The organism is Oxobacter pfennigii (genome assembly GCF_001317355.1).
Lineage (GTDB): Bacteria > Bacillota > Clostridia > Clostridiales > Oxobacteraceae > Oxobacter > Oxobacter pfennigii.
Window position 1 is genome coordinate 1 of the sequence record NZ_LKET01000041.1, and the last position, 115343, is coordinate 115343.

General features: G+C 44.1%; 122 protein-coding genes. 19 read left to right on the plus strand and 103 right to left on the minus strand.

The window, feature by feature from the left end; genetic code table 11:
- Positions 1–231: 231 nt before the first annotated feature.
- The 3 genes from OXPF_RS15630 to OXPF_RS15640 form a co-directional block, all read right to left on the minus strand.
- Entirely contained in the window at positions 232–1488 is a 1257-nt protein-coding gene (locus tag OXPF_RS15630; protein WP_054876168.1) for a helix-turn-helix transcriptional regulator, read from the minus strand.
- 143 nt (positions 1489–1631) lie between these two features.
- Positions 1632–3524: an FAD-binding protein gene (locus OXPF_RS15635; RefSeq protein WP_054876169.1), complete on the minus strand. Its 1893-nt coding sequence runs from the start codon at positions 3522–3524 to the stop codon at positions 1632–1634.
- A gap of 199 nt (positions 3525–3723) precedes the next feature.
- On the minus strand, positions 3724–4641 hold the full coding sequence (locus OXPF_RS15640) for a helix-turn-helix domain-containing protein (RefSeq protein ID WP_054876170.1): 918 nt from the start codon (positions 4639–4641) through the stop codon (positions 3724–3726).
- Positions 4642–5076: 435 nt separating this feature from the next.
- On the opposite strand from OXPF_RS15640, the gene OXPF_RS15645 reads away from it, so the two are divergent.
- The 3 genes from OXPF_RS15645 (at position 5077) to dcuC (ending at position 8768) form a co-directional block, all read left to right on the plus strand.
- Positions 5077–6222: a uroporphyrinogen decarboxylase family protein gene (locus OXPF_RS15645; RefSeq protein ID WP_054876171.1), complete on the plus strand. Its 1146-nt coding sequence runs from the start codon at positions 5077–5079 to the stop codon at positions 6220–6222.
- 150 nt (positions 6223–6372) lie between these two features.
- Positions 6373–7368, plus strand: coding sequence for a uroporphyrinogen decarboxylase family protein (locus tag OXPF_RS15650; RefSeq protein WP_054876172.1), 996 nt, complete (start codon positions 6373–6375; stop codon positions 7366–7368).
- Positions 7369–7382: 14 nt separating this feature from the next.
- The gene (dcuC, locus tag OXPF_RS15655) at positions 7383–8768 is read left to right on the plus strand and encodes a C4-dicarboxylate transporter DcuC (protein ID WP_054876173.1); all 1386 of its coding nucleotides are present in this window, start codon (positions 7383–7385) and stop codon (positions 8766–8768) included.
- Positions 8769–9164: 396 nt separating this feature from the next.
- On the opposite strand, the gene OXPF_RS15660 is transcribed toward dcuC, so the two are convergent.
- From OXPF_RS15660 to OXPF_RS15750, 19 genes are all read right to left on the minus strand, one after another.
- A complete protein-coding gene (locus OXPF_RS15660) occupies positions 9165–9689 on the minus strand; it encodes a flavodoxin domain-containing protein (RefSeq protein ID WP_054876174.1) in 525 nt (174 codons plus the stop codon).
- Positions 9690–9978: 289 nt separating this feature from the next.
- Positions 9979–10773, minus strand: coding sequence for a GNAT family N-acetyltransferase (locus OXPF_RS15665; RefSeq protein ID WP_054876175.1), 795 nt, complete (start codon positions 10771–10773; stop codon positions 9979–9981).
- Between the two features lie 89 nt (positions 10774–10862).
- Positions 10863–11924, minus strand: coding sequence for a GNAT family N-acetyltransferase (locus OXPF_RS15670; protein WP_242854425.1), 1062 nt, complete (start codon positions 11922–11924; stop codon positions 10863–10865).
- Positions 11925–12103: 179 nt separating this feature from the next.
- Complete coding sequence (locus OXPF_RS15675) at positions 12104–12904, minus strand: GNAT family N-acetyltransferase (protein WP_054876177.1); 801 nt, start codon at positions 12902–12904, stop codon at positions 12104–12106.
- A gap of 12 nt (positions 12905–12916) precedes the next feature.
- A complete protein-coding gene (locus OXPF_RS15680; RefSeq protein ID WP_054876178.1) occupies positions 12917–13687 on the minus strand; it encodes a nitroreductase family protein in 771 nt (256 codons plus the stop codon).
- A gap of 49 nt (positions 13688–13736) precedes the next feature.
- On the minus strand, positions 13737–14825 hold the full coding sequence (locus OXPF_RS15685; RefSeq protein ID WP_054876179.1) for an NAD(P)-dependent alcohol dehydrogenase: 1089 nt from the start codon (positions 14823–14825) through the stop codon (positions 13737–13739).
- A 98-nt stretch (positions 14826–14923) separates the two neighbouring features.
- Positions 14924–15148, minus strand: coding sequence for a hypothetical protein (locus tag OXPF_RS15690; protein ID WP_054876180.1), 225 nt, complete (start codon positions 15146–15148; stop codon positions 14924–14926).
- Between the two features lie 186 nt (positions 15149–15334).
- Entirely contained in the window at positions 15335–15772 is a 438-nt protein-coding gene (gene sufU, locus OXPF_RS15695) for a Fe-S cluster assembly sulfur transfer protein SufU (RefSeq protein ID WP_054876181.1), read from the minus strand.
- Positions 15759–16988 (minus strand): cysteine desulfurase, encoded by a 1230-nt coding sequence (locus tag OXPF_RS15700; RefSeq protein WP_054876182.1) that lies wholly within the window; start codon positions 16986–16988, stop codon positions 15759–15761. Before OXPF_RS15700 ends, sufU begins: the two co-directional genes overlap by 14 nt.
- On the minus strand, positions 16985–18091 hold the full coding sequence (locus OXPF_RS15705) for a SufD family Fe-S cluster assembly protein (protein ID WP_054876183.1): 1107 nt from the start codon (positions 18089–18091) through the stop codon (positions 16985–16987). Before OXPF_RS15705 ends, OXPF_RS15700 begins: the two co-directional genes overlap by 4 nt.
- Positions 18092–18102: 11 nt before the next feature.
- Complete coding sequence (gene sufB, locus OXPF_RS15710; protein WP_054876184.1) at positions 18103–19509, minus strand: Fe-S cluster assembly protein SufB; 1407 nt, start codon at positions 19507–19509, stop codon at positions 18103–18105.
- 12 nt (positions 19510–19521) lie between these two features.
- A complete protein-coding gene (sufC, locus tag OXPF_RS15715; RefSeq protein ID WP_054876185.1) occupies positions 19522–20262 on the minus strand; it encodes a Fe-S cluster assembly ATPase SufC in 741 nt (246 codons plus the stop codon).
- A complete protein-coding gene (locus OXPF_RS15720) occupies positions 20244–20792 on the minus strand; it encodes a MarR family transcriptional regulator (protein ID WP_054876186.1) in 549 nt (182 codons plus the stop codon). The genes sufC and OXPF_RS15720 overlap by 19 nt, the downstream gene beginning before the upstream one ends.
- A gap of 251 nt (positions 20793–21043) precedes the next feature.
- On the minus strand, positions 21044–22432 hold the full coding sequence (locus tag OXPF_RS15725; RefSeq protein WP_054876187.1) for a M14 family zinc carboxypeptidase: 1389 nt from the start codon (positions 22430–22432) through the stop codon (positions 21044–21046).
- 171 nt (positions 22433–22603) lie between these two features.
- On the minus strand, positions 22604–24175 hold the full coding sequence (locus OXPF_RS15730) for an ABC transporter substrate-binding protein (protein WP_054876188.1): 1572 nt from the start codon (positions 24173–24175) through the stop codon (positions 22604–22606).
- 83 nt (positions 24176–24258) lie between these two features.
- Positions 24259–25248 (minus strand): oligopeptide/dipeptide ABC transporter ATP-binding protein, encoded by a 990-nt coding sequence (locus OXPF_RS15735; RefSeq protein ID WP_201779729.1) that lies wholly within the window; start codon positions 25246–25248, stop codon positions 24259–24261.
- Position 25249: 1 nt separating this feature from the next.
- Positions 25250–26218: an ABC transporter ATP-binding protein gene (locus OXPF_RS15740; protein ID WP_054876189.1), complete on the minus strand. Its 969-nt coding sequence runs from the start codon at positions 26216–26218 to the stop codon at positions 25250–25252.
- Positions 26218–27081 (minus strand): ABC transporter permease, encoded by an 864-nt coding sequence (locus tag OXPF_RS15745; protein ID WP_201779730.1) that lies wholly within the window; start codon positions 27079–27081, stop codon positions 26218–26220. Before OXPF_RS15745 ends, OXPF_RS15740 begins: the two co-directional genes overlap by 1 nt.
- Positions 27082–27095: 14 nt before the next feature.
- Positions 27096–28058 (minus strand): ABC transporter permease, encoded by a 963-nt coding sequence (locus OXPF_RS15750; protein ID WP_054876190.1) that lies wholly within the window; start codon positions 28056–28058, stop codon positions 27096–27098.
- 195 nt (positions 28059–28253) lie between these two features.
- On the opposite strand from OXPF_RS15750, the gene OXPF_RS15755 reads away from it, so the two are divergent.
- On the plus strand, positions 28254–28850 hold the full coding sequence (locus OXPF_RS15755; RefSeq protein WP_054876191.1) for a TetR/AcrR family transcriptional regulator: 597 nt from the start codon (positions 28254–28256) through the stop codon (positions 28848–28850).
- Between the two features lie 252 nt (positions 28851–29102).
- On the opposite strand, the gene OXPF_RS15760 is transcribed toward OXPF_RS15755, so the two are convergent.
- The 8 genes from OXPF_RS15760 to OXPF_RS15790 form a co-directional block, all read right to left on the minus strand.
- Positions 29103–29513, minus strand: a complete 411-nt coding sequence (locus OXPF_RS15760) for a flavodoxin family protein (RefSeq protein WP_054876192.1) — start codon at positions 29511–29513, stop codon at positions 29103–29105.
- Positions 29514–29515: 2 nt separating this feature from the next.
- Positions 29516–29950 carry a MarR family winged helix-turn-helix transcriptional regulator gene (locus OXPF_RS15765; protein ID WP_054876193.1) on the minus strand — a complete coding sequence of 145 codons (435 nt, stop codon included), beginning with the start codon at positions 29948–29950 and terminating at the stop codon, positions 29516–29518.
- A 54-nt stretch (positions 29951–30004) separates the two neighbouring features.
- Positions 30005–30484 carry a glutathione peroxidase gene (locus OXPF_RS15770; RefSeq protein WP_054876194.1) on the minus strand — a complete coding sequence of 160 codons (480 nt, stop codon included), beginning with the start codon at positions 30482–30484 and terminating at the stop codon, positions 30005–30007.
- 666 nt (positions 30485–31150) lie between these two features.
- Positions 31151–31417, minus strand: coding sequence for a type II toxin-antitoxin system RelE/ParE family toxin (locus OXPF_RS15775; RefSeq protein WP_054876195.1), 267 nt, complete (start codon positions 31415–31417; stop codon positions 31151–31153).
- Positions 31417–31677 (minus strand): AbrB/MazE/SpoVT family DNA-binding domain-containing protein, encoded by a 261-nt coding sequence (locus tag OXPF_RS15780; protein ID WP_054876196.1) that lies wholly within the window; start codon positions 31675–31677, stop codon positions 31417–31419. The genes OXPF_RS15775 and OXPF_RS15780 overlap by 1 nt, the downstream gene beginning before the upstream one ends.
- 79 nt (positions 31678–31756) lie before the next feature.
- A complete protein-coding gene (locus OXPF_RS22600; RefSeq protein ID WP_160317241.1) occupies positions 31757–31915 on the minus strand; it encodes a hypothetical protein in 159 nt (52 codons plus the stop codon).
- Between the two features lie 92 nt (positions 31916–32007).
- Positions 32008–32244 (minus strand): oxidoreductase, encoded by a 237-nt coding sequence (locus tag OXPF_RS15785; RefSeq protein WP_054876197.1) that lies wholly within the window; start codon positions 32242–32244, stop codon positions 32008–32010.
- 100 nt (positions 32245–32344) lie between these two features.
- Positions 32345–32857 carry an oxidoreductase gene (locus OXPF_RS15790; RefSeq protein ID WP_083479998.1) on the minus strand — a complete coding sequence of 171 codons (513 nt, stop codon included), beginning with the start codon at positions 32855–32857 and terminating at the stop codon, positions 32345–32347.
- On the opposite strand from OXPF_RS15790, the gene OXPF_RS15795 reads away from it, so the two are divergent.
- On the plus strand, positions 32779–33390 hold the full coding sequence (locus tag OXPF_RS15795; RefSeq protein WP_160317242.1) for a CdaR family protein: 612 nt from the start codon (positions 32779–32781) through the stop codon (positions 33388–33390). The genes OXPF_RS15790 and OXPF_RS15795 overlap by 79 nt on opposite strands.
- 358 nt (positions 33391–33748) lie before the next feature.
- Here the strand turns inward: OXPF_RS15795 and OXPF_RS22605 are convergent, their stop codons facing one another.
- The 16 genes from OXPF_RS22605 to OXPF_RS15880 all read right to left on the minus strand — a co-directional run bounded on the left by OXPF_RS22605 (position 33749) and on the right by OXPF_RS15880 (position 48033).
- A complete protein-coding gene (locus OXPF_RS22605) occupies positions 33749–33973 on the minus strand; it encodes a hypothetical protein (protein ID WP_160317243.1) in 225 nt (74 codons plus the stop codon).
- On the minus strand, positions 33940–34488 hold the full coding sequence (locus tag OXPF_RS15800; protein WP_152967788.1) for a Cif family virulence factor: 549 nt from the start codon (positions 34486–34488) through the stop codon (positions 33940–33942). Before OXPF_RS15800 ends, OXPF_RS22605 begins: the two co-directional genes overlap by 34 nt.
- A 77-nt stretch (positions 34489–34565) precedes the next feature.
- On the minus strand, positions 34566–35669 hold the full coding sequence (locus OXPF_RS15805; RefSeq protein WP_054876201.1) for a uroporphyrinogen decarboxylase family protein: 1104 nt from the start codon (positions 35667–35669) through the stop codon (positions 34566–34568).
- 47 nt (positions 35670–35716) lie between these two features.
- Entirely contained in the window at positions 35717–36907 is a 1191-nt protein-coding gene (locus OXPF_RS15810) for an MFS transporter (RefSeq protein ID WP_054876202.1), read from the minus strand.
- Positions 36908–37290: 383 nt separating this feature from the next.
- A complete protein-coding gene (locus OXPF_RS15815; protein WP_054876203.1) occupies positions 37291–38988 on the minus strand; it encodes a recombinase family protein in 1698 nt (565 codons plus the stop codon).
- Positions 38989–39129: 141 nt separating this feature from the next.
- Positions 39130–39393, minus strand: a complete 264-nt coding sequence (locus OXPF_RS15820) for a DUF6870 family protein (protein WP_054876204.1) — start codon at positions 39391–39393, stop codon at positions 39130–39132.
- A gap of 145 nt (positions 39394–39538) precedes the next feature.
- Positions 39539–39742 (minus strand): hypothetical protein, encoded by a 204-nt coding sequence (locus OXPF_RS15825; RefSeq protein WP_054876205.1) that lies wholly within the window; start codon positions 39740–39742, stop codon positions 39539–39541.
- 497 nt (positions 39743–40239) lie between these two features.
- A complete protein-coding gene (locus tag OXPF_RS15830) occupies positions 40240–40662 on the minus strand; it encodes an RNA polymerase sigma factor (RefSeq protein ID WP_054876206.1) in 423 nt (140 codons plus the stop codon).
- 671 nt (positions 40663–41333) lie between these two features.
- Positions 41334–42623: a sensor histidine kinase gene (locus OXPF_RS15840; protein ID WP_054876208.1), complete on the minus strand. Its 1290-nt coding sequence runs from the start codon at positions 42621–42623 to the stop codon at positions 41334–41336.
- Positions 42601–43269, minus strand: coding sequence for a response regulator transcription factor (locus OXPF_RS15845; RefSeq protein ID WP_054876209.1), 669 nt, complete (start codon positions 43267–43269; stop codon positions 42601–42603). Before OXPF_RS15845 ends, OXPF_RS15840 begins: the two co-directional genes overlap by 23 nt.
- Positions 43270–43350: 81 nt before the next feature.
- On the minus strand, positions 43351–44064 hold the full coding sequence (locus tag OXPF_RS15850) for a TVP38/TMEM64 family protein (protein WP_054876210.1): 714 nt from the start codon (positions 44062–44064) through the stop codon (positions 43351–43353).
- A complete protein-coding gene (locus tag OXPF_RS15855; RefSeq protein WP_054876211.1) occupies positions 44061–44897 on the minus strand; it encodes a DUF4097 family beta strand repeat-containing protein in 837 nt (278 codons plus the stop codon). Before OXPF_RS15855 ends, OXPF_RS15850 begins: the two co-directional genes overlap by 4 nt.
- A gap of 23 nt (positions 44898–44920) precedes the next feature.
- Positions 44921–45361: a divergent PAP2 family protein gene (locus OXPF_RS15860; protein WP_054876212.1), complete on the minus strand. Its 441-nt coding sequence runs from the start codon at positions 45359–45361 to the stop codon at positions 44921–44923.
- A gap of 45 nt (positions 45362–45406) precedes the next feature.
- Positions 45407–45949: a hypothetical protein gene (locus OXPF_RS15865; protein ID WP_054876213.1), complete on the minus strand. Its 543-nt coding sequence runs from the start codon at positions 45947–45949 to the stop codon at positions 45407–45409.
- A gap of 262 nt (positions 45950–46211) precedes the next feature.
- The gene (locus OXPF_RS15875; protein WP_054876215.1) at positions 46212–47624 is read right to left on the minus strand and encodes a relaxase/mobilization nuclease domain-containing protein; all 1413 of its coding nucleotides are present in this window, start codon (positions 47622–47624) and stop codon (positions 46212–46214) included.
- A 115-nt stretch (positions 47625–47739) separates the two neighbouring features.
- On the minus strand, positions 47740–48033 hold the full coding sequence (locus OXPF_RS15880; protein ID WP_054876216.1) for a CD1845 family protein: 294 nt from the start codon (positions 48031–48033) through the stop codon (positions 47740–47742).
- 224 nt (positions 48034–48257) lie between these two features.
- On the opposite strand from OXPF_RS15880, the gene OXPF_RS15885 reads away from it, so the two are divergent.
- Positions 48258–50267 carry a DUF262 domain-containing protein gene (locus OXPF_RS15885; RefSeq protein ID WP_054876217.1) on the plus strand — a complete coding sequence of 670 codons (2010 nt, stop codon included), beginning with the start codon at positions 48258–48260 and terminating at the stop codon, positions 50265–50267.
- Positions 50268–50364: 97 nt separating this feature from the next.
- Here OXPF_RS15885 and OXPF_RS15890 read toward each other — a convergent pair whose 3' ends face one another.
- The 27 genes from OXPF_RS15890 to OXPF_RS16020 form a co-directional block, all read right to left on the minus strand.
- A complete protein-coding gene (locus tag OXPF_RS15890) occupies positions 50365–50712 on the minus strand; it encodes a plasmid mobilization protein (protein ID WP_423230584.1) in 348 nt (115 codons plus the stop codon).
- Positions 50709–50882, minus strand: a complete 174-nt coding sequence (locus OXPF_RS21915) for a DUF4316 domain-containing protein (RefSeq protein WP_083480000.1) — start codon at positions 50880–50882, stop codon at positions 50709–50711. The genes OXPF_RS15890 and OXPF_RS21915 overlap by 4 nt, the downstream gene beginning before the upstream one ends.
- 52 nt (positions 50883–50934) lie before the next feature.
- Entirely contained in the window at positions 50935–51534 is a 600-nt protein-coding gene (locus tag OXPF_RS15895; RefSeq protein ID WP_054876218.1) for a defense against restriction DarA-related protein, read from the minus strand.
- A 138-nt stretch (positions 51535–51672) separates the two neighbouring features.
- Complete coding sequence (locus OXPF_RS15900; RefSeq protein ID WP_054876276.1) at positions 51673–52056, minus strand: cysteine-rich VLP domain-containing protein; 384 nt, start codon at positions 52054–52056, stop codon at positions 51673–51675.
- 211 nt (positions 52057–52267) lie between these two features.
- The gene (locus OXPF_RS15910; RefSeq protein WP_054876220.1) at positions 52268–52924 is read right to left on the minus strand and encodes a DUF4366 domain-containing protein; all 657 of its coding nucleotides are present in this window, start codon (positions 52922–52924) and stop codon (positions 52268–52270) included.
- Positions 52921–53190, minus strand: coding sequence for a DUF4315 family protein (locus tag OXPF_RS15915; protein WP_054876221.1), 270 nt, complete (start codon positions 53188–53190; stop codon positions 52921–52923). The genes OXPF_RS15910 and OXPF_RS15915 overlap by 4 nt, the downstream gene beginning before the upstream one ends.
- Before the next feature lie 33 nt (positions 53191–53223).
- Positions 53224–54900 carry a C40 family peptidase gene (locus tag OXPF_RS15920; RefSeq protein WP_054876277.1) on the minus strand — a complete coding sequence of 559 codons (1677 nt, stop codon included), beginning with the start codon at positions 54898–54900 and terminating at the stop codon, positions 53224–53226.
- A gap of 289 nt (positions 54901–55189) precedes the next feature.
- Entirely contained in the window at positions 55190–57559 is a 2370-nt protein-coding gene (locus OXPF_RS15925; protein ID WP_054876222.1) for a VirB4-like conjugal transfer ATPase, CD1110 family, read from the minus strand.
- A complete protein-coding gene (locus OXPF_RS15930; protein WP_054876223.1) occupies positions 57513–57902 on the minus strand; it encodes a PrgI family protein in 390 nt (129 codons plus the stop codon). Before OXPF_RS15930 ends, OXPF_RS15925 begins: the two co-directional genes overlap by 47 nt.
- A gap of 48 nt (positions 57903–57950) precedes the next feature.
- Positions 57951–58523: an MT-A70 family methyltransferase gene (locus OXPF_RS15935; protein ID WP_423230585.1), complete on the minus strand. Its 573-nt coding sequence runs from the start codon at positions 58521–58523 to the stop codon at positions 57951–57953.
- Between the two features lie 36 nt (positions 58524–58559).
- Positions 58560–58970 (minus strand): prepilin peptidase, encoded by a 411-nt coding sequence (locus tag OXPF_RS15940; RefSeq protein ID WP_278308404.1) that lies wholly within the window; start codon positions 58968–58970, stop codon positions 58560–58562.
- The gene (locus tag OXPF_RS15945) at positions 58970–62062 is read right to left on the minus strand and encodes a DUF8195 domain-containing protein (RefSeq protein WP_054876224.1); all 3093 of its coding nucleotides are present in this window, start codon (positions 62060–62062) and stop codon (positions 58970–58972) included. Before OXPF_RS15945 ends, OXPF_RS15940 begins: the two co-directional genes overlap by 1 nt.
- Positions 62059–62544 (minus strand): TadE/TadG family type IV pilus assembly protein, encoded by a 486-nt coding sequence (locus tag OXPF_RS15950; RefSeq protein ID WP_242854427.1) that lies wholly within the window; start codon positions 62542–62544, stop codon positions 62059–62061. Before OXPF_RS15950 ends, OXPF_RS15945 begins: the two co-directional genes overlap by 4 nt.
- A gap of 23 nt (positions 62545–62567) precedes the next feature.
- Positions 62568–63050 carry a DUF4320 family protein gene (locus OXPF_RS15955; RefSeq protein WP_054876226.1) on the minus strand — a complete coding sequence of 161 codons (483 nt, stop codon included), beginning with the start codon at positions 63048–63050 and terminating at the stop codon, positions 62568–62570.
- A gap of 44 nt (positions 63051–63094) precedes the next feature.
- On the minus strand, positions 63095–63304 hold the full coding sequence (locus OXPF_RS15960; protein WP_054876227.1) for a hypothetical protein: 210 nt from the start codon (positions 63302–63304) through the stop codon (positions 63095–63097).
- A gap of 117 nt (positions 63305–63421) precedes the next feature.
- Positions 63422–63631, minus strand: coding sequence for a hypothetical protein (locus tag OXPF_RS15965; RefSeq protein WP_054876228.1), 210 nt, complete (start codon positions 63629–63631; stop codon positions 63422–63424).
- 116 nt (positions 63632–63747) lie between these two features.
- Complete coding sequence (locus tag OXPF_RS15970) at positions 63748–63993, minus strand: hypothetical protein (protein ID WP_242854428.1); 246 nt, start codon at positions 63991–63993, stop codon at positions 63748–63750.
- A gap of 88 nt (positions 63994–64081) precedes the next feature.
- Complete coding sequence (locus OXPF_RS15975) at positions 64082–64333, minus strand: hypothetical protein (protein ID WP_242854429.1); 252 nt, start codon at positions 64331–64333, stop codon at positions 64082–64084.
- Positions 64334–64386: 53 nt separating this feature from the next.
- The gene (locus OXPF_RS23185; protein WP_242854430.1) at positions 64387–65292 is read right to left on the minus strand and encodes a hypothetical protein; all 906 of its coding nucleotides are present in this window, start codon (positions 65290–65292) and stop codon (positions 64387–64389) included.
- 11 nt (positions 65293–65303) lie between these two features.
- Positions 65304–66218, minus strand: coding sequence for a hypothetical protein (locus OXPF_RS15985; RefSeq protein ID WP_054876230.1), 915 nt, complete (start codon positions 66216–66218; stop codon positions 65304–65306).
- A complete protein-coding gene (locus tag OXPF_RS15990; RefSeq protein WP_054876231.1) occupies positions 66215–67603 on the minus strand; it encodes an ATPase, T2SS/T4P/T4SS family in 1389 nt (462 codons plus the stop codon). Before OXPF_RS15990 ends, OXPF_RS15985 begins: the two co-directional genes overlap by 4 nt.
- The gene (locus tag OXPF_RS15995; RefSeq protein ID WP_054876232.1) at positions 67600–68337 is read right to left on the minus strand and encodes a CpaE/TadZ family protein; all 738 of its coding nucleotides are present in this window, start codon (positions 68335–68337) and stop codon (positions 67600–67602) included. The genes OXPF_RS15990 and OXPF_RS15995 overlap by 4 nt, the downstream gene beginning before the upstream one ends.
- Positions 68327–69040: a Flp pilus assembly protein CpaB gene (gene cpaB, locus OXPF_RS16000; protein ID WP_054876233.1), complete on the minus strand. Its 714-nt coding sequence runs from the start codon at positions 69038–69040 to the stop codon at positions 68327–68329. The genes OXPF_RS15995 and cpaB overlap by 11 nt, the downstream gene beginning before the upstream one ends.
- A 60-nt stretch (positions 69041–69100) precedes the next feature.
- A complete protein-coding gene (locus OXPF_RS16005; RefSeq protein ID WP_054876234.1) occupies positions 69101–69496 on the minus strand; it encodes a DUF7007 domain-containing protein in 396 nt (131 codons plus the stop codon).
- A gap of 52 nt (positions 69497–69548) precedes the next feature.
- Positions 69549–70019, minus strand: coding sequence for a SpoVG family protein (locus OXPF_RS16010; protein ID WP_201779731.1), 471 nt, complete (start codon positions 70017–70019; stop codon positions 69549–69551).
- Positions 70020–70067: 48 nt separating this feature from the next.
- The gene (locus tag OXPF_RS16015) at positions 70068–70934 is read right to left on the minus strand and encodes a VirB6/TrbL-like conjugal transfer protein, CD1112 family (protein ID WP_054876235.1); all 867 of its coding nucleotides are present in this window, start codon (positions 70932–70934) and stop codon (positions 70068–70070) included.
- Positions 70935–70945: 11 nt separating this feature from the next.
- Entirely contained in the window at positions 70946–71158 is a 213-nt protein-coding gene (locus OXPF_RS16020) for a Maff2 family mobile element protein (RefSeq protein ID WP_054876236.1), read from the minus strand.
- 290 nt (positions 71159–71448) lie between these two features.
- Between OXPF_RS16020 and OXPF_RS16025 the strand changes: the two genes are divergently transcribed.
- Both OXPF_RS16025 and OXPF_RS16030 read left to right on the plus strand, forming a co-directional pair.
- Positions 71449–72408 carry a caspase family protein gene (locus OXPF_RS16025; RefSeq protein ID WP_054876237.1) on the plus strand — a complete coding sequence of 320 codons (960 nt, stop codon included), beginning with the start codon at positions 71449–71451 and terminating at the stop codon, positions 72406–72408.
- A gap of 22 nt (positions 72409–72430) precedes the next feature.
- Positions 72431–72811, plus strand: coding sequence for a hypothetical protein (locus OXPF_RS16030; RefSeq protein WP_054876238.1), 381 nt, complete (start codon positions 72431–72433; stop codon positions 72809–72811).
- 99 nt (positions 72812–72910) lie between these two features.
- On the opposite strand, the gene OXPF_RS16035 is transcribed toward OXPF_RS16030, so the two are convergent.
- From OXPF_RS16035 to OXPF_RS16055, 5 genes are all read right to left on the minus strand, one after another.
- On the minus strand, positions 72911–74743 hold the full coding sequence (locus tag OXPF_RS16035) for a VirD4-like conjugal transfer protein, CD1115 family (RefSeq protein ID WP_054876239.1): 1833 nt from the start codon (positions 74741–74743) through the stop codon (positions 72911–72913).
- The gene (locus OXPF_RS16040; RefSeq protein WP_054876240.1) at positions 74730–75203 is read right to left on the minus strand and encodes a PcfB family protein; all 474 of its coding nucleotides are present in this window, start codon (positions 75201–75203) and stop codon (positions 74730–74732) included. The genes OXPF_RS16035 and OXPF_RS16040 overlap by 14 nt, the downstream gene beginning before the upstream one ends.
- Positions 75204–75278: 75 nt before the next feature.
- Positions 75279–76067 carry a DUF6674 family protein gene (locus OXPF_RS16045; protein ID WP_054876241.1) on the minus strand — a complete coding sequence of 263 codons (789 nt, stop codon included), beginning with the start codon at positions 76065–76067 and terminating at the stop codon, positions 75279–75281.
- 50 nt (positions 76068–76117) lie between these two features.
- Positions 76118–76825, minus strand: coding sequence for an antirestriction protein ArdA (locus OXPF_RS16050; RefSeq protein ID WP_054876283.1), 708 nt, complete (start codon positions 76823–76825; stop codon positions 76118–76120).
- On the minus strand, positions 76818–77171 hold the full coding sequence (locus OXPF_RS16055; RefSeq protein WP_054876242.1) for a DUF7768 domain-containing protein: 354 nt from the start codon (positions 77169–77171) through the stop codon (positions 76818–76820). Before OXPF_RS16055 ends, OXPF_RS16050 begins: the two co-directional genes overlap by 8 nt.
- Before the next feature lie 106 nt (positions 77172–77277).
- Here OXPF_RS16055 and OXPF_RS22610 point away from each other — a divergent pair, with 106 nt between their 5' ends.
- Complete coding sequence (locus OXPF_RS22610; protein WP_160317244.1) at positions 77278–77505, plus strand: hypothetical protein; 228 nt, start codon at positions 77278–77280, stop codon at positions 77503–77505.
- Here the strand turns inward: OXPF_RS22610 and OXPF_RS16060 are convergent.
- A complete protein-coding gene (locus OXPF_RS16060; RefSeq protein WP_083480006.1) occupies positions 77468–78928 on the minus strand; it encodes a ParB/RepB/Spo0J family partition protein in 1461 nt (486 codons plus the stop codon). The genes OXPF_RS22610 and OXPF_RS16060 overlap by 38 nt on opposite strands.
- Positions 78929–79726: 798 nt before the next feature.
- Between OXPF_RS16060 and OXPF_RS22895 the strand changes: the two genes are divergently transcribed.
- Positions 79727–79903 (plus strand): hypothetical protein, encoded by a 177-nt coding sequence (locus tag OXPF_RS22895; protein ID WP_201779732.1) that lies wholly within the window; start codon positions 79727–79729, stop codon positions 79901–79903.
- 348 nt (positions 79904–80251) lie between these two features.
- The gene (locus OXPF_RS16070) at positions 80252–81025 is read left to right on the plus strand and encodes a hypothetical protein (protein WP_054876244.1); all 774 of its coding nucleotides are present in this window, start codon (positions 80252–80254) and stop codon (positions 81023–81025) included.
- 35 nt (positions 81026–81060) lie between these two features.
- Here OXPF_RS16070 and ligD read toward each other — a convergent pair whose 3' ends face one another.
- The 4 genes from ligD to OXPF_RS16090 all read right to left on the minus strand — a co-directional run bounded on the left by ligD (position 81061) and on the right by OXPF_RS16090 (position 87436).
- On the minus strand, positions 81061–83502 hold the full coding sequence (ligD, locus tag OXPF_RS16075) for a DNA ligase D (RefSeq protein ID WP_054876245.1): 2442 nt from the start codon (positions 83500–83502) through the stop codon (positions 81061–81063).
- 4 nt (positions 83503–83506) lie between these two features.
- On the minus strand, positions 83507–84280 hold the full coding sequence (ku, locus tag OXPF_RS16080) for a non-homologous end joining protein Ku (RefSeq protein ID WP_054876246.1): 774 nt from the start codon (positions 84278–84280) through the stop codon (positions 83507–83509).
- A 136-nt stretch (positions 84281–84416) separates the two neighbouring features.
- The gene (locus OXPF_RS21925; protein WP_083480001.1) at positions 84417–86741 is read right to left on the minus strand and encodes an ABC transporter permease; all 2325 of its coding nucleotides are present in this window, start codon (positions 86739–86741) and stop codon (positions 84417–84419) included.
- Positions 86735–87436, minus strand: coding sequence for an ABC transporter ATP-binding protein (locus OXPF_RS16090; RefSeq protein WP_054876247.1), 702 nt, complete (start codon positions 87434–87436; stop codon positions 86735–86737). Before OXPF_RS16090 ends, OXPF_RS21925 begins: the two co-directional genes overlap by 7 nt.
- 140 nt (positions 87437–87576) lie before the next feature.
- Here OXPF_RS16090 and OXPF_RS16095 point away from each other — a divergent pair, with 140 nt between their 5' ends.
- Positions 87577–88173 carry a TetR/AcrR family transcriptional regulator gene (locus OXPF_RS16095; protein WP_054876248.1) on the plus strand — a complete coding sequence of 199 codons (597 nt, stop codon included), beginning with the start codon at positions 87577–87579 and terminating at the stop codon, positions 88171–88173.
- Positions 88174–88313: 140 nt separating this feature from the next.
- On the opposite strand, the gene OXPF_RS16100 is transcribed toward OXPF_RS16095, so the two are convergent.
- From OXPF_RS16100 to OXPF_RS22615, 4 genes are all read right to left on the minus strand, one after another.
- Complete coding sequence (locus tag OXPF_RS16100) at positions 88314–88514, minus strand: hypothetical protein (RefSeq protein ID WP_160317245.1); 201 nt, start codon at positions 88512–88514, stop codon at positions 88314–88316.
- A 76-nt stretch (positions 88515–88590) separates the two neighbouring features.
- Positions 88591–89508 (minus strand): DNA adenine methylase, encoded by a 918-nt coding sequence (locus OXPF_RS16105; protein WP_054876250.1) that lies wholly within the window; start codon positions 89506–89508, stop codon positions 88591–88593.
- Entirely contained in the window at positions 89478–90269 is a 792-nt protein-coding gene (locus OXPF_RS16110; RefSeq protein ID WP_054876251.1) for a DNA-methyltransferase, read from the minus strand. The genes OXPF_RS16105 and OXPF_RS16110 overlap by 31 nt, the downstream gene beginning before the upstream one ends.
- Before the next feature lie 216 nt (positions 90270–90485).
- Positions 90486–90623 (minus strand): hypothetical protein, encoded by a 138-nt coding sequence (locus tag OXPF_RS22615; protein WP_160317246.1) that lies wholly within the window; start codon positions 90621–90623, stop codon positions 90486–90488.
- Between the two features lie 100 nt (positions 90624–90723).
- On the opposite strand from OXPF_RS22615, the gene OXPF_RS16115 reads away from it, so the two are divergent.
- Positions 90724–91197 carry a hypothetical protein gene (locus OXPF_RS16115; protein WP_054876252.1) on the plus strand — a complete coding sequence of 158 codons (474 nt, stop codon included), beginning with the start codon at positions 90724–90726 and terminating at the stop codon, positions 91195–91197.
- 40 nt (positions 91198–91237) lie between these two features.
- On the opposite strand, the gene OXPF_RS16120 is transcribed toward OXPF_RS16115, so the two are convergent.
- The 3 genes from OXPF_RS16120 to OXPF_RS16130 all read right to left on the minus strand — a co-directional run bounded on the left by OXPF_RS16120 (position 91238) and on the right by OXPF_RS16130 (position 95727).
- Positions 91238–91681, minus strand: coding sequence for an NUDIX domain-containing protein (locus tag OXPF_RS16120; protein WP_054876253.1), 444 nt, complete (start codon positions 91679–91681; stop codon positions 91238–91240).
- Positions 91682–92218: 537 nt separating this feature from the next.
- On the minus strand, positions 92219–93958 hold the full coding sequence (locus OXPF_RS16125) for an ABC transporter ATP-binding protein (protein WP_054876254.1): 1740 nt from the start codon (positions 93956–93958) through the stop codon (positions 92219–92221).
- Entirely contained in the window at positions 93955–95727 is a 1773-nt protein-coding gene (locus OXPF_RS16130; protein WP_054876255.1) for an ABC transporter ATP-binding protein, read from the minus strand. Before OXPF_RS16130 ends, OXPF_RS16125 begins: the two co-directional genes overlap by 4 nt.
- Positions 95728–95944: 217 nt before the next feature.
- Here OXPF_RS16130 and OXPF_RS16135 point away from each other — a divergent pair, with 217 nt between their 5' ends.
- Positions 95945–96589, plus strand: a complete 645-nt coding sequence (locus tag OXPF_RS16135; protein ID WP_054876256.1) for a TetR/AcrR family transcriptional regulator — start codon at positions 95945–95947, stop codon at positions 96587–96589.
- A gap of 154 nt (positions 96590–96743) precedes the next feature.
- Here the strand turns inward: OXPF_RS16135 and OXPF_RS16140 are convergent, their stop codons facing one another.
- A complete protein-coding gene (locus OXPF_RS16140; protein WP_054876257.1) occupies positions 96744–98132 on the minus strand; it encodes an aminotransferase-like domain-containing protein in 1389 nt (462 codons plus the stop codon).
- 214 nt (positions 98133–98346) lie between these two features.
- Between OXPF_RS16140 and OXPF_RS22175 the strand changes: the two genes are divergently transcribed.
- Positions 98347–98451 (plus strand): PhzF family phenazine biosynthesis protein, encoded by a 105-nt coding sequence (locus OXPF_RS22175; RefSeq protein ID WP_152967790.1) that lies wholly within the window; start codon positions 98347–98349, stop codon positions 98449–98451.
- Between the two features lie 167 nt (positions 98452–98618).
- The gene (locus OXPF_RS16145; RefSeq protein WP_054876258.1) at positions 98619–99803 is read left to right on the plus strand and encodes an aminotransferase-like domain-containing protein; all 1185 of its coding nucleotides are present in this window, start codon (positions 98619–98621) and stop codon (positions 99801–99803) included.
- Between the two features lie 25 nt (positions 99804–99828).
- Here OXPF_RS16145 and OXPF_RS16150 read toward each other — a convergent pair whose 3' ends face one another.
- The 7 genes from OXPF_RS16150 to OXPF_RS16180 all read right to left on the minus strand — a co-directional run bounded on the left by OXPF_RS16150 (position 99829) and on the right by OXPF_RS16180 (position 106376).
- Positions 99829–100272, minus strand: coding sequence for a hypothetical protein (locus OXPF_RS16150; protein WP_054876259.1), 444 nt, complete (start codon positions 100270–100272; stop codon positions 99829–99831).
- 356 nt (positions 100273–100628) lie between these two features.
- Positions 100629–101987, minus strand: coding sequence for an aspartate aminotransferase family protein (locus tag OXPF_RS16155; protein ID WP_054876260.1), 1359 nt, complete (start codon positions 101985–101987; stop codon positions 100629–100631).
- A gap of 48 nt (positions 101988–102035) precedes the next feature.
- The gene (locus OXPF_RS16160) at positions 102036–103166 is read right to left on the minus strand and encodes an iron-containing alcohol dehydrogenase (protein ID WP_054876261.1); all 1131 of its coding nucleotides are present in this window, start codon (positions 103164–103166) and stop codon (positions 102036–102038) included.
- A 64-nt stretch (positions 103167–103230) separates the two neighbouring features.
- The gene (locus OXPF_RS16165) at positions 103231–104139 is read right to left on the minus strand and encodes a substrate-binding periplasmic protein (protein WP_054876262.1); all 909 of its coding nucleotides are present in this window, start codon (positions 104137–104139) and stop codon (positions 103231–103233) included.
- Positions 104140–104190: 51 nt separating this feature from the next.
- Positions 104191–104886, minus strand: coding sequence for an amino acid ABC transporter permease (locus OXPF_RS16170; protein WP_054876263.1), 696 nt, complete (start codon positions 104884–104886; stop codon positions 104191–104193).
- A 16-nt stretch (positions 104887–104902) separates the two neighbouring features.
- Complete coding sequence (locus tag OXPF_RS16175) at positions 104903–105625, minus strand: amino acid ABC transporter ATP-binding protein (RefSeq protein ID WP_054876286.1); 723 nt, start codon at positions 105623–105625, stop codon at positions 104903–104905.
- A 151-nt stretch (positions 105626–105776) separates the two neighbouring features.
- Entirely contained in the window at positions 105777–106376 is a 600-nt protein-coding gene (locus OXPF_RS16180) for a cytidylate kinase-like family protein (RefSeq protein WP_054876264.1), read from the minus strand.
- A gap of 163 nt (positions 106377–106539) precedes the next feature.
- Here OXPF_RS16180 and OXPF_RS16185 point away from each other — a divergent pair, with 163 nt between their 5' ends.
- The gene (locus tag OXPF_RS16185; protein ID WP_054876265.1) at positions 106540–107658 is read left to right on the plus strand and encodes a PucR family transcriptional regulator; all 1119 of its coding nucleotides are present in this window, start codon (positions 106540–106542) and stop codon (positions 107656–107658) included.
- A gap of 373 nt (positions 107659–108031) precedes the next feature.
- Positions 108032–108652 (plus strand): helix-turn-helix transcriptional regulator, encoded by a 621-nt coding sequence (locus OXPF_RS16190; protein WP_201779733.1) that lies wholly within the window; start codon positions 108032–108034, stop codon positions 108650–108652.
- 166 nt (positions 108653–108818) lie between these two features.
- On the opposite strand, the gene OXPF_RS16195 is transcribed toward OXPF_RS16190, so the two are convergent.
- Positions 108819–109394 (minus strand): DUF1062 domain-containing protein, encoded by a 576-nt coding sequence (locus OXPF_RS16195; protein WP_054876267.1) that lies wholly within the window; start codon positions 109392–109394, stop codon positions 108819–108821.
- A 620-nt stretch (positions 109395–110014) separates the two neighbouring features.
- Positions 110015–111394: an aminotransferase-like domain-containing protein gene (locus tag OXPF_RS16200; protein ID WP_054876268.1), complete on the minus strand. Its 1380-nt coding sequence runs from the start codon at positions 111392–111394 to the stop codon at positions 110015–110017.
- A gap of 189 nt (positions 111395–111583) precedes the next feature.
- Between OXPF_RS16200 and OXPF_RS16205 the strand changes: the two genes are divergently transcribed.
- The gene (locus tag OXPF_RS16205; RefSeq protein ID WP_054876269.1) at positions 111584–112270 is read left to right on the plus strand and encodes a YczE/YyaS/YitT family protein; all 687 of its coding nucleotides are present in this window, start codon (positions 111584–111586) and stop codon (positions 112268–112270) included.
- Positions 112271–112631: 361 nt separating this feature from the next.
- Here the strand turns inward: OXPF_RS16205 and OXPF_RS16210 are convergent, their stop codons facing one another.
- The 3 genes from OXPF_RS16210 to OXPF_RS16220 form a co-directional block, all read right to left on the minus strand.
- Positions 112632–113018 carry a hypothetical protein gene (locus tag OXPF_RS16210; RefSeq protein ID WP_054876270.1) on the minus strand — a complete coding sequence of 129 codons (387 nt, stop codon included), beginning with the start codon at positions 113016–113018 and terminating at the stop codon, positions 112632–112634.
- 9 nt (positions 113019–113027) lie between these two features.
- Entirely contained in the window at positions 113028–113459 is a 432-nt protein-coding gene (locus OXPF_RS16215) for a hypothetical protein (RefSeq protein ID WP_242854432.1), read from the minus strand.
- 294 nt (positions 113460–113753) lie between these two features.
- Entirely contained in the window at positions 113754–115145 is a 1392-nt protein-coding gene (locus OXPF_RS16220) for an MFS transporter (protein WP_054876271.1), read from the minus strand.
- Positions 115146–115343 lie beyond the last annotated feature (198 nt).

The window sequence follows — 115343 nt, forward strand, 5'->3', positions numbered from 1 at the left end:
TATTCCCAGTACAAATTGAGAAATTTCCTAATTTAATTTTGTACGTCTATTTTAATTTGATAAAAGTGGACCTTTACTTCCGATTACAATGTGAGAAAAACTTCCTAGTTTATTTTGAAAATTGACAATTAATCAAACAAGGTATTTTACTTCCATACTGAAATGCTTTTATTGAAAGAATTTATGTATTTTTTGACATTCCTGTTGAAGGAAGTTAAGATGCTGCGATTATTATAAACCCCTGTATTTTTCCTGAAATTGCTGGGGTGTGGCTCCCTCGTATTTCTTGAAAATTTTACTGAAATAATTCGGATCATTTATGCCGACATACTTTGAAATTTCATATATTTTCAAATTTGTTTCCATCAATAATTTTCTTGATTTTTCTATTCTGAATTTTGTTAAATACTGGGGTATACTCATTCCCATTTCTTTATTGAATATTTCGCTTATATATGTCGGAACTACTTTTACGTGCTCTGCTATATCGGTCAAAGTTATATTTTTATCATAATTTCCTTTAATATATCTGATAGCTTCCTGAGATATATGTCCGATTCCTTTTCCCTTCTTAACTGCCTCTTTAACGCATAATTGCAAAATATCATCCATGGAAAAATACATATCTTCAATATTGGCGTATGCGCTCAATTTAAACTTGCTTTCGATTTCATCGTCCAGATTCAGGTCAAAGGATGTATTGAACCGGAATACCTGGCCCTTAAGCTCTGTTAAGACATCCGAACAAAGGGATAAATCATAACTGTATTTCAATTGGTTTAAAAACATATCCTGCAATAAATCCCGGCAAATTTTTAATTGTCCCATTGAGCCGGAATCAATTAATTCATCCAGCAGCTGTTTAATCCGGGAATATGTAACCTTCCTTTTTAATTTCAATAATTTTTCATCTGTCATAACTATGGACTTATCATGAAAAAAAGCCAGCTTTCCAAGTTCCTGCAGCCTCATAAAAGAAGGAGTGAGCTGATTGTAATCTTCCAGTAAAGGCGAAATAGTTGTGAAATTAAAATATTTTTTATCTCCGTTGAATATTTGATTTTCATAAATATGCTGAATCAATTCGTTTATATGCTCCGCACATTTCTCAACCTCGCAGGCCAGGTGATTTCTCCGGTTAAACAGTATGCACATTTGCTTTGTATTAAAGTAATAATACATAAATATTTCATGATTAAAGCCATTATCATCCATGTATCGAGAAACAGCTTCCTCAGCCACGGCAAAAATTTTCAGATAGTCCGCGGCTTCAATATGATATATGCCGTTATACACCTCTTTCTTGATACCGGTCAGCAGCACGTAATAATCCGTAAATTCAACGTTGAGCCGTTCATTGATATCGGTTAATAGTTGTTTTGCATAGTCTTCCTTCTGTCCGGTAACAATCTCGTTTAAAAAAATTTTACGGGCTAGTGAAGATATGTTAACTACTGAATTTCCATTTTGTTCAACATTGGATTTCATCAAAACGCCTCCTTGTGAATATTATAACATGATGGCTGAAATGATCAAAAAACCCATAGGTTAACTCTGGGTTTTTTGATCGTTTAAAAAGATGAATATTCTATATCATAATATTTTTGCCGGCAAATACCAATGCTTTATTGCTATTTTACTTTTGCCAGGGCGTCCTTGACTGCTTCAGTTATGGCTCTGCTGGTCACAGTTGCACCGGCTACAATATCCACATCGGCAGACTGAGCTTTTACAATAGCTGAAGGTATATTTGCAATAGCTTTATCCGACACATTGGGTGTTTCGTTATGCTTTAGAATTTCAACTGAAAGGATCTTTTTGCCGTCCATTGCAACCTTTACGGTTAATTCTCCTCCCATACCTATACCTTTGCCTGTATATTCATTTTCCTTCAATTCAATCTTATCTTCAGCACCTATATCTGATTTAATGGTATTTTCCACAACTGTTTTTGGAGTGCCGTCCTTGGCCTTGGCTGCATTTTCCCCTGAAGTCCTGCCGGAGAATATGCACTCTGCCAGGTTTCCTCCGCCGTTGTATACATCTGTATAATAAGAGCCAAGTTCACCTGCACTGTATAAATGAGGAATGGGCTTCCCGTCCAAGTCGAGGACCTCGCCGTTCTCATTGCGTACAGGTCCGCCCTGGGTGTTGGTGAAAGTAGGCACAAGCTTCATAGCATAATAGGGGCCGCTGCTTGAAATGGCCTTCAGATTTTCAGCGTCGCGGTTAAACTGAGGGTCCTTCTTATCCTTGCAATATGCGTTATACTCCTTGACCTGGTTTGCCAGCCCTTCGGCATTAATACCAACTTTTCCGGCAAGCTCCTCAATGGTATCGGCTTTAACTATCCAGCCCTTTGCAATTTCCTCGGAGCTGTCCTTGCTCCAGGTTGTATATATGGGCCCTGCCAGGCGGGCTGTTTCGTCGAATATCGCATAAGCAGGCGACGGTATCTGCAATGAAACCCATGTGCCGCTGTTGTTTATATGCCCATGCCTTGGGAAAAATGCTTCGTTCATGAAACGGGTGCCGTCGGAGCCGGTAAAAATTGTGCTTCTTTTATTGAACCCGTTAGCATGTCCGTCATATTGTATGCTGTAGCCAAATGAAGTAACGCTGTCAGGATCTTTAAAATTCAAGTCAGGTCCGGACAAAGTGCTCATATGCCATAAATCAGCTCCTGCCTTCATTGCCATTACAATTCCGTCACCGGTATTATAGTGGGCGCCTTTGGAAAAGGCTTCAGGCATCTGTGTGTAATTTTCCACCATGGTTTCGTTGTTTTCAAATCCGCCCGTTGCAAGCACTACTCCGTTTTGTGCGCGGACATTCAATATTTTCCCGTCCTTTTCAACCTTAACGCCAAGAACTATTTTGCTGCCGGGATCCTGAATAAGTTCCTTGCCGGGAGCTTCAAACCATACATCTATGCTGTCCTTCCGGTCTGTTACGTTTTTGCGTAAGAGCTGCCATAACCTGCCGGTAAAAATCTCCTGCTCATCGATTACAATAGCGCTGATACCATCCGCTCCTGGAGCTTCGGGATATTCTATCAGAGGGAATTCAACGATTTTTTTTGCGCCGTGGGCTGTAAGCCAATCCCTTACAGCCATGCTGCCATCCACAATTGTTTCAATAATTTTATCGCTTTGATTATCATAACCGCCGCGGAGGGCCTTAAAATATGTTATTGCTTTATCTCTGTCCTTTGGCGCCATCACAATCTGTGCCGCATACCGGGTATTTCCTCCTTCCTGGCCTTCAGGCGCTTTTTCAACCAGCAACACCCTGGCCCCTTTTTCAGCCGCAGCAACGCTTGCTACGGCGCCGGCTCCGCCAAACCCTACAACTACTACGTCATATGCGGCATCCCATTTTATAGTATCCGCATAGGTTTTCTCCTGCCCTGCACCTTCACCAGCTTCACCGGGCTTATCCCCTTGCTGCTGTGTGCAGGATGAAAAAGATAACATCATTATTGTAATCAGAAGTAATGAAATCCAAGATTTAAATTTTTTCATAGTTTATCCTCCCCATAAAATAAGTTAGTGTAAAATGAATTATATTATCCGGAATAAATTAATTCCCGTCGTTATGTTAATTTTATAACGATATGTAAATTCATGGTAGAGTAAAAACTTAGACTTATAAGGAAAAAATTAGGTTTGTTCGACCTGCTTGCCTTAATTTTCCCAATAAAAAAGACCTTGCTTGAATTAATCAAACAAGGTCCTTTACTTCCATGCCAAAATGCCTTTTATTGAAAGAATTTATGTATTTTTTATAATATTTCTTTGGCGGCAGCCCGTATGCCTTCTTAAAAGCTGCTATAAAATTGGTATAATCCCGGAATCCGCATTTTAAATATACTTCCGTTACTGATACGTTTTCCATTATAAGCTGCTTTGCCATGCTAAGCCTCTTTTGAAGTATGTAATTATATAATGTAAATCCCACGCTCTTTTTAAATTCCCGGAGAAGCCAGTACTTGCTGATATAAAATTTATCCGCCAGTTTGTCCAGGGATAAATCGCAGCATAAATTCTCATCTATATATTCAATAACCTTATCAATATTCATACTGTATTTTATATCAACTTCTATCTCATCATGAATTATATTTTTATAAGCCCGGTTAAGATATATAAGCAATTCAACTATGTATGCATAGCTTAAAATTTCATGTCCGTGAGCCTGCTCTATACAGGTTTTCTCCAGTTTCAGCACTATATCCATTATAGTTTCCCGCAAATGTGAATTGGGTCTTAACACAACGGTATCAAAGCATTCAAGCAAATTTATTCCGTCTTCTTCTATCGTAGAAATAAATCCCGGTTTTATCCATAAAAGAACTCTTTCATAAATAGGTGTGGGTTCAAGCACCATATAGTGTCCTTTACAGCTTGCTTTAGTAAGGAAAATCTCACCTGCCTTTAAGATGTGCCTTTTGTCATCTACAATGACCGAAACCTCTCCTGCAGTGCAAAATGTTATGGCGTGATAATAGTTGGTATTAAAACTGCTGCCTTTAAATGCTCTGTCTCTTAGATAAAATAATTCAAATGCCTGTCCAGTCATTTTATGAGTAGCCATCTTCTGATTTGCATGATAAGACTCGGGGCGCAATGATTTACTCATAACTTAATCATCCTTTCATAGCATTCAAAACATTAATAGAACAACATCATTTTATTAACTTATATATTCTATTTTTTATAAGGCCAAAGAATTCACAGTTTTTTTAAAACTCCATTATGTCTCAGATATGTCTCATAAATGCTTAATTAAGACGTCAATATAATAACAAATATTATATTTTATTACAATATTGTAGCAACATTTCCAATAAATAGTGCAATATTTACTAAGTAACAAAGTTTAAATGACTGTATGATATATTTATAAAACCATTATATGTTAACCTTTCAGTAAAGTGAGGTGGCTGAGTTTTTTTATAAATTTGACAAAAAATTAATAAATGCCTTTACCACCAATGCGGCAGAAGGCGTAAAGATATGCCGGGGATGGGTTTAAAACAAGAAACTTGTGTTTCAGCAAATTAGGAGGGGTAATATGAATGAAGAAGTAAAAAAGAAATATGACCAGAGAATCAAGGATTATCTTGATACGGTAAATTTAAGGGAACCGGAACACGTTTTGGTCAGCGGCGGCATAGGAAATGCCCAAATCGGATTATACGGCATGACCATGCAGGAAGTTTTGGACGATCCCGAAAGATATGCGAAAACCTGTTCAAAGCTCTATGAGGATTTTGCAGTGGACTTTTTAAGCGGCGGCGCCTTAAATCCGCTGGAAGCAATATGGGCTTTAGGGAGGGACACATATTTCATAAGCAGGGACGGAATAACGGTACAGCATAAAGAGAGCGTACCCATGCTTGAAGATGAATATCCGCAGCTAATCGAAGACCCAATGAATTTTATAGTAGATACATTATTCCCGAGGAAATTCCCATTATTAACTGAAGGTTATCCCAAAAGCTATGAAGTATTGAAAAATGCTGCAAAAGCTTATCAAAAGTTCTTTGCGGCCAGCAGAATATATTCACAATATTGCATAGAAAATTACGGAGTCATATCACCTGTAGGAGCCAAATCCTATCCTCCCTTCGATGTCATATTTGACCGCCTGAGGGGATTTAAAGGAACGACAACGGACCTTCGCCGGCAAGCCGAAAATATGGGCAAGGCATGCGAAGCAATGCTCCCCATATATATGAAGCCTCTTGAAAACTTGACAGACAAGCTGCCCTTTGCAGGAACTACAATTCATTGTCCCACATATCTCCGCACATCAGACTTCGAAAAATACTTCTGGCCGACATACAAGAAAATGCTTCTTTTCGCACATGAAAAAGGCTCCAAAACATCAATAACCGGTGAAGGGGATATGTCAAGATTCTATGACCTTCTTTTAGACCTTCCGAAAGCAAGCGTAATCCTGAAACTGGAAAAAGACGACATCTTTTATGCAAAGAAAAAAATCGGAAACCATGTTGCAATAATAGGAAACTTCCCCAGCAGCTACATTAAATACAAATCCAAGCAGGAATGCCTGGACATGGCAAAACGCATAATGGATGAATGCGCCCCTGGCGGCGGCTTTATATTCGGAATAGATTTGCCTGCATTGTCTGTTTCCGATGTAAACGCAGAAAATATGCAAGCAATATTCCAGTTTGTTCACGATTATAAATAGGAGGGGATTTGTATGGAAAAGAAAATCAGCGAATTATTAAAGGAATTGGAAAAGGATGAAACTTTCATAGCTGACGAGGCAGCCCGCAAAGCATTTGTATTTTCGCTTATATTGATGATGATTGAAGCTTAAAATATTGGGGGTTTTAAAATGAGTAATATTTCAGATAGAGAAAATATGCTCCTGGTTCTTGACGGCGATCAGCCTGCATGGGTTCCCAACTATTCAAGGGAAATAGCCAATATAGGCATCCCATTGTTCAGAAGAACAAAGGATACGGTGACAGGTTACAACATTGACTTTTTCGGTGTGGAGTTCACCTCCACCGTTGACGGACCTATTCCGGCCCATACTAAAAATCTTCAATTCCGCCTTACGGATATTACAAAATGGCGGGATATTATGCCGAAAGTTGAATACGACACCATTAACTGGGAAGAGCAAAGCCACGATTCTTATGATAAGGCTGCCTGCTTTTACGGCAAGCTTGACCATAAGGATAAGGTTTTTAACTTAAGCCTGGGAGGCATTTGGGACGAACTTCATTACATCATGGGATTTGAAGGCGCGCTTTTAGCATTGGCTGAAGAACCGGCGGAAACCTATAACTTCCTTATGGCTATAGCAGACATGTATATCGAAGTTCTCCGCCGTCAGTCCAAGTACTTCAGGCCGGATTTAGTCACTATAATGGATCATATTTCAAATAAAAAGGATTTGATGATGTCGCCTAAAACCTACAGAGAATTGATAAAACCGGCTCAGAAAAAGGTATTCGAGGCAGCTATTGAATTAGGCTGCCGTGCCCAGATGCATGTTGACGGATATGTAGAGCCTGTCATACCTGATTATGCTGAAATTGGCGTATCTGTTATACAGCCTTTCCAAGTTTTCAATGATATTGAGAAAGCCAAGAGAGATTACGGCATTGTATGCATAGGCGGATGGGATGCCTTCGGGCCGGGCAACCAGCAGGAAGCCGATGAAGAAACAGTCCGTCAATCCGTAAGATTAGCCATAGATACCTATGGGCCTACAGGCAAATATGTATTTTGGTGCAGCGGTGCGACAGACAGAAACCCTGAACAACTTTTATGGTTGAATGATGAAGCCGATAAATATGGTCATGCATTCTACCAAAAATAATAGGAGGCTAACTTATGCTCAATTTGATAATCACAATTGTATGTGTTATCACTGCAGTTTACTTAATCAATAAAAAATTGCCAAACGTTGCCGTATTTCTTGCCATGGGCTTACTGGTGGCAGCGGGTATTACCATATTTACAGGAAAATCCGTTGCAGCAACCTCCAGCGGCAGTCTGGTACTTGATATATTTGAAGCAGTTAAAGAAACCTTCCTTACGACATTTTCTTCAACAGGAATGGCCATGGTTCCCATTTTCGGATACTCATCGTATATGAACAAAATCAATGCATCCAATGTTTTGGGCACCATTATTGCAAAGCCTATAGAAAAATCCAAAAATCCATATTTTGTGGGCGTTTTTATCACCATAATGATTTGCGGTTTAATGAGAATTGCCATAGTTTCCGCCATAGCTATCGTGGCCCTGTTCAGCACGACCTTGTACCCTGCCTTGATAAAGGCAGGACTCAGCAAGAGAACAGCCATTTCAGCACTGTTACTGGGTACCTGTTTTGACTGGGGTCCCGCAGACTTTGTTATAGCGCAGTTTTATTCCGGCATTCTCAATTTCCCCATGTCAGAATATTTTACCAGCGTTTCCATAAGGGTTCTTCCCATAGTGCTGGTGATAATTGCCGTAGTCAGCGGGCCTATAATGCAGTTTGTCGATAAAAAGCAAGGCTACGTATTCGGAGCAGACAGGGATGTATCGGAAGAAGTGGCAGCAACAGGGGATGCAAATGCCAAAACCCTTGAAATGCCTAAATTTTATGCCATATTCCCCATACTTCCGCTGTTGTTCATATTGGCGTTCAGCCCCATATTCTCTAAATTCACCATTAGCGTTGTGGCTGCTGTTGTCATATCCTTGGTTATAGTCTTTGTGGTTGAATCCATCCGCAGGAAAAAGATATTGGAACCTATAAACGATTTCATGGAATGGTCAAAGGGAATGGGAACTGCTTTTGGATCCTTGCTCACAATGGTAATCAGCTCCCAGTTCTTTGCAGGAATGCTAAACAAGCTAAACGGCTTTCGGTATCTCATTGATACAGTTTTAGGCGCAGGTATGAACGGTATGCTGCTTTTATTGCTCTTAGGCTTCGTGCTGATGTTTATGTGTTTGATGATGGGCGGAGGCGGTGTTGTCGGAATAATGACTGCGCCTGCCCTTACCACTATAGCAAGCTCCATGGGAATTTCCTATTATGCAGCTTCACTCCCGCTGCAGATAGCAAATGGTCTCCGCTGCTTTAACCTTGGCACCTCAGTTCATCTTCAATACTGTTCAGGCATGATTAACGACAAACCCATTGAACTGTTCAAGCGTGCCGCCATACCTGCCGCATTAATGTATGTGCTTACATTTATATTTTCCATGATTATTCTTAAATAATACCTCCATAACTCTTTACCTCATTATATAACAAGAAGACGGCTTGGCGGACGTCTTCTTGTTTTTTGGAACATTAACCAATACTTAGGGCTATTAGGACTATTAGGCTTGATTTTTGATAATAGCTATTGAATTTCTTGTGCGATCCCTATTTGTAATTGCCCTTATCCCCATAGTGCATTCATTGTCTTATGCTGCATGAGCGATAGTTTGTGGGTTTGGCTGATTTGCCTTATGGCATATCTCAATTTTAAAGGATTTGAAAAAAACTGCTCTGTTTTGAGCAGTTTTGATAAAGCATTTAGACGGTGGAGGTACAGCCACTGCGTAGCAGTTTAGTGCAATTTATATAATGGGAAGTTGTGGATTGAAAGAGAAATGTTGTTTTCTATAAGTTTATAAGCCCTTCACATAGACGATTAGCGAATCTATAGTTCCCTTATCCTCAAAATTCACTTTTGAATTATAAGTATCGAGAAATTCTTTGTCATCAGCTTCTCGCTCAGATTCAGGCTTTCTTTGAATCATGCCTTTCATCATAGCCATCATGACTTTATGGACAGGACCAAGTTTTTTATAGTCTATGCCTCCGCGCAGATGGAAGAATTTTGTTTTTGCGAGAAGCTCTGGCATAAAGTTTTTATTTATGATCTCACTATAGTCTGTTGAGTTGGGATCGGCTAATCCAACGGTAAACACGATAAGGTTTTTACAGGGATTTTGAGTAACCAGCTTTACACCTGCGATACCACCTGCATACAGACCACCACCATATATCACGACGTGGTATTGACTTAGAATTTTTGGTTCAACCGTTTGGGCTGCAAATAAATCTGCATTCAGTGCCGAAGCAATCCATTCAGCGTACTTGCGAGTTGAGCCGTATTTGGATGTATATGTGACTAAAATCTTTTTAGGCATTAGCTGTCCCTCCGTTTATGTTATCTAGATTATCAAATACCTTCATTAAAGAACCGCTTAAACGGGCAATTTCATCCACGCTCATGCCAGAGAACATACTGTCAATAAACTGCGTTGCAATTTGTTCATTATCTTTGTCCCACTGCCCGCATTTATCGTTTGCTGTTATCCGCAGGCTCTGCCGTCTTTCTCGTCATGATGGACTGTCACAAAGCCCTTTTCGGCCAGCTTCATATTCCTGTGGAATGGCACCTGGTAACGGAATATTCAGTTTTGTTTTTTACATTAGTCAATTCTTGTGCATGTTCCATATTCCTATATCTCTAAATCCTAAGCTTTTGTATATCTTTCCGGCAACGGGATTGTCGTAGAAGAGGCATAATAACCTTCCTTCAGATAAAAGCTCCCGGCATAATACATTCATACAAAGGGTGGCATAGCCTTTATTGCGGTGATTCGGGTGGGTGCTTACGCCAACTATCATGGCAGACACTGAATTTTCAGCAGTAGTGCTGGCAGAGGAAATAATCTTCCCGTTTTCTTCTATATAAAATACCCGGCCGGATTTAGTCTCCAGCTTGTTTTTGGTGCTTCTCCTGGTGCTGCCGGTAACCGGTGAAAATTCGGATGTAATGGACCACAGTTCCATAATTCTGTCCACGTCATTTACACCAGCCTTTTTGACCTTGCTTACATCGGATATTGCAGCTAAACTGCTGCTGTCTTTCAATTCGCAAAGGTATGTCGGGCGCCTTTCACCGAGTTTCAATCCGGGTATATTCTCAAACTTCTCCGTTACTCCGCCTTTTCCCGATATTACTTCCACACACTCAAATCCTTTCATAATATCGGCAAAACCAAATACGTCAAAATCACCCTTTGCATATATAATGACAGAATTATAATACCTTAACAGCACGCCTCTGTAATTTCCGTTATCGTCAAAGTCTCCCCACAAATCCATAAAGTCCTTATCATACCCGAAATTCTCAATATCACCTATTATAAATAGATTCATGGACGCTTCTTCCTTAAGATACTCCATAAGCTTGTCATTATCCTGAACTGATAATTTTCTTATCATAATTATCCCCCATCCTAAATGAGCAAATTGCTCATAATATCCATGAATCGAAATAAGGAAAGGATTCCTTTTATACATTACTCCCTATCTTATTGGATGTCCAAATGATCAAAGCCTGCCCAGGTCCAGCTGCTATCGATATATCTGACCATCCGATAGGCGGCTGGCTTAAATCCGCACTTGGGCCAAAAGGTGGAGGAGGCGAGGTTGGTGATCCTCCAATCCGCTATAATATGGCGAACACCCCGCTCTCTCATAAGAGAACAGCCTTCATTCATCAGCTTCTTTCCGACGCCGGTCCCCATCCGGCAGGGGTATGTACCGGCGACACTGAGCTCCGCGCCGCCGTCAGGCGACATCAACCCGGAAGCAGCAGCCTCATAGATTTGAAAACCCAACTCCTCCCCGTCTTTCTCCGCAAGGAGAACCGTCATGTCGCCGTCCTCCACGGTTCTTTCATATCCGGCTTTTATATCCGCCTCTACTTCGGGCAGCACAAGCTCAAACGTAGGTGCTGAATTCTGATATGACTGGATAATGCCGGACATGCGCCCCATTTTTTCGCGGTCCGCTTTGCCGGCAATACGAACCTTAATATCAGGCACATGTGCAAAGGGACGGTATTCCTCCAGATTCATGACCCCATGTACCTGCTGGATGAAAAAGCTCAGGCGCTGGAAGGCCTCAAAATATGCCTGATTTCCAAGAGGTACGATTACATAGTGCATAAAACAGCCTTGCTTAAGCCACGCAGTGCAGACCTTTTCATAGAGAGTCCTGATAAGCTCAGGAGATTGATCCGCTCTGACCGCCATTCCCTCATAGGGCACCCATGCATGCCTGCCCCTTGACGGGTCAACCTTGATCTCTCCCATGATATAGCCGGCTAATTCATTCTCTACAAACGCGCCTGCTCCGGTGACGGTGCTGCTCATAAATAACTTTTCAAGCGCATCCATGCCATATTTTGTGTTGAGACAGCGATTTTGAAGAAATGGGAATGTGTCACTCTCAAGTATCTGTCTTGATATCAGTAAATTAGTCATGGCGGGGATATCGGCAGTGGTAATTGCTCTGAATTCGGATATTGTCATTTCCATTCCTCCATATTGGGTGTAAGGACAAAATTGTAAAGAGTATATATACTTCACCTATCTCCTGCAAAGCTCGCCTTTATAATAGGTTTCCATATCCAGTATAACATGGTCCGCCTGGTTTTCCTATGACTTTGCTTTTCTGAACACTTAATAAGCTTGTCATTATCCTGAACTGATAGTTTTCTTATTATAATTATCCCCCTGATTCTAAACGCTTTTAAATTATTATAATTCTATTGCCCTATTTCGTACATATTCCAATTGCCTATATCAGTAAAACCAAGCCTTTTATATATCCTTCCGGCGGCCGGGTTATCATAAAACAAGCATAAGGATTTCCCTTCGGATAAAAGCTCCCGGCACAAGACATTCATGCAAAGGGTGGCATAACCCTTGCTCCGGTAATCCGGATGAGTATATACGCCGACTATCATGGCAGATTTGGAATTTTCCGCAGTTGTGTTGGCGGCTGACACAATAATCCCATCTTCCTCAATAAAAAACGCCCTGCCTGTTTTAACCTCCAATTTATTTTTAATCCTCTTTTTATCGGCTTGGGTGATAGGCCCGAATTCCTCTATGACAGCCATTGATTCTACAAGCCGGTCCGCATCCTCTATTCCCGCTTTTTTAACTTTGTATTCCTCGGGAAAACTAGACAATTTGTTGCCTCCTTTAAGCTCACACAAGAAGGTATTCCTCTTCCCTTTTAAATTAAAGCCTTGGATATTTTCAAACTTTTCCGTTACAGAAGCTTTCCCGGAAAACTCTTCAATTCCTTCTAAGCCCTTTATTATACCTGCAAATTCCTGCACATCAAAGCAACCTTTTGAATATGCTGTCAGAGAATTAAAGAATTTCATCATCACAGCCTTTAAATTGCCGCCTTCATCAAATTCGCCCCATAAATCCAAATAAGTTTTGTCATATCCGTAATTTTCAATATCCCCCATAATAAAAAGGTTTATGGATGCCTCTTCTTTGAGGTATTCCATAACCTTTTTATTATCCTGTATTGTCAATTTTCTAATCATGATATAAAATCCCTACTTCCAGTTCTTTAGAATTTCCCTGACTGACCTTGTCATTTCTATTGAGAAATCGGCGCTGAATTTTCTTAAATAGTTATGCTGTCCGGAATTTTCCGCCCCGCCTATAAAGCTTTTACTGCCCTTTTCGTCCATTTCTTTAAACATTTCTTCAAAATCATATAGGCTTAAACTTTTATACTTATCTTTAAAAACTATAAATCTTTCATCAAACCGATTAGGCTGCTCCCTTTTTACCTGCTGCTCCGTCGGATAACCAAAGCACACCATGGCAATAGGAAAGGTATACCGCGGAAGTCCGAACAGTTCCTTGTGAGCCTCATAATTTTCCATTATATCTCCTATGTAGCAGGAGCCTAACCCTAAGGATTCTGCTGCGATAACTGCATTCTGTGCAGCAATCAGGGCATCACAGCAGGCTAAGAATAAATCTCCCTCGCCCGGCTTTCTCATCTCCATATTATTTTTGCCGCAAAGCTCAGGCACCCCTGAAGCTATGTAATAATCATACCAGCGCTGATAATCCGCCAGAAAAAGCAGCACAAAAGGAGACTTGGCTATGAAAGGCTGATTATCGCAGGTTTCTGCCAGTGTTTCTTTAGCACTTTGTTCAGCAACCTCTATTATTGTATATAACATCATATTTCCGGCGGTAGGCGCCCTCATGGCAGACTTTATAATATGAGTCTTTATTTCCCCGGCAATTTCTTTATCTTCAAAAACCCTTACGGATTTTCTGTTATATATGGTCTTTAATGTTTCATTCATATGTAGTCCTCTCCTTTTAGTTTATTATTTTACGTTGATATATTGAATATTAAGTGGGCATTATTATAACTGATTTTATAACGGTTCCTTCCTGTGAATCGGCAATAGCCTGATTTATCTCATGCAGCTGATAAAACCTGATAAGCTTATGGAATGGAAATTTCCCTTCCTTATATAGCTTTATAAGCTGCGGTATTAGAACCTGTTGAACACTGTCACCCTCCACGATACCTCTAATTGATAAGCTCCTTACATGTGAAGGATCCAATCCGTATGTGGATGGAGGCGAACTGACATAAGCAAGGCTTCCGCCATATTTAAGAGAATTAACGGCCTGCCGCCCAACCGCTCCATGCCCGGATGCCTCCAGGGCATAATCAACTCCACCATTGGTTATACGTTTTATCTCAGCTTCAACATCAACTTTACGGGAATTCAAAACATGAGTGGCACCCAATTCCCTTGCCAGCTCCAAGCGGTTATCGTGAATATCTACTGCAATTATGATTCCGCAATTTGCAGCTTTTGCCGCCATAACTGCGCTTAATCCTACCGCACCTGCACCAAAAACGGCAATACTTGAGCCGGCTTGTGCTTTAAAATAATTAAAAATCGTACCGCTTCCGGTTTGAATTCCGCAGCCTAGCGGCCCAAGATATTTCAAATCCAGGTCATCATCAACTTTTACAATGTTGTTTATATTGACAACAGCATAAGCTGCAAAGGAAGACTGCCCAAACAGTACGGATAAATCATCGTTATGATGATGAAGCCTTGTTGTACCGTCAATCATCCTCCCGCCGAAGTTAAGTTCATCATAAATATCGCATTTATATGGTGTGTTGTTAAGACAAGGCTGGCATTCTCCGCAATATGCATATCCTAAAACCACATGGTCCCCGGGCTTTACACCGGATACGCCCTCGCCTACCTTTTCCACAATGCCGGCACCTTCGTGGCCTAAAACAGCAGGCAGCGGAAAGTAGTACTCCTGATGTTGAATGTGTATATCAGTAAGGCAAATCCCCGAAGCGATGATTTTAACCAGCACTTCATCCGCTTTTGGTTCATCAAGAGTAACAGTTTCAATATTGAATTTTTCACCATGATTATGTAAAACTGCCGCTTGGATTTCCATAACTACACCTTCTCTCATCAATTATAGCATTTTCAGATAAAAATAAAAGAACATCAAGTTTTTTGCCGTTGATGTTCTATATAGCTCATAGTTTGATTTTATACATTATCTAATACATCATCTAGATCAACTGTTTCATTGTTTTCAATTTCCTTCAATCCTTTTTTAATTAATTCCATCATATGTTTATCACTTAGGATTTCATTAGTGGCTTCCATTTCTTCTTTTATCTTCAAATATTCAAGAAAATCAATAATTTCAGCTACTCTCTTTTCTGATATCGTATCAATAATTTCATGTGCTTTATCTCTTAATGGAGACATAATCTTGCACCTACCTCCTCTTGAAATCCATGTTCCCAAGAATTCCTATTACTAATATTTTACCAAAAATATTGGTTTTATTCTATTTAAAATTATTCAAATAAAACACCTGTTATACAGAGCCTGAAAACCCCTCCTGCTCAATGATAAAAATCAACAATAAGCTTCTATTATAGAAGAAGCCTTTTAAGAAACCTTCAGCTTCTTCAAGGCTTCCTCCAGGGTGTGCCAGGCCAGCACGGCGCATTTAACCCGGGCAGGCATGTTTGAAATGTTCTGAAAGGCCAGTGCGTCCTCCAGCTCTTCCAGTTCATTTTCTTCGGTTACGGTTTTCCGGATCATGCCGAGGAACAGCGCTGCCAGGCGCTCTGCCTCAGCAGTTGATTTTCCTTCAATGAGGTCTGCCATAATTGCGGCAGATGCCATGGATATGGCGCACCCGCTGCCTAAAATGGCGGCATTTTTAATTGTTCCGCCGTTCACCTTAAGTTCCAGGCTGATATCATCCCCGCAGCTGGGATTGACTCCCTGCACCTTGATATCCGGATTGTCAAGGGGATGCCTGTGCTTTTGGGAACGGCTGTATTGGGTGATAACTTCAGTGTATAGCTCATTCAGTTCCATAGCCAAGCCACCTCCTTGCCCCTTTTAAGCTGTCTGCCAGCCGGTCGATATCTTCTTTTGTATTGTAGAGGTATAGGCTGGCCCGGCAGGTGCTCTGCACACCCAGGTGGCGCATAAAGGGCTGGGCGCAATGGTGTCCGGAGCGGATTGCTATGCCGTCCGCATTGAGTATTGTGGCTACATCATGAGGATGAACCCCTTCCAATACAAAGGAAACCACACCGGTCCGGTCATCAAGGCAATCAGGTCCCACAATTTTAAGATGGGGGACTTCATGAAGCCTCTCCAGCATATAGGCTGTAAGCTCAACCTCAGCAGCCTGTAATTCATTCATGCCAACACTGTTCAAATAATCGATGGCGGCAGAAAGACCTGCGACGCCTCCTACGTTCTGAGTGCCTCCCTCGAATTTCTGGGGAGGAAACGCAAAGGTAGATGACTGCTCTTCAACATATTCGATCATATCGCCTCCGTACAGTAATGGAGGCATATCCAAAAGAAACTTCTCTTTTGCGTAAAGAACTCCGACACCCATGGGGCCCAGCATTTTATGGGCGGAAAAAGCGTAAAAGTCGGCATCCAGTAATGCTACGTCCACCGCCATGTGGGGGATACTTTGAGTACCGTCTACCACAACTGCTGCGCCTGCCTTATGGGCCCGTTCTATAACCTGCTCGATTGGGTTAACCGACCCTGTCACATTGGAGGCGTGGGCAACTGCCACCAGCTTTGTCCTTTCGGAAATTTTGCTTTTAATTTCCTCATAAGGAAGCCTCCCAGATTCGTCAGTGTACATATAGGTAAGTCTGGCCTGCCGGACCTGTGCCGCTATCTGCCAGGGCACCAGGTTGCTGTGGTGCTCGGAAACGGCCAGGACGATTTCATCGCCGGCCTCCTTTAAAAACATCCCGCAGCTTTTAGCTGCCAGGTTTAAAGATTCCGTCGCGCTTTTTGTAAAGACAATTTCTTCCGCCTTACCGGCCCCGATGAAAGCTTTGACTTTCTCCCTGGCCGATTCCAGCACCTTCGTGGCCTCCACGCTCAGGTCATAAGCTCCCCGGTGGGGATTTGCATTGGAAACTTTATAATATGAAGCAACGGCGTCAATCACGGCCTGGGGTTTTTGTGTCGTAGCCGCGTTGTCTAAATAGACCGGAAGCCGCCCCTTTTTATCTACTTGCTGTAGTAATGGAAAATCCTTTAAATATCTGCTCAAGGCCTTTCACCTCCTCCTTCAATGGAATTGCTCACAGTGTAAAGTATCTTATCCTGTATAAAATAATCCGGAATTTTTTCAACAATCGATGAAAAAGCAGCCTGGGCCAGCAGTTTTTTTGCTTCCGCCTCGCTGATTCCCCTGCTCATCAAATAGAATAGTATGCTGTCGTCAGGCCTGCCTGAGGTGGCCGCATGCTCCCCCTCCACATCGTCCTCTCCGCACAGAAGCAGGGGAACGGAAATATTTTTAACCTCCGGTCCCAGCATGAGCACGCTCTCCTCTTCCCGGCCTTTGGAGCCGGAGGCGCCGCTCACAAAATCCAGAGTGTCCCGGAGAACCTTTTTGCTCTTATCCATAAGGATGCCCTTGCCGCATATTTTGGAGACAGTTTTTCTCCCCCGGTGTTCCACCCGGTAGGACATATCCAGGGAGCGTTCACCGTTACCCAGGTAAATCACATCCAGGTTAGCGGCGGCTCCTTCTTCTTTGAGGATGAGGTTGCAGCTTGAAACAGGGCAGGCCCCGCCCATCTCGGCAATGATGACATCAAGCTGGGCCCCTGCTTCTACTATGCCTTCTATTGCGTCCGTATGGCCGGCTTTACCGTCAAGCATCTGCACCTTTATAAGCTTCACCTTGGAATCAGGACGGGCAATGACCCGCGTCCGTCCATAATGGTATACGGGCTTGTTGCTTTTGGATTCATAATTAAGGATCACCGAGGCACTGGATCCTTCCTCAGCATCGATGATGATATCGTCTACCAGGATTGGATTTTCGCCGTCCATATTAAAGGTCAGGATAACCGGCTTCTTTTCTGCACAGCCCTTGGGGATCCTGATAAAATACCTCCGGCTGCCATGGTCCTCAATGAAACTTCTCATTTCATCAGTTATAAAAAGGTTGGCTGCATCCTCTTCCTCAAATTCCAGCCTTTCAAAATTCTGCTGTATAACAACCTGGCCTACGGTACATACACCCGCCACACCGGCGTCCCATATACCTTCCGGCGAAATAAGGACAACTTCAGCGTCGTTTACACGGGAACGGTTCCAGGTCCTTACCGGCATTCTCTTCATTTTTATAGTCAATGGTTCCATTTTCATACCTCCTAACCGATGGTACCTTCCAGTTCAATACTGATAAGCCGGTTCATCTCCACCGCATACTCCAGGGGGAGCTCCTTGGCAATGGGCTCCACAAATCCCCGGACAATTGTGGCTTTGGCTTCCTCTTCCGTCAGACCCCTGGTCATAAGATAGAATACCGCCGCATCGCTTATTCTCCCTATCCTTGCTTCATGGCCTATATCCACCTTGTCGTTTCTGATATCCATAACCGGTATGGTATCCGTACGGGAAGCGCTGTCCATCATAAGCGATTCACAGACTATGGAGGATTTGGCTCCCGAAGCCTCCGGCAAAATGGTGATAGAGCTTCTGTATACGGCACACCCTCCGTCTTTGGAAATGGAGCGTGAACTCACAGTTGACGAGGTATTTGGCGCGGCGTGGACCACATTGGTTCCCGTGTCCAGATTTTGCCCCTTCCCCGCAAAGGTGATGCCGGTAAATGCAGACCGGGACCCTTCTCCCTTAAGGATGCTGGTGGGATAAAGCATGGTGGTATGGGAGCCGAAGGTGCCGGAAATCCACTCTATGCTGCCGTTTTTCTCGACGATGGCCCTCTTGGTATTAAGGTTCATCATGTTCTTCGACCAGTTTTCAATTGTGGAATACCTGAGAGAAGCCCCTTCCCTTACGTACAGCTCCACGCACCCGGCGTGGAGATTTACCACATTGTATTTGGGAGCCGAACATCCTTCTATAAAATGGGCGCTGGCGCCCTTTTCCACAACAATCAGAGTATGCTCGAACTGCCCTGCTCCGGGAGCATTGAGCCTGAAATAAGACTGAAGGGGAATATCAACGTGAATCCCTTGGGGCACATATACAAAGGAGCCTCCGGACCATACGGCGCCGTGCAAAGCCACAAACTTATGATCCTGTGGAGGCACCAGCTTCATAAAAAGCTCCCTTACAATGTCCTCATGCTCCCGCAGGGCTGTTTCCATATCGGTGTAAATGACTCCCTGGCTTAAGAGCTCCTGCTTTATATTATGGTAGACCACTTCCGAGTCGTATTGTGCGCCGGCTCCTGCCAGGTAGTTCCTCTCAGCCTGAGGAATCCCCAGGCGCTCGAAGGTGCTTTTGATATACTCCGGCACCTCGTTCCAGTTACTTTTCATTTTGGTGTCCGGCCTTACATAGGTTACTATTTCATCCATATTAAGCTCGTCAAGAGGCGGCCCCCAGGCCGGCAGGGGTGTTTGATCGTAGATTTCCAGCGAACGTAGGCGGTGCTCCAGCATCCAGAGCGGCTCATTTTTGACTTTTGAAATCTCCGCAACGATATCTGCTGAAAGGCCTTTACCCGTCTTATAGCCGCTTTTGTCCTCATCCCGGAAATCGAAGCGTTCCCTGTCAATATCCTTTAACATTGTTTTTTGCTTATCCATCATTACCCTCCTTTAACCAAGTACAGAGGCAAATCCGTCCCTGTTGATTTTATCGATGATGGAGGCATCGGAAGTCCTTATGATACGGCCCTCCGCCATGATATGGACATAGTCCACGGAAAGGCTTTGCAAAATCCTTGTTATATGAGTGATTATTAAAACCGCATTTTCTTTATTTTTATAACGCTGAAGGCTTTCAGAAATTGTTTTTACCGCATCGATATCCAGGCCGGAATCGGTCTCATCCAGTATGGCAAGCTTGGGGTTTAAAATTGACATTTGAAGGATCTCATTTTTCTTTTTTTCTCCGCCCGAAAAACCAACATTGAGATACCGGGCGGCATAAGAGGCGTCCATCCCCAGTTCCTCCATCTTAGCCCGAAGCTCCTTTCTAAAAGGTAAAAGCTTTATTTCCTCACCTGTATAAGCCGCTTTTGCAGTGCGCAGAAAATTTTCCACCGTTATTCCGGAAATCTCCTCCGGCGCCTGAAAGGAGAGAAACATGCCCCTTCTTGCCCGGGCGTCCGTCTTCTCTTCCGTAATATCCTCATCTTCGAAAAAAATGTTTCCTTTATCCACCCGGTACCGGGGATCACCCATGACTACGTTTGCCAGGGTGGACTTCCCGGCTCCGTTGGGCCCCATGAGTACATGCACTTCTCCAGGGTTGATTGCAATGTCAACCCCATTTAATATGGGTTGTCCGTTTACGGATGCATGCAAGTCCTTTATACTTAGTAAATTCTTTGGCATTTTTCGCACCTCCTTATCACCTCTCCTTGAGAATCGTTATCACTTTGAGGCTCATCCTTGCCTGCGGTATGCTTTATGGAGCAATGCTGTTCAACAGCGGCGTTGACAGCAATCAAGTCAAAAAGCCCGCCAATTTTTTTAACGGTGTCTTCATCCAATTGGGAAATATAGTCCTCAATTCCCTTCATCAGTTTTTTATAATGCTCGTCGCATCCCCGGCAGGCTGCTTCACCGCTGTCCGTCAACTTGTAATACACTTCCTTTTTATTGCCGTCAATCCGGTATGGTTCCAGGTATCCTTTGGCTTCAAGCTTTTTGGCAAACTGGGCCACTGCGCCGTTGGTCATTCCCAGGTATTGTGACAGCTCGCTGGCTTTGGTATTTTCATTGTTCTGTATGCACTTTAAAAGGCTGATATCCGAATAGGTCAGCTTATGATCCGTCCCGTAATTTCTGGCAATCTTTGCTTCACAGCTCATGATATTCAAAGTCTGATACAGTTTTTTTATCAGTTTTTCTTTTTTATACATTTCACATCACCTATAAATATTATATAGTTACTAAACAAAAAACACAATATTTTTTAGTTACTAAAAAATATTGTGTCAATATTATTATAAAATTATACCATTTATAAATTTTTGTTTTCTTAATGACGCCTGTTCATATTTACTGCAAAAATGGGCTGCTAATTTTGAACGATTATTTTCAAGGCAGTGAGCCTTAGAACTTGCAGAACCCGAACTGCAATGGAGTGTTCAAAATTGAGCAGCCTCTTATATTACCTTTGCTGAAGATATTCCGCCATTAATAACCCGCATTCCAGCTGAATGGCAACCAGCTTTTTAATAGGAACCACTTCATAATCTATAAGCTGCTCCAGTTCTATACTCAGCTTTTTCAAATTTTCTTCGGAGCGCTTAAATGCATCTTCCAGAGCAGCTTTCTTTTGTTGGTTATCCTCATTTATATCCGCCATCTTTTTTAATTGGCTTTCGTTGGCCCTGACCAGCAGGCCATAAGACAGCATTTTATAGAACCTGGTGATTAATAAATTGGCAAACTTCTCGGCCACTGTTGCTTTCCTGGCAAAATCCGGGTTTTCCGTAACCATTTTTATGGTGGCTTCGTTTGATTCCCAGTTATTGATAAAGGCCTCCAGCGCCAGCCTGAAAGGATTGTTTTTATCGATATACTGCATAACATTCTCCAGCGTGGTTTTGATAAACGTATCTGATTTTTCACTGAATTTAAGGCTCAGGAGGACGGCATCCTTCCTACTCATATCCGATTCAGACATGTCGTTTATTCTCTTATCGTAAAAATAAGGCAATTCGGTTAAAAGCGTAAAGGCTCCGTATTTTTCCTTGGCATAATCGGCGGTGCAGGTTCCCACTTTAATAATTTCTTCAGGATTTTTTACACCGTAAGCCTCCAGGTAGTCATAGTTTTGGCGGATGCCCAGGCTTTGGTATATGGCAGTATCGTATGCCACACAGTAAGGCGCTTCCGGCTCCCCTAAATTAAGAGGGATCCCCTGTTTTTTTGCGGCATTTCTCATATGGTCATAAATTTCCCCGGACTCTTCTGTAATGTACCAGTAAACCCCTCCAAAGCCGGCATTGTGCAAGGAGTAGATAAATTTTGGCTTTATTTCATCTATAAGCTTCATCATGGCTTTGGTTTCAGCTATAGTATTATGGAAATGCAAATTCTTGTAATCGGTTGGATAAGTCCAGTCTACCTGCTGGTGCCCTGCAGGCCTGAAAAAGTTCCGGGCGTAGTTATAAAGGGTATAGGGGCCTTTGAACCAGTTTTCATTAAGCTTTGTGCCGTCTGCATCCCAGGCTTTAATAATATACCATGTATAATCCAGCTCATCCCTTAAAGCTTTATTGGACGCAAGCTCCGCGGTAAAATACTCCAGCATCATGGCTCCAATGGGTTCGTTTGGGTGAGGGCAGCCGAACATAAGCGCATTATTTGACCCCTTCCCTATCTTCAGGCAGTAAATGGGATGATTTCTTCTTGTCCTTCCCATTTCAAATATTTCCACTGCTTCCGGAAAATCCTCGGCCAGTTTTTTGCTGCTTGCATCCATTTCTTCCACCGTTAAAAATTCTTTGTAATCGGGCACATTTTTTATTAAGTCATCAAATATTTTTTTCATTAATAACCTCCAATGATTAAATGATGCACATCATTTTAAGCTAAGGGTATCCGGAGATATGCGTTGCGTTTTGAACGGCGCAATAAGCATTGTGAGAGCCTTAGAACTTGCAGAACTCGAACGCAGCGAAGGCCGTGTTCAAAACGCAACCGCACCAACCGGACATTAGAATTATTTTAAATCCGTAAAGGTATATTCTGCCCAACCCCATTTTCCTGCACCGTCTATGGGAAGATTTACATAGGCAGAATTATTTGCATCGTAGACTGCATAAGAAACGATTGGAATGTAGGGAAGATCTTTGGCCAGCAGCGTCTGGGCTTCTTTGTAAATCTCCGCCCTCTTTTCCTGGTCTCCCGTTGCCGCCCCTTGAAGCATTAAATCGTCAAATTGGGGATTGCTGTACTCTCCGTAATTGTTTCCTGAGCCTGTCCCATAACGTTTACCCAGGGCAGCAGGATCCGGTCCCATAAAACCGCCTTGCATTTCAATCATGAAATCTCTGTTGATGCCGACTTTCTGGCTCCATGCATTGTATTCGTGGACAGCAACATCTAAGCCTATGCCTGCCTGCGCTAAAGTGGCTTCTAAAAGCTTTGCAACATCAGGGTTTCCGCTTCCCTGGAATACGTCTAAGGTGATACCCGTTACATAGAAGCCTTCTGCATTTTTCTTATAGCCGGCATCCTCCAGTATTTTTTTAGCCTCTTCGATATTGAATCCGGGAGATGTATCCTCGGTATTTGCCGCCCATTCTATAAGAGAGGGATACATACTGTACTCCGGCTTCTGCACTCCGTTAAAAACCTTCTGGGAAATTTCTTCTTTGTTGATGGCAGCTGCGATGGCCCGCCTTAAATTAACGTCCTGCAATACTTCATTTTTTAAATTGAATATCAGCCTTACAGGCGAAGGGTATTCATTCAAGGCCAGTCTGATTTTATCGTTTGATTTGAGCTGGTCTACGCTGGCGGAAGGCACGTTTTCAAATACGTCGACCTCCCCGTTGATTAATGCCTGTACGGCAGTTTGCTCATCAGGGATAATTGAAAAAATAAGCTTGTCAAGCTTTGGCGCCCCTTCGTGATAATCCGCATTAGGAACCAGGGTAACGCTCACGCCCTGCTTAAATTCGGAGAATTTGAAGGGGCCTGAGCCGATGGGGTTCTTTGAGGCCGGGTTGTCCTCCCATTTCTGTCCGTTATTGTATATGTGTTCGGGCAGTATGAAACAGGCATACCATCCCAAATCGGCAACAAAGGAAACATCGGGGTTGTTCATTTTAAATACAACCGTATTGTCATCCGGCGCTTCAATGGAATCGACTATTCCCAGCCTGGAGCTGAAATAATATGTGCTGTTTGCTTTAATGGTGTCAAAGGTGTATTTGACGTCCTTGCTTGTTACAGGTTTCCCGTCATGCCATTTGGCGTTTTCCTTCAGGTTAAAGGTAATAGTTAAGCCGTCATCGCTTACCTTCCAGTCTTTAGCCAGATCCGGTATAATTTGCTTTGACGCATCTAATTTTACAAGGCGGTTATAGATGTTCTGGTTGGCCGCATAAGCATAGTCATCTGCCAATGTATCCGGATTAAATGACATTGGATCTCCATTGGCTCTTACGATCAGTATTTTTTCCTTTTGGGTATTGTTTCCTCCTTCAGTCTTAGTGCCTGAGCACCCGGCTATTGCAGTTGAAATTAAAGCCAGGATTACTGTTGTCAATAAAATTTTTCTTTTCATTATTTATCCCTCCTATCAATGTTAGGGGGCACACCTTCTCTTTTTAAGTATAAATCCGGGGCAGCCGAAGGCATGTCTCCAATTTATCTATCGCATGCCACTGTATGTCCGCCTCCTATATCTACAGTGGCAGGATATTTTATAAAACACTCTTTATGGGCATTAAAGCACCTTGGGGCAAAATAGCAGCCCGGACCGGGGTTAACCGGCGTAGGCGGTTCCCCCTGGATTTTAATAATTTCCGTAACCTCTTCCGGGTCTATGGACGAACAATTGGATATAAGGGCCTGTGTATAGGGGTGCAGCGGATGGTTTATAACTGTATCGCTGTCGCCGTACTCAACCACCCTTCCTAAATACATAACGGCTATTTTGTCCGATACATACCTGGTCAGTGCTATGTCATGGCTTATAAAAATCACAGCCGCATTCTTCTCTTTGCTTAATGCCAGCAGCATGTTGACAATATCCGCCCGAACCGACACATCCAGCATGGAAACCGGCTCGTCGGCGATAATAAACTTAGGTTCAAACAGCATGGAACGCAAAATTGATATCCTTTGGAGCTGGCCTCCCGATAACTCGTGAGGGTATCTTTTCATTATGTCCTCTGCCGGGCGAAGCCCCCCTGATTCCAGTGCCTTTAAGCAAATTTCCCTTCTTTCCTCGTTTGTTTGTCCGATGCCATGGATTTTTAAGGGCCTGACCATGATTTTTTCTATGGTATCCCTGGGCGTAAAGGTATCAAAGGGGTTTTGAAAGACGATTTGCACCATCCGCCTGAATTCCCTGGCGTTTTTCCTGATAATTTCCCCGGCGGATATATCGTCTATATATACATCGCCTGTTGTGGGATTTTCAAGCCTGGCAAGTACCCTCCCCAAAGTGGATTTTCCGCAGCCGCTTTCACCTATGACCCCCAGTACTTGTCCTCTTTCCAGCTCTAAAGAAACCTGGTCTACTGCCTTTATCCACTGTTTTTCCTTTTGCAGCATTTTTATAAGGCTTTTATTTTTATGGGGATACCACATGGAAATCCCGTCGATCTTTATATATGGTTTACTTTTCTCCACTTCACATCTCACCTCCGTACAGATGACACCGTACTATCCTGCCCTTTTCCGTCTCCCGGAATTCCGGCCTTTCCTGCTTGCATTTATCCTTTGCCTGCCGGCATCTCGGTTCAAAAATGCATCCTGTTGCTTCCTTTGATAAATCCGGCAGGTAGCCGCCTATACCGGCAAGCTTGGACTTGTCTCCCTTAAGGGAAGGAAAGGATTTTAAAAGCCCTTCCGTATACGGATGCTTCGGACATTTTAAAACATCCTTGGCATATCCCAATTCCATGAACTCTCCTGCATACATTACGGCAATTTTATTGCAGGAAGCCGATACAACCGAAATGTCATGGGTGATCATAATTCTGGTTACATCCATATTTTTTTCCATTTTCACTATTTCATCGAGTATCTGTCCTTGGGTTACAACATCAAGGGCAGTGGTAGCCTCGTCAAGTATCAGCAATTTAGGGTTATGTATAAGGCTTAGGGCAATGGACACTCTTTGCAGCATACCCCCCGACAGCTCGTGGGGATACATGGTGTATACTCTTTCCGAAAGGTTCACCAGCTTGAGCAGGTAAGTAATCCTGTCAAATATCTCCCCCTTGGCTGCATCGGGATTATGTACTTTATATATGTCTTCAATTTGTGTCCCTATCCTGTGTACCGGACTCAGCGAATTCATGGACTTTTGAAATACCACCGCCAGTTCCTTCCACCTTATATCCTTTAAGTCGCTTTCCTTCAGTTTGGTCAATTCCTTGCCTATAAAATTGGCACTGCCTGTTATCTCCGTGTTTTTTTCGGGTAACAATCTCAACAGCGCCATTGCCAGTGTAGATTTGCCTGAACCGGATTCCCCCACAATACCCAGCGAATCCCCTTTATTAATTTTTAAGCCGGCATTTTTAACAGCATATATCCTTTTATCCTTGTTGATATAAGTCACGCAAAAATCTCTCAATTCCAAAATCTGCTCCACTATTCCGCCCCCTTCCTGTTGATATGCTTGGGGTCAAGCACGTGGTTTATACCGTCTCCAAGCAAATAAAATACCGTTACCGTAGCAACAATTGCAAGGCCGGCAAAAGTTGCTATCCACCAGGCGCTGGTGATGTACTGCTTGCCTACATATATCATCTGCCCCCAGCTTATGGCATTTGGATCGCCCAGCCCTAAAAAGCTAAGGCCGGCTTCCGTCAATATGGCGTTTGACATGCCTATTGTGGTATTTGCCACCACGGGAAATATGCCGTTGGGAATTATATATTTAAACAGTACCTGAAATTTGCCCTCCCCCATTGCAACTGCGCTTTTTACAAAGGTTCTTTCTTTTAAGGAAAGGGCCTGGGCCCTCATTAACTTTGCATTGCTTGGCCAGGTCGTTATGCCGATGACGATCATAACGTTGGCAATACTGTTGCCGAACAGTGCCACAACCAATAAAATAAGGAAAAAGGTAGGCAGCATCATAAACATGTTGATGAGCTCCGAAACCATAAGGTCTGGCTTTCCCCCGAAATAACCTGCTATTCCTCCGATTAAAACTCCCAAAACTCCCGAAATCAACGCTGAAATAACCGCTATCATAAGGGAAGTCCGGGTTCCGTAAATTATCATGCTGTATATATCCTGTCCCAAATGGTTGGTCCCCAGAAGATGGCCCTTTTCCCCCAATCCGCTCAAAATATCCGGACCGAAGGAATATGGGTCAAAGGGAGCAATTACAGGGGCAAACACTACAATAAGCAAAAGAATTATAATGCTGAAAAATCCAAATCCAAGCTGCCTGTCGCTCCTTATTGCTTTTATGGTATCTTTGGCATACTTCTTAATATCCATCATCACAAGCACCCCCTTTAATAGCGTATTCTCGGGTCGAACAGGGCATATACAATATCCACCAGCACCATAACCACCGATATCGAAATGGACATTATAAGATATATCCCCATGAGGGTGGGATAATCCCGCTGGTTGATTGCCGTAAGCATTAAGCTTCCGGTTCCCGGCCAGGCAAATACGGTTTCTATAAGGATGACGCCTGTGATTAAATATGCCATTGATATGCCGAAGATTGTGATTGTAGGAAGTATGGCGTTTCTTAAAATATATTTATTGAATATTTTTTTCTCACCCATACCCGTAGCTCTTAAGGTAACTATAAAATCTTCGTTGGTCACCTGTAATATGGAGGATTTGGCAATTCTGAAATAGAGGGGCATCTGGACCAGCAGCAGGGTTCCCACCGGCAAAATCATATGCAGGAGCACGTCGAATACATAATCCATGCCGGTATATGCGGCTCTTGCATTCACCATCCCATATGACGGGAGAATGCCGAGCTTGGACGCAAATATAATAATAAGCATCAGCCCCAGCCAGAATGACGGCATGGAATTAGAAATATAGGAAAACCCTGAAAAAATGGCATCAATGGCTGTTCCTTCATGCCTGGCGGCCTGAATACCCATGAGTGTTCCAAAGATGAGGGCCAGTACCGCCGCAGTCAGTACCAGCAGAAGAGTGGGGATAATTCTCTCGGAAATCATTTTAGCAACCGGTTTATTGTAAATAATTGATGTTCCCAGGTCACCGGCAACTGCACTTTTAAGATATATTGCATATTGAGCAGTCAATGGCTTATCGAATCCGTATTTTTCTTCTAATGCCGCCCTTAAAGCAGGGTCGTTGGTTTCTTTTCCCATGAGGGTTGAAATAGGATCTCCCGGCGCTAGTCTGATAATAATAAAATTAATCGTAAAAGCTGCTATGACTGTTAACAGGCCCATTAAAAGCCTTCTGGCGACATACTTTTTCACTTCAACTCCTCCTATGCACTTCTACCTTTTCCCAAATATGAACATGTTCATATGTTGATTATTAAAATAATAACAACATTATTCTTTGATGTCAACAAAACAGGAAGTCCCTTTAAAAAATTTATCTATTTAAAATAATTTGATAATTTGGTATAATTTCAATGTCAAAAAAGGGTTATTCACAAGGAGGAAGTCATGCCTAAAAAGACTTTTTTTAATTTGCCGCCTGAAAAAAAGCAGAGGATAATTGAGGCCACGTATGATATGTTTATCGATGAGAAATATGAAAATGTGAATATCAGAGAAATCGCAAGCCGGTCCGGTATCTCAATAGGAAGTTTTTATCAGTACTTTAATGATAAGGATGATTTATATTTATATTTCTTTAATGACATAGAAAAAAAATACAGAGCCAGGCAAAAGGAAATTATGGACAGCATATTGCTGGGGATGGAAACGGTCCCCATTGAGGAAGTATGCACGGAAAAGGAAATTGCTTTTAACCGCACATGGTATAAGGTGCCTATGGAGGTAATGCAGAAATTTTACTTTGGAGAATACAGCAAAGAGCTGAATGCGTCTTTAATGGATGAGCTTATAGAGTTTAAAAAAGCCGGCAAACTGAAGGACTCTGTTGATATAGAGTTTATTTTTCATTTTTATGCAACTTCAATGTTTAATATATTAACCTATTTCCGGGAACACAATATAACCGATGAAAACGAAAAGCTGGAATTAAAACGCAAGTATTATAAAGACATATTCCTTAACGGAATACTCAAATCTGAATAGACTATACATAAATAATGACCGCTTGTTAAAGCGGCCATTATTCCCTTTCTGTGCCATAAAACCGGATATTATTATTAAATTATGCTGTTTTTAATTTTCTTCTTATTACCTTTGTTTTGGAACGGCTCCTGAAAAGTCAAAACTAAACCATCAAAAGCATCATGTGCCTCATCAGGTAAACATCCGCCAGGATATCCAAAAAAGCAATATTTATAAATTGATACCCGTTTAGAGTGCAATCATATTTAACCATTATTTTAATATTTTTTCGACAAAGCGCTTCAATTCACTTACATCAGAGCTATTTGGCCTGTCTCTGTGCATGAATTTAAAACGGCCGCGGCAATGAAACTCCCGGCTGTCAATCGGGATATTTTTTTCGGCGAGCAGCTTTGATACTTGAGAATATGTGGAAGGCAGAAGGGCTGCGGTGCTGAAGTTTACTACATTTTTCACCTTGCTGCTGTCAATTGACTGGATAAACGTTTTCACTCGTTCATCCACACCAGCGGCATATACCGAACTGCCCAAAAATAAAATATCAACATCGCCGTCAAGTGGTACGTCTATTGTTTGTGCTGTAATATCAGTAACCTCACTAATCGCATCGGCGAGTTTTTTGGTATTTCCAGTCTTGCTGTAATATCGGATTGCTATATTCATCATTATACCTCCTTAGAGTTACCCAATATTTTGTAGAGCAAACTATATAGCAGCTTTGCCTCTTCGGGAGAAAGATTTAAGCAGGATGCAAGTTTGAAGGGGATTTCAACTGCCTTAACCTTCAATCCTTCGCCCTTATCCGTAATCGTAACAATCAAGTTCCGTTCGTCCTCCGCCGATCTTATCCTTGAAATAAATCCATTGGATTCAAGCTTTTTTAAGAGCGGAGTCAGTGTACCTGAATCAAGATACAGGCATTCTCCTAGGCTTTTAACATTAATACTTTTCTTTTCCCACAATACCATCATTACGATATACTGCGTATAAGTCAGGCCAATCTCATCCAAAAATGGCTTATATTTTTTTACAACCTCCCTGGAACAGGCATATATTGGAAAACAAAGCTGGTTTTCAAGCTTGAGCACATCGTAATTCATGAGCTTCCCCTCTCAATATTTGTAATTTTGAATAAGATTTTGGTATGCCATTCTTTATTCCCCCAAAAGCTTGGCAATGTCCTTTTCAATGGCTCCGGGAGTTTTGGTAGGCGCATAGCGGGATATTACCTCCCCTTTTTTATTTACGAGAAATTTCGTAAAATTCCATTTGATATTAGAGCCGGCAAGACCGCTCTTTTGAGATTTGAGCCAGGAGTAAAGCGGGCTTTGATTCTCACCGTTTACATCAATTTTATCGAACTGCCGGAAGGTGATTCCATAACGGCCTGTACAGAAGCTGCCAATTTCTTCATTGCTTCCGGGAGCTTGATTGGCAAATTGATTACAGGGGAAATCAAGGATCTCAAACCCTTTTTCTTTGTATTTATCATATAAATCCTGCAATCCGCTATACTGCGGTGTCAGTCCACAGCCTGTTGCTGTGTTAACGATCAATAACACTTTCCCCTTGTAATCGGACATGCTTACGTAATTGCCCTTCGAGTCTTTTACTGTTAAATCATAAAATTCCATTTTTATTCTCCTTAATGATTTAAGTTGAGTACAATTAAATTATACTTAATCTATATTTAATGTCAAGTAGATAAATAGAAGATAGCCAGATCTTTTAATGTAAAAAACAACGAGCATAACACTTTAATGTGTATCAATTCTATGGGATTTGAACATTCTGACACAGAATTAACCGTTTGAAAACCATGACTCACCATAGATATGAATAGCGTCAATAAAAAAGTCCTGCATCTATGAAATAAATACAGGACTTTTTCATGTTCATAAAACTAATGTTGGGATAACAACAAATGGTTATTCCAACTTATTTTTGTCAAAAATACATCAGGGGTGAGCCGTTATAGTTTCATAAAATATGTCTAATTATTGTTTTATAATCAATTTAATTAATTGTTTGAAACTAATTTAAATTTCTCTGGCTACTTCTGCTGCTTCTTCAATGGCGTTTATCGCTTTTCTTGCTTTCAATGCATCTCCAATCACATGGTAGGGAATACCACTTTCCTTCAATATATTACTTTATTTCATAATAATTCTTTGACTTAGAGCCACCCTATGGAGCATTAAGTGTATTACAGGAAAAAGGCTGGATTTCTTTAGTGTCAGAGTGGGTCATATACTTCACGTAAGTATATGACCGGCCCTGCGCTGTGTATATACATTCTGCTAAAACTGCTTCAAAATATCGTGGTGTCCTACGTCCACAAGGATAATCATCGTATTACCCTCGTAGTACCAAATAATACGGATGTCCATGTTGACGCTACACTCGTACAGTCTATCCGTTCCTTGTATATGCTTTGTGCGTAAGGACGGATGCGTTGGATTTTGGGACAGCAGTTCCAGCTTTTTCATAAGCTGATTTTTTTCATGCGCGGTTAATGTCTTGAAATGCTTTTGAAAGCGGCGCGTAAAAGTGAATTTATAGGCCATTAGTTTTCTTCCAGCTTTGCGAACAAAGCGTCTACATTATCAAAAATGGGTTGCTCACCGGAAGCTATTTTTGTTTTGGTTTCCGCAATTTCTTCTCTAAGCTCGTCAATATATTTTTTTGGATATACGACTACCGGCATAATGCAAATCACGCCGTCCTTTTCGTAAATTTCCAGCTTGTCACCTTCGGAAAGTCCTAATTTATCAACTAGTTCTTTCGGTATAGTAACCTGTGATTTAGCGCGAAATTCAGCCAGCATAATTATCATCTCCAATCTGTAGTGCGAATTTCTTACTTTCCCACCAATAGTATATGCTATTTTTATAAAAAAATCAATACTAAAAATAAGCCGCCAGACCTAGGTAGACTGTAATTTCTTTTATATCTTTCGTTTCCAAATCAACAAATAGCTTTGAAGCATATCCACCAAAAATTATATAACATATAATGCCAATTACGGCAATAGCAAGCGCAGCAAATGTAATCTTCTTTTTCATTACATGGAAAATCTGACGGGCGCAACGCTACCCGTCAGACCGTTACCCTGTCTAGCCCTTTGTAAACTTTACTTTACTTTGTTTTGAATTAATTAAATTTCTCTGGCTACTTCTGCTGCTTCTTCAATGGCGTTTATCGCTTTTCTTGCTTTCAATGCATATCCAATCAATGCAGTACCCCCTATAGCTCTTGTAACATGATAATCGATTAATCTGTCGGTAACATAGCCATTTTTTAGAAATCCGGTGCCCATAGCAGGAAAAATCACCCTGTTTTTTAATTCCATTCCTCTGATTTTGATAGGCTTAAATAAGTTTGGATATTTCATTTATTTTCCTCCTTTTCGTTATATTAATTTAAAGCCGGTAATTATATTAAAAATAAATCGCTTGAATGCTTGATTTTAACCTGTCTCAATTATTTTTATATCAAAGTGCGAGGACAGCCTTGCGGCCTTCCAGTACAGCATCGGCTATTTTTCTGGGTTTACGGCAATATCCGCCGTAGGCGTGTATTTGAATGGCATCAACGCCGGCCTTTTTTACAAGCTTTACTGTTTTACGAAAACCATCCTGAATTTCCCGTATTTCATCTATTGTAATTTCATGACATATGATACTCGGAAGATAAATAGAGGGTATGGCTGAAGCAGATACCGGTACATCATATCTTTTTGAATCTGTAGAAATTGCGCCATATCCAGGTACAATCTGTGTACATACCTTTCCTCCATTAGCATGAATATCGTCTGCAATCTTCAGGAATTGGTCAAAGGTATTCTCATCAAGAACAGCCGATACACCGCTCAGTTCCACCGCCTCTGTAGCAAAAACAGGTATTATTATCAGTCCGGCACCGCCTTTTGCACGCTCTACAAAATAATCATGGCCTTTCGGAGTATATAGTACAGGTGGGTTCGGAAATACTGGGCAACCCGGTATTTGTGGTAGATGCTTCTGCTAAACTTCTTGCTTCTTCAACAAATACCAACGTAGATGATACTATCTGGGATGTATTAACCACCCTTGGATACGGTTTGGATAAATATTTTGCATCCTATGTTAACAAAGGGTTCGTAAAAGAGATTACTGAAAATCAGCTGCCTGTCATTATAGACTCAGGTTTGGTCAATAACTTGAGAAGGATAGTGGGCAAAATAGTCATCAACGATAAAACTATCGCGTATATCGGCGTTTTGGAAAATAATCAAAAATTTAAGGATGAGGATGTTTACCTTACAGGGCTTCTTTGCGATGTCATATCCTCAGAAATGCAAAAGAACAAATTATATGAGAATCTTTCAGGAGTAATGCATGAATTCTTAATAACAGATCTGCTGAATGATAGAATTGGAAATTTTAAGATAGCAGAAGAGAGAGCAAAGTCCCTGTTCAGCGAACCATATAAGAATTTTTTGGTAGCTGCAGTAAATATACCCCAGAACATGCAGGCTCCCATCAGGTTGAATACTTAAGATGGTCCTTTGAGAAGCTTCTTCCCCCCTGCAAATCTGTTTATTACAATGAACGCATAGTCATCATATTAAATTCCAGAAACAATGCGGAAGTTGAAAATATGAAGGGGAAGCTTATAAATTTTTTAAAGGAAAATAACCTGACCGCAGGTTTAAGTCTCATATTCAATAATATAATGGATATAAAAAAGTATAACCGGCATGGATCTGAGCAATGGCAGCAATCGCTTTAAACTATTCTTAACCTATAAAATAATGGAGCTATCGGTGTAGGTAAACTATTAATATTTACTTCAATAAATGCATGGGGCTGTTGCGTTTTAAACACTGCATTCGCTATATTCGAGTTCTGCAAGTTCTAAGGCTCTCTGCCTTGAAAATACAAGAATTTTGATAACTCGCTGTCGCTCAAACAATCTAAAATTCTAAGTATTTTCTGCGGCAGCGTCACCAAGAACTTGTTCAGAACTCTCATAATGCTCATTACGTTGTTTAAAAACGCAACAGCCCATGTTTCAACTACAGCGTAACCTATATTTTTATCAATTATTACCTTTCTACGCCATAAAACCGGATTTTCCATCCATCAGGTTGTTTTATTAATTCAATGGTTAAATACTGGAATGAGTCATCCTGGGGAGCCCCTCTGTATTCGACCGAGACAACACTGGTATCTCCAATATTTTTTTCTTGAATATCTGCCAGCCCCTTTATCGTAATGCCGGTAACCTCTTTTGCGCTGCCGTCAAAAACTTCGATATCCCATTCAAAAGGTTTTGTTAAGTAGCTTTTCATCAAATCGGTATCTCCGTTAAAAAAGGCGAAAGAAAATTTTTCTGCAATGCTTTTAATTTCTTGGGCATCGGCAGACAGCGCCTCATCCGGTTTATTGACATCGGTAGTTTGAGTACCGCCTTGGTTATCTGCCTGTGCAGGCAAAATGCTGCTATTAGGTTCTGTTTTGCCTTTCTCATTGGTATTCGAAGAACAGGCTATCAATGTACCCGGTAACAAAGTTAGCAGGATTGTAATGAGAAAAAGTGTAAAGCCATTCTTTTTCTTATTGCGGGTTAAAATGTTTTTAAAATGATTTTCCATAATTTTTGCCCCTCCATAAATTGTGTTGACCGGCTTACAGATTAAAAACATAAACTGCCTGCTTTTAAAAAAGTTATTTATTTTCCTGTAACCGCACAGACCATAGCCTTAATGTTATCAGCTTTAGCATTGGGCGGGGCAGCACAGCCTGCTGACATTATATAACCCTCTGGTCCTATTTCATTGACCAGCCTTGTACAATAATTATAAACTTCATCAGGTGTACCTAAACTAAATAGTGAAGCCGGCACATCACCCATTAATGCCATATGGCCGTCCAGAACTTTTTTTGCATTAAACATATCTGTCATACCATCCAGTGCCAAAATACATTTCTTTTTGGGGAAATCAAGGAAATAATTAAGTTTTGGCCCCCAGTCAGCATCAAGATGGAAGTGCACAAATGCACCTTCTTCAACTGCTGCATTTACTATCCTTGTCCTATATGGCAAATCAAAGCGTTCAAACAATTTTTTAGAAAGAAATGTTGAACGGGAACCGCCAACAAACACCGACAGCGGTTTATTGGCACGGATTACTTTTCTGAGTTCTCCGATATGTTCTTCTATAGCAACATCCATTGCTGCCTGTACCTTATCGGGAATCTTATGCAAATCCCTGAAGAACTGCGGCATGGATCTCATAGCACAGAATGATTCGACAAATGCATCCGACATAGCCGTGCTAAGCTGGACAATTCCCACGGATCTGAGATTCCTGGCGAGCCTGCCCATTACCGGCGCCATTGCTTTTATTTTTTCCGTCGCAGTGCCGTCACCGATTCTTTTAGCAAATTCTTGTTTAAAGTAGCCATATCCTTTATTTATAATTGTGTCATAATCTTCTGCCGTCATGACTTCTTTTTCATTTACCTGCCAGAGCTCATCATCAGGTAAATCACGGCCGGGAAATTTCATATTTTTTTGTATCTCACTGGCCGGCGGGTACATACCGGGACTAGCGCTGTCAATTTCTCCCCCGCCCATTAAAAGTGTACCCATGAGAGTCAGGGTGTTTGCCCTCTCGGTATCGGTAATCAGTTCGGATAGCTTTAAACCCATATATCTTGTTGCAAACAAATCACAGTTATAAGTAATAGGCGGCCTGTCCTGATCTTCCCAGGTAAAAGCTCTGGTCAGCCTGGCATAATGTTCGTCATACATTTCCTGTGGAGTCTTCATTTAAATTCACCTCTCATTAAATTTAACAAAATTTAATATTTTAGTTTTTACTGTGCTGCAGAAATTTGTGCATCTTTAGGCTTGCCGGTAAAAGTAACAAATACTACAATTGCCAGAGCGGCAGTCAAAAGAGCAGGAGATGATATCATCCAGGAAGCTTTTAGGCCTGTCAGGCCTAATGCGCTTTTAAGGAACATGAATATAATCGGCGATAAGAATGCCGCACCCGATTGAGAAACTATATATATGCTCATTGCACGTGTTGTTGCGTTTCTGGCTACGCTTCCTATTACTTTAAGAGTAACGCATGGATTATACAGACCAAAGCCTGTGCCGCTTACAAAGGCTCCGACAAAGAACATGAATATGTTAGTTGAAAGAAGAAGTATAAGCAATCCGGATCCTAAAAGTCCTACTGCAAGGGCTACGGTATATCTCTTAATGGCCTGCTCAATTTTTGCAAATGACATACCTGCCAGGAAAGCTCCTATAGTATAGCATGCAGACACGATTCCCGCCTGACCGACATCACCGATATTGCCTTGAATAACTACAATAGACATATTTGTGGAGTAGGATACAAGCATTATATTGTAGCCTATATTCATCAGTGCAATAAGCCATAACCATTTTGTTAATACTATCTTTTCTTTCGTTCCAGATACAGCCGGCTGTTTCACTTCAGGTTCCGGCAGCCAGATAAGCTGGACTATGAAACAAAGTAAAGCAATGGACATAAGAAAAAAAGAATATCTCCAGTTAACCTTGGCAATTTGTCCGGATAACAGCGATAATATAAATCCTGTTGCAGTTCCTACAGACCCTCTTAGACCCATCATCTTTTGTCTCTCGGCTCCCTCAAACAATTGTCCAATCATACCGGAGGCTAATGGGAAGGCAATACCAGGACCAATTCCGAAAAATGCTCTTGAAATTAACAGTAAATTAAAATCGTATAAAAAAACCGGCGCTATACCTCCGAAAAAGATACAAAAACAGGCGATAAATACAAGAGTCCTTTTTTTAACTTTATTGCCTATGGCTCCTACAATAAGGGAAACTACCATTGTAGAAAGCGAGGGCATTGTTTGAATCAGCTTGACCAAATCAGGGTTAACGTCAGGGAATTCCTTTACTATGAGGCCGAGAATGGGCCCCATAATGTTACCTAAATAAAGCAGCACCCCAATTGACAATACTGCGACTTTAACGGTCAGACCATATTTTTTTTCACTCATTTCTTTTTACTCCTTTTTACTCTAAAAATTTATTTTTGTGATAAACTAAGCTGTCTCATAAAATCTCTCGAACAGAGAAATTTTATGGTTTCACAAAATGCCATACAGCAATTATCCGTAAGTTTATAAGCCGGGATGGAGTGTATATAGCAGTAAGAATAAGTTAAAAGGAGTAAAGACAGAGACCTCACACAGCATATTGAAGATGTGGTATCCGCACAGTTATAGTGAATGATGATAAATATCCGGAATATAGTCATAAAGAAATTTTGAGTGGTTATTTTGATGATATGTATATGTTGTATTATGAAGGAAAGTTTTCGCTCTATTGGCATATGAGCGTTATATATTAGGAAAACCAACATACCGTTCAAGCGGTGAGCTTATCCCACCTGTAGATGCGAGTTGACTTCGATGTACTCGGTAATGCGGCGAAGCTCGTCAGCAAATTTAAACCGTATGCTGATGTCGCCGCCCTCGTATACCTTGATATGGTCAACCAGTTCAATCAGTATTTCCCTTGTCAGCTTGTCGATGTTCTCATATTTTCGGAAAGTAGCCAAGAAAGGATTTTCAATGTCTATGCCGTTTTCCAGTTCGTCCCGCTCTTTTTTCAGATTGCCAACAACTGCGCTGATAGCTTCATTTTGCTGCTCATAATCTTCGCTCATGTGGCGGTAATCGTTGTGCGTAATGCTGCCATCTTTCCAGTCCTGATAGAGAGATTGCTTATATCGCATGATTTTAGCAAGCTCTTTTTCTTTTGCGGCAATCAATTCATTCAGCCGTACAGACTGGCTCTTTTTAAGCGGGGCCAGATTAATTTGTGAAACGATAGCGGAATAGCTAACCGCAAGGTGTACCTGTTGCCGAATTGCGTACAATGTAGCCGCTTCAAGCCTTGTACTTTTAATCGAGTGCATGGTACAGGCTTTTTTTGAAAGGCTTTTGTATGTGCCGCATTGGTAGTAAACATACAATTCCTTGCTTGCTATCCGTGACATTGCCCTGCCACAATCCGCGCAGCGGAGAAAGCCGCTGAACAGATAAAGTTGTTTTTGTTTTGGCGCGGTACGGGTATCGCGCTTTAACAGTTGTTTAACCTTTTCAAAGGTTTCCCGGTCAACAAGCGGTTCATGGGTATTCTGAACAACAATCCAATCTTCTTCGGGTACAGCCTCGATTTTGTGTATCTTGTAGCTCTTGACACGGTTTCGGCCTTGCGCCATATCCCCGACATAAACAGGATTTTTTAGCATGTTGGTGACTGTGATGGTACTCCACATCGGCTTTGCCTGTCCATTGGGGCAACTGTACTTTAACCCCTGGCTCTGCTTGTAGAGGGACGGACACATAACGCCGTGGTCGTTCAGATGGTTTACGATTGCTCTAACCGCCATGCCGTTTAGAAGCATGGCAAAAATTTGTTTTACCACTTCAGCGGCTTCGCAGTCTACAAGCAAGGCATGTTTATCGTTGGGGTCTTTGATGTAACCGTAGGGAGCGTAGGAGCCGATAAACTGACCGTTGCGCTTTTTGTAATCAAACACCTGCCGGATTTTCTTTGAGGTCTGATAGCAGTATTGGTCGTTCATTACGTTTGTTATCGGCACAACCATACTGGAAACGCTCTCCGGGTCATTGTAGCTGTCTATCCGTTCATGCAAGCTGATAAACCTTACATTCATCTGAACAAACAACCTGTCAATCAGGATGCCCGCTTCTACATAGTCGCGGGAAAGGCGCGAAAGGTCTTTGATAATCACACAGTTGATTTTCCCGGTGCGAATGTCGGACAATAACCTTTGAAAATCATCGCGGTCGGCGTCTGTTCCGGTAAAGCCATCGTCTTTGTATTCTTCCGACCATTCAAATTCGTCCGCGTTCATCTGCTCAAACTCGTTGAGTATTTTCCGCTGATTTTCTATACTGTCGCTAACTTCCTTATCTTTGTCCTTAGTATTGCCGCGCTTAAAATCGTCTTTGGAAAGCCTTAGATATTTCCCTAAGCGCCATTTGGGAGCTTGTTTTGAAGATAGGGAGACTGCGATATTTGTTCCCCTGTTTTTTGTACGTGCCATGTATCCTCCTTCCTATCACATTACACCTATATTATACCATTTTGGGGTAATGCGAACAATGTTGTCGATTCCGAAAGTCCGCTTAAATAAAGGGATTTTGGCTTACTTCGGGTCATGTTGGTCCGAAGTAAAAGCGGCCTATTACAGACCGCCCTTTTGCCGTATCAGAAAATTAGCAATCACATCTTGCAGGGGTGGCCCGTCATCTGAAAACTCAATTTTTACCGCCGTATCCCCAAGACGGAAGCAATAAGGATTTTTCACCTGCTCTAAAATCCGAGCGGCGCGTTCTCCTTTTGACAGGCTATTGTCAAATGTTATGCCGCTAACATCTGCTAACTGCGCTTTATCTACGGTGGCAATATCCACGCTTTGCATTATGTTGATCTGTTCTGGCTTCAACATTATTCCGCGCCTCCTTTACAAAACCATAATATATATGTTTGGTTTCCCGCTTGTCCTGTGGGGAAACACGAAAGGCCAGCACTTTGTAAATCACAAATGCTGGCCTTTCGTCTTGCCTCACACTTCGGGTCAACTTGGCCCGAAGTCAATAAGGACTGTTTTGGTAATGCTCGTCGGCTTCCTCAATAGACTTCATATCGAAAACATAATGAAGTTCGGAAACCACACGCTGAATAGCATCGGGCTTGAATCCACAGTTTTCCATAGCCCATATAACAGCATAACCACGGCAAGCATTGTTGCTCCACCGTTCAGTCAGCATCATATCTAAAATCGTGTCTTTTTCCATTTCGATTCTCCTATTGTAAAATAGGCGGAGCGCTGCGTCGGGGAGCGTCGGCCTGTCGTAAGACAGTAATGCCCGGCGCAGCCTCCTAAGTTATACTGCAAACAGATAGCCCGGATGGGGGGCGGCTTGCCCACCCCATAGGAATTTCACCTCTCCCCATTCTGATGGCGAGGCGTCCTCATTGCCTGCGACGGCTCACGGCCTGTTGGCCGCTTCAACGCTCGGACTGTGACTGAACGCAAGTATCCGGGCTTGTGTGCTTAATCCGGCGGGACCAGCCTCGGCCCGCCTGCGGCATGGGCCTTATCGCTCTCTCCGTTCTCTGACAATGGAGGTCATGGCGGGCCTGTCACTTGGCACATTCACCCTTTGTATCTGGGTATCTTTTTATTGAGTTTTCAAACAGCACGGGAGAAGCCCCGACTTCGGGCCACCGTGGCCCGAAGTAAAATCCCCTCTCAATAGCCATGAGATTTTTGAGGCAAAATCGACCCGGATCACAAACGATTTTTCAAAAATATTTCCATGCTGTGAAGCGCGCGGTTTATGGATTGACGCACATTCTTTTCACTAACACCCTCGGCACGGGCAATTTCGGTTTTACTCATGCCAAGTATGTAATGGGCGTAAACCCTCCGGCCCTGTTTGTTGGGAAGCGCGTCAAGGGCGGCATGGAGTTCCTGCGCCGTCATCTTTCGCTCATAAACCTCGCACGGGGAGAGGGAAGCAAAAAGAGCGTCATGTTCAATACCATCATCCGCATCAAGTGAATACTGTGCATTGTTCCAGAACATGCGGCGGATATAGTTTCGTTCCAGTCGTTCGGCTTCCACTAAGGTAGCCGCCACTTCATCGGGTATATCAATAAAAAGGTCAGCATTATAAAACGGGTAATGATCCCGCAGATTGATCTTTGCCATTTGGCGTTCCTCCATTTCGATTTTTTAGGCATGGCGAATCGAAATGGAGGCGGTGGAGAGCGGCATCGAGGTTGGACTTCGGGCCAAATTGGCCCGAAGTGGCATCGAAGCTTGTCCAGCGAAAAAGAAGTCAAAAAAGAGCACAAAAAAACACCTTTAAATGAAAACAAGCGAAAGGTGTCGAATAAAAAATGGGCGCACTTGGCACCCATAAAATTCTTTAATTTTTTGAAATTATGTAAGATGAAAACTTTTGTTACATCCAGCCGTCACGGTAAAGTGACGGCCCCTCCATCAGCCGATAGATAGCTCTTTTGCGCATAAAAGGCCCTCCAATCGCATAACTGCCATTGGAAGGCCTTTAAAAGCGCGCATTTTAGTTACCTACCAATCCTTGTTGGGATTTGGCAGTTGAGTTGTAATTTATCGGCCGATAAATGATTAAATCACTATCACTTGAGATAGGTAAACCACCACAATATATGAGTAGGGAACATATCGCTTCAACCATGGGTGGCTGGTTGGTTTTCGGCAAAGGCATGAACAGACCCCGGTATGGACACGGTAGGAACAACCACCGAGTTGATAAACGGCAGGAATGGATTTGCCCCGTTCACTGATTTTGCGGCCATCCCGGCAATAGCCGCTATCCATATTAAGGCTAATGCACTTTAGGAAATACGCGGAAATAAAATCGTTATCAACAATCCATTGGATGTGTTACTTGCACGAATTTTCCCGCCGTGTTCCTCTACAATCCACCTTGCTATGGATAAGCCAAGACCCGTACCTCCTTTTTTTCGCGTTCGGGAATTGTCGGCTTTGTAAAAACGTTCAAAAATATGTGCAAGATTTTCTTCCGATACACCGGGGCCATTATCTTCTACTTCAATAAAGATATATTTATCTTTTTGATAAGCCCTGACGTTAATCTTTCCGCCTACGATAGAATACTTTGCACTATTATCTAATAGAATGCGTATTAACTGCTTAATAAGAGAAGCGTCAGCCCTAATATGAAGATTTTCTGTTTCCAGCTTATAGGTGTGAGTATCATCAATAAGTATGGAATCATGTATGATACTGTCTAGTAATTCCGGTAGGTCTACTTCTTTAAAATCAATTTTCAGACGGTTTTGGTCGGCATTAGCCAGAAAGAGCAGGCGCTCTACCAGCTTATTCATGTATACCGCTTCCCGCTTAATAGAAGCAACCGCCTCCGCTTGCACAGATTCATCATTTTTGCCCCATCGCTCCATCAAGTCCGAATATCCCTGTATGACAAGCAACGGCGTTCGCAATTCATGGGAAGCGTCTGAAACAAACTGTTCTTGATTTTTATAAACTTTCCAAATCCTATCCAGCAGTTCATTGAATGTTTCAGCTAATAGTTTTAATTCATTTTGAGAATTTGCCACATCAAGACGTACATCTAAGCCACCGTTATTTATTGTGTTAATCATTTCGTGAATCGGTTTTACTGTACGCCTTGTGGTGATTGTTGTAATAAACAGAATAAATGCAACAAGAATGACAGATGCACCAATCAGAAAAATAAGCATAGTTCGGATTGCTTTCCATTCTTTTGCCAATGTTTTTGTGATAACGATATCATAGCTCTCCGTTCCGCTTTGTACCGTAAACCGATATATAATCTCCACACCGTCAATTACAACTTCCGAGGAGGCAAATGCTCCGCTCGCTGGCGACATTGTCACGACAATGGCGCTATTTTCAGCATAGGAGGGAATTATATCACTATACCCTTCCTTAACAAAATCACTGATTACCCGTGAATGATCTTCCAATACAAGAGTTGCGCCTTCAAACATAATGCTGGAAAACGCTTGATATATTCCACAGCCTAACGCTAAAAATATAAGGCCGAACAGCACGATATTGGTAATAGTGGATTTTACGACAATGGACCGATTGATTTTAGATCTTATCTTTGATAACATATCCTATCCCCCTGACTGTCTGTATCATCCTCTCCGGCATGAGGGGTTCCAATTTTTGACGAATACTTTTGATGTATACGTCCACAACATTTGTATTGTCATAAAAATCATACCCCCAAACACTTTCAATGATTTTTTCCCGTGAGAGGACGATGTTTTTATTTTTTAGCAGGTATACAAGCAGGTCATATTCTCTCTTTGTTAGCTGGATTTCCTCTCCGGCTATGGTAACAGTCCGGGAAGAAACATGTAGTTGCAGCTCCCCATACTGGAGAATGTTATCTGTTTCGTCTTTTCGGAAAACAACTCTTATTCTTGCCAGCAATTCTTCCATGAAGAAAGGCTTTGCAATATAATCATTTGCGCCACTGTCCAACCCGGCCACCTTATCGGACACTTCCCCTTTAGACGTTAGCATAATAATAGGCGTGTTTTTTTCTTTTCTAATTTTTCGCAATACTTCCAATCCGCTCATTTCTGGTAACAGAATATCCAGCAGTATCAAATCATAATCTTCTTCTAAAGCACAATCCAAGCCGGATTTTCCATTGTCCTGAATAACAAGCGCATACCCTTCATGTTTAAGCTCCAATTCTAAATAACGGGCTATAGCTTCATCATCTTCTATCAATAGAATTTTGTTCATAGTGCATCCTCCTTATTATCTTTTTCAAACATATTATAACCTTCTGTTGCTAATATTGCTATTTTGTAGACTGAAAGCAGCTTATTTCGAGTTCGTGTGTCTGCTATAAAAGTCCAATATTTTATCATTAAATCGAATACCCAATATACCGATAATTGCCGTAATGATAAAAATTGTTATTGTTATAGCCCAATCCCCCTGCAGCATTGAGGAACCTATGATAGCAGAGGACACCACGGACGGAATACGAGCAAAAGTAGATATCAGTAAAAATCTGCTTAGCTTCAAATTACTGACCCCTGCTATATATGTCAGCATATCCTTTGGCGTACCCGGAACAAGGAATAGAATAAAGCTAACTGTTTCAACTCTTTTTTTGTCTTTCAAAAAAGCAAAATTCTCGATTTTATCCTTTCCAAATACCTTGTATAGGAGAGGTGTTCCAAATTTCCTAGAAATCAAAAAAACTAAAGTGGAAGCTGCTACGCAACCCAACATGCATACTAGCAGGCCGCCCCAAGTACCGTATAAGATTCCGGCAATAATCTCAATAGGCTCACCCGGAATAAACGCGATGACAATTTGTAAAAACTGAATACTGAATACAATCAACCATCCGCCGACACCCAAAGAGTTAATCCATTCTTTGATTTTTTCTTGATAGTCCGGCTTGTACAGCTTTTCAAAATACGGCATAAATAACAGAGTAATTGCTATCACTAATACGATACCTAAAACGGATAAGATAATAGCCTTTTTTTGTGTTTTGCTAAGTTTGCCTGGTTTCTCGTTCATCGCGTTACCTCAATATTGCCGGATGCTGTGGAAAGGTCTATGGTTATTCCTGCTTCGTCACCAATAGCGCCATTTGCTGTTGTTTCCGTGCTGGCTAGAAATTCAGGAAAAGTCGTTCTGATATTGCCACTATGCGTATTAGCATCAAATATAAAATTACTGTCTTTCGGCATTGTAAGATAAATCCCGCCGCTTTGGGAATATGCTGTTATATCCCCACCAATATCTATATATTCAATTTCAATATCTCCGGAATTAGACTCGTAATTTCCTTCTCCGCTTGCGTCTGCAACTGAAATCCTGCCGCTGTTGCTTTTAGTGGTTATATTTCCATGGATTGAATTACATAAAATTTTGCCGCTGTTTGTGATGAAATCAATCGTATTTGCGGATACTTTTTCAAATTTAAGGTTACCGCTTGTACTTTTAATTTGGAGTGCATCGAACGAATATGCTACATCCATACTGATTTTACCACTGGTTGTTTCAACGGATAAACTTCCAGAATATGTTTTCGGGAGATATATTTCGACGGAAGCATCAAAAGTGGTAACAAGCGGACGCTTGCCTACTTTTATATTGACGCTGTTTCCTGTAACAGATACTTTTGCCTCATACAAGGATTTCCATTCGCTCAAGTATTCCTTTATTACTAAAACATCTTCATCACTTTCTAAGAATGTGATATCCTCGGAATTATAAACGATAGTGATATTATCAATCTTTGACAAGTCGATATTCTTCGTATTTTCCTTATGACACCCTGCAAACAACACAATAGCCAATGTGCAAATTATGAACACTATCATTATTCGTTTTGTTGTATTTCTCATAAAAGTATCCCCCGCAAATATTTTTAATAAAGAATTGCCGCTACAAGTATGCCAATGATTGAACCTACAATGACTTGAAGTGGAGTATGCCCAATCATCTCCTTAAATTTTTCATCGGGACTTTTCTTATCAGTCCACATATATTGTAGCTTATTCAAGAGCTTAGCATGTTCCCCAGCCGCCCTGCGAACACCGCACGCATCATACATAACAATACAGGCGATAATAACAGAGAAGGCAAATTCATAAGAGTCGATACCATATTTAAGACCCGCAGTAACGGCGAGTGCGCTCACCGCTGCCGAGTGTGAACTTGGCATCCCGCCCGAGCCTACAAGCCTTCCTGCGTTAAATTTTCTATAGGTTGCCAGATACAGAATGGACTTAATAAGTTGTGCCGCCGCCCATCCCCAAAATGTGTTTATTAGTACATGATTGCTAAATATCGTTTGCCAGAAAATCATACAGCCTCCTTCTACTGCACAAGTTCAAGTAAAGAGCAAGTAAACTCATGCCGTAGCCCCGTATTGCTTCATATCCCCTTGGTAGACAGGAATTGCCTGGCACTTTATTAGCTCTTGTAATAACACTTGTGGCCGCACCAAATTCAAAGGCGTTGTGAAATTCATAATACCGGCTTTTTGTAACACATAAGCGACAAATTCCGAACATATAAAACTGTTACTGCTCTGTACCTCTATATTGAAAAGATTACTAATCAGCTTCGTTATACTATAATGGTATTTATTTGGGTTCCGGGCAAAACAGCTTACAATTTTCGCCGCTTTATTGTACTGTACCTCAGTTACATTCATTTCCAAAACTATACCGGGTAGAGTTTTTAGTCGTCCGTAGTATCCAGCCGAATATGTTTCTTTCCGAAAACCGGCTATTATTGGTATCCAGTTAGACCGACGTCCAAATCCATGTAATGAATACAGGTTTTTGTCCAATGAAATCGCAGCATGTGTTACTTCATCTCTTTTTATAAGAGAAACTAATCTACCAATAGGAGATTTTGTCTTAATAAGTGATATATATATTTTCGCCACTTGCGTTCCCTCACTTCTCGCGTTTTTTTACAGCTATATCATAACAAGTAAAAATGAGAAACAAGGGGGAGCTTTTCTGAAAATTTGCTATAAATTCATTGAAGAATAACTCTGTTTCCATATGTTTCCGCAAAACGGCAAGCAATGTGACTGTGGCCACAGTCACGCAATGCTGCTTGTTGGGGAGCCTCCCCAAACCCTGCCCACTTCGGGCCAAGTTGGCCCGAAGTAAACGCGTTGCGCTCTTTGTTGCGTCATGTCACTATCGCTCCATTTCCTTATTTTTCCGCGTGTCCGTCAGTCCAAGCAGATGATCAATATTGGCCTTTGCCGTAATAAGCTCCTGCATACTCTTTTTTGCCGCCCGGTACTCCCGGTATGCGGCATTTTTTTCAGCAGTCAGCCGTTGCCTCTCCGCTTTGAGCGCGTCCATCTTCGGGAGCTTCGCCCCGGAAAGAATACGCTTGAAAGTAGCCTGTGCCGCCCGGTGTAATTCAATATCGCCCTCATGCTCCGCATAGTATTTCCGGCTATATTTCGCGGCCTTGTAGCCCTCAAATACAGTACGGGTCTTTGCATAGTCAACCGTTGCCGCCATTAAATCCTCATTGGTGTTCGCCGTAACCTCAATGGTTTTTATTTTATCTGAAAGAGTATGGAAACGGTCCACGGCCTGTGCCGTTTTTTCGGCAAGCTGTGAATATTCCAGAAGATTATTTTCCTGCAAATATTGAAGTGTTGCCGCCATTTGTTTGAGATTGAACACCTTGGCCCACCGCTCATAAGCCGGGCCTTTTCCAGACCTCATTCTGGATTGAATATCAATAATCAGGTTGACCTTGCGCGGCTCAAAGTGTCCCCCGGATGGAGAGGCCCGGCCCTCGATAATAGCCTGTATATCTTCCAGTCCATAGCCCGTGCCAAGTGTGGAAGATCGGAGCCGGGTAAACCGTTCCTGCCCCTCCGCCCGAAAGCTGACCGTATCGCCGCGCCCCTGTTTGACTTCATAGCCGGCAGCTTCCATAGCATGAAAAAATTCTTCCATGCTGGCAGGTTTTTCAGAAAGGCAAGTATCAATTTGTGCTTTTAGCCGCTCCTGAAATGTCAGCGGCTTATTACCGTCAAGCCATTGCCCGTAATGCTTGTATTTTCCCTTGCTTTTTAGCTTTGGATGGGCAATATAGGACAGTCCATTTTCAATACATATCCGGTCAGAAAGCCGCCGGAGGGCAAAGCTGGAACCCCAAAAATTATTGAATTTTCTTGTGCAGTCAAGGGCGGTGGAATTATAGTAAATGTGATTATGAAAGTGCTTGCGGTCTACATGCGTAGCAACAAAAAAAGCATATTTGCCTTTCGTCCAACGCATAGCCGTTTCATAACCTATCCGATTGGCTTCCTCCGGCGTGACCTCTCCGGGGACAAAGGACTGCCGGATCTGATAACACAAAATATCAGCATCCTTTTTCTGTTCCCGTCCGGTGATCGCTTTGTATTTGGCTTTGGAAAGTAAAAATTCTGCGTCAGCAGTTTCCACGTCGCACTGATAGGAGGAAATCAATTCGCCCTGTTGTGTCTTGTCGGGATTCTGCCCATAATCGAAACGGTCGGCAAGAGATTGCGCAATGCTTTCTCCCTTGCTGATATGATGAATAATCAGGCGCGTGGTTGCCATGAAACCCCTCCTTTCCGGCAGTATCACTTCGGGCCAAGTTGTCCCGAAGTCCACGGTTGAGATGTGGAAAGCGGGCCGCTTGGCCCGCTTTCCTTACATAGTGTTGTTTTGGTTTTTATCCAATCACATAATCTTTCAGGAAACAATTCAGGTCGGCCAGCCTGTCGATGAACCACTCGATTACAGCCTGGAGGCCAAGAGGAGAAATCAGGAAGCCTAATAGGAGCATAGCCACGCCATTAAGGGTTGGGCCTCCTGTGACAAATATTAAAACTCCCAGGGCGGCAAGAATAACGGCGGCAACCGTACAAATCCATTCAGAAACACAGAAGATAAAATACAGAAACGCGACAGTGATGCTTAATGCGATAATAAACGGTATCGCAATGATTTTAAAAATAATCTTCATAATCATGACCCCTTTCTTGTTTGGTTCTACCTATATTTTATCATCCGAGAAAGGGGTCAACAATGTTGTCGCGTCTTTGCGAATCTCGTCCCGGCACTTCGGGTCAAGTTGGCCCGAAGTATATAATATTACTTGTGTTACTTGGAAAAATATTGTATAATTTAATAACAATTTGTTGTTCTATAGGAGATAAATCATTAGTTGTTGTCGAGAGGTGTACTGTAATGAACGAGCAGTTAATAACATTATCAAAAGTTTTTTCTGAAAGAATTTTCAGAATTCCTGATTACCAACGTGGATATGCTTGGACTGAAAAAGAGGTAATGGAATTTTGGAGCGACCTATTACGGCTTTCTGATAACAAAAACCACTATGTTGGCGTTCTTACATTAGAACCTGTTCAAGAGAGCACGTATAGTCAATGGGTCGATGATTTATGGCTTATAAGATCCAAAAAATTTTCTCCTTATTACATTGTTGATGGGCAACAAAGACTAACCACCTCTATACTTCTAATAAAAGCAATTATTAATTTGATGAATCAAAAGAATATAGATAAATTAAATTATACAAGTTCAGTTGATATTTCAAAAAGATTTATTGCAGAATCAAAAGATGAAAATAAGTCAAATTCCTATTTATTTGGATATGAAATTGCTAATCCGAGTTATAGTTACCTAGTTGATTATGTGTATTCTGGGAAAACCGTGGATAAACTGGGAAACAAAGAAACCACATATACCTTGAATTTAAAAAATGCACTTGCGTTTTTTGAAAAAGAATTGAAAAAGTTAAACCAAAATCAGCTAGAGCAAGTATACACAAAAATAACTCAACACTTTTTATTTAATACCTACGAAATTTCCTCTGATATAGATGTTTTTGTTACCTTTGAAACAATGAATAATAGAGGAAAACCTTTATCCTACTTAGAGTTACTCAAAAATCGTTTGATTTACTTATCAACCCTCTTTACCGTTTCAGATGATATTAAAACAAGATTAAGACGTGATATAAACGATTGCTGGAAAGATATATACCATGTTCTAGGACAAGGCAAGACAAATTATTTGCCAGATGATGAATTTCTTGATGCACATTTTCATATTTATTTTTGCCATGAATTAAGCGAAATCAGCAAAAAATATAGAAGGCAACCTTATTTTTATCAAGCAAATATGTTGTTGTATGACTATTTGCTTGATGAATATTTTGTAACGGAAAAAGTTTTTGCCAGTACGTTAAAGACTAATGACATTATTGATTATATTGATAGTTTAAAAGAATCTATAAAAACGTGGTTTTATTTTAATAATCCAAGCGAAGCTGGGTATTCGGAAGATATAGTGGAGTATATAAGGAAGATCAATTACTTGTTCCGACCACAGCGTATAAGAGATAGAAGGTATGTCGGACGAGAGCGGACGAACCCCTATAAAGTATTGATTTTGGTTTGCTTGCAAAATGCAAAAGACGAAAAGACTCTACTCAAATTTTTAAGAATTTTAGAAAGATATATCTTTTTAAAAGAACTGATACCTTTTGAGTGTTATGATGGAGACTTTTCTCTTTTTAATCTTGATATTACCGATATGCTTATTAAACTAGATAAAGGGGATTTAACTGTAGTCGGAATCAGTGAGAAAATTGACAAAATTACTACAGATATAGTTGAAAATGACACCACAACTAAAAACTTAATTGCTTTCTATAAACGTAATGGTTTTTATAACCAAAATTTCCTTCGATATTTTTTATGTGAATATGAAGTATCGTTAATGAAATCTAGCAAAGCTGACATTGAAAAACTAAATAGAGATGTATATTTCAATAAAGGCTATAATTCAATTGAACATATTTACCCTCAAAGAGCAAGGCAGGATTATTGGTTAGAACTATTTAAATCATATACTCAAAAACAAAGATCTTCATTAAGGAATTCATTAGGGAACTTTGTAGCAGTTTCTGAAGCTAAAAATGGTCGTTTAGGCAATAAGCCATTCCCAGAGAAGAAAAATGGTAATCATAGTTTTGTAGGTTATAAGTATGGCACATATGCTGAAATAGAATTGACAGAATGTGATGATTGGGGAGCTGATGAAATTAAGAAAAGAGGACTTAAGTTGATTAATTTTCTAAATGATAGATGGAAATATAAAATTGGAAATTCTACATCGGATAAGTTGGATTTTCTTGGCTTGAGCTTTTTAAAATCAAAGTCCAAAAAAGTGTGATTCCAGAGATGATAGAAAATCTTTGATGATTTGCAGCTAGCATTAAATAGGCTTTATAATGGAACGGGGGACGTTACCCCCGTTCCATATTCATTATTTATAGCTCCACCACCGCCGTAAGCTGTTTAAGAACGTCAGACACCCGGCCCCACAACTGTGCATAGTCTTTTTGCAGGGCTGTAATCTCGGATGGGTAAACGCCGTAAGTATTGGCATGAATGGCAACCTGATTCAGATTATTCGCGCACCTGCGTTGCAGGGAAACAAGCTCCCGGACAGGGGAAAGGTCAACATTTAGAATATAACCGTTCATAGCCATTTTTCGGATATAGGCTCCGGCATTGGTAATCCCGGCCTCGTCCATACGCTGATGAATCGTATTGAGTTCATCCTCCGATACCATGACATGCAAATGAATCCCGCGCTTGCGTTTGTGGGCGCTCACCGTTCCAGTTCCCGGCTCCGCTTGCGCCGGGGCGGTTCCTTTACCTTGTCCAGCGGTTTTTCCTCCGGGACGGGAACCTGCAAGGTTGTATTGTTTGGGATGCCATCAATCATATTGCAGTTCTGTTCGGTGGAAAGCTCCGCATTGTTCAAATAGTTGTCTTTTTTCATAAATAAAAATACCTCCTTCTACGACTTCGGGCCAAGTTGGCCCGAAGTTTTGTTATCTGTCCTTTTCGGTATTCTTGGAAGGAGAGGGATGGGCGGCGTTGTCCCTTGCGGCCTGTTTTGCTCCTTCTGCCAGCAGAGCGGCAATGGATTTGTTTTCTCCCTGTTCCCGCAGAGTGGCATTTCTGTCGGGATTACCGGAAGCCGCCCGAAGCTCGTAATCATTCATCTGTTTTTCCGTCAGGGGTGCATCATACACAAGATAGCCCCATGCCAGAAATCGGCCCTGTTCCACACTTTCCCGCTTATCAAAATTTACAAGATATAACGGCCCGTTCTCCGTTTTGGGAAACGTGCCAATATCCACCGGCCTTTGTGTGGAATAATATTTGTAAGCCGATTTTTCAGATACGCCATAATCATACTGGTACTCCAAAACACGGTTCTCATAATCCCTTACGGCAGCGGCCTTATTGGTGGTATAGTGCCCCCAATAATAATCGCGCTTTCCGTTTTCCTCGGTAAACTGCCATGTGACAAAGGGCTGCGGGGCGTTAGGGTTTTCCGCAAGGGCAAAGCCACGGTCATTGTCAAAGAGGACTGACCGCTTAATTTCATAGCCATGCACCATTTCCTTACTTGGGTTATCGCTCATTTTTTTACCTCCATTTCATAGGGAAATGTTACGAAGTTACCCCCGGAATGAGGGGAGTAAGACATTTATGCCTCTCCCCCTAAAACCGGGGCCGGAAAGCCGCTGAAACCGGCACTTTTTCAGGCAAGCATCGTAACGTTATACCCCTTTGTTTTGCCGTTTTTTTCGCATCCGTTCCCGGCTCCTGCGGCGGTTGCCCTCCTGCTGGCAAGCCTCCGAACAATACGCCTGACTTGTGACCGGAATAAAAACCGCGCCGCAGACCGGGCAAATCCTCCGGGAAAGTAAGGCGTTTATTCCCGTCAGCTTTGCTTCCAGTACGGAATCCAGAGGCAGGACGGCATTTTGAAAATACTTGCAGTATGCGCCCGTCCACCATTTGTTCAGCATGTAGCAGGGGCAATTAAGCGGCAGACAGCCATATTCCGGGTCATAATTGGCGCACATGCCAACCACCAGCCTGCGGATTGCTTCACGTTCACTCCGGGTCAGTTCGCGGGCTTCCGCGGGGTCTTTTGCCATAGGCTTCACTTCGGGTCAATTTGGCCCGAAGTTACCGCCTCCTTTTCCCGCGAGAATATGACATTCCGATAGCAAACGCCGACACAGGGAGCGCCGTTCCAATATCCACAGTTCCGGCAGGGAGAGCCTTTCGGCGGTTTACTCACCGTACCCCGGCGCGGGGGCCGGGGTTTTTCCTTCATCATTTTTTCGTAGGGGCTGTTTGTAAAGTTCATGCTTCACCGTCCCCGTCCTGATCTTCCTCCGCCGACGAAAGCTCGTCGGCCTGTTCCATGTCCTCCGTATCATACAGATCAGCTTCTTCACTGTAATCAAAATCATCCTCATGGTCAGACTGCTCGTGCTTCGGGCGGTAGATCTTGAAGTAATATCCGGCCCCGCCTCCGATCACGACAACCGCCAGCACCAGCAGGAGCATCCCCGTATTACTTTGGGATTGCGGCTTTGTATCGGTTTCCGGGGTGGCTGCGGTATCAGGCGTATCTTCCGGCTCCGGGGTGGATGCAACGGTTTCGTTTTCTTTGGTATCGCCGGACTTTTCGGCAAGAGCCAGCAGGTCTTTTTCTGTAACAGCGTTCAGGAAATACACATTATCCGTTTCCCGTTGCAGGTCAATCACAAGGTAAAACACGTTTTCATCGGGGGTGGTGATGGTATAAAACTGCTTGCCGTCCTCGTCGGTGGCGGTATTGACCACCGTGCCGGTTCCGGCAGGGGTAAAGGGATTGGGTTCACTCGTCGCCTCCGGGACAGGAACCTCCGTCACCTCCGGGGTTTCCTCCCCGCCGCTGGCATAGGCCACGGTGGTAAAGCAGAACATCAGAGCAAAAACGGCGCAGAGCGCCGCCAGCTTACGAAATTTTCTCATGCTTCGGTTTCCTCCTTTTCCGTATTGGCAGACTTCGGGCCAACTTGGCCCGAAGTGAAAGGTGCTCCGCTTGGCTCACGAAGCGCCTTTAAGATAGCCGGAAGGTCGTTCAGCGGAATATCCATACCGCGCACCGCCTCCACGATTTCCGTATTTTCAAGCTCGGTTTTCTGCTTTTCCAGTTCCCGCAGCTTAGCCTGAAATTCACTGATTTTTTCCTTGGTCTTATCAATGTCCTTATTGACACGCTCAATTTTTGCGTTCAAAATAGCACTCCTTTCTCATGCTGCGTCCGGGTTTTAACCTGATAACCTGCCGAACGCATAAAAATGTTCCGTCCAATACTTGGTATCCATCCGGGCATACTGTACGCCACCGCTGGCACAGTGGAGCATCATGTTATCGCCCACATAGATGCCGACGTGGGACACAGCCCCGGAGCTGTCATAGGTTCCGGTGAAAAAAATAATATCGCCAGGTTTTGCTTCGGAGGGTGAGATCTTTGCACACTGATTGAAAATGCCCTGCGCCGTTGTCCGGCTCATGGGATATACGCTGGATTTGTCAAGTACATAGCAGACGAAGCCCGAACAATCGAAGGAAGTGGAGGGGCTGGAGCCGCCCCAAACGTAGGGGTAGCCCAAATACTTCTCGGCCTCCTCGATCAGCGCGGCAAAATCTGGGTCTGCAAGGGCTTCCGGCGGTACGTCATAATCGGTGTATTCTCCGGGATGGGCGTAAATATTGTCCTCAAAGAGCTTGGGGCGGTTGCCTTGGGTTTTCTGATAGACGGCGTACCGCGCCTGTTGCTCCATATCCAGATTTGCGGCGGCAACCGTGCCTAATGACTTGTTTTTCAGGCTGACATTCAGAATGTAATAGTTATAGGGAACCTCTACGGTATAGGTATCGTGGTGGGTATTGCCGTTCTCGTCCGTCCATGTGTCCGTCCGGGTTTCGGTACGGTAGCGCACCTCCACGGTTCTTGTGACGGTTAGGGAATATTGCTGACGAAAAAGGGATTGCAATTCGGCCTGTACCTTATCCGGGGTGTATTCTCCAAACTTGGCGGTCAGGTAGGAGGCCAGTTCAAAGGGGTCATGCCCGATTTCATCTACGGAATAGCGGTATTCGTCATAGCCGGGATAATCGCTTTCGATGCGCGACAGCCTTTCCCGCAAATCCTTTTCCAGCCCGGTATAGCTTGCTTCCACCGCTTCAATGTCACTGTCCGACGATACATAGGACGTGCCACCGACAGCACCGATCAATCCGTTTCCGATGGTGGCAAGAGAGGCCATGCAGGATTGCAGGATGATAATCAGCAAAAACAGCACCAGCCCGATCAGCAGGAGCTTCGGGTTCTGTTTCACAAAAGCTGTAACCGTCCGGGCTACTTTCTCCGTGAACCTTACCGCCTGTTTGCCGTGCTTTGCCGCCTCCCGTGCCTGTTTGACATATTGCTTTTTCAGCCTCCGTTTTTGCCAGAAGCGGGAAACGGGATTGCTCTTTAGCTCCGGGTGTTCCTGTACCATCGTGCGATATTGAAAATCCGCCTTAGCCCGGATGTCCCGACGTTCCCATTTTCGGACTTGCCGGGCCGGGTGGGTACGGACGCGGTGCTTGATAAAGCGGGTCGTGCCACGGACAGCCGTTTCCCCGGCAAGCTCGGTTCGGTGCGCGGCCTCTGTCCCCGCATTTTCATGCTCTACCTCATAGATTTTTCCATGCACATACCGCCATGCTTGAAAACGCGCCGCCCGGCCTGCGGTTTTCACCGTGCCGGGCTTCTTCGGATGCTTCTGTGCCGCTAACTTCTCACGGGCGGCGTTCAGCTTTTCCTCGCTTCTTTCCGCGCAGAACTTGGATTGGTTTAGCTTTTCCGCGTCCCGCGCCGCCTTTTTTCCAGACGAACCAGAGGCTTTTTCCTCTAAACCGGAGCCGTCCCTATGGGGCGGTGTATCATCGCTTCGCAGGCGGTCAGAGGGTCGGGCCTGTTCGCTATGCTGACGGTACTTGCTGTTTGAGGACTTCGGACCAACATGGCCCGAAGTGTTGGGTACATCATGAACATCGGAAGCATCCGGGTTTACAGCCTTTTTTTCCTCCCGCAAAACAGACGGCTCCTGTTGGGAGTGGATTTTATGCGGCTGTTTTTTCTTCTTGGGCCGGGAGGTGGACTTCGGGCCAAGTTGGCCCGAAGTGCCGGGATTATCCGCAAACCGCAAACGGCTGGATGGGCCATGCTCCGGCTTGCGGCTCCCGTCACGCATGGGAAGCCTCCTTGGCTATGTCCTCCGGGCGGGTGGTGAGCAGATTGTAAATTTCACCACGGGGGAAGCGGTCTACGAAGGGGATGGTGGTATTCCCGAAAAATAAAAGCCCTTCCCCGGAATTGCTGTGGGCGATATAGGATAGCTGATGCTCGGAGATACCAAGCTGTTTGGCGAGTATCGCCCGGTCGCCCTGCGCCTGTGACAGCAGGATCATAAAGTCGCTGTTTTCCAGAATATTTTCGATCTCACGGCTGGCTAACAGGTCTTTCACATTCTGTGTAAGTGCGCTCGGCACACAGCCCTTTTTGCGCAGCATCTTCCAGACACGGACGAAATAGCCCGCGCTCAATGCGTCTTGCAGGAGAATATGAAATTCATCGAAAAAGCACCAGGTCGCAAGTCCCGCGGCAAAGTTGGTATTGACTGCCTGTGTCACAAGCTCGTTGGTGATGTGCATAGCGATTTTACGCAGGTTTTCGCCCATGCCCTTTAGCACGATACATACCACGCGCTTATCAAGGCTTACATTGGTATGATGGTTAAAGAGGTTTAGGGAGCCGGTGCAGTAAAGCTCCAGCGCGGTTGCAATCCGTTTCGCCTCCGGCTCCGGCTGTTTGCAAAGGGTTTCGTACAGGTCTTGCAAAAGCGGTATTTTCCCGTCCCCGATCCCAAGGGCGAGTTCCCGGTACACCAGCCGCACACAGCGGTCAATGACCGTTTTTTCAATGGGTTGCAGGCCGTCCTTGCCGCCTAAAATCAGTTCACACAGGGACAATAGAAAATCCGCTTTCATGGAAAGTGGGCTGTCCTCGTCTGCCATGCTCATTTGAATATCCATCGGATTGATGTAATTCCCAAGGGGGCTGTCAGGGGAAATGTCGATCACCTGTCCCCCAAGCCGTTTCACCAGCGGGGCATATTCGCCCATCGGGTCTACAATGATAATCCGGTCTTTGGTGGTAAGAAATACGTTAATCAGCTCCCGTTTGGCGGCAAAGCTCTTACCGGAGCCGGTGGAGCCAAGATACAGGCCGTTGGCGGATTTCAGTTTTTTGCGGTCTGCCATGATAACATTGTGGGAAAGGGCGTTCATGCCGTAATACAGTGCTTGCCCTCCCATGCGAAGCTCCTGCGTCATAAAGGGAACAAAAATCGCCGTGGAGCTTGTGGTCATGCCGCGCTGTATCTCAATGGCGTTATCGCCAAGAATCAGGCTCGACAGATATCCTTGCTCCTGCTGAAAATCCAGCCGTTTGAGAAAGCAGTTGTATTTCTGCGTAATACCCGATATGGTAAAAATATCATTTTCAAGCTGTTGCTTTGTGGGAGCGGTATTCACCACAAGGAACGTAAGCAGAAACATCCGCTCGTTGCGGCTCTGCAAATCTGCCAAAAGCGCCGCCGCGTCCTTGCCGTAGGTGAGCAGGTCAGGTGGCAGAATGTCAATGTCATAACCGGAACGCGCCGCCTTTTTCTGTTCGTCCACCTTCATGCGCTCAATGTCCGTCAGCTTTGCCTTGACCGTTTTCACCGCTTTTGTCTGGTCAACGGTCTGGACATGCAGGGTGATGGTCATTTCCGCGTCTACCTCCAATAGCTCCGCTAACAGCTTGTCGGAAAGCTCGGAGGCCATGATCTGCATGTAGGAAGCCGCGCCCCATGTGGTTCCCACACGAAAGGCGCGGCTTTGCCGGAAGTCAAAGGAAGTAGGAGCGATAAAATCCTTTGTCCCCATGCCCGTTTTCGGGATCATATCCCATGAGAAGAAAAACGGCTCCCGGCCTCCGGGGTGTAGCTGGCTGTGCAGCACCTCCAAGCGTTCCCGTCCATTGAGGGAAGCCGACTGTACGCCAAGCCTTTTATAGTTTCCCGTCACATCGGCCTCCACACGCTCCAAACGGGGTCTTGCCGTTGCGATGCTGTCCGCGTGGATACCGAAGGTGATGTATTTGGAGCGCATAATGCCGTTGTTGCTCTTGGCAATCTGATTGGTCAGCATGTCGGTAAATTCGCCTCGGATACTGTTAAAATCATCATCCTGTGGGGGGATGTTCACGTTATAGCGGTTTTCCGGGCAGGAACGGTGGTTGATAAAGGAAAGCTGGAACGGCAGGACGCTGTCAAAATAATTGAGGAACGCGCAGTAGCCGTCAAAAATTGTAGCCTGATCATCCGTCGAAGCCACGGAATAATTGATGTCCTCGTATGCAATGGTCTTGGTGTAAAAGCTCTCCCGCACCTTGCAGATACCGTCCCGGAACATTTCTTTGTAGGGAATGGTCTGCTGTGCGGTCTGCGGCCCGCGCGGTTTCTTACCGCTTTTGGCGGGGACGGGCGGTTTCTTTTTTGCCTGCTTCAAGCCGCGTTACCTCCTTTCTGGAATCGCTGAAATAGCGGTAAAGGTTCTCTGTCCTGTACGGCCTCGTCCGGGGCCATAAAAAAGTAGTACGGACGATGTTGCGCACCACCTTTTCAAAGGGAAGCCCGTCGCGCTCATACATGGCAATCAGAAAGCACGGGAGCATGAGGGCAATCATCAAAAGCATTGCCCCGGTGTTGCCGATAGCGGAACGGGTAAAAAGATAGGCCGGAACACCGACTGCCGCCGCACCGCCAAAACAGATAAGCTGACGCTTGGTAAGATTGAACGCCACTTTGGTTTTTATTTTCGATAAATCGTTTGGCACATTCACATAAGCCATCTGGCTGAATACCTCCTTTCGGGACTTCGGGCCAAGTTGGCCCGAAGTTTAAAGTTCAATGCTGTTTGCAATTTCATTTCCCCAAACCCTCCAGCCCTCGGTTTCCTGTCTTGCGAAAAGCTCCGCGCGGGGCAGGTCGCCCATGAGCCGCACAATGCGTTCCCGTGCCTCGTCGGGCATTTTGCTGTGGGCTTCTATGGGAGAAATGATGAACTGATGGATGCCTTTATCCCGCCGCTTAGGATGCCCTCTTGTTGCCAGCAGGCAGATTTCCGCATTGCTGCGTGTCCAAAACCCCAAACCGTAAAACCATGTTTTGGCTCTGCGGTTTTGTTTCAGCCACACAAACGCCACGGTTTTGAACTGAAAGCCCCATGCGGAAACGACACGCAGGGCTTCCGGCAGTTGCGGGAAGGTCGCCCATAGAAAAAGCGCGCTGTCCTTTGCGGCAAGCTCTGCCACAGGAAGCGCGCATATTTCCTCACAGCTCATGGTGGGATAATGATTTTCGGCTACGCCCTGACCGCCCTTGTTGGCGTACCGCCACGGCGGATCGGCGTATATGATGTTGAATTGTTCTCTTGGAATCGTGGTGAAGCCCCCTTTCTGACTTCGGGCCAAGTTGGCCCGAAGTGGATTATGTTCTGAAACCCGCCCTCAACGCAGTACGGCGAAGCAAATCCCCATATAGACAAAAGCGCCGGTACACAGAAACACCGCCAGCGGTACGCTCCGTTGCCGTGTTGCGGCCGCATAGATACAGGCGGGTATCAGGGCAAAAAAGAGAATGAGAGCAAGAGCGTTCAGCCCGAAGCAGAAGCCCGTTGCCGCCGTCAGCTTAATGTCGCCGCCGCCAATCCCGCCATACCGCACGGCAAGCAGTAACAGGCAGATCCCCGGCAGGAGCAATCCCGCGATTCGCTCATACAAAGCCGGGGCGGGCAGCAAAAAAGCGGATACAAACCCGATCAGAACAAGGGCAATCCATGTCCAGTCAGGGATAATCCGCTTTTGGTAATCCATAATCGCCGCCCATAGCAGAGGGACGGTGCATAGTAACGCAATCATCAATTCCCCGTGGTGACATCATCGGAATACATGCTGTCCACCACCCGGATTTGAAGCTCCCCGCCCGTCAGCCACTTGGAAAGTGTGCCGCCCGGCGTATGGACATCGGTGACAAGTAACTGCACGATGTAGTCCTTATCGTCCGGGAACCAGACGGGAACGTATTGCTTCCGGTACTTGAAGGGAGATGCGGGATTCTCCCGGAAAACAAATTGACCGCCCTCCTTGGTTAAAGGAATGGCAGTTTCATAACGGTATTCGGGCAAATAGACCTCTGCCGTCTGCGGGACGGTGATTAGCTCCACTTTGTCGTAATTGGTGTTTACAGTTGCATTGACCTTAATAGAATAGCCGTAACCGGATTTTAGGTAGCCTTTTACCTTCGTGTCATAATCCAGAACGGCGCTGACCTTTAGCTCGGCGTAAAACTCACGCCATATAAATTGACCGTTTTCATAACGCTGTTCCCACCATGTTACTTTAGACTGGTCTGTACGCTTTGGCGGGTCGGGCAGCTCCCGGCTTTCCTCCGGCTCGGTGTAGGTTACATTCTCGATAACCGCTTTTTGGGTGTAGGTATTGTTGTCGGTGCTTCCCTCGTTATCCAAGGACTGGTCGGGATTGATAACGGCAATCAGCGTGATGTCCTTGTCGGCCTGAATATTGGGCGTATCCCATCGAAGGGATACCACGTTCCAAGTGTCCTTTGCCATTACAACCGCGTCAATGCGTTTTTGATAGGACAATTCGGGTATCTGGAACAGCACCGTTACATTCTGTCCCGGTGTAAAATCAAGACTTCCCTGATTGCCTACCTTCACGGTGGTAACAACGGACTGGTTTTCCTTGTAGCGGTCAGGGGTAATCCGCTGAACATCCAAATCATAGGGCTTTTCCAGTACCATGATTTCTGCTGAAACCCGGTTGTTGCTCATGTTGGTGTCCGTATACCCCTCCGGCGGTGAAACTTCTGCCGTTAGCTGTATGGGTGTGCCTTTTTCTCCTGCGGTGGCGGTGACAAGATAGGCTTTCTTCTCATAGGGGCTGAAATTGGCTGTGGCAGGCACGGCAGACACCGCCTTGCCGTTGATAGCGACACTCAGGCGCACATCCGAAAGTGCTTTATCGGTGGAATTGGCAAAATATACGGTAAAGCTGTATTTCTCCCGTTCGTAGACCGTAGGCGGGGAGGAAAGGTTTACCCAAACATCACAGGTTGCACTCGGCGGGGCTTCGGGTTCGCCGGGATCGTCCGGGGTGTCGGGATTGTCGGGTGTATCAGGATTATCCGGCGTATCGGGGTTATCCGGGTTGTCGGGTGTATCCGGCTTTTCTATCACCGTAATGCTGGAAACGGCGGTATTGTCCGTAGGATTATCGTCTGTGAAGCCCTCCGGCTCTGTGATATTGGCCCACAAGCGGTAAACCTCCCCGGCCTTGCCAGCCGTGCCGGTAACGGTATAAGACTTGGTTTCCCCTGCCGCAAAGTCCGCTGACGCAGGGATTTCCGTTAAGGCGGTTTCGTTGTTCTCTCCCTGTAAAGATGCGCCTTTTAACGGCAGGGAGGACAGATTGGTAAAGCTCACAATGAAGCTGTATTCTTCCTGCTCATAAACCGTTGGCGGGGCAAAAATGCTCACCGACAGGTCACAGGAGATTGGCGTGTCGGGCGGTTCGTCCGGGGGATTGCTTGGATTGTCGGGATTGTCCGGCGTATCGGAGCTATCCGGGGTTGGTTCCGGGTCAATGATTTTAATAACTGCCGTAGCGGTGTTGTTTGACAGGTTGCTGTCAACAAAGCCCTCCGGCACTCCGATGTTGGCCCATAGATTGATTTCGTCGGCGGCAGTGTCCGCAGTTCGGTTGACGGTATAGGTTTTGCTCTCATTGGCTGAAAAGTCCATGACAGCGGGAATTTCTCCAATCGGTGCGCCGTCTACCGTCCCTTTTAAGGGGACATCGTAGGCCGGGCTGTTTCCGCTGTTCATAAACACTACGGTAAAGGAATAGTCCGCGCCGCGCTGGACGGTTGTCGGGGCGCGGATAATCACCGACAGGTCGTTTCCATCCTGTGCCTTGAATTTAAAAAAGAAGTCGGCGGCGGGGATTTGATACTGGATTTTCTGTGTAATCTCTGTCTGCGTTTTGCTCTCTCCATCGGCAAAGGTGTCCGTTTCCGGGGTATAATCCCATTCCAGCCCCATGTACTGATAATTGCGGGACAGCTTTACATCGTCCTTATGGAAGGTAACGGAGGTAGTCTGATAGGGATAAAGAAGCTCCGGCACTCCCTTGTCCTGTGCGGTCAGGGAGCCGTAAACCTCCTGCTTGCTTTCGTCGCACCATGTCGCTTCCACATCAATCCTGACGGGAGCTTGGTAGGATAGCCCCGTATCCCGCATGGTTTCAAAGGCAATCAATGTTTTCTGCGTCCAGCCGAAGCGGGTCGTCAGTTCTTCAAAGTCGGCGGCGGTATCATAAGTACCGTAAATCCGTCCTGTGGCGATATTATGAATTTCCACCACAAGACTGCCCTTTAGGGTATAGGTTTTGCCGTCGTAGCGGTTAATCCATCCGACAATGCGTTCCTGCTCATAGTCGGCAACGGTATTGGCGTTCACCACATCGATGCGCTGTGGCTCGGAAAAGGATTTTAAAAGGGTATCCCCGTCGTAAATATCGGTAATCAGCATCCCGACAGTTCGGTATCGGGTATCGTAGGTCGCTTTGACTTGGAATACCACATTGGCGGTGACGGTAAGTACCGCGCCCTGGTCGCTCTTTGCGGTAATGGTATAGGGGCCGCATTGCTCCTTGGTGTCTACCGTCAGCGTATAATCCGACGGTATCGTCCGGCTCTGACCGCCGTATTCCAGCTTAATATCCGTGAGCGTTCCGGTTTCGGCTGTTACCTGTATTGGGATTTCAGCCGGGAACTGCTCCACGGCTACCATGCCGCTTTCATTTGTCAGGCTGTCTATGGGAGAAGTCACCCGGACGGTTATGTCGCTGGAAGCGGCATAAGCTGTCACGGAAAAGAACAGACAGCACAGAAAAGCAAACGGCAGGGCGAACAAATAGTTTCGTTTCATTGGGAACCTCCTTCCGTAATTTGTGTGTTGACGCTGGAAATGGAAAAGGGCAGCTCTATTTCTCCGGGCAGGAAAGCAAAAATACTGTGTGTCCTGATTGCCCCGTCCAGCGTCAGCCGGGGCGGGCTTTCCGTTGCGTGAAGATTTTCAATTTTGAGTTCATATACCCACTCGTCCCCGGCATATTTGTTCAGCCCGGAATCCAGCTCCATGCTCTCATACAGATAGTCATACAGGGTTTCTTTTGCAACCTCCGTATCCATCAGGGCATAGCCGTCCCTGCGGTATTCGTCCTTCATGGCATATTCCACGGCGCTGTTTACGCCGCGCTGGAGAACATATTCGACTTGCTGATATAAGCTCTCCATACGGAAATATTCAATCAGGATCACGGCAAGGGTCAGGATAAAAAAGACGAGAATTAAAATAAACACAAAGGTATCGCCTTTGCGGTTTTGCAGGGTTCGCTTAATAGCGCCCACGGCATTTGCCTCCTTTCCGGCGCTCATTGTGTGAGCTTCCAGTAATGCTCCGACATGCCGCTGATGCTGACCTTCATTGGAATCTGAATTTCCACCGGGGGCGCAAAGGACGGCGTGAAAATAGTGAACGAATAGCTGTAGGTCATTGTAACGGTGAAAGTATCCCGTAGCTGGATTTTCTGTCCGTCGCAATACTCCACATCCTCAACGGTCATATCCGGGGAAAGCCCCGTCTGCTGTTTGAGGCGGTAGAAAACATCGTTGGCCCGGTCGGAAACCTGCCCTTCCAGCTCTACCACCCGTACCACGCGGCGGCAGATATGGTTGAGATTTAAGTAGGTGGTAAAGACGCTAAGAAAAGAAATGACGGTAAGCATCAGCGTAATCACCACAAGGGTTTTCACCATCAGGTCAAAGTAACTGCTTCCGCTCTGGTTGGTAAGCAGCTTTCTAAAAGGCAAAGGGGGAGAAAATCTCCCCCTCATGCCCCGGTGCTTCTTGTTCATAGGTTTTGCACCTCCCGTATAAGCTGATGTGCCTGCGGCTTTCATTAACTTAACAGGCCGGTGATTTTGCTGACAATACTATTCCAAATGCTTGTAATGGAACTCTGATAGAGTGTCATAAAGACCGCGCCCACCACGACAACCACCAGCACCACAATGAGCCAGCCTGTCATCTGGTCGCCGGAACGGTTTGTTAATACGCTTTGAGCTTTCATAGCCGCCATATTCATTTTGTTTTTCAGGGTTTTCATCATAATCAAATACCTCCATAATTTTTATTTTGGGTTCAAAGGGACTTCGGGCCAACTTGGCCCGAAGTGCAACCGGAAGGAAGCCGCGCCCCCTCCCGGTTTACAGAGGCCGTCAGGGCTTTAATTCAGCAGGTTGGTAATCTTTGCAACAATGCTGTTCCAAATTTGTGTGATGGAACTCTGGTAGAGCGTCATAAACACAGCGCCCACCACAACGACAATCAAAACGACAATGAGCCAGCCCGTCATCTGGTCGCCGGAGCGGTTCGTCAATACGGTGTGGGCTTTCACAGCCGCCATCTGCATTTTGTTTTTCAGGGTTTTCATCATAATCAAATACCTCCATAATTTTTATTTTGGGTTTCAAGGGACTTCGGGCCAACTTGGCCCGAAGTAGGCCGGGAGAGAGCCGCGCCCCCTCCCGGATTACACAGGCCGTCAGGGCCTTACTTCAAAAGGTTGGTGATCTTTGCAACAATGCTGTTCCAAATCTGCGTAATGGAACTCTGGTACAGTGTCATAAAGATCGCGCCTACTACAACGACAATCAAAACCACAATGAGCCAGCCTGTCATCTGGTCGCCAGAGCGGTTCGTCAATGCGCTGTGGGCTTTCACAGCCGCCATCTGCATTTTGTTTTTCAGGGTTTTCACCATAATCAATACCTCCATAATTTTTATTTTGGATTTCAAAAGGGACTTCGGGACAACTTGGCCCGAAGTGAAAGCGGGTAAAGAAAAAGGAGAAGCCTATGCTTCTCCCGTGTGCCTGTGACCTGTGTTAGCTCAAAAGGCCCGTGATTTTGTCCACAATGCTGTTCCAGATGCTTGTGATGGAACCCTGATAGAGCGTCATAAAGACAGCGCCTACCACGACTACCACCAGCACCACGATCAGCCAGCCTGTCATCTGGTCGCCGAACGGATTTGCCAGCGCGGCTTTTGATCTCAAAAGAGCGTTCGACATGTGTTTTCTCATGGAATGGATTCTCCTTTCTTTGAAATGGGTGATTGCGGTGTTGTTCTGTAACATGGTCATACCTCCGTAAAATTTATTTTGAAAAGGGGCATTACCCCGTTTTCACATTAAAAAAGCCCACCCATTGAGCGGATCAGGTGGGAGCCGATGACATAAAGCAGACTGGCAATCGTCACGCCTACAAGGGGGATGGAGGCGATTTTTACCCTGCGGGGCAGGCTGTCCAGCTTTTTCCGCATGGCCTCCTTTGCCTTGATGTCCATATCCTGCGCGAGATACGAAAGGGCTTCACCTTGATGCTCCCCACGGTGCAGGCCGATCAGCGCGTTTACCAAAAAGGAAACATCCGTCAGGCCAAGACGCTCGTTGAAATTCCGCAGGGCGGTTTCAATGTCCTTTGCTTTCATTTCCACAATCAGGATTGCAACGTCCTCTTTGAACGCTTCGCTTGCGACGCGCAGGTAATCCTCAAAAATCTGGATTAAATCCACCTGTACGGTGCTTTGGCTTCCGTCATGGCGGTTATCCTCCAGCCGGTACAGGATGGAACGGACAAAGCCTGGAAGCTCCATTTCAATGCGCTTCTTTTTCTCCTTTAACTGGTCTTTTAAGTCGGTTGTAAAATGCCGGTATATCAGGAGAGCAAAAAGCAGAATGAGGGGAGCAAGGTTCGGCGCTCCGAGAATGACAAACAAAAGCGCAAGAGGGAGGGTAAACAAAGCGCACAGAATGGCCCTGGCCTGATACTCCTTGGGGGTAAGCGCCGATCCTCCGCGCCGGAGCATGGAGGCCATTTGCGCCTCTTTCACCGGGTCAAGGGGAATCAGCCGGGAAACAGGCTTTGCAAGGGGCATAATCACGCGGTTTAGCAAGCGTCTGCCCGGTGTTTCCCTTTCCTTTTGAAGATGCTTGAGGTTCTTTTTCATACTCCGCTTCGGGATTTTCAAAAGCTGTCTGTACAGTAAAACACCTGCCGCAGTCAGCAGGATAAAAATGATCACTTGGTAAAACAAGGGCGTTCCTCCTATCGGTTGGACGGCTTCGTTGCCTTCATCACATAAAAAGCCGTGGCAAGAGCCGTCACCATCATCAGAATAATCAGCAGCTTCCCGACAGCGGTATGGGTCAGGAGAAAAAACCATTCCTTGTTTGCAAAACGCATCATGGGAATAATCGAAAACATAAGCCCCGCCGTCAGCAGATAGTCCCGCCATACCCGAACCATCATGCCGTCGCTTTCCACCTGCATGGACTTGGCATCGTTCATGGCTTTGACAATGGGGAACAAGGCAAATTTGAGCCGCCTGTCCTGATGGCAGAGTATCAGGGTCTTTACCCATTCGCTAAAGTAGTGGTTTTTGATTTTTGCGGACAGGCGGTAAAGCCCATGCTCCACGTTGGGATTAATCAGCCGGATTTCCGATACAAACTCGTCAAAGGGTGTCGGTGTTCTTAAATGCACCGGGATATAACGGTTCTTTTCCTCTACATAAAGCTCTACCGCCCTGATAATGTCATCGTTTCCAGCATAGGCGTTGGTGATAATGGACATGGTATTTTCCAGCCCCTCGATTTCCTCCCGCGCCGCCGCAGAGCTTTTCACCGTCAGGTAAAAGTACGGAGCCGGAAGGACACAGGCTGCCATGACCGCCGCCAGCCCCGCATTGGTAAAGAGTAGAAGCCCGGCAAGAAACCCGCCGGATGCCGATACAATCAGCAGAATTAAAAATTTCTTCTTACTGCACCGGGTCTGCCGGAACAGAGTGGCAAAATGCAGGACAATCCGTTCCGTGATCTTCAGCTTGGTTCCCGCCAAAATCAGGCGGCGTTTTTTTAAAGGATTTTCCACGATGGAAAAGGGATTCAGCCGAAACAGCAAAAGCAGGGCAATGCTGGTCAGGAGGAATACGGCGGTAAGGGTACAGGGTATCAGGTTCATGCCGCGCCTCCTTCCGTGAAGCGGCGAATCTCCCTTTCGGGAACGCCGCCGATTAACAGCCGTTCGGCAAGAGCCGCAGAAATGTTTCCCATGCGGCGGTGACTGCCGACCACCTTTGTAATCCGGCCCTCCGTATCTCTTTCGTAGCGGTCAACCGCATATTGGAACAGAGTGCTTCCAGTGACTTCGCCATTTTGTACTCCCGTGGCCTCAAACACTTCCATGTATTTGCGGGACTTATCGGGTAACTGCCGTTTGAACACCATGACGGGAAAGGCTTCCACAATGTTTTTTAATAACCGTTCCTCGGAAAGTGAAGTTCCGGCCTCTAAGCACATGGTCAAAATACGGTCATAGGCCGTCCGGGCGCTGTTGGCGTGTAAGGTGCTGACAACGGTATGCCCGGTACGTCCGGCTTCCTGAACTGTCAACGCCTCTTTTCCTCTCATTTCCGCAGGTACAAGAATTTCCGGGTGGAGCCGCAGGGAGAGCTTCAATAAATCCAGCATGGTAACGGCGTTCGGTTCCTCTTTGGTTAATAGGTGAACGACATCGTTTATCATCACGCCGTTTTCGTCATACCGCGCCAGCGACAATTCGCGGGTATCCTCAATGGTGACAATCCGCTTGTCATTAGGGACACAGCTTAGAACATAGCCCATGTCGGCAGTTTTTCCGCTTCCCGTGGCTCCGGCAATGCCGATGGATACACCGTGATTGACACACATCGTCAGAAAATCCAGTTCATCGGCGGTCGCGGTTTCCCATTCAATCAGGTTTTCCCTTGTAATCAGCAGGGGCTTTTGCTTTCGGATGGAAGCGATAGCCCCTGCATCCGGGTCAACGCAGGGGGTAATGGCTCCCGACATACGGATGCCTTTGGCAATGAAGCTGTCCCCAAGGGGCTTGGAACCGTCCAGAATGACATTTCCGAAGCGGCTCATTTTCCGCACGATATTCGCACAGGCTTCCGCGTTGCTGAAGGTTTCCTTCAGGCGTATTTTTTTGTCTCGGTAAAGTACCCAAACGCCCCCGGAGCCGTCAATGTTGATTTCCTCCGTGTCCGCATCCTGCAAATAGGGGGATAACAGGCCCATTCCGGCCATGTCGTAATAAACGGCATCCACCAGCTCAGAAATGTTGCGCAGGTCTTTGGCAACCAACTGTTCCTGATTTAAGTACCGTATGATCAGGTCTTTGAGCGTTCCTTCGGCCTCTTTGGAATACAGCACTTCGGCAAGCTCTGCGGAATGGTGCTTGGCAATCAGGCGTTGGAGCTTATCAAGAATTTCCCCGTAATCCTGCGCCGTATTGCTTTCCCCGCTGTCAGAGCGCCGTTTGTTGGCGCGGTAAATCAGGTCGTTTACAGAAAACTTACCGCTCATGCCTTACCACCTCCGCAGATTTTCCCGGCGATTTGCTCCGTCACTCTGCCGTAGCGTCTGCATGGGCGGTCACTGGCAAAATACAGAGGGGTTCCCGCGTTTTCCAACTCGGACGCGCTTTTGATATAGGGAAGCTCACAGTAAAACGGCAACGGCATCCTGCCCTGATAGGTTTGGGGGTCAAACTCACCATTGGGAGCCAGTATAATATGTTTCTGCTTTTCCGTGATATGAAGCTCCTGCATGAAGTCCGAAACGCCACTGTACCACATCTGTGCTGCGATAGACGGCCTGTGCAGGGTGAAAATGGTGTCAGAGAGCCACAGCCCCACGTCGGAAACCGGATTGTTAATCTGACTGGCTCCGTCGATAATCAGGATGTCAAACACAAGGGAAGCGGCATGAATGAGCTGTTCCGTTTCTTCGAGTGTCACGGTTTCAGAAAGCATCCCGGAATAGGCGGTAGGCACGGACAGGAAAAACAGGTTCTTGCTTTCCGTGTACTCTGAAAACCGTTCCCCGATGTTGGGGCTTTTTTCCCGGAGTGCCTCAAAGATGCCTTTTTCTTCGGGAACGCTCTGGCCGAAAAAGGTCTGCAATTCCCCGTAGGTGAGATTGGAGGAAATGAGGCCCACCAGTTTATTCCTCTTGGAAAGGGCGCAGGCAAGGCTGACCGCAAAGGTGGTTTTGCCGCTGTGCTTGCCGCCCCAAACGGTATAGATTTTACTGCTCATGAACAATCACCCCCCGTTCCTCGAAAATAAGATGCAATTTGCCGGTATATTCGGCTTCAATGAGCCTTTCGGCCTGTGCCTCCGTTACAATGAGCGTGACCGCCTTTGCTACCGGATCACTGGAACCGGACTGGCTTTCCTCTAACTGCTCCCGCATTTCGGCGGTATCCTGTGTCTTGGCGTTTTCTACGCTATATACCGTGAGGCTTTTTAGTTCTGGATAAAGAATGACCTGCGGGGACGAATCCTGCCCGTCTGCCGTACTTTCCAAAAAGACGGCTACGGTGACAACATCCCCCGCCAGCAGATGGGAGGAAAGCCCCGCGGCAATACTTGGAACACTGACGGTAACAAGCCGCTGATTGTTTTTCACAATACGGTCAAGCAGGGCATCGGCAAGGTAATCGCCTACCTTTTGGGGGAAGAAATAATCCCCTTTGGCAACGGCGGTCTGCGCTACCTTGCCGATCAGTTGTGCCTTGTCGTTTATCACGCCCTCCGGCAAGCCGTAGCTGCCAACCTCTACACTGACAAGCTGGTTTTCCGTAAGCTCCGTACCTGCCGGAATGTCCTCTGCGGCCCGTAAGACTGTGACCGTTGCGCTCTTCTCCGCATAGAAGCGCGGCAAAAGTAAAAAGGACACAGCCGCCGCCAGAATAAGGCAGAGGGCGCTTAAAAAGATACGATTTTTGAGTAGCTTCAAATGGTTTGGTTCCTCCTTTCGGATAAAATGGCACTTCGGGCCAAGTTGGCCCGAAGTGGATTAACGTTCGACGCTGTGAACCGGAACGCTCTGCCGGGCTGGGGCTTTTTCAAGCCCGGCCTGACGCGCCCGCCAATAGTCCGGGTTATACTCCCGGATGGACTTGTTGATGTTTTCCTCAAAGGCCGCTTTGTCCTTGATGCGGTCAGGAACACTCCACAGCTTTTTATCCAAAAGCTCCCGCAGAACAACGCTTTCCTGACAATCTTCCTCAAAGCAGAGATAGCCGCCCTGCTTAAAGCCGCATTTTTGAGCCGCGTGGGAAAGCAGAGCCGAAACCTCTTTGGAAACCAGCGTCCCGCCGTGGCTGGCGGTGCTGACAAGGAACACGCCGGGGCAAAGCACATCACAGGTTTGTACCTTTCCCCACGGTGAATTTTCGGGGTTATGAAACATTCATTTCCTCCTTCCCGGTAATAACAGGACTTCGGGCCAAGTTGGCCCGAAGTCACCGTTCCGCATTTTTTGTTTTACTGGTTTTTGCAGGGGCCGGACGGGCGGCGTTTTCTTTTGCCGCCTGTTTGGCTCCCTCGGCAAGCTGTTCAGGAATAGACTTTTTTTCCGGGGCAGCAACAGCGGCGGCACGGGTCTGCAATTTTTCAACCTCCGCACGGTAAGCCGTTGTCACCGCCTCGGTAAGCTCCGCACGAAATTCCTTGGTAATGGGCCGGGCGGTGTCCCGGTAGCCGGTCTTGCTGTTCCTATCCGGCTTGCTCGGCATCCCTACAAAAATGCCCTTTTCACTCTGCAACACCTTAAAATCATCAATCACAAAACTGTCATTGATTTTAAGGCTTGCAAAGCCTACAAGATTTCCCTTCGGTTCAATGGGCCGGACAGAAACCTCCAGCTTGACCGGAAGGATGGGGGCGGCCTCCTGTTCCGGGGCCTGCCCGGTTGTGGTTTTTTCGTTACTCATATTGAAAATTTCTCCTTTCTCACTTCGGGCCAACATGTCCCGAAGTCCTTAATGCGCTCCAAGGATGCTTTTTGCTAAACTGCCCGTCTTAAAGAGCGTGAAGCACAACAGCACCGTGTAACCAACTATCGTCCATACCGCGCCGATGGGATCGCCGCTTATGGCGATGCTCTGAATCAGCACGGCATAAATGCCGACGCATACCAGAATGAGCAGTCCTTGAAAGCCAACCGCCATCAGGGATTTGAAATAGTTCTGGCCTGTGCTACCAAGCTCACGGTTTACCACCGTGGCAAAGGGGATGGGCGCTAAACTGGTCAGCATGTATATTTCTATCATTCTGCCGTACACGATAACGAAAATCACAATATTCAGCGCATTCATGGTGATACCGATAATGCCGCTCTGGAGCCATAAGCCAAGCAGAGGGCCTATATCCATTGCTTCTAATTGAGCTTCCAGCGTATTCAACATATCCGGGCTGACCGCCGTACTGCCGCCAATCAGTCCTCCGGCGCGGTTTATAACACTCTGCGCCACATCGAATACCGCCATTACGATGTTAAAGGTATTGGACAGAATCAGCACGGCGGCAAAGGTTTTGAACACCCATTTGAAGAACATCCATGTATCAATGTCATGCAGGTTGTTCCGGTCAATAATCATCTGAATCAGCTCATAGCACATGACAAAGGTAAGAATCAGTCCGGCAATGGGTAAGACAACCGTTTCGGAAAGCTGCCGTATGAGGGAGAACACGCTGGGGTTCCAAGCCCCCGGCGTAGTTCCCACTTGGTTTGCAATCTCTCCGACCTGGTTGTTTACGTTGTCAAAAAGGCCGTTTAAGTTCCCCATAATGCCGTCAATCAATACGCCTTTCAGCCAATCGGTAATCCAGTCGGTGAGAAAATCCATACTGTTTTACCTTAAAACAGGCCGGACAGCAGCGGCACAAGGGTAGTCCCCAAAAGGATAACGCCGCCTCCTGCCATGAGCTGTTTAATCCCTTGCGATTTTGCGGCAGGATTATCCGACCCGTACCCTTCCAAAAGGTTGATAACACCCCACACGGCAAGACCCGCGCCAAGGGCTACGACAAGGGTTTGCAGGGTATCTACTGCACTTGTAAAGAATTGCATAGCATGTACCTCCATTTTCTATTTTGATTTTGGATATGAAAAAACCGCCATTACTGGCGGCATGGGACTTCGGGCCAAGTTGACCCGAAGTTCTATATTCAGTTTTAGCAGGGTTTAGGGGGGAGCACGAATCATGAAAATCTCCTCATTTCTCGTTGTTTTATTGAAAATTTTGGTATATAATGAAAACAACCACCTAAGTGAAATAAGTGGTTGTTAAATAAGGAACTTCTTAATAGGTTAGGTAAAAATTATAATTTAGCAATAATTTGGAAATGTGAGGTGATTTCTTGAAAAAAGCATTAATAATTGGCATTGACAACTATCCAACAGCTCCCCTAAATGGATGTGTAAATGATGCCAACGCTGTGGCTGAGTTATTAAAAACAAATGGAGATGGTTCCCCCAATTTTGACGTTTCTTTGAATCTTAATGTGCAGACAAAAGCTGAATTTTTGGACTTAATTGAAAAATTATTTGTTGGTGATGCTGATGCTTCATTATTGTATTTTTCAGGCCACGGGAGTGAGTGCGGACACCTTGTAACTCCTGATTATCGGGGTAGAGATTTAGGCGTATCTATGGCTGATGTCTTAGGGTGCGCAAATCGTTCAAAATGTAAGAATAAAATAATCATTTTGGATTGTTGCTTTTCTGGCAAATTAGGGGAGTCTTCCGTTACTCAAAGTACTGAATCTATTCTTGGTGAAGGCATTACTATAATGACAGCTAGCAATAGAGACGAAGTGTCTATGGAAAGTAATGGCCAAGGTCTTTTCACAAGTTTATTTTTGCAAGGTTTAAGAGGAAGCGCGGCTGACATAACTGGAAGAATAACACCAGCAGGCATATACGCTTTCATTGATCAGTCGCTTGGTGCATGGCAGCAACGACCAGTTTTTAAAACAAATATATCACAATTTCTTTCGATTCGTGATATAGAACCCAGGGTTCCTAAAAATATTTTACGCAAGCTGGGTCAGTACTTTGATTCCCCAAGTGATAAATTTGAATTAGATCCATCATTTGAATTTACTAATAATCCAAGTATCCAACATGAAGTTGTTGAGCCATACTCAAAAGAAGAAAATGTAAATATATTCAAGGAACTTCAATTATTTCAAAGTGTTGGCCTTGTTGAACCGGTAGATGAAGATTATATGTATTTTGCAGCTATGAAGAGTAAGTCTTGTAAATTAACGGCTCTTGGGTTACATTATTGGAAATTGTCTAAGGATACGAGATTTTAATATCCATTAAGGAGGAAAAGTAATGATTAATGTATTTATACCGCATCGTTGGAATAATGATGATTATTCTGAAATTAGTGCCCTATTGGATCGTACAAAATTTAAGGTCAGAGATTATTCAGTACCAAGCAGTTCACCATTTGATAGTATTGATAAGAGGTTCAACGTTGACCCACAGATTCAAAAACAGATTAAATATGCTAGCGTAGTAGTATGTTCCAACCGACCAGCGAATAACAATGGGATGTCAATTGAGGAAATAAGATTCGCAATTAGTATTGGAAAACCTGTAGTTGCTGTTAAAGTTACTGATAACACTAGTGCTGATATTTCAGCATTAGATATATCTGTTGTTTCTAAGCGAAAAGATTCGTTGGAAACATGGATCAATCAAAATACATAAGAATTCCCTATTATTTTGGAACATTAAATTGTATTCATAAACACCCGTCAGATATAAATCTGGCGGGTGTTTTCCACTTCGGGCCAACTTGACCCGAAGTTATGCAAACGCATCCGGATCGTCCACATCATCATAGTTAAGAATATCCTCGTCTGTATCAGCAGCGGTATCCTCTCCGGGTGCGTCTACCTCATATACGGTGTATTGCTCATCCGGCTTTACCTCCATGCGCCGGTCTATCAGGGTAGAAATATCGAAGCTGTTGCGTTTATCGGCTTCGGAAGTATATTGATAGCAAGGGTGCTTTTTCAGGTCATACTTCGGGGAAAGGAAGGGACGGAGTCCGCGAAGCTGTAAAATACACTTGCTTCCGTCCATTGTGGTGAGTTCGTCCACCGTCATAAGCTCTTTTCCGAGCCGTTGCAGATTTTGACCGTGGCTTTCCGATTGACCCCGCGTCCGGCTTTCCGTGTACATGGAAATGGTTTCTTTCCCCAAAGCCTCCGAAAGCTCCTTAACGGTGGTATGCTCCCTGCCTCCCAAGAAGATGACCGAATCCATGTTGCCCATGATGGTTTCGGCATGGTCTTTATACAGCGCCTTTAACTGGCTCTGCGCCTGTAAGAACAAGCATAAAGAAATTTCACGGGAGCGGATAACAGCTACCAGTTTTTCCAGTTGCGGAACCTGCCCTGTGTTTGCCGCCTCGTCCCACAGAACCCGTACATGATGGGGCAAGCGGCCCGAATACTTGTTGTCGGCCCGTTCGCAGAGCAGGTTGAACATCTGTGAAAAGGCAAGGGCTACGATAAAGTTGTAAGTGGTATCCGTGTCGCTGATGATGAAGAAAGTCGCCGTTTTCCGGTCGCCCATGCGGTCAAGTTCCAACTCGTCATAACTCATAATCTCCCGGAGTTGCGGAATATCGAAAGGGGCAAGCCTTGCGCCGCAGGAAATCAGAATGCTTTTTGCCGTCTTACCGCTGGCGAGCTTATATTTCTTATACTGCCGCACCGCAAAGTGATTGGGATTGCGTTTTTCCAGCCCCATGAACATGTAATCCACAGCATTGCGGAAATTGTCATCGTCCTCTTTGACTTCCATGCTGTTAATCATATCCACAAGGGTATTCATGTTGCGTTCTTCCTCCGGCCCCTCAAAGACGATATATGCTACAAGAGCGCAGTACAAAAGGGTTTCGGCTTTCGCCCAAAACTCGTCGCCCTCCTTGCCGTCGCCCTTAGTGTTGGTAATCAGGGCATTGACGAATTTCAGAATGTCGCTTTCCGTCTTTATGTAGGAAAGCGGGTTATAGTGCATGGATTTGGAAAAGTCGATGCTGTTGAATACCTTGATTTTGTAACCTTTCTTTTTCAGGAAGAAACCGACCTGCCCTAAAACGCCGCCTTTCGGATCAACCACCACATAAGAGGAATGAGCCTGTAAAAGCTGTGGGGTCAACCAAAACCGGGTTTTGCCGGAGCCGGAGGAGCCAATCACGCAGCAGTTAAGATTTCGGGAGTTGGCGGGGTTTGCGGGACGGGTATTCATGGTGAGAAATTCCGTCCCGGTTAGAATGACGTTGTTCTTGAAAACCGGGTCGATAAAGGATTTTATGTCCTTTGCCGTTCCCCACCGGGCCGAACCGTATTCCACATCCTTTCTGAACTTCTTTGCGTTTTTTACCTTGTTCCACACCACCAGCCGGATTATGACGGCCCCTACAAGGCCAATGAGCCAATCGGACATGACAAGGCCCGGCACTATCGTCCCAAACGCCGGGCCTGTGGTGTTCATCATGCCGATCAGCTTTTCTCCGAAGTTTGCCCCCGCCGCAAGGCGGTAGGCTGTGCCGAGCTTCAGGCAGCACCAGAAAATAAACAGGTAGGGGATGTTCGGCAGCACATACATCCTGATTTTATCTGTCCTCATGGGCCACCTCCCGTTTCCGTTGCTGTTCGCGGGGCCGTGACCGCGCTTTATCCCCAAACTGCCTTAACTGTTGCAGGATAGAGGGGCGTTTGCTTTTTCCCCGGCCCAACACCAGCCTGGTGTATTCGGAGAAAGCCGCCGTGATTGCGTCGGCCTGCCCGGCCTTGAAGAACAGCAGGTATTTTTTCGGCCCGGTTTTGTGAAAGGCATAGTCAACATTGTATTTCCGGGCGATACGATCAAAGAGTTTGGTTTCCCCGTCCAGCGGAAGGGCGCTCGTGGAAACACGGTGGTTCATCAGCTTTTTGACGCTCTGCTTGCCCTGGGGTGTCTGTGCTTTGTGATAGTCTTTTTGGATCTTCCGCAAAGCCGCCGCAAGTGCCTTTGCCAGAGTTTTTGCGGAGAGCTTCGCCGCGTTTACCGAAACGGCAACCGCCCGGCGTTCTATATCTTCCTGCATGAAAAACCTCCTTTCCTGCCATATAGGGCAATCCATACAAGCGGGGGACTTCGGGTCAACTTGACCCGAAGTGGGCTACCTTTCCACATTGGCAGGGCGGGGGCGCGCAATGTCGGGAGCGTCTTTTTTCGCCTGTGCAATCTGTTCATTGTGTGCTTGAATTGCCTTTTGGATAGACGGCTTTGCCCTTTCTTCCAACCGGGCCAGATTTCCGATAGCGGCCTCCATGCTTTTTTTGATGGAAACAAGACAGGAGTGTTCGGCTTTGAAGGGAGCTTCCAGCGCCTTAGCCAGCTTTCCCACAGATTTAGCGTCCTGTATGGCTTCCTTTCCAGCCATAGCACGAACCATATTTTTGATATGCCGCCCGGCCTCATGATACTCGGTACTCACAAGTTCAATATTTGAAATTGTCGCTTCGCTGAACCGGATGCTTTTGCCCAAATCGTCACGCATGGATTCCAGCATGGGCCGCACCTTGAAAAAACGGACGATGTTATCCAGCGTGGAAATTCCTTTTTCCCGGAAAGCGTCCACGGCGTTTTTGCAGCCCTCAATTACAGTCTGCTTTACAGCATCCAGCCGTTCCCGCAGTGCAGTCACGTTTTTATCCAGCGTCTTGACCGCGATTTGCAGGGCGGTTTTAACAGGATGAGCCTGTTCCCGCGCCTCATTCAGTTCCCGGCGCATGGCGGCAAGCTCCTTTACCGCCGCGTCAAGCTGGCGCTCCATTGCGCCGACCTGATTCAGTACAGCAAGAAAATCCTGCGTTGATGGGGCATTGTTTTCCCTCATAATTGCTAAAAGCTCTTTGACATGCTCGTTTTCCAAAATAGGAGCAGTGGCAGTTTTACTTCTTACCATAGGGTGTTATCCTCCTTTCTCACTTCGGGTCGACATGGCCCGAAGAGGCTTTAGCGTTCCTCACAGGCCGGGGCGGTACGGCCTTTTGTGGGAACCGGCGCATTGTCAATCATCTGTTGATATTGTTTTAGGGCGTTATGAATAGATTTTTCCGGTTCGGGGTAGGCGAAAATGCGGTATTCCTCCGGTACATCGTCCCTGCCGCTGTAATGTTCGATAAAGCTGTCACCGTTGTTTACGATGTAGCCGCCGTCCACGAAATGTCCGTTATCGTCCATGCTCATATCCCGCCCGTATGCCTCATAGTCGATGTAGTTTTCCAAATGCTCCGGGATTTCCAACGTACACATTTCTTCAATATAATAGCGGCCTAAATCTTCCTCGTCCTCAATGCCTGGATAAAGCTCAAAGCAATCCAGATTTTGCGTGAGGTTAATTAAGTCCCTGACGCTCCCGGTGTGTTCTCCAAACTCCATAGCGGCGGCGAACTTTTCGGCTTCCCATTTCGGCATATCGTCCAGCAGTGAGGCCAGATAGTTTAGCTCGTCAATGCTTTCGTATTCGCCCAAACAGTCATGCAAGCCGGGAATATCGGTTTCATAGTCCGTGATGAAAATTTCCTCATACCGTACTCCGTCCACATGGATACGCTTCAAAAGAGCCTGTACGTCCTCGGTTGTGGCGGGGAGTTTTAGATACTCCCCGTCCAAATGCCCCTCGTTATACCGTCCAAGGTTGGTGACATAGGCTTCAAGCATTGTTTTTCGCACGGCCCTGTCCCTTGACCGTCAAAATGCCGTCCAGCGTGGTTGCCGTGATGTTCAGCCGTCCGGCTATGGCAATATCGTTTTTCATATCCTCGTTCATGCCGTCACCGCAGACAACCACCACATGAGAGCGGCGCAGAAGGTCACGGCTCATGTCAATGCCGCTTTTGTGTTCCTCCGGGATTGCATCGTTGAGAAATAACGGGAGATACAAAAGAGGGCAAACCGGGGAAAAACCTGCCTCGTATACCGCCCGGCAATACTGCGCCGCCTGCTTTGTGTCTGTGTTACGGTTGCCGCTCCATGCGGCTGTGATGTATGCTAAAGGTCGTTTCATGTAATAAAGCACCTCCGTTCTTGTTGCGCTGAATGTGTCAACCTATCCCCCCGCCCTTTCCACTCTTGGAAAGGGAGCGGCTCAAAGGAATATATATCCCCGTCGCTTGACAGCCTTAAAGCATAACCGGAGAAGCCTGTCAAGAGTGCGAAGCACCGCCTACGGCGGCAAGCTCTTGACAGACTTTCCCGGTTATGCTATCCCGTACATGGCGACGGGGAATATATTATATCCTTTGAGCTTCGGGGCGCGGGGCAGCGCCCCGCAAAACCCTATCGGGTCAACTTGGCCCGATGTTACTTTTCCTGTTCGGCCTGTTTTTCTGGCTTGGTAATATCCTTCTGCTGGCCTTTCCATTCGTCCAACAGCTTGATAATGGTGTCTTTCATTTCGCGCGGGGTTTTGTCCTTGCCAAAATACTGCGAAAGTTCCTGACTTGAAATAATCACTTTGTCTGCCTCCTTTTTTTCTTCCAACATAATACCGTCAATCACATCGGCATTTAAGATGCCTTTTCCGTCAAGCTCACGCATACGCTGTGCCTGTGACAGCGACGGGGCTGACTGCTGGCCCTCAATGGCAACGGCGATATACCGCTGATTTTTGGGCTTGATATACGCCATTTCCACGGCGGGGGTGAACGCGATTTTTTTCTCGTCCACCATTTTCATCAGGTCGGGTACAAGGTCGTTGAGCTTGATATACCGCTGCACCTGCTTGACCGTCATTTTGTTGCGCTCGGCCACAATCTGATTGGAGCGTTGCCCGTTTTCCGACTTCGGGGCATCTTGACCCGAAGTGGACAGATCAGCGCGCGCACCCTGACGCTTGATAGCCTCCAACTGCATTTTCAGGGCTTTGGCCCGTTCACTTGGCAGGATATTTTCACGCTGGTTGGTGTTGTCCTCCACCATCTGCGTGATGGCTTCCTCGTCAGTGAGATTGCGGACGATACAGGGCATTTCAAAAAACCCGGCAAGCTCACTGGCTTTCTGGCGACGGTGGCCGGATACGATTTCATATCCACCGTCCTCAAGGGGCCGGACAATGGCGGGCTGCGTAACGCCCTTGTCTTTGACGCTTTCCACCATAGCCCGCATTTCTTCATCGTCCCGGACTGCGAACGGGTGATTTTTGAAGGCGTGTAGCTCGGACAGGTTAATATATACAATCTGTTCCGGTTCACCCTTGCGCGGAGCCTCCTTCGGCTCCGGCGGCTTCTCCGGCTCCGGAGTAGGGACTTCCTCTTTCACCGGGGCCTTTTTCTTTGCATCTGAAATAGGCTTGCCATCCGGCAACGGGGAAGTACGTTTTCCTTCTATGAAGTCAATAACTTCCGCTTTTCGGGCCTTTCGCGTCTGTCCACCTTTTTGGGCAGGGGTAAGCTCCGGCTCTTTTTCCGGAGTCTTTTTTTCGGTGGCAGGTTTCTGTTTTTCAGCGCGGGGCTTGCGTTCCTTTTTTGCTTCAACTTCGGAAAGCGGCTTTTCCCACTCCTGGCGGGTATCCTCTTTTTCACTGTCCTTTGCTTCCTGCGGGGCTGCTTTGTCCTGTTGCCCTACCTGTTTTTGGGAGGGTTTCTTTTGCTCTGTTTCCTGTTTTTCCGGGGCGGTGGTCTGTTTGGCCTCACGCGCCGCCTTCTGCTTTTCTGATACAAGCTCATTGATTTTGTCAAACGGCACAACAACGTCGCCGGGGACGGGAATATGTTCGCCGCCAATATCGGATGGTGCGGGCGGCTCAATTTCTGCTTCGCCCATTTCCTGCAATGCCGCTTCGCCCTCATGGGCCAGTGTTGCCACTTCCTCGGCGGTCATTTCCGGGGCAGGAGTGTCACCGGCAATCTCTGGCGGTGTGGTGGCAGGAGCGGTTTGTTTTTCTGCCGAAGCTTCATTTACGGGCGTGGTCTTTACATCATCCGGCCCGTTTGGTTCATTTTTTGCCATGCGCTATACCTCCTTCATCTTTGAATGGCACAAAAAAAGGGCCTGATTTTTCAATCAAACCCGGTGGGGATATTGCAATCCCTCCTTTCCACTTCGGGACATATTGGCCCGAAGTGACCGCTACCATACAAAAACACCGCCCATAGTCTCACTAAGGCGGTGTCTTGTGTAATGTGATAGCTTCAAATTTTATTTTATTTTGCCCTTATTCCGGGCTATTTTGCAGTTTTCCTATTACATTTGGCTCATATTGCAGCTTGATACAAAAGATTTTAAACTGAAATTTAAAATATTACTTTTTATTTAATCGCATCGCCATCCTTTCAATAATAAAATGTGTAAATTTTATTGCTTTATTATTTAATCTGTTTTTTGCTAAACCGTCGTTATACTTAACTATAACACCAGTGTCTTAAAATGTCTTTGCCTCAAATGTAATAAAATATGCCTGAATTTTGTTTAATTTCCACAACAGTAAGGGGATTTTTTAATGTCTTTCATGCAGAGTGGAGAAATTAAAAACACCTTTCTATTGTTTTGGATTTATATCCAATAAGGAAGCCCGATAGTTTTATTTTGAGGAATAAATTAAATATAGAAAACGGTGACCTGTTGGAAGAAGCAGAGCGCCAGATTACAGCTATTAAGATTTTAGACATAAAAATGCATCCAATAAAAGGAGATTTAAATTTCCAACATTTATTAAATATTCATAAACATATTTTTGAAGATATTTATGAATGGGCTGGGGAAACTCGCTCCGTAAATATTTCTAGTAGATTTTTCTGAAATTAAATCACAAGAAATGATAGAGGCGAGTTCTGATACATTAATAAGATGCAATTATAGTAAAATGGAGAATATATTTAGGAAAATTATTGAACCAATTTCAAGTATTGAGCAGGAAGAGTTTATAAAATCAATTGCACTACCGAATAGTAGTTTATTGAAAGTGTTTAATCATATACCTCACCCTTAAAATAAGGGGGATTTTCTAATTCTTTCATGCCAAGATAAATATCCCTGTAAATAATATAAATTTTACATAAATCATCTTTTAAACACAGGCAAACAAATATAAAATCTATGGTAAGTGTATTGCAATATTATAAAAAATCATAAAAGAGGGCTGTTGCTATGGAAATAAATTTTAAGGAATATGCGCGGCTAATGAATACGGCTGTCCAGGCCGAAACAATAAGAAACTCTGCTGCGGCGTTGAGCCGGGTAGGGCATTTTGTTAAGGATAAAGACGGCTCCTTCACTCCCCGGTTTTATTCCGGTTTCACGCTGATTACTCCTACTTGCGGGGATGATGCCGCAAATCGAATGCCCTATGAGACACTGATTAAGGCACAGGCAGACATTGAAGGGAAAATTCCTTCCGGCAAATTCGTCGCTGCTCCTGAAAGGGCGCTGCATATGACATTAGCCCGTCTTATTTCGGGTGATTTGTTTGAAAAAAGCATTCTTGGCATAAAAGAACAGGATGTTTTGAATGCATTGGATACCTTGTTTCGAGTTCTTCCGTCCGAGAAAAGGCTGAAATTTGAGATTAAGGGAATCTCTTTAATGCACGGGATCGTTGCGGCGGTGCTGTCAGCATCAGCTGAGGACGACTTTCACCGCCTCCAGGGTTTTAGAGATGCTGTCTATCAGAATGCTGCACTTATGGATTTGGGCATCGAAAGAAAGCGCGGCTTTATGGGCCATATTACCCTTTTGTATATAGAAGACTTATTTACCGGCCCGGAAAAAGTACGCCTTGCAGAAGCAATAATAGAAGTCAACCGCACTTACTTTAAAGAGCCCCTGCCCTTCCATATCTATCGCGGTGAGGTTCGCCGGTTTGATAATTATTTGAGCTTTCATCGGGAAAAGAATTGGCCCTTTTTCAGTTTCGGCGCCTGAAAATTACCTGATAGTTTTATATTAAGTTAGCTCCATCACCTAAGCATCTGATCATTCTTGAAAAAATCTTTCCATGGGTCGATGCTGCCGATTCTCATAATGGCATCTGACATATTTACACCGTCGGGAGCAACCGTGTCAAGCTCATCCCAGGTGATGGGCATGGATACCTTTGCTCCTTTTCTCGCTCTTATGGAATAGGGGGCAATGCTTGTAGCTCCCCTGCCGTTTCTGATCCAGTCGATGAATATCTTGCCTGCACGCCTGGCTTTTCTTACGTTGCTTGTGTAACGGTCGGGCCACTTCTGTTCCATGACTTCGGCAACGCGCCTTGCAAAGCCATGAAACACATCCCAGTCCACGGCCGGTTTTAAAGGTACGACCACATGGTACCCTTTGCCTCCGCTGGTCTTTAAATACGAGTTCAGTGAAAGCTCGGAAAGAATGCTTTTGATATCCCTGACACCCTCACGTACTTGGCTTAGCTCCATACCTTCATCCGGATCCAGGTCAAATACCATCATGTCCGGCTTTTCAAGGTTGTCGGCAAGGCTTCCCCAAATATGAAATTCCAGCGTACCCATCTGTGCCTCGGATATAAGCCCGGATGTATTCTCAATATAGAAGTAGTCTTCCATTTCTCCGCTGCCTGTAGTAATAGGTATTGTTATGATTCCTTTACTTCCCGGACCGGGGTGCTTCTTATAGAAGCAGGCTTCCGATACTCCCTTAGGACAGCGTACAATGCTTAAGATCCTGCGGCTCACATAAGGAAGCATGCGCAAAGACACCTTTTCATAATACCGGATCACATCTTCCTTGGTGATTTCAGGATCATCAAATATCACCTTGCCCGGGTTGGTAATTTTTATTCCTTCTATAATAATGCTGTTTGCATTTATATCCATTGGCTTCTCCGCTTCTTCTGAGTATATTTCAGGCTGTGTTTCATCCTCTGCTTTTTCTCTTTTTATATCCTTAGGGTCTTTGTCTGTCCGTATGCCCTGGAAGCTTGCCTGCCTTAACAGGTTATCTTTGGTCCATTCGGCAAATTTGATTTCCGCCACTAATTCTGGTTCAAGCCATGTAACATTTTCATTGGGCCTTCGCTCTGGTGCGGGTTCGAAAGGCGGTTCCGTCCTCTTTAAGCCTTCAAATTTTTCCTCAAGCACTTTTATATCAGCCTGGCTTAAGCCGGTGCCTGCACGCCCGGCATAGACAAATTCCCCGCCTTCATATATTCCAAGGAGAAGGGAACTTATCCCTCTCGCTTTTTTATCGGAAACCGTATATCCTCCAATGACAAATTCCTGCCTTTTACTGCATTTAAGCTTGATCCAGTCACCGTTTCTTGTTCCGCTGTAAACGGAATCGGCTTTTTTGCCAATTATCCCTTCCATCCCTGCCTCACAGGCCGCGGTAAAACTTTCTTTTCCCTTTCCTCTGACATAACGGCTGTAGTAGAGGTTTTTGGGGGCATCCTTCATCAAATTCTCAAGCATTTCTTTTCTGTCAATCAAAGGATGTCCCCGAAGATCCGCGCCATCCAGAGCCAGGACATCAAAAACGATATATGTCAGCTTTTGGGCCTTGGGATTTTTCATATAGTTTTGCAGAGCCTGAAAATCCGTCTTGCCCGCTGGGTCCGTTACTGCTATTTCACCGTCTAAAACAATAGCCTTATCCTTAGCCCAATCAATTAGGGAAGAGGCAATATCATGAAACCTCCTTGCATAATCATTGCCGTTTCTGGTCATCAGCCGGACACCGTTGCCTTCCACAAAGGCAATGATCCTGTAGCCGTCGTATTTCAACTCATAGAGCCAGTCCTCACCCTCTGGAATCTTATTGACCAATTTTGCCAGCTGCACATCGGCCATGCTGAAGGGGTTTCTTATAATTTTTTCATCTTCTCCCCCTTCGATTTCAGCCATGGTGCGCCCGGTCCTGATGCTGGTAGTATATTCCGATATCCCGTCATCAGTTTTGACATACTCATCTTTTTCCTTCAGCAAAAGCCAGTTATCCTTTGTCTCGCCTGGCTTTGCTTTCATCCGGATCAAAGCCCACTTTCCCTTGAGACGTTTTCCATAAAGGACAAACTTAAGCTGGCCTTCACTTAAGCCCTCATCTGCATTCCCATAGGGCTCCCAATAGCCTTCATCCCAGAGCATGACTGTTCCGCCGCCGTATTCCCCCTTGGGAATAGTCCCTTCAAAGTTCCTGTATTCCAAAGGGTGGTCCTCCACCTGCACGGCCAGCCTCTTGTCATGGGTATTATAGGAAGGACCCTTTGGCACCGCCCAGCTTAAAAAGACTCCTCTCCATTCAAGGCGCAAATCATAGTGGTCCCTGCGGGCCATATGGTGCTGTATGACATATTTAAGACCTTCTTTAGTATCTTCTGTCGTTCCTTCCGGCTCCAGGGTCCTTTCAAAATTCCTTTTTTGGTTGTACTCCCTTAAGTTTCCGGTCATAAAATCATGCCGACTCCTTGCCTTTTTTAGCATTCTCTACGCTGGCTTTGAGGGCCTCCATAAGATCGATAACTTTTCCGGCGCCGCCGGCTTCAGCAGCCACGACTTCCCTTCCGGAAATCTTGGTCTCAATGAGCTCGCGGAGCCTGGCCTGGTATTCGTCTTTATATTTTGCAGGATCAAAGGGTGTGTCCATGGAATTGATCAGCGTTTTTGCCAAATTCAGTTCCTGTTTGGATACATCGGGCTTATTATACTGTTTTTGAAGCTCTTTAATGTCGTCGGCATAGAACATGGTGGAAATAAGGATACCGTCCTCCCGTGGGATGATTGCCATCAAGGTGTCCTTTGTGCCCATGACGGTTTTGCCTATCGCTATCTTCTGCTCGGCCATCAGTGCGGAGCGTAGCAGCTCAAAGGCCTTTTCTCCTCCTGTCTGGGGCGAGGCCTGGTATGTTTTATCATAGTAGACGGGTGAAATCTGGTTCAGTTGGGCAAAATGCAGAATCTGAATTGATTTTTCTTTTTCCGTCTTGATTTTTTCAATCTCTTCGTCTGTGACGACTACATACTTGTCTTCATCATACTCGAATCCCTTTACAATGTCTTCCGAAGTTATCTCCTTGCCGCAGTGGGCACAGGTCTTCTTGTACCGGATGCGGCTGTTGTCTTCCTTATGCAGCTGGTTGAAATGGATGTCATTGTCCTGGGTGGCAGTGTACATGGCAATTGGGATTGCCACCATGCCAAAAGTTATAACCGATTTACGTGACGCCATAGCTTAAAACACCTCCAAGGTTATTGTTTCCAACTAAAATATTAGTATTCGGTATATATACTAATTCTTCGCCGACAATAAGGCCATGCTGGTATTCTCTCTTAATCTTCCAAAAGTCTTTTTATATAAGAATATTTTACTCCACACTTTTAAGCGATGCCACCATATCTATGCTTTTAAACTTCCGACCCATGACATAATTGACAAGCATTGTAAAGGCAAGCATAAAGGCAAATCCAAGGGCAGTGCTGAAAGCAGTAATCAGCGGCAGGATTTCCAGATCCGGCGTTGTCGCCTGCTGCAGTATGGCTCGAAGCAGCAAAGAACCAATGATGTAGCCAAAAGGCAGTCCGAATATTGTAATCCAGATGTTTTCCCGCAGTACCAGCCTTTTCATCTCATTTCTGCGAAATCCCAAGACCTTCAGCGTCGCAAGCTCCCGGATCCGCTCATAGTAGTTCATGCGCCCCAGCACCATCATAACGGCAAAGGCGAGGAGGCCGGAGAATAAAATCAATATGGCCTGGAAACTTTGCAAGGCTTCCAATACAATGAGCATATTGCTGCGCATTTCTTCCTTTGTCTCAACCAGTGAAATTCTCGGGTCATCTTTAAGGCCGCTAAGGTCCATCCCCTGCCCTCTTATAAGCAGCGTCCTTACAAGAAAGGGGAGGTCCGATACTTTGGAAAATGCGGTTTTGCCTATATAGACCTCATTTCCCACAGGAAAATCCACAATATTTGCCACCTTTAGGGATATGACAATCCCATCCAGGCGTTCCGCTGTGATGGTATCGCCCACATCCACGCCAAGAGCATCCGCCATCCTTGGAGTGATAAATGCCCCGTCCTCCGGCAAGTCAACTGGGTTGCCCTTTGTGTCCTTGAAGCTGAGGCTTCTTTGTTCTTCGTCCATGACGACAAGATAAGGGCTTTGCATACTGCCGTTTTTACCATAAAGATAAATACTGAAGGCCATGGTTGCGTCAATGTTCTGCGCGCTATGCAGCACGCCGTAAATATCGGAAAACTGCTCCACGGTTGAGGGAGTCCGGAGCTTAATTTCCACGTTGTACTGCACAGTCTCATCAAAGGCCCGATCAAGCATGGAGTTAATAGAATTCATCAGGCCGAAACCGCACAGAATCAGGGAAGTTGAGCCGATGATACCCACAAGGCCCATAATAAGGCGCGCCTTGTTGCGGAACAGGTTTCTTGTCACGATTTTTCCGCTGAAACTAAGGCTCCGCCAAAAGGGGGTTATCCTCTCCAGCAAAATCCTATGTCCCTGGGCCGGCGGCTTCGGACGCATAAGGGCTGCAGGTGTGGATTTCAGCGATTTGCGGCAGGATAGCACCGTTGCTCCGCAGGTGACAACTGCCACGCAGAATACCGATAGAAAGAAGTGGGGCGTAAAGGGAGTGACACCCGTGGCTTCTATAGTGTAATAGGTGATCCCAACCCGGTACAGTAATTCCGCGATGAGATACCGGGCGGCGGCCCATCCCAAAATCATAGCAGGGATGGTGATTAAAACCCCCAAAAGCACGTACCGTCCTGTGATTTCCTTTTTGGAATAACCTAAAGAACGGAGTGTGCCCAGATGCTGGCGCTGGTTCTCCATCATTCGGGATACGGTAATCCATGTCACCAGGGCCGCCGTCAGGAAAAAGGCCATGGAAAACAACAGTCCGATTTGTTTTATCCCCGTCATAGCGTCCGCCACCTTCCGGTAACTTGTTTGATGATGGCGGCTTAAGATATTGGCCCCTTCCAGCGCTTCGCGCACCCTGTTCGAAATTTCTTCCTGGGAAAGATTTGATCCTTTATCAACGGTAAGGATAATTTCATTAAAAGCCACCTCCGGTAAAGCGGAAGCGTTTGTGTAGGCAAATCCGTATTTGCGGTAATCGGGAACGGTCAAGCCTTCCGGTGCGTAATAAACATATTCCACATCCCGGACAATCCCTTTTACCAGCCACTCTTTCTGGCTCTCACCTTCTCCTGCTGTAATAACATCCCCGGCAGAAATCCCGTGGGCCTCGGCAAAGCGGCTGTCAAGCAAAAGGGATCTTTTTTCGCTTCCGTCAAGCAAACTTCCTTCCAAAAGCTCCGGCACATTGATTTTCGCCGCTTCATCAATAGCATGGATGTGCAGCACCGCTCCTGAGGCTCCGGGCAGGGTAATGTCCGTTACTTTACGGTACTGGGCTTCTTCAATTCCATCCAGGGACCGTATTTTATCCAGGTCGGAATTTGAAATTTTTCCTTTATAAATCCAGTAATCAGCGAGATTAGCATCCTCATAATAACCGGATACCACCTTTTCAACGGTACTCACATACAGGTTTATGCCGCTGTATAGGGCAATACCCAGCGAACAGATACACACGATTGCAAGGAATGACCATCGGTTTTCCCTTATATCCCTGAAAATCTTTTTTTGCAGCATATTTACCATTTGATTCCCTCCAGATCCGCAGGAGACTCCTGTACGCTTTCTTTGACTACCCTGCCGTTTTTCATTTCTATCAGACGGTCGGCCATGGGCGCCACAAGAGAATTATGGGTGATGATGATCACCGTTTTTCCCATCTTGCGGCTGATGTCGGATAAAACCTTAAGAACAGTTTTACCCGTTTCAGTGTCCAATGCCCCGGTAGGCTCGTCACAGAGCAGCAGATCCGGATTTTTGCAGATAGCCCTTGCAATGGCCACACGCTGCTGTTCACCGCCGGAAAGCTGCGCCGGGAAATTATGAATCCTGTCTTTTAAGCCGACAATACTCAAAGCGTCTTCCGGCTCCAGAGGCGATTCGCAAACCTGCTTTGCCAGTTCCACGTTTTCTAGCGCAGTCAGATTGGGGATCAGATTATAAAATTGAAAAACAAAGCCTATTTTATGCCTCCGGTAATCGGTCAATTCCACATCGTCCATGACCGTAATATCCTTACCGTCAAAAAGAATTTTCCCGGACGTAGCATTCTCCATGCCTCCTAAGAGGTTTAAAACCGTGGTCTTGCCGGCGCCGGAGGGGCCGAGAATAATGCAAAGCTCTCCCTTTCTAACCTGAAACGACACCTGCTTTGCCGCCTGGATGGTAACCTCTCCCATCTTATAAACCTTGTTTACATTATCAAAAATAATATCCGCCATATCCATGCTCCTTTCAAATTATGAACTTTATTTGTTTCTATAGTTCATATATTATCAATACCTGTTTGACTTGTCAATGATTAAATGTTATATTATTTACAAAACAGGTTTATATAGTTCATAATTTGGAGGTTACCCTGATGGATGGATTTGAAAAAAGAAGAAACGATAAAAAAGCGGTTATCATTCAAACCGCCTTGGAGCTGTTCGGAAAATACGGTTTTGAGAAAGTAACCGTAACAGAAATCGCCGAAAAAGCCCGCGTCTCCAAAGTTTCCATTTACAACTTTTTTGAGAGCAAAGACAATCTTAGGCGGATCATAGTAAAAAACATTTTGGATGAAAGCCTGTGTGAGACAAAAGAGCTGGTTGAAAAGGACTGTAATTTTATCGACAAGATGAGGGAATACCTGGAAAACAGGATCATATACGGCAGCCGCTATAATATGGATTTCTTTTTTGACGCCGTGGAAAGCGACCCTGTTCTCCGGCAATATCTTGATGATTTCAATACGGAAAACAAAGGCCTGATTTCATCTATCATAAAGGAAGGGAAAAAAATCGGGTATTTTTCAACGGATATTTCCGACACTGCCATAGAAATCTATATTGACATCTTCTACAACTATTTTCTGCACAACAGGAAAATACGTCCTACTCTTGAGCACAGCCCCAAGCTGGCGGAGGAAATCAACCTGTTGTTTTTAGACGGGCTCATCAGGCATAGTGAGCAATAGATTTCCATGCTTCAAATGCCACTGTGACATTATACCATCATTATATAAACTCCTGTCAGTTCAAAAACACAAAAAAGACGGTTGATGCATGGGCATATTTCTCTTGAGATAGCCCATTATCAACCGCCTTTCTGTTTATATTATGTATCTTTGCCGGGCCAGGGTGTGCGGCTGGTTAGCGGCATCAAAAGAACCGTTATAAAATACCAGCCCTTTAATTTTACATTCTTTATGTCTATTCCGCGTTTCAGAAGCGTAATCATACCTTGTTTCCCGTTCTCTCTGTAAGTTAAAATGAGAGCAGCGGCAGCCGGCAGCCGGACAAACAACCATAAACGCATCAACAGGCAGGCCCGGCAAAAGCTGAATTCCCATCAATCCGCCGGGGATCCAGGATGGAAAACTGAAACTCTGGAGTTACTTATGATTGGCTATCAGCAATTCCCTGATGGCTCCCCTGCCTGATACTTTTGAATTTATAGCTCTCACTGCATTTACCCTGTATATGGAATAGTCTTTATAAAGCTCATCGAAGAACTTATCTTCAGGATTGGTATTTGTAGGATCCGATTCACTTAACAACAACGCTGCTCCCTTTTTATCCAGCAATTTATACCACTGTGACAGCCTTATCTGGCTTTCATCGTCAAAAGGTACACTTGAATAATCAGTGAAGCTGGAAGTCTCATTGAGCGGCCTGTATGGCGGATCCATATATACAAAAGTATCTTTATCGATGAATTTTGAAATATTTTCGAAATCTCCACAGGTAATAACCGCATTTTTAAGGGCGCTGCTGACTGCTCTTAGATTATTAATATCACATATGGTAGGATTTTTATATTTACCGAAGGGTACGTTAAACTGCCCCTTTTTATTTTTTCTATACAGTCCATTAAAGCATGTCCTATTTAAAAATATCATGTTGGCTGCATGCTTTACCCAATCAGGCGAATATATATTATAGTTTATTTTTACTCTCTCATCATTAAATGCTTCCCTTGCTTCATAGAACATAGCTTGTCTATCTTCATCACATAAGCTTTTATATTTCATCTCCATATCGTATAAAACCTTAATCAAATCATCAACATTATCCTTAACTACATTATATGTAAGAACACATTCCTCATTTATATCGTTTAAAATAACCTGCTTAAATTTGTACCGGGATACCAAATAAAAAAATACGGCACCGCCGCCCAAAAAAGGTTCGGCATATTTTTTTATTTTCCCTTCCTTAAGCCTTTCAGGAAGATATGATTCTATCTGAGAAATGAGCTGGCCTTTGCCGCCTGCCCATTTTAAAAAGGGTTTTGCCCATAGTTCATCCAAGTGATTTCCCCCTCTGCATCAAGTAAGCGTTTTTTTGTCAGTTCAAGATACTCAGTATTAGTATCAATACCAATAAATTTCCTTCTGTTTTCCACTGCAACAACACCCGTTGTACCTGAGCCGCAGAAGGGATCAAGAATTATATCTTCGTGATTGGTGCTTGATAATATACATCTTTTTAAAAGCTCCTTTGGTTTTTGTGTAGGATGTCCGCCGTAGGTCTTTTCTCTCATCGGAGTTGTGGGAATATCCCACACGCTTCTCATCTGCTTTCCGCCGTTTAGCTCCTTCATCAGGCTGTAATTGAAAACATGTCTGGCCTTCTTGGACTTTTTAGCCCAAAGAAGAGTTTCCTGACTGGCTGTAAAACACCTGCATCCCATATTTGGAGCCGCATTGGGTTTGTTCCATGTTACTTCATTTATGATGTAATAATTCATTTCCATAAGTGCAAAAGCTATGGAATGAATTATATGATATGTTCCGGAAATCCATATGGTACCATTATCAGTTAATACCCTGCCGCATTCCAAAAGCCACTTCTTATTAAAATCATGATCGTCTTTAAGCCCTTCTGACCTGTCCCACTCACCTTTATTTACGCTTGCCATTTTACCGGATTTGCAGGTTATACCGTCGTTGCTTAACTTATATGGCGGGTCGGCAAATATCATGTTTATTGACTTTTCATCAATGCTTCTTAATCTTTCAATGCAATCACCTTGTATTAACTTGAACCACTTATCTTCATAATAGTACATGTAAATAACCTCTCAATTTTATCTGCCTATTTAATAATTCTATCATAAACCCCTGCTATAAGACTACTTTTTAAATATAAAGAGACCACTTTATGGGCATTCCAGCTGCCTATGTCCGGCAACTCCATACCGTGCTTGTTTCCAATTTAAAATTATCCAAAATAAAAACACCTGCTCCATTTTTGGGAATTTTATCCATTAAGGCAGGTGTTGTTACTATGGTGTTACGCCAATGCTTCTTGCATAATCAAACATGGATTTGAACACATCTTTTTCTTTATTAGCCTTGGAAATTCCAGGCTCATATGTTATTCTCTTAATATATAAGTCAGGCTTAAGAAGATTAAACGACATTTTGATGGGTTGAATCTTAAAACCTTTTCTTGAGAATATCGACTTACCGCTATTCTGCAAGAAATCTGCAAAGGAACAACTAGAAAGGAGCCGCAAACTTATGAATAAAATGCCGCCAATAGAAAAAATACATGAGGCCTACAGCGCCATTGCTGATAACCGGGTGGCAGTCGGTAATGGCACTGCAAAAGTGACGTCCTCAAATTATTCTAAAGAATATACAGTTACCTGGGAAGATGGTATATATACTTCAAATGATGATGCATCCTACTGGGGTGGATATGCCGGATACCCAATAATAGCCGTGCTGATGCTGCAAGGCAAAATAAAACTGAATCACTCTATCGTTAAGTACTTTAAAGGAATTAATTGGACAGAGCTTAATGCAAATCATAAAGCAAATTATGCGAAAGCTGTCTCTGAAATTATGGCTGGGCTGAAAATGAATGGAATTGACTGTGATGCGATTGCTGAGGAGATAAATGAAGTCTATAAGCAGATAGAGTTATTGAATATTACTTGTAAGCGGAGTTCTATTAAACCGCCAAAATCAAATTCGGGAAAAAAGAGTTAGCCGCAGGAATTCCGAATTCCATAGCTTCGCCTTAAATATGTCAGTAGTTGTAAAAAATCTCAACACAGTTTTCAGTCTTGTTCTTATCCCTTAACAGCATTAATAACTCTTTTGTAAATCCGCCCAAATCATAATTTTCAATCTGCTGCATATCTGCCCATTCATATTCTTCTGCTTCGTTATTTAAGACTACATTACTTGAATCGGTCTTACACTTGTAATCGATAAAAATAAAATGCTTTTTTTCGTGGAATGTATCACTAAATATACTTTCCTTAAGACCTATCAGTTTAATATCATAAATATTTAACCCCGTTTCCTCCAATATTTCCCGTTTTAATGACTCTTCCATTTTTTCTCCTAATTCAATATGCCCGCCCGGGATTACATATTTATTGCCCCATTTGTGAGACTTGCAAAGAAGTATTTTCTCTTGAGGATTAAAAATCACTGCACTAACAGTTGTTTCAGGATATCTTTTCATCTTTTTTCTCCTATAGTAATTTTTGAATAAATGGCAATGATTTTTTGATCACCAAAGCCACTTTCCTATTCTGCATGGAATACTCCGCTTAACCTTATTCTACCACATCAAGCAGCCTGTTACAGACCGCCCTTTTGCCGTATCAGAAAATTAGCAATCACATCTTGCAGGAGTGGCCCGTCATCCGAAAACTCAATTTTTACCGCCGTATTCCAAGACGGAAGCAATAAGGATTTTTCACCTGTTGAAACTCTGCTACATTAGACCGTCATAAAGTGGCGGCCCCTCATATGCAAAATGTAACGGCTTTGGGTACATAAAAGCCTCCTATCCCAAAGCCGCCGTTTGGCTACCATTTTTGCAATTTTAGCACGACAAATCATCTGCCAAAACTACGGTTTTTTTATTTCCCGCAGGGCAGTTACCTCTCTTTATATTTAATCTTTCCGACCTTTATACTATCACAATAAATTGCGATTGCTTTATTAACAAGCTCCGCTAACCTTTATCCCCATATTCGATTACATCCCTTCTATTTCAATTTTGGACCGACCATTGCTCGGCTTTTCGCTGTTCCTCAATCATATGCGCATACCAGCCGTTTCGGTGCATGAGTTCGTCATGTGTACCTGATTCCCGTATATGTCCTTTGTCCAATACAAGGATATTGTCCGCATTGATGATCGTTTTCAGACGATGCGCAATAACCAATACGGTTTTTCCCTTCATAAGATGGTCAAATGCATGTTGAATTTCTTTTTCATTATCGGCATCTAAGCTAGACGTTGTTTCATCCAGCAGTACGATCGGGGCGTTCCTTAAAAGTGCCCGCGCAATAGAAATACGCTGCTTTTCACCACCGGAAAGGGTGGAGCCGCCTTCCCCGATCATCGTATCATATCCATTTTCCATTTCCATAATAAAATCATGGCAGTGAGCAGCTTTGGCGGCGGCAACGATTTCTTCTTTAGTTGCCGAAGGATTGCCAATTTTGATATTGTTAATAACGGTATCCTGAAGCAGATAGACATCCTGAAATACGATGGCCATTTGATGAGCTAACGTATCAGGCATGATCTTCCGAATATCTTCGTAGCAAATCGTAATACTTCCCTCTGTTACATCCCAAAAACGCGCGATTAAACTTATAATGGTAGTTTTTCCGGACCCGGAAGGTCCGATCAACGCCGTTGTGGTGCCGGGACGCGCGGTAAATGATAGATTATGAAGCACGGAACTCTCTTTCGTATACCCGAAGGAAACATCGTGAAATGATATCTCATAGTTCTTAAAATCCGGCTTTTCCGCCTCATAGGGAAGCGGCTTCTCACCCAAAACGGATAGGATATTGTCTGCGGCCCTAGAAATGGAGCGCACCTGCGGATACAGGGAACTCAGTACCGTCATCATACTGGATATGGAAATTGCCAGCAGCACGAAAAGCAGAAAACTGGCTGCGTTCATGTGCTGCGCGGTTAAAAACCACGTTCCTAAAATCAGTGCGACCGGCACGATCATGGCCGTGATGGAAGAAAAGCTCAGTGCGGCAGGAAGAATGGATATCTCAGTACGAATAGACTCCCGTCTTAAATTTTGGAGCGCGTCGTCCAAACGCCTAAACCTGCTTCCAATCAGAGTATACAGGTGGAACGTCTTGATTCCGCTGATGTATTCAACGATACGAGAGACAACGTTATGATTGGCATTCCGCAGCTTTTCATAATTTCTCTCCGAAACCTTTCCAGAAAGTCTAAGGAACGGAAAGGCGATTAACACAAGAAGCGCGATTGCTAATCCAAACTTCCAGTTTATCAATACCGCTGCTATCATGGAAAGCGCCGTGAAGGAAATCACCTTGATAAAATCACACAGGCAGTGAGTTACAATAGTTTCAAAGTCGTTCACATCTGTGAGTAACGTTCCGCTTAATTTTCCGATACTGTTCTTATTAAAGTAGCCCAAGTTTAAGCTGCGAATATGGTTACCAAGCGTTATGCGCAGCCTGTAAGAAATATCAGGGCCGAGGCACTGCGCCTGCGTAAAGCTGATTGCCTGGACAATGCACCGTAGCAAGAAAACAGTTACCAAAACCAAAACATACCCTTTTAAATTTTCTGTCTGGAACTGTCCCTGAGCTAAATCCAGCAGAACAAACAGCATCACACCATACATACAGGAGTTCAGCAGGGAATCAAACACACTTAATACAATAGGTGAAATGAGTCTGCGGCTATCCTTATCGCCAAGTTTACGAATTGCTTTCATCATGGAAATCATTTTGCGAACACCTCCTTTCCCTGTTCTGTATAAACGTGCCACATATCTGCGTAAAGCCCGGCTTTCTCCAGCAATTGCGGATGAGTACCAGCTTCCTTGACCTGTCCGTTATCAAATACACAAATCTGATCTGCGTTGACAATCGTGTGCAGTCGGTGTGCAATCATAATTATTGTTTTATTTTTCAGCAGATTACCAAGGGCCATTTGGATTTTGTGCTCGTTTTCAATATCCGTAAAACTGGTAGCCTCATCGAAAATAATGATGGGGGAATTTTTCAATATAGCCCTTGCAATACAGATGCGTTGTTTTTCACCACCTGACATTTTTATGCCTGCCGTGCCTATCTGCGTATCATAACTTTTGGAAAGCGTTAGGATAAAGTCATGGATTTGCGCGGCTTTAGCCGCAGCCTCCACCTCCTGCCGAGTACAATTCGGCTTCCCGATTGCAATATTTTGATAGACGGTATCGTCCAGCATAAAGGCTTCCTGAAAGACAAATGACACAAGCTCCATCAGATTTTCTGTTTGAAGTTCCCGAATGTCCTTGCCATCTATACGGATTGAACCTTTTGTAACATCCCAAAAACGAGGAATCAATTGGGCCGCAGTGCTCTTTCCGGCTCCGGAAGGTCCTACGAAAGCAGTTAAACTTCCTTTGGAAAGCGTTAAACACACATCGCAAAGAACCTCTCTTTTTTGATAGGCAAAGGTAACATGAGAAAAAGCAACGGTATGTTCTTCCGCCGGTTCAGAAATTTCATCTGCGCCCGACAGCATTTCAGGAGTATCCATCACGGCCTTAATGCGTTCCAGTCCGGAAGAAATTTGACTGAAAATCTGCGCAAAATTCATCAGATTGTTGTAGGCAGCCAAAAATACAATGCTCATGATAATAAAGAAAATGTAGGCTCCAAGCTCCAGCTTGCCCGACAGGTAAAGCCAGCCTCCCAGTGGCACAGTGAAAAAGATACCTGATTCGATAAGCACTTTGCATACCGCACTGAGCGGGGCTGCAATTTTAGCAACCTTTACCCACAAGTCGTTGTACTCCCTGCCGGTTTCAGAATAATCCCGGTAAGAGTTTGCAGTAAGATTATAGGCTTTCATAACCGGCATTCCATTTACAAATTGCAATATAGCTGAATTGAGCCTCCCGAGGACCCCCGGGAAATTTGCCATCAAAGGCTTTGTAATCACGATCATGAGATATTGGAGGAAAAGTGTTACAACAATAGGGAGCAGAAGTATTAAGGCCATCGGGATATTTACTGTGAGGAGGTAAATGAGCACCGCAAGGGGAACCACGATAGCGACTGTTATGTCAGGAATCTGGTGCGCCAAAAATTTTTCCAGTCGCTCTACATCCTCCATTAGCACTTTTTTGATCTCACCTGTACTGTTGTCCGTAAAAAAACCAAGATTGACTTCTCCAATATGGTTGCAAACTTTTTTTCGTACTTGATAAAGCACGTTGTATGCGCCTATATGTGTCATACCGGCTGAAATGGCCTGAAAAATAAACCTCAACAGGATAAAAACTGCTGCGATCAGCCCATATTGCATAACCGCATCCATGCTACCATTGTCCTTAAACAGAAACAGCACCGTCCGAAAAACCATAACATATGGAACAAAGGTACTCAATCCAGACAAAATGCTGAACAGGATGGCTGTATATAGAATTCTTTTCTTGCTACCAGCCAGCTCAAATAAATAAGACATCTTTACTTTTTCCGACTGTCTGCCGGATTTTTTCTTTACCATATTTATTCCTCCATTTAAGTTAGTTAGCTCTAACTGTGTTATATAAAAAAAACCACCCTAAGAGTCTGCGGCAAGTCCGAAGCAGGTAACACAACCAATTGTGAGACACTTGTATCTTTTAATGAATATGGTATCATTATAGCAGACTTCATTTTCAATTCAACGATTTTGAGAAAATGATACATATTTCAAAAAATGTCTCAGGAGGAAGGTCGGCATGAACGGACATTCAAGACAAAAAACGCGAAATCAAATTGAGGAGTGGATGATGAGCGCGCTTCTTTTATTGATGAAAGAAAAGCCGTTCCGAGAGATTAAGATCACGGAAGTCGTGGATCGCGCTCAACTGGCCCGGTGTACCTTTTATCGTTATTACAAAAGCAAAGAAGAACTTCTCATGCGCTGCTGTGAATCTATATTTGAAGAACTTGCGGCGAGCATGTTTATGGGGGATCACCATACATTTTATAGAACAGCTTTGGCATACTTTTCTTTCTGGCTGGAACATCGGGAATTTTTTGATCTCCTTCAGGAAAGCAACATGCTTTATTTTTTCATGCAAAGCCATGACGAATTGATGTTCCGCGTAGCAAAGGAAGTCAAACCGGAAAATGCAGAAAAAGGTGGGTTTGACTTTTCACCAAAAGTACGGTATCACTTTTTCTTTGGTATGGGTGGATTTTGGGGAATGGCCAATCGCTGGCTTCTGCATGGCTGCAAGGAATCTCCAGAAGAATTAGCGCAATATGTCGTGGCATATCTCGTAGAATCCTACGAATTAGAGCCGGGATGCCAATATTATGATAAGCATAAAGCGTATCCATACGCTCCCTGTTATATTAGGTTGGAAAATGAATTTTAATATAAGAACAGATATTTTCTCAGATATGGCGGATACGGTGGTTTACACCTTCACATTTGGCAATCTGGCTGTAACTCAAACCTGCAAAATAGTATAGGTGTAGTCTCCGTTGCTGTACTTTGGTCAGCTTGCCGATAGCTTCATACAACCGGCTTCAATCTAAGCAACTTTTTAAGATTTGCAGTCCTTTTTCCAGTTTCCGCATACTTCCCGCAGAGCAAAGAGTAACGCGGAGAAAATTATGGCCTTGATTTTTTGCTACTGCGAACCGCTCAGAATGATAGACACGAATCCCTTGACTTATGAAATCTTCTTCAATATCACGGAACGGCTTCTCTATTTCAATCGGCATCCATTGGTAATAGCTGATTTTTCCATGTTCTTTCCAGCACTCGGGAAAATATTTTGCAAACAGAGCACAGGCCCTCTCGGTTAAAGAATGCTTATGTTCCGCAATTTTGTAAGCATCACCATTGAGAATAAGCTCCGTTATAATTTCTGCATCAAGAGAAGATGTTTTGACGTTGATATTGAATAATCCATGGAGAATTTCCTGACGAAAACATTCGGCAAAAGTCATGTATGCAATCCGGAGGCCGGGGCATAGGTTTTTTGTCATTCCGCAGATATAAATACTCTGCCCCGCCAGAAGATCAAACATAGATGGCAGCATATTTCCGATAGAAGTGGGCATCCACGCAGAGACATCATCCTCAATCAAAATCAGTCGATGCTTTCGGATGACTGCCGCCAATTCTTCACGCCGCTCTTTTGAAATTACGATTGTTGTCGGATTGGCACAGGAGGGCATAAGATAGATGCCTTTCATCTTATTGGTACCGCATTGTCTTTTTAAATCATCCGGGCACATTCCATTTTTATCCCCTCTGATGGGGACTAAAACGATATGGAGCAATTTAGCAAGCTCAATCAAGTTGGAGTAGGTATACTGATCGGTGGCAATCTTATCTCCGGGTGAAAAGAGGGAAACCAAGGCTACTGTTATGGCATTTTGCGCACCTGCAAAAATCGCAGTATGTTCGTTGTCTGTATGCACTCCCAGCTGCTCCATCCAGCGAATGCCTGCCGCAAGCTGATGAGGTTGACCGGCTGGGTGGGTGTATTCATACAAATTGCGGAGATACCCCTTTTCAACAACAGCGCGGGTAGCCCTTTCCGTCAATTCGGTATATTCGCTGAAGCCATTTACAGCCCCCATTTCAATACATCCATCGGTGAGATTGGATGCTGTAATCGTTATATTTTCCGAAGAATGGGGCGAAACAAAGGTTCCTTTTCCTGCTGCTCCATAGACCAAGCCTTTCTTTTTGCATATCTCATAGACTCTGGTTATCGTTGTATAGTTCAAATTCAGATAATCCGCAATTTCACGCTGGGGCGGCAATTTTGTTCCGGGTTTCAATATGCCCCGTTTTATCCTGTTTTCCAAATCTTCTGCAAGTGCTTTGAAATACGGCTGCTTTAATTTCTCTTTCTCTGGCTTCCATGCCAGGGGGTAATTATCAAATGAGTTGACAGACATCCCAATTCCCACCTTCAAATTGTTGTACATACAATATTAATATTGTATGCATTATACCGTGATGATACAATTTTAGCAAGCCCCTTACCTGTTAAGGGAGGAATTTGAGCATGACCAATTTTGCTGAAGCAGAACCCGGATGCCGCGCCAAAGGGTGCTACGGATGCAGAACTTGGCCTTTGAGCCAGAAATATCTGAAAAAGGAGGACTTAACATGAAACAGTATGTTGTAGACGCGTTTACCGATCAAATTTTTGCTGGAAATCCCGCCGCTGTCTGTGTCATGGACAAGTGGCTTTCCGATGATATTGCCATGTGAGCCCTCTTTGGGCCGGGAAGCTGGGCCGCGACACGCTCACTGCTTACCAAGCATCCCAAAGGGGCGGCATTCTGTACTGCCGTCATGCGGGAGAGCGCACCATTTTGAGCGGGAAAGCAGCACTTTTTTCCGAAGCAGAAATCTTCATTTGATAAAGGAGAATTATTATGGAGTATAAATACGCAAGAAGAATATCGAGTATCAAGGCATCTGAAATCAGAGAATTATTAAAGCTGACGGAAAAACCGGAAGTTATTTCATTTGCAGGGGGATTGCCCGCTCCTGAATTGTTCCCCATTGAAGAAATAAAAGCGGCAAACAACTATGTTTTAGAGCACAATGGAGGACAGGCGCTGCAGTATTCGACTACGGAAGGCTATCAACCTTTGCGAAAATGGATTGCAGAGCGAATGAACTCTCAGCTTGGTACGTCATTTTGTGACGAAAATATTATGATAACGCATGGTTCTCAACAGGCTCTTGACCTTTCTGGAAAAGTATTTTTGGATGAAGGGGATGCTGTGCTATGTGAAAGCCCTACATATTTGGCTGCTATTAGTGCGTTCAAATCATATGGCTGCAAATTTGTTGAAGTTGAAACGGACGGGGAAGGAATGATTATTTCTGAGCTGGAAAAGGCTTTGAAAGCATTTCCAGCTTCAAAAATAATTTACATTATTCCTAATTTTCAAAACCCGACGGGAAGAACATGGAGTTTAGAGCGCCGGCAGCAGGTGGCGGATATATCAGCGAAATATAACGTGATAGTTATCGAAGATAATCCCTATGGAGAGCTTAGATATGAAGGTGACTTCTTAACATCTGTAAAATCATTTGACCGTACTGGCAATATAGTATGTACAGGGACATTTTCAAAGATTTTTTGTCCGGGTTACCGAATTGGCTGGATTGCAGGTGACAAAGATGTTATTCAAAAGTATGTGCTTGTAAAGCAGGGAGTAGATTTACAGTGCAATACAATAGCACAAATGGTGATTGCTGCTTATCTCGAAAAATATGATATTGACGCACATATCAACAAAATAAGAGAAGTATACCGAAGGCGGCGTGACGTTGCTATTGACGCCATAAGCCGATATTTTCCTCCGGACACAAAATATACAAAACCCGAAGGCGGGCTTTTCCTCTGGGTGGAGTTGAACGATAGAATTAATACGGTTAAGCTCCTTGAGAGATGCCTTGAACATGATGTGGCATTTGTTCCCGGAAATTCCTTTTTCCCTAATACTAATAAGTCCAATACCCTTAGAATCAATTTCTCCAATACACAGGAAGGAAAAATTGCTGATGGAATTGCACGCATCGGTAATGTGTTAAAGGAGTTCAAATAATAGGAAGGGGCGGATCAACTTGAAACTATAGAAGCAGGCTTTTCTTCGCAAATTCAATTACTTTATCTACACTTTCCTTGTTTGCCTCCGCCTCATGAATTCCATATTTTGATTCAATATAGATACTCCCTTGGGGATCGGATGATTTCAAGTCAATATAAATGCTTGTGTCGCTCCATTTGAAAAAAGCCATCCCCGGTTTGTGTAAATCTACTTTCCCGTTCATCTTACCAGTAACTTTTATTGCAGGTATCAAGCCAAATGCCATTTCCCTTATTTGTGCAAGTCCATCCGGAGCCCAATCAGCCCGTGAAGGTTCCACCTGAAAATCCACTTGCTGCGAATTTGCCATTAAGCCCTGTACCAGCTCATTCACTTCTTTTGCATTTTCCTGAGATGTGATTGTATCGCCTGAACAGCCAGATAAGCCGGATAAAATAATAATTGCTATAATCAGTAACCTTTTCATTTAAGCATCCTCCCTTATAAACATATCATTTAAGACTTTTTCCTAATCCATAAATAACCTGTTAAAATTAGACGTATGATTAGGGATTTGTGTTTCATCATTATTCCAATATTCTCTTCAATATAACCAGCTGCACATCATTCAACACTATCATAACTTTAAAAAATATACCCTAAAATTTGATTCTTATATTTTCTCTCTATATAATGCCTCAACCTCAAACATATAAAGAGATACTCAATTTAAAATTATTCAAATTAAAAACACCTGCCTCATTTTTGGAATTTTATCCATTAAGACAGGTGTTGTACGCAATATTTTCATTCTTCACAGATATCATCTGCTGCACTTTTTTACTAATTCTTATTCCTGCAAGCCTCAATTGCTTCCTTTAATATCTTCAAGCCGTTGTCCAGCTGATCGTCGGTGACCACCAGCGGGCATAAAAACCTTATAACGTTGGAATGGGCTCCTGCGTTTTCAACGATAAGTCCGTGCTGTGCCGCATGTGCCACTATATCGGTGACCAGCTGGGTATTGGGGGTCTTGGTCTTTTTATCGGTGACAAATTCTATGCCCATCATGCAGCCGATACCGCGGACATCGCCGACTTCCTCATATTCCTCTTTCCATTTATCAAATTCATCCCTGCATTTTTTTGAAATGTCCAGGGATCTATCGCATAAATTTTCTTTCTCAATAATTTCAATAACTTTAAGGGCCGTTGCGCAGGCAAGGGCATTTCCGCCGAAGGTTCCGCCTATAATACCGCTTTTTATGCCGTCAAAAATTTTGGCTCCGGCTGTAATAGCGCTTATTGGAATTCCGCCTGCTATGGATTTTGCCGATACGATGATATCCGGGGCACAGCCTGCTTCCTCCCAGTAATTTGATACAAACATCTTTCCGGAACGTCCGAAACCCGTTTGTATCTCGTCGGCAACCATCAATATGCCCTTTTCATCACATATTTTTCTCACGGCCTTCACCCATTCTATGGGAGCCGGAATAAAGCCTCCTTCACCCTGAACAGGTTCAAAGACAACAGCCGCCACAAGCTCTGCCGGAGACGCCTCGTCGAAAACCTTTTCCAGCCTTTCAATATAGTAATCTATGGCAGTTTCTTCACTAATGCCCTCCGGCTTGCGGTACATATATGGAAATTCCCCCCGGTATATTCCGTCAGGAAAGGGGCCGGTGCCATAGGAATAAACCTTTTTTGCCGTCATTGCCGATGCCAGCAATGTCCTTCCGTGAAATGCGCCGGAAAACACTATGATATTTGGCCTTCCCGTATAAGACCTGGCAATTTTCACTGCGTTTTCTATGGCTTCCGCACCGGAATTTGCAAACATGGTTTTCCTTTCCTTATCTTTAACGGGGACTATTTCATTCATCTTTTCCGCAAGCTCAATATAACCTTCGTGGGTGACTATGTTCATCATGGCGTGAAAGTACTTCTGGGACTGTTCATTCAAAGCTTCTATAAGCTCTGGGCGGCTGTAGCCTATATTAAGTACTCCGACACCTCCTACCCAGTCAAGAAAGATATTTCCGTCCACATCCTCTATCATGGCACCTTCTCCCCTGTTTATAACAATTGGATAAACACATTTAATGGCGCCGGGTATTGCCTTTGCACGCCTGTCAAGTACAGCTTTGGCGTTGGGCCCCGGCAGCGCCATATTAACTTTGGGTAATGCATCTTTAAGCATGTCTTTTCGCCTCCATACCTTATGTTGATTTATTTAAGCCCCTATAAATTATATAGCTTTCCGGTATATTCTCTTTAAATCTTCAACACTGAAAACCACAGGATGATTTGCAATACTTGCCGCTGAAACCTTCATGCAGTTTTCCGCCAGCCAGTCCACATCATCATTCTTAATCCCCATATCTCCTAAAGTGGTATTTAATTTAAGCTCATGAATAAGCTCATTTATTTTATCCATAAAATCATTTTCATCCCTGCCGCCTAAAAGCCTTGACAGTATGGTAAACTTCTTAGGGTCCCCTTTAATTGATTCTTCAAATACCGCGGGTGCCAGAGCGGCAAGGCCTCTTCCGTGGACCACATCCTTAAGACCGCTTACGGGATGCTCCATTCCGTGAAGGGCTGTAACTCCCGCCGTATTTATAACCATGCCTCCCAAAGTACTGGCAAGGCACAAACCTTCCCAGCCTTCCATATCTGTTGGGTTTGCATAAACCTTTTTAAGGCAGTTAATAGCAAGCCTTGCGCCTTCCAATGCCAAAATATCCGTCATAGGCTGGGCAATGGATGATATATACCCGTCAATATTGTGGCATAATGCATCAAAGCCAACGGATGCCAAAATATCCTTTGGCATAGTGGCCATCAAAAGAGGATCTATGATAGAGCAAGCCGGGACTATGGCGCTGCAGCGCAGGGATTTTTTGTCTTTTGATTCGGGATTTGTCATAACGGCAAATCCGTTGCCCTCGCTTCCGGTACCGCAGGTTGTGGGTACGGCAATAATAGGAAGTGCTTTGTCGCTTGATTTCCTTCCAAAAATATAATCGTTTATATCGTCGCCGTTCACCGCCTGAAAGGCTATGCCTTTTGCAGCATCTATGCTGCTTCCGCCGCCTAAGGCGATGACTACATCACAGCCTTCTGCCTGTGCAATTGCTGCTCCTTCAAGAACGGTGGTGGTTAAAGGGTTTGGCGTTACTTTATCAAAAATAACATAGGGAATATTCTTATCTCTTAACTGCTCCCCGGTTTTTCCCAATAAGCCGGAGCGCTTTGTGCTGCTGCCTCCCGTGACAATCATAGCCTTTTTTCCTAAGGCAGCGGCTTTTTCTCCTATAAATAAGGATTTACCTTTTCCGAATACAAGGTTGACGGGCAAATAATACTGAAATTCCATAAATATCACTACTCCTGTTCAAATGGATGGGAGAGATTTTTAAGTCTCTCCCTTAATTATCGGCTTATTTGACGTTTTTGGTAACCCCTTCTTCAACGCCGACGAAATAATCTTCAGTTAAGCCGTAATCTTTTAAAATTTTCATCAGAGTGCCGTCTTCCTTCATCTCATTTAAGCATTTATTAACTTCATTTAAGAAATCCTTGTCTGCAAAGCGCACTGCCGCGCCAATCTGTCCGCTGGCCTCCGGTACATACGGAGACATAAGCTTTAATTTCAGTGAGCTGTCGGATGATAATGTAAATCCGGCTACGATGCCGTCGGTAACAACGGCGTCCACCTTGCCCATATTAACGGCTGTCATTAAGGTGGCCTGATTGTCATAGGCCTCCACCTTTCCTATCTTGCCCTCATTGAGCCACTTTTCGGCAGTTTCATAGAAGGCTGTACCCGGCTGTGCGCCTAAGGTTTTTCCTTTTAAATCTTCCTTGGTGGCAATGGTTGAATCGGCAGCAATTACTATTGCTTCGCCTTCCTGGTACCATTTATCAGTAAATGCGGCAATCTGAAGCCTTTCGACTTTAACATACATGGCATCAACAACCATATCGATGCTGTTGTTGTTAAGCTCCACAAGGAGGTTGGAGAAATCGATAACCTTCATCTGAATGTCAGGTATACCTAAGCGTTTGCAAATTTCACGAAGTATTTCAATGTCGATGCCTTTTAATTCTTTAGTAGTTACATCCTGATATGAGAAAGGTGCGTCATTGGAAGAACCGATAAGAATGTAGCCTTTCTCTTTTATTTTTGTAAGCATCTGTGATTCACCGGATGCAGCTTGTGTAGGAGTACTTGTTGGCGACGGAGTGCCCCCGCTGTTATTAGCGCTGCCGCAGCCTGTAACAACAGCAAGTACCATTATGAATGTCATACATAACGCCATCCATTTTTTCAACTTAATTTTTTTCATATCTTTTCCCTTCCTTCTCACATTTTTTATTTTATATTTAAATTTAATGTTTCATCTAACTTGCTTTAACCTTCTCTCAACTATCCTGCTTAATTGGGATAGGGGCAGGCTGATTACTAAATAAACAAGGGCTAAAATGGTATATGCTTCCACAGTTAAGAATGTCTGGGATGCAAAGGTCTTTGTCCGCAGCAGCAGCTCCTGCACCGTAATCATAGCCAATAGGGACGTATCCTTAATAAGCATGACCAGATAATTTCCGAATACCGGCACGGAATTACGCAATGCCGGCGGGATGATGAAGTGAAACAGCACCTGATTTTCGCTGAACCCTAAGGCCAAGCCTGCTTCACGCTGCCCGAAATCGATGGCCAGTATTGCGGAGCGGATGACTTCCGACATGTAGCATCCGTAATTGATGGTAAAACCTATAATTCCGCAGGTGGCAGCCGGAATCTGGATATTGGTATCCTGGCCCAATAAACCCATAGCCCCGTTTAGCAGCATGGGCACCACATAATAAATGTAGAAAAACTGGACCAGAAGAGGCGTACCCCGGACTATCTCAATGAATATGCTGAGCAGCCTGTCAAGGATTTTGTTTTTGGAAAGCCTGCCGATTGCAATTAAAAGAGCGAAAACAAGAGCGCAGGTAAAACCTACTATGGTGATATAAACGACAATTCCTATGCCATCTATGAGGCTGGGACCTAATGTCTCAAAAGCCTTTTTAAAATTCACTTCCATTGAAGTTCACCTCCCGTCAAAGCACCCTGGATAAGAATGACTTGGTTCTTTCGTTTTTAGGCCGCGTAAAAATTTCTATGGGCGTATCTTCCTCCACTATATAGCCGCCGTCCATGAATATGACACGGTCGGCCACATCCTTGGCAAAGCCCATTTCATGGGTGACCACCATCATGGTCATTCCCTCCTTCGCCAGCTGCTTCATTACCTCCAAAACATCCCCCACCAGCTCGGGGTCCAGAGCTGAGGTAGGTTCATCGAACAACAGGATGTCGGGCTGCATGGCCAATGCCCTGGCAATGGCCACCCTTTGCTGCTGTCCGCCGGATAAGGCATGAGGATAAACATTTGCCTTGCTTTCCAATCCTACCTTGCGGAGAAGCTCCATAGCCTGCTCCTTTGCCTCACTATGAGGCACTTTGCTCAGCTTAACCGGAGCATACATGATATTTTCCAGGGCGGTTTTTAACGGAAACAGGTTGAATCTTTGAAAAACCATCCCCACATGCTTCCTGTAATCCGTAACCTTTTTCCCAAGGTGAGTAATGTCCTGCCCCATGTATGAAATCTCGCCGCCGGTAGGATGCTCTAAAAGATTCACACACCTTAACAAGGTGCTCTTTCCGGAGCCTGAGGGACCGATAATAACTACAACTTCGCCTTTTGTTATGGAAATGTTTACGTCCCGTAAAACCTCCAGGTCATTGAAGCATTTTGAAAGCTTTTTTATTTCAAGCAAAACCATATGAACACCTTCTTTCTTTATCCGCTAAGTTATTCACCGGATTAAATTTTTCTAAAAAAACAGCAACGGAACCTACTTGAAAAAGTAAGCTCCGTTGCTTATTTGTTCTTTATTTACTGCATTCTATTTTGTTTTTATATCAAATCTAAAGCTTGAATCTCATCTTAATTATTTCCGTAAGCACATCACAGGTTCCGTCTGCCCCAAGCAAGCTCGAATCAATTATCACATGCTTATAATCCTTGTCCGACATGGAGTAACCGCAATAATGCCTGTGATAGGATTCTCTGGCTTTGTCAACAGATGCTATCATCCTTCTGGCTTCATCGGGCTGCATATCAAGAGTCTCCACACAGTTTTTTAGCCTTGCCTCATAAGGCGCATAAATAAATATATTGATTATGTTTTTGTGATCCTTCAAAATGTAGTCGGCACAGCGGCCAACTATGATGCAGGACTCCTTTTCCGCAAGGTCTGTTATTATCTTTCTCTGGGCTGCAAATATGGAATCCTGAATTTCCGTCGTACCCATGCCTAAAGGATAATTCATGTTGAAAAAAGCCGTCTTTGCGCTTTCTTCCTCATCGCTTATGGTTGATACCGGGAGATTTAAGTTTTTAGAAGTCATTTCAACGATATCCCTGTCGTAGTATTCAACCCCCAGCTTTTCGCTTATCTTCCTTGCAATGGGACGCCCCAGGCTTCCGAATTGCCTTGCAATTGTAACAACAAACTTATCATTCATAATAAAAACTTCTTTCTTGATATAATGTTTCTAATGTTTGACTAATTATACAGTACAAAGACATAGCTCTGCAATGGTATTAAAATCTAATTTTTCTTATATTTATTGTACTTGGAATACAAAGTATGATATCATTATAAAAATATTTAAGGTGGGATAAAAGATGCGTACCAAAGTGTCAGAGCTTTATGAGATTGCAAAGGAAAAATACAGCCTTACTCTTCACGGCGGGCAATCCGGCTTGACTAATTCTGCCTACTGGGTGTACCTGGCGGAGGATTTTCAGAACATGTCCTTTTTAAAGGGGGGAGAGCTGGTCATAACCACGGGGCTTTTTACACAAAGTACCGTAAGCCTTTATGATTTCATCCGGGCTCTAGTCATGAGAAATTGCAGCGGCATCCTTATTAATGCAGGAAAATACCTCCATACAGCAGATATCACACCTGAAATACTGGAATTTTGCAACGCAAACAGCTTTCCCATATTCTCCATGCCCTGGGAGGTTCACCTTGCAGACATTATGCAGGATTACTGCAGCCTGCTTTTAGACAACAACCAGAGCGTCAACAATCTTAACGCAGCTTTTCAGAACGCCCTATACCAGGTGCCCATACATGAAAATATCCTCCGCACCCTGAACCAGTCGGGATTTGAGACTGCGGCGGATTATAAAATTATGGCAATACAAAACCTGCAGAACACCACAAGGCTTACCTTGCCCCTTAACAGCAAAGGCTTTAAGTATCACCTCTTTGAGCATGAGAACCTGCAGATATTAATATATAATTCTTCCCAGAATATCATTCCACTAAATGAGCTGACAGAAATGATATGTTTTTATGACGGCATAAAACTGGGCATAGGAGATACCGTCCATTCCCTTACCCAGATTGGCCAGAGCTGCAAGCGGGCTCGCTTCGCTTTAGCAGCAGCGGTATTCTGGAACCGTTCCTTTGTCAACTTTGACGACTTGGGATTATTTCAGATACTCTTTACTACCTCGGATTCCGAAATACTTAAAAAACTATACAAACGCCACTTAAGTAAACTGGAGCAGCACGATGCAGACCATGCTTCGGATTATATGAATACCCTGCGTATTTTTCTTTTATCCGACTGTAACATTTTAGAAACCGCATTCCGTATGCATACCCACCGCAACACCATCGTTTACCGCATCAAAAAAATCAAGGAGATTTTAAATACCGAGCTGGACAATTCCGCGGTAAAATTTGATTTGCTTATGGCATTTTACATTAAGGAGTATTTTGAAATTTGAGGAGAGTGTCTTCTTGTAACATAATAACAGCATCCACTTTTTAGATAGGTGGAAGCATGCTAAGCACAATAAGCCTGAGCGTGCTTCTGATGCAGTCTCTTATGTCGGTGGATTTTGTGAAGGTGCAGGAGTGAAATACTCCAGTTAGGATGCTGGCCCCGGTGCTCAATATACATTATAGAGGCTGTGATCATTGCGCATTTACGCCAAAGTATATATACTTTTTCAATTAAAGCGGACGATAAAAATTGATATAATAGCAAAGATAAACCCGAGCAACTGTCGGTTGCTAAAAATCAAACCCGTCTTGGTCGACAAGCGGCGCTTTTGTTTGATATGATTTTTAAAAAGAAAGTAGGTGGTTTATGTGACATTGGGCGAAAAAGTTTCAAAGCTCCGAAATAAGCACAATATGTCACAAGGCGATTTAGCCGAAAAAATAAATGTTTCACGTCAGTCAATCTCAAAGTGGGAAACTGGCGCAAGCATACCCGATTTAGACAAGCTGGTTGCGCTTAGCAATCTATTCCAAGTATCTATTGACGACCTTGCGAAAGAAGATGTCCGTGCTGATAAATCAATTGAAGATGGGGCGACATGCCAGGAAAAAAATACAACCCCGCGGCGGATATATGGAACGCAAAAAATTATCGGCTTCATATTGATTGCAGCAGCGATAATATGCATAATACTTGCAATGGTATTCGCCAAGCGGTTTCTTATGATTCCAACAGTCTATCTTTTGCTATGTGGATGTCTGTGTTTGTTAGTAAAAAAATATGTGGCATTACTTATTGGCTGGATAACTTTTTTGCCCATAGCCATTTCCTTGCCATATTTTATAAGTTCAAGTATGGGGGCGATTTTTTATCGATCATATTATCAAAATGGAAATTATTTTGGACTTTTAATTTCATTTATAATGTGGCTACAGTTATTAGGCTTGGTCTGGTTCACCATTAAAATTAAAGTATTCCGAAAAAAAGAAAAATAGGGCTCCGGGATAAGCTAAAACAAATCGGATTGACGGATTTCATTCAGACAAAGCACCATCAGGGGCCGCAAATACAACCGTGCCACTATCTTATGATTTTGCCTTAAAGCTGGGAGTGGATAAAAAACAGCGGCTTTGATTTTTCTCAAAACCGCTGTTTTTTACATTACATTTTTAGAATAGATGTGGCTCCACTTATCAAAACTGCAATATCATGTTGTAGTTTGCATTTGTGGATATCTGCACCATTCTCTAAACGAATAACTCCACTAGACACCATTTCGTCAAAGACTTTTTTTGTAAGGGATAATTTTTCCTGAAGTATCTTTGACACTTTTACTTTCTCTGAATACTTGCTGACGATTTTCAATTCCACATCTTTTGTGAAATCAATAATTTCCCCGATAATGCTATATGACGGCGCTTCTATCTCTGCACCGCTCCTTTTCAGAAGCTCAGTATCCATAGCATATCTTTGGGCAAGCTCGCTGTCGTTGTTCATAAATTGATTTAACAGCGTTTGACCAATACTTTTAGGATTTATACGGGAATATATCGTCAAATTCCATGTCGATTTACAAGATGCACATCTGTAAATCAGCCAAATATCCAAAGATTTTTGTTGGGCGTTCACCCTGAATAGTCCAGAGGAAACATGTTCAGTTTTCATACCGCATTTTTTACAGTAGCGTATGGTTTTAGGAGGTGAAAGATATTGCACCTCCCAAAGTATTTCTTCCATATTCAAAATCCTTCCTTTTTCTTAAATGTGAAAAAAGAAAGTTGAAAACAGGCGGAGTATAGTTAAAAGTGATTTTTTTCATAAAATTAGCCTCCAATAGTTTTTGGATAGTGTCAATTCTGACACTCCGTTTTTTATTAAATAGAAAAGACCGCAGATAGGTAAGAGTACCTTACTGTGGTCTTTATCGCAACGCAACATAAGGGGTCATTCCCCCTATGCTATACTGACACTAAAGAACTTTGTACCTTGTACTCTTTAATCTGTAAAAAAATCCCACAGCAAAAATAGCCGCTTATATCTGCAGCCTAATAAGATATGGAATTGTTACTTGTAATCACAGATTAAAAAATATCCAAAGGTCAAAGCTCCTTCCATAATCAAATACTTTTATATTATATAGGAACTTTATTCCAGCGTCAATGTAAGTCCTGACTGTAGTACCAGCTCATCATATACAGTTTCATGGATAGCCAGATTAGGGAAATTTATCATACTAAAATAGGTAGATACCATCCTTACTCTTCTAATCTATGTTCCGTATAACCATTGCATGCAATGTTCCCCAGAAGGTGTCCCCAAAATACAATACGCAATTTTCGTTGATGTGTAATTCAGCATTACATGATTGGTGATGTAAGAAGCGGATTCTGCTTCAAAATACGGACTAAAATGTTCAGCCCCTTTATCAGCTGTTCATCATCTTTTACCGAGCCCAGTGAAACTCTCACTGCATTTGGCGGCAGTTGGCTTCCAACATAGAACTTATAGGCTGATATGACTCTGACTCTATTCATTAAGGCAGTGCTTTCAAAGTCCGCACAGTACCATCCTTCCGGAAGGTTTAACCATAAATAAACACTGTTTTCAGCGGACTGAAAAGAAAAGTCCTTAAACGCTTCCTTGGCAAGCTGAAGCCGGTGAGCGATTACCTGCCTTTTCTTATTTATAATTTCTGCAGCAGCACCACTCTCAATGAGGCCTGTTACCAGTTCAGCGTTTAGTGGTGGTGCCATCCATACAGTATTTGTAACGGTCTGAGTAAATTTATGCAAAAACCGTTCTGGAATAACAGTAAAAGCAATCCTTAGTCCGGGAAAGAATACCTTTGAAATACCACAGATAAAGATCCCATGATCCGGTACAAGAGCGCTTAGTGCCGTCTGGTCTGTCAGGTTTGTAAAATTATATATATCATCTTCAATCAAAATAAGTCCATACCTGAGGATGATATCTGCAATAGCCTGCTTTCTCTCCGCCGACATCACCGCTGCAGTGGGGTTTTGCATATTAGGCATCAGATAGATTCCTTTTATTTGGTGCTTTTTACACATGCTTTCAATGCTTTCGGGAATCATCCCCTCTGAATCCATTGCTATGGGTTCAAGCTTCATGCGGCTAAGTTGGGCTGCATTCTTGAATCCGGTGAAAGTAAGGGAATCCACCGCAATTCTGTCTCCCGGTTCAAAAAGTCCGAGAAGACAACAGATAATCGCATGCGTTGCTCCCGTACATATTACAATACGCTCGGGCTCTGCCTCCAGACCATATTGTCTTATCCACTGGACAGCAATCTCTCTATGTCTAGGTAGGCCCTGGCTCGGCACATAGTCCAGTAATGAATCCAAGGTACGATCTTCTGTAACGGGTTTTAGCAGCTTTGACAGGTCGTAGCCCTTTACTTTTATAGAACCCACCAGCCCCAGCTCAATTATTTCATCCTCGTTTTTAAGAACTTCCGGTAAGGTGCTATTTTTTCTATCACTTTGTGATACGTAGGTTCCGCTGCCGACCGTACCAGAAATAAGGCCTCTTCTTTGAGCCTCGTTATATGCTCTTGAAATGGTGGTAAGATTTACTCCTATTGTCTTTGCAAGAGACCGCTGAGGGGGCATTTTTTCATTTGGCTTAAGGATGCCAAGATGAATATCCCTCTCGATTGCATCAGCGATTGCAATATAAAGTACTTTATCTGTATCAATAATTTTGGGATTCCACATGAATAAACCCTCCAGTGCAAAATGTATGACAAACAATATTCTATTGACTTCACTGCTAATATGGCTATAATGATGGTAGTACAGTATTTGCATCCATCTTCGTTAAGCTATTTTATTTATCAAATGAATGTCATACAATTATAATACTACAACTTTTTAAGTCATACAATATAAGAAGGGGATTTTATTATGAGACAATTTTATAACCGTCTGCTGCGCTTGATTTGGGGACTTTTTCTATATGCAGTTGGAATCGTAGTTACACTAAATGCCCATATAGGATACGCTCCATGGGAGGTTTTTCATGTGGGATTTGCAAAAACGGCAGGAATAAGCATCGGAACCGCTTCCATTATTGCTGGAGCAGTTATTGGAATCATAGCATTATTGCTTGGAGAAAAGCTAGGGCTTGGCACCATCTTGAATATGCTGCTTATTGGAGTTTTCCTCGATCTGATTCTAGGATTTCATATTATACCCATGGCCAGCAGCTTTGCATTTGGAATCATCATGTTGATTATAGGGTTGTTTGTCATTGCCTTAGCCTCCTATTTTTACATTGGCTCAGCCTTTGGAGCAGGTCCGAGAGACAGTTTGATGGTTGCGCTTACTCGAAAAACGAGGCTGCCAATCGGAGTCTGCCGTGGAATGATTGAGCTTCTGGCGGTATTTGCCGGCTGGAGACTTGGTGGTATGTTTGGTATCGGAACAATTATATCTGCCCTTACAATTGGCTTTTGTGTCCAGATCACCTTTAGACTGCTTAAATTTGATACAACAGAAATTCAACACGAAACATTGGGTGTGACATATAAAATGCTTTTTGGCAATAAAAAAGAGCAATTAAATGAGGATGAGATATCGGAAGATTGTTAATTAAAATCCATGGTGTCAGGCTTGTGGTTTTGCACTAGCTGTGTTATTCAATTTCTCCCGGATATACATAACGCTACCCTCCGTCAATCCGAACCGTTAACAATCATGTACTCGCCGTGTATAGCCGAAATCACGTACCTTCAAGCGGGCGCAAAAAGCACCGCATATTTTGCGCGTACTCTTTGCGCCCGCTGTCCGGCGGTAGATATAGTTTTAGAGAGGTAAACGCGAACAGTGGTTGTCAAAGAACAGCCGCATGTTTTTTACTTTTCGTACAAATAATTTTTCAATCCTTTTAACAAGTTGCTGCATCAACGGGATCGCACAAACTTTTATTCTGATAACGTTATTGTCCAATCCGTTATTTGTAAAATATTGCTGTAATTAAAAAATCAGTCCCATATTTTTCATTTGAAATTATCCCACTATCTGACCATTTCCCAAAGCCTGCCTCCACGGCTAAAGGTCTCAAATCCCCATAAAAAGAAAATACACCTTTAGTCCAAATTTTTTTATATCCATTTAACTTAATAAGTCTTTTTATTTCTTTTAAGTTTTTACCGGCAATTCTATTTACATTTAAAACGTCACGCAAGACATTAAAAAAATCATAATAAAACAACGTACTTTTGCAATAGTGCGCAAACAATATACAAGTAACATCCCCACGAATTTTAATATTTCCCTTTAAGATAACGTTATACTTACCGCTGATTTCATATGCTTTAATAATTAAATCACTATTCATAAATTCATTTCACTGAAGATATTTTTTACATTCTTCAACATTATTTTGTTCAAGTATCAATAGTTTATTTGCCAGAGACAGTATTTCATCGTCAGCATCAGCGTATTCTTTTAACTTCTTTGTTATATCTACGATGCCCGTAGTACTCCCCTGAATCAGCATCTCGGAAATATGGGAAGGAGATTTATTCGCCAGTGTTTTCAAATTAATCATAGCATAAGCGGATCCCTTTGAAAAAGCATTGATATCCTTTGCTGCTTTATTGATTTCTTTCAATTTCTCTTCTGTACTGTCATAAATTATTTTATACTCTTGCAACTGAGACCGGAGCATTTTTTTGTACTCTTCATCTTGTGAAATCCCAATTAATTGATGTATCGTATCTATACCCATCTCCGCATTTTGATGAATATAATTTAAAAATTCAACATTTCCGTCCATGATAAACACCTCCATCAGGTAGTATGCTCTAAAATATAACCTTTATTAGAATTTCGGCCTATTTTATAAAATTTACGCTTTTACTTTCAGATACACTAAAAAGGCACTGCGATTTCACAGTGCCTCATTTCTGAGTCTTTTTTTGTTTCAATTCATACGAGTAACAGGCGCTTATCTCAAATTGCCGCCTTCTGTTCTGCCCTGACCGACGAATCAGAAAACGTGCAGCCGGCAACAAAATGCTGAGTACCTTATTTCGTCAATGAAAGTTGTGTCGGCTATAATATAATATTACTAAGCTTGTTTAAGAGCTGCTTCTCTTTTAACGTTTTCAGCTGCGTAGAATGCAGCCTGTTCGTCCGTAAGCTTGTAGCCAAATATGGTTAAAAGAAGTGAGATTATGGAGAATGCCGCCGGCACAAGTCCGAATAACGCCATAAATTTGCCCGCAAATGCCGGAGTAATTTCCATACCGGCAGTATAACCGATAAGAGCCAGACCAAAGCCTACCGCCGAGCCGCCGGCCAGGAACCCGATTTTAGTCGGCCAGTTCATAACTGTAAGCGCCATGGTTCTGTTGTCCTGACCTGTTGTGTAGTAACCGTACTCGCCGCAATCAAGGTAGTAGTTATACCTGAAGCAAGCGTTAATGGACACGGCGCCTCTGGCTAAGCAGGCAAATACCACCATAGCCCAAAGATTGTTGAGCCCAATAAGCCAAATGCCAAGAAATGAAGCGATTGAGAGAACCGAACCGAAGATAAGTGCGCCCTTCTTGCCAAGCTTCTTGGCTATAGGCGGTGCGATAAGGCTGAACAAAAATCCCGCTATGCCTTGAACTGTAAGGAGCAGGGTCATTACCGAGAACTGCCCTGTAACGACTCTGAAATAATAAGCCAAAAGCGGGGTATATATCTGTGTTCCTACAGTCGTTGCTGTCGTCAATAAAAACATAACGATCATCTGTTTGTTGTCAATAAGGGATTTGAACATCTGAGCTACAGAAGGAGCCTTGGCAACCTCGGCGCGCTCTCTGGGTAAATCGTATCTTTTCATAACCGGGAAGAGCGTAAAGAAGCTTAAGCCCAAAAATACAATACCAAATGTAAGAACCATAACGGCATAGCCGTTAGCTTCGCCAAATTGTTTTCCGAAAAACTGTATCAGCGGAATTGTTGTCGCACCCGATATAATGGTAACAGCAGCAGCTATTTGAGCCTGACGGGCATTCAGGCGTTTTCTGTCATCCATTGAAGTGCCGGCCATCCTTTGCATAATGCCGCCCTGGGCCGTTGCGCGGAAATTCATTCCGAAGTGCAGTGTGCAATAGAAGACAGAGACGAATAGCAATCTTGCCAATGGTGAAGGAATGATTCCTGTGGTATTGACGAGCTGCAGCAATGAACCGAAAAATAAAGTGTAAGTAGTCCATCTCATCCATAAAGCGTACTTGCCGTGTTTCTCGCTGGGAGTTTTCTCTATGATGCTGCCGGCAAAGATAGACACGACATAATCCAGTAATTTTGTGACAAGCATTGCCGTGCCCATTGCGGCAGGGCTGATGCCTAAATAATCGGTCATAAACATCATTCCATACTGAACCGGCGGTTGATGCACCATAGCCGAAACAGCTCCAGGCAGAGCATATGCTATTATTTCGCTTTCTTTAAGTTTATTTTTTTCCATTTTAATTCTCCCCCTATTTATAAGAATATAGCTAGTAATCCTAACAATATTCTTATTTATTTTTTGCTTACAGTAACCCTATGGGTTATTAAGCGAAGGTTTGAGCTAAGCCTCCTTGCAAAGCATATGCTGTTGCTATGAAAGCTTGCTCCCTGACTTAAGTATCAAAGGCCGCTTACTAAGATGCTGCGTCACCTC

Coding starts and splice junctions, on each gene's coding strand:
- OXPF_RS15630 (WP_054876168.1), bottom strand. CDS start 1,488: ATGAAATCCAATGTTGAACAAAATGGAAATTCAGTAGTTAACATATCT.
- OXPF_RS15635 (WP_054876169.1), bottom strand. CDS start 3,524: ATGAAAAAATTTAAATCTTGGATTTCATTACTTCTGATTACAATAATG.
- OXPF_RS15640 (WP_054876170.1), bottom strand. CDS start 4,641: ATGAGTAAATCATTGCGCCCCGAGTCTTATCATGCAAATCAGAAGATG.
- OXPF_RS15645 (WP_054876171.1), top strand. CDS start 5,077: ATGAATGAAGAAGTAAAAAAGAAATATGACCAGAGAATCAAGGATTAT.
- OXPF_RS15650 (WP_054876172.1), top strand. CDS start 6,373: ATGAGTAATATTTCAGATAGAGAAAATATGCTCCTGGTTCTTGACGGC.
- dcuC (WP_054876173.1), top strand. CDS start 7,383: ATGCTCAATTTGATAATCACAATTGTATGTGTTATCACTGCAGTTTAC.
- OXPF_RS15660 (WP_054876174.1), bottom strand. CDS start 9,689: ATGCCTAAAAAGATTTTAGTCACATATACATCCAAATACGGCTCAACT.
- OXPF_RS15665 (WP_054876175.1), bottom strand. CDS start 10,773: ATGATAAGAAAATTATCAGTTCAGGATAATGACAAGCTTATGGAGTAT.
- OXPF_RS15675 (WP_054876177.1), bottom strand. CDS start 12,904: ATGATTAGAAAATTGACAATACAGGATAATAAAAAGGTTATGGAATAC.
- OXPF_RS15680 (WP_054876178.1), bottom strand. CDS start 13,687: ATGAATGAAACATTAAAGACCATATATAACAGAAAATCCGTAAGGGTT.
- OXPF_RS15685 (WP_054876179.1), bottom strand. CDS start 14,825: ATGGAAATCCAAGCGGCAGTTTTACATAATCATGGTGAAAAATTCAAT.
- OXPF_RS15690 (WP_054876180.1), bottom strand. CDS start 15,148: ATGTCTCCATTAAGAGATAAAGCACATGAAATTATTGATACGATATCA.
- sufU (WP_054876181.1), bottom strand. CDS start 15,772: ATGGAACTGAATGAGCTATACACTGAAGTTATCACCCAATACAGCCGT.
- OXPF_RS15705 (WP_054876183.1), bottom strand. CDS start 18,091: ATGGAACCATTGACTATAAAAATGAAGAGAATGCCGGTAAGGACCTGG.
- sufB (WP_054876184.1), bottom strand. CDS start 19,509: ATGGATAAGCAAAAAACAATGTTAAAGGATATTGACAGGGAACGCTTC.
- sufC (WP_054876185.1), bottom strand. CDS start 20,262: ATGCCAAAGAATTTACTAAGTATAAAGGACTTGCATGCATCCGTAAAC.
- OXPF_RS15720 (WP_054876186.1), bottom strand. CDS start 20,792: ATGTATAAAAAAGAAAAACTGATAAAAAAACTGTATCAGACTTTGAAT.
- OXPF_RS15725 (WP_054876187.1), bottom strand. CDS start 22,432: ATGAAAAAAATATTTGATGACTTAATAAAAAATGTGCCCGATTACAAA.
- OXPF_RS15730 (WP_054876188.1), bottom strand. CDS start 24,175: ATGAAAAGAAAAATTTTATTGACAACAGTAATCCTGGCTTTAATTTCA.
- OXPF_RS15745 (WP_201779730.1), bottom strand. CDS start 27,081: ATGATGGATATTAAGAAGTATGCCAAAGATACCATAAAAGCAATAAGG.
- OXPF_RS15755 (WP_054876191.1), top strand. CDS start 28,254: ATGCCTAAAAAGACTTTTTTTAATTTGCCGCCTGAAAAAAAGCAGAGG.
- OXPF_RS15760 (WP_054876192.1), bottom strand. CDS start 29,513: ATGAATATAGCAATCCGATATTACAGCAAGACTGGAAATACCAAAAAA.
- OXPF_RS15765 (WP_054876193.1), bottom strand. CDS start 29,950: ATGAATTACGATGTGCTCAAGCTTGAAAACCAGCTTTGTTTTCCAATA.
- OXPF_RS15770 (WP_054876194.1), bottom strand. CDS start 30,484: ATGGAATTTTATGATTTAACAGTAAAAGACTCGAAGGGCAATTACGTA.
- OXPF_RS15775 (WP_054876195.1), bottom strand. CDS start 31,417: ATGGCCTATAAATTCACTTTTACGCGCCGCTTTCAAAAGCATTTCAAG.
- OXPF_RS15780 (WP_054876196.1), bottom strand. CDS start 31,677: ATGCTGGCTGAATTTCGCGCTAAATCACAGGTTACTATACCGAAAGAA.
- OXPF_RS22600 (WP_160317241.1), bottom strand. CDS start 31,915: ATGAAAAAGAAGATTACATTTGCTGCGCTTGCTATTGCCGTAATTGGC.
- OXPF_RS15785 (WP_054876197.1), bottom strand. CDS start 32,244: ATGAAATATCCAAACTTATTTAAGCCTATCAAAATCAGAGGAATGGAA.
- OXPF_RS22605 (WP_160317243.1), bottom strand. CDS start 33,973: ATGGAAAATCCGGTTTTATGGCGTAGAAAGGTAATAATTGATAAAAAT.
- OXPF_RS15800 (WP_152967788.1), bottom strand. CDS start 34,488: ATGGAAAATCATTTTAAAAACATTTTAACCCGCAATAAGAAAAAGAAT.
- OXPF_RS15805 (WP_054876201.1), bottom strand. CDS start 35,669: ATGAAGACTCCACAGGAAATGTATGACGAACATTATGCCAGGCTGACC.
- OXPF_RS15810 (WP_054876202.1), bottom strand. CDS start 36,907: ATGAGTGAAAAAAAATATGGTCTGACCGTTAAAGTCGCAGTATTGTCA.
- OXPF_RS15815 (WP_054876203.1), bottom strand. CDS start 38,988: ATGGCACGTACAAAAAACAGGGGAACAAATATCGCAGTCTCCCTATCT.
- OXPF_RS15820 (WP_054876204.1), bottom strand. CDS start 39,393: ATGTTGAAGCCAGAACAGATCAACATAATGCAAAGCGTGGATATTGCC.
- OXPF_RS15825 (WP_054876205.1), bottom strand. CDS start 39,742: ATGGAAAAAGACACGATTTTAGATATGATGCTGACTGAACGGTGGAGC.
- OXPF_RS15830 (WP_054876206.1), bottom strand. CDS start 40,662: ATGGCAAAGATCAATCTGCGGGATCATTACCCGTTTTATAATGCTGAC.
- OXPF_RS15840 (WP_054876208.1), bottom strand. CDS start 42,623: ATGTTATCAAAGATAAGATCTAAAATCAATCGGTCCATTGTCGTAAAA.
- OXPF_RS15845 (WP_054876209.1), bottom strand. CDS start 43,269: ATGAACAAAATTCTATTGATAGAAGATGATGAAGCTATAGCCCGTTAT.
- OXPF_RS15850 (WP_054876210.1), bottom strand. CDS start 44,064: ATGAACGAGAAACCAGGCAAACTTAGCAAAACACAAAAAAAGGCTATT.
- OXPF_RS15855 (WP_054876211.1), bottom strand. CDS start 44,897: ATGAGAAATACAACAAAACGAATAATGATAGTGTTCATAATTTGCACA.
- OXPF_RS15860 (WP_054876212.1), bottom strand. CDS start 45,361: ATGATTTTCTGGCAAACGATATTTAGCAATCATGTACTAATAAACACA.
- OXPF_RS15875 (WP_054876215.1), bottom strand. CDS start 47,624: ATGGCAACCACGCGCCTGATTATTCATCATATCAGCAAGGGAGAAAGC.
- OXPF_RS15880 (WP_054876216.1), bottom strand. CDS start 48,033: ATGAAGATTATTTTTAAAATCATTGCGATACCGTTTATTATCGCATTA.
- OXPF_RS15885 (WP_054876217.1), top strand. CDS start 48,258: ATGAACGAGCAGTTAATAACATTATCAAAAGTTTTTTCTGAAAGAATT.
- OXPF_RS21915 (WP_083480000.1), bottom strand. CDS start 50,882: ATGAAAAAAGACAACTATTTGAACAATGCGGAGCTTTCCACCGAACAG.
- OXPF_RS15895 (WP_054876218.1), bottom strand. CDS start 51,534: ATGAGCGATAACCCAAGTAAGGAAATGGTGCATGGCTATGAAATTAAG.
- OXPF_RS15900 (WP_054876276.1), bottom strand. CDS start 52,056: ATGGCAAAAGACCCCGCGGAAGCCCGCGAACTGACCCGGAGTGAACGT.
- OXPF_RS15910 (WP_054876220.1), bottom strand. CDS start 52,924: ATGAGAAAATTTCGTAAGCTGGCGGCGCTCTGCGCCGTTTTTGCTCTG.
- OXPF_RS15930 (WP_054876223.1), bottom strand. CDS start 57,902: ATGGCTTATGTGAATGTGCCAAACGATTTATCGAAAATAAAAACCAAA.
- OXPF_RS15940 (WP_278308404.1), bottom strand. CDS start 58,970: ATGATTGCGTTACTATGCACCGTCCCTCTGCTATGGGCGGCGATTATG.
- OXPF_RS15945 (WP_054876224.1), bottom strand. CDS start 62,062: ATGAAACGAAACTATTTGTTCGCCCTGCCGTTTGCTTTTCTGTGCTGT.
- OXPF_RS15955 (WP_054876226.1), bottom strand. CDS start 63,050: ATGAACAAGAAGCACCGGGGCATGAGGGGGAGATTTTCTCCCCCTTTG.
- OXPF_RS15960 (WP_054876227.1), bottom strand. CDS start 63,304: ATGATGAAAACCCTGAAAAACAAAATGAATATGGCGGCTATGAAAGCT.
- OXPF_RS15965 (WP_054876228.1), bottom strand. CDS start 63,631: ATGATGAAAACCCTGAAAAACAAAATGCAGATGGCGGCTGTGAAAGCC.
- OXPF_RS15975 (WP_242854429.1), bottom strand. CDS start 64,333: ATGTTACAGAACAACACCGCAATCACCCATTTCAAAGAAAGGAGAATC.
- OXPF_RS15985 (WP_054876230.1), bottom strand. CDS start 66,218: ATGAACCTGATACCCTGTACCCTTACCGCCGTATTCCTCCTGACCAGC.
- OXPF_RS15990 (WP_054876231.1), bottom strand. CDS start 67,603: ATGAGCGGTAAGTTTTCTGTAAACGACCTGATTTACCGCGCCAACAAA.
- OXPF_RS15995 (WP_054876232.1), bottom strand. CDS start 68,337: ATGAGCAGTAAAATCTATACCGTTTGGGGCGGCAAGCACAGCGGCAAA.
- OXPF_RS16005 (WP_054876234.1), bottom strand. CDS start 69,496: ATGTTTCATAACCCCGAAAATTCACCGTGGGGAAAGGTACAAACCTGT.
- OXPF_RS16010 (WP_201779731.1), bottom strand. CDS start 70,019: ATGAGTAACGAAAAAACCACAACCGGGCAGGCCCCGGAACAGGAGGCC.
- OXPF_RS16015 (WP_054876235.1), bottom strand. CDS start 70,934: ATGGATTTTCTCACCGACTGGATTACCGATTGGCTGAAAGGCGTATTG.
- OXPF_RS16020 (WP_054876236.1), bottom strand. CDS start 71,158: ATGCAATTCTTTACAAGTGCAGTAGATACCCTGCAAACCCTTGTCGTA.
- OXPF_RS16030 (WP_054876238.1), top strand. CDS start 72,431: ATGATTAATGTATTTATACCGCATCGTTGGAATAATGATGATTATTCT.
- OXPF_RS16035 (WP_054876239.1), bottom strand. CDS start 74,743: ATGAGGACAGATAAAATCAGGATGTATGTGCTGCCGAACATCCCCTAC.
- OXPF_RS16040 (WP_054876240.1), bottom strand. CDS start 75,203: ATGCAGGAAGATATAGAACGCCGGGCGGTTGCCGTTTCGGTAAACGCG.
- OXPF_RS16045 (WP_054876241.1), bottom strand. CDS start 76,067: ATGGTAAGAAGTAAAACTGCCACTGCTCCTATTTTGGAAAACGAGCAT.
- OXPF_RS16050 (WP_054876283.1), bottom strand. CDS start 76,825: ATGCTTGAAGCCTATGTCACCAACCTTGGACGGTATAACGAGGGGCAT.
- OXPF_RS16055 (WP_054876242.1), bottom strand. CDS start 77,171: ATGAAACGACCTTTAGCATACATCACAGCCGCATGGAGCGGCAACCGT.
- OXPF_RS16060 (WP_083480006.1), bottom strand. CDS start 78,928: ATGGGCGAAGCAGAAATTGAGCCGCCCGCACCATCCGATATTGGCGGC.
- OXPF_RS16070 (WP_054876244.1), top strand. CDS start 80,252: ATGGAAATAAATTTTAAGGAATATGCGCGGCTAATGAATACGGCTGTC.
- ligD (WP_054876245.1), bottom strand. CDS start 83,502: ATGACCGGAAACTTAAGGGAGTACAACCAAAAAAGGAATTTTGAAAGG.
- ku (WP_054876246.1), bottom strand. CDS start 84,280: ATGGCGTCACGTAAATCGGTTATAACTTTTGGCATGGTGGCAATCCCA.
- OXPF_RS21925 (WP_083480001.1), bottom strand. CDS start 86,741: ATGGTAAATATGCTGCAAAAAAAGATTTTCAGGGATATAAGGGAAAAC.
- OXPF_RS16090 (WP_054876247.1), bottom strand. CDS start 87,436: ATGGCGGATATTATTTTTGATAATGTAAACAAGGTTTATAAGATGGGA.
- OXPF_RS16095 (WP_054876248.1), top strand. CDS start 87,577: ATGGATGGATTTGAAAAAAGAAGAAACGATAAAAAAGCGGTTATCATT.
- OXPF_RS16100 (WP_160317245.1), bottom strand. CDS start 88,514: ATGCGTTTATGGTTGTTTGTCCGGCTGCCGGCTGCCGCTGCTCTCATT.
- OXPF_RS16110 (WP_054876251.1), bottom strand. CDS start 90,269: ATGTACTATTATGAAGATAAGTGGTTCAAGTTAATACAAGGTGATTGC.
- OXPF_RS22615 (WP_160317246.1), bottom strand. CDS start 90,623: ATGTCGTTTAATCTTCTTAAGCCTGACTTATATATTAAGAGAATAACA.
- OXPF_RS16115 (WP_054876252.1), top strand. CDS start 90,724: ATGAATAAAATGCCGCCAATAGAAAAAATACATGAGGCCTACAGCGCC.
- OXPF_RS16120 (WP_054876253.1), bottom strand. CDS start 91,681: ATGAAAAGATATCCTGAAACAACTGTTAGTGCAGTGATTTTTAATCCT.
- OXPF_RS16125 (WP_054876254.1), bottom strand. CDS start 93,958: ATGATTTCCATGATGAAAGCAATTCGTAAACTTGGCGATAAGGATAGC.
- OXPF_RS16130 (WP_054876255.1), bottom strand. CDS start 95,727: ATGGTAAAGAAAAAATCCGGCAGACAGTCGGAAAAAGTAAAGATGTCT.
- OXPF_RS16135 (WP_054876256.1), top strand. CDS start 95,945: ATGAACGGACATTCAAGACAAAAAACGCGAAATCAAATTGAGGAGTGG.
- OXPF_RS16140 (WP_054876257.1), bottom strand. CDS start 98,132: ATGTCTGTCAACTCATTTGATAATTACCCCCTGGCATGGAAGCCAGAG.
- OXPF_RS22175 (WP_152967790.1), top strand. CDS start 98,347: ATGAAACAGTATGTTGTAGACGCGTTTACCGATCAAATTTTTGCTGGA.
- OXPF_RS16145 (WP_054876258.1), top strand. CDS start 98,619: ATGGAGTATAAATACGCAAGAAGAATATCGAGTATCAAGGCATCTGAA.
- OXPF_RS16150 (WP_054876259.1), bottom strand. CDS start 100,272: ATGAAAAGGTTACTGATTATAGCAATTATTATTTTATCCGGCTTATCT.
- OXPF_RS16155 (WP_054876260.1), bottom strand. CDS start 101,987: ATGCTTAAAGATGCATTACCCAAAGTTAATATGGCGCTGCCGGGGCCC.
- OXPF_RS16160 (WP_054876261.1), bottom strand. CDS start 103,166: ATGGAATTTCAGTATTATTTGCCCGTCAACCTTGTATTCGGAAAAGGT.
- OXPF_RS16165 (WP_054876262.1), bottom strand. CDS start 104,139: ATGAAAAAAATTAAGTTGAAAAAATGGATGGCGTTATGTATGACATTC.
- OXPF_RS16170 (WP_054876263.1), bottom strand. CDS start 104,886: ATGGAAGTGAATTTTAAAAAGGCTTTTGAGACATTAGGTCCCAGCCTC.
- OXPF_RS16180 (WP_054876264.1), bottom strand. CDS start 106,376: ATGAATGATAAGTTTGTTGTTACAATTGCAAGGCAATTCGGAAGCCTG.
- OXPF_RS16185 (WP_054876265.1), top strand. CDS start 106,540: ATGCGTACCAAAGTGTCAGAGCTTTATGAGATTGCAAAGGAAAAATAC.
- OXPF_RS16195 (WP_054876267.1), bottom strand. CDS start 109,394: ATGGAAGAAATACTTTGGGAGGTGCAATATCTTTCACCTCCTAAAACC.
- OXPF_RS16200 (WP_054876268.1), bottom strand. CDS start 111,394: ATGTGGAATCCCAAAATTATTGATACAGATAAAGTACTTTATATTGCA.
- OXPF_RS16205 (WP_054876269.1), top strand. CDS start 111,584: ATGAGACAATTTTATAACCGTCTGCTGCGCTTGATTTGGGGACTTTTT.
- OXPF_RS16210 (WP_054876270.1), bottom strand. CDS start 113,018: ATGAATAGTGATTTAATTATTAAAGCATATGAAATCAGCGGTAAGTAT.
- OXPF_RS16215 (WP_242854432.1), bottom strand. CDS start 113,459: ATGGACGGAAATGTTGAATTTTTAAATTATATTCATCAAAATGCGGAG.
- OXPF_RS16220 (WP_054876271.1), bottom strand. CDS start 115,145: ATGGAAAAAAATAAACTTAAAGAAAGCGAAATAATAGCATATGCTCTG.